At 65.0% G+C, this 113,134-nt stretch carries 104 protein-coding genes, 3 tRNA genes and 1 pseudogene (1 of these 108 cut by a window edge); 57 read left to right on the forward strand and 51 right to left on the reverse strand.

Annotated features, from left to right (window positions below; all coding sequences use genetic code 11):
• The 9 genes from C507_RS0118855 to C507_RS0118895 all read right to left on the reverse strand — a co-directional run.
• A partial coding sequence (locus C507_RS0118855) for a helix-turn-helix domain-containing protein (RefSeq protein WP_018701283.1) occupies positions 1-224 on the reverse strand: 224 nt, incomplete at its 3' end.
• Positions 225-314: 90 nt separating this feature from the next.
• Positions 315-665, reverse strand: coding sequence for an EamA family transporter (locus C507_RS0118860; RefSeq protein ID WP_018701284.1), 351 nt, complete (start codon positions 663-665; stop codon positions 315-317).
• 95 nt (positions 666-760) lie between these two features.
• A complete protein-coding gene (locus C507_RS0118865) occupies positions 761-1,660 on the reverse strand; it encodes a class I SAM-dependent methyltransferase (protein WP_083923701.1) in 900 nt (299 codons plus the stop codon).
• A gap of 41 nt (positions 1,661-1,701) precedes the next feature.
• Positions 1,702-2,925 (reverse strand): polysaccharide biosynthesis protein, encoded by a 1,224-nt coding sequence (locus C507_RS0118870; RefSeq protein WP_018701286.1) that lies wholly within the window; start codon positions 2,923-2,925, stop codon positions 1,702-1,704.
• Positions 2,926-2,978: 53 nt separating this feature from the next.
• Positions 2,979-3,941 (reverse strand): glycosyltransferase family 2 protein, encoded by a 963-nt coding sequence (locus C507_RS0118875; protein WP_018701287.1) that lies wholly within the window; start codon positions 3,939-3,941, stop codon positions 2,979-2,981.
• Positions 3,938-4,825 carry an NAD-dependent epimerase/dehydratase family protein gene (locus tag C507_RS22075; RefSeq protein ID WP_018701288.1) on the reverse strand — a complete coding sequence of 296 codons (888 nt, stop codon included), beginning with the start codon at positions 4,823-4,825 and terminating at the stop codon, positions 3,938-3,940. Before C507_RS22075 ends, C507_RS0118875 begins: the two co-directional genes overlap by 4 nt.
• Positions 4,822-5,529, reverse strand: a complete 708-nt coding sequence (locus C507_RS0118885; protein WP_018701289.1) for a sugar phosphate nucleotidyltransferase — start codon at positions 5,527-5,529, stop codon at positions 4,822-4,824. Before C507_RS0118885 ends, C507_RS22075 begins: the two co-directional genes overlap by 4 nt.
• 62 nt (positions 5,530-5,591) lie before the next feature.
• Positions 5,592-6,503: an NAD-dependent epimerase/dehydratase family protein gene (locus C507_RS0118890; protein WP_018701290.1), complete on the reverse strand. Its 912-nt coding sequence runs from the start codon at positions 6,501-6,503 to the stop codon at positions 5,592-5,594.
• Between the two features lie 122 nt (positions 6,504-6,625).
• A complete protein-coding gene (locus C507_RS0118895) occupies positions 6,626-9,559 on the reverse strand; it encodes a glycosyltransferase family protein (RefSeq protein ID WP_018701291.1) in 2,934 nt (977 codons plus the stop codon).
• Positions 9,560-9,875: 316 nt separating this feature from the next.
• On the opposite strand from C507_RS0118895, the gene C507_RS0118900 reads away from it, so the two are divergent.
• Entirely contained in the window at positions 9,876-10,985 is a 1,110-nt protein-coding gene (locus C507_RS0118900; protein ID WP_169508991.1) for an FkbM family methyltransferase, read from the forward strand.
• Positions 10,986-11,036: 51 nt separating this feature from the next.
• Here the strand turns inward: C507_RS0118900 and C507_RS0118905 are convergent, their stop codons facing one another.
• The gene (locus C507_RS0118905; protein ID WP_018701293.1) at positions 11,037-11,534 is read right to left on the reverse strand and encodes a MarR family winged helix-turn-helix transcriptional regulator; all 498 of its coding nucleotides are present in this window, start codon (positions 11,532-11,534) and stop codon (positions 11,037-11,039) included.
• A 203-nt stretch (positions 11,535-11,737) separates the two neighbouring features.
• On the opposite strand from C507_RS0118905, the gene C507_RS0118910 reads away from it, so the two are divergent.
• Both C507_RS0118910 and C507_RS22605 read left to right on the forward strand, forming a co-directional pair.
• Entirely contained in the window at positions 11,738-12,964 is a 1,227-nt protein-coding gene (locus tag C507_RS0118910) for a 3-hydroxybenzoate 6-monooxygenase (RefSeq protein ID WP_018701294.1), read from the forward strand.
• Between the two features lie 110 nt (positions 12,965-13,074).
• Entirely contained in the window at positions 13,075-15,945 is a 2,871-nt protein-coding gene (locus C507_RS22605; RefSeq protein WP_026319247.1) for a galactose-binding domain-containing protein, read from the forward strand.
• Positions 15,946-15,959: 14 nt separating this feature from the next.
• On the opposite strand, the gene C507_RS0118920 is transcribed toward C507_RS22605, so the two are convergent.
• Entirely contained in the window at positions 15,960-16,865 is a 906-nt protein-coding gene (locus tag C507_RS0118920; RefSeq protein ID WP_018701295.1) for a hypothetical protein, read from the reverse strand.
• Positions 16,866-17,220: 355 nt separating this feature from the next.
• Positions 17,221-17,718 carry a lactoylglutathione lyase family protein gene (locus C507_RS0118925; RefSeq protein ID WP_018701296.1) on the reverse strand — a complete coding sequence of 166 codons (498 nt, stop codon included), beginning with the start codon at positions 17,716-17,718 and terminating at the stop codon, positions 17,221-17,223.
• A 103-nt stretch (positions 17,719-17,821) separates the two neighbouring features.
• Between C507_RS0118925 and C507_RS0118930 the strand changes: the two genes are divergently transcribed.
• Positions 17,822-18,712, forward strand: coding sequence for a LysR family transcriptional regulator (locus C507_RS0118930; RefSeq protein WP_018701297.1), 891 nt, complete (start codon positions 17,822-17,824; stop codon positions 18,710-18,712).
• A 78-nt stretch (positions 18,713-18,790) separates the two neighbouring features.
• On the opposite strand, the gene C507_RS0118935 is transcribed toward C507_RS0118930, so the two are convergent.
• The 6 genes from C507_RS0118935 to C507_RS0118960 form a co-directional block, all read right to left on the reverse strand.
• Positions 18,791-18,864 (reverse strand) — tRNA-Gln (locus C507_RS0118935).
• 84 nt (positions 18,865-18,948) lie between these two features.
• Entirely contained in the window at positions 18,949-20,571 is a 1,623-nt protein-coding gene (locus C507_RS0118940; RefSeq protein WP_026319248.1) for an ABC transporter ATP-binding protein, read from the reverse strand.
• 5 nt (positions 20,572-20,576) lie between these two features.
• Positions 20,577-21,443 carry an ABC transporter permease gene (locus C507_RS0118945; protein WP_018701299.1) on the reverse strand — a complete coding sequence of 289 codons (867 nt, stop codon included), beginning with the start codon at positions 21,441-21,443 and terminating at the stop codon, positions 20,577-20,579.
• On the reverse strand, positions 21,440-22,390 hold the full coding sequence (locus C507_RS0118950) for an ABC transporter permease (protein ID WP_018701300.1): 951 nt from the start codon (positions 22,388-22,390) through the stop codon (positions 21,440-21,442). Before C507_RS0118950 ends, C507_RS0118945 begins: the two co-directional genes overlap by 4 nt.
• 32 nt (positions 22,391-22,422) lie before the next feature.
• The gene (locus tag C507_RS0118955) at positions 22,423-23,907 is read right to left on the reverse strand and encodes an ABC transporter substrate-binding protein (protein WP_018701301.1); all 1,485 of its coding nucleotides are present in this window, start codon (positions 23,905-23,907) and stop codon (positions 22,423-22,425) included.
• A 79-nt stretch (positions 23,908-23,986) separates the two neighbouring features.
• A complete protein-coding gene (locus C507_RS0118960) occupies positions 23,987-25,261 on the reverse strand; it encodes an acetylornithine deacetylase/succinyl-diaminopimelate desuccinylase family protein (protein ID WP_018701302.1) in 1,275 nt (424 codons plus the stop codon).
• A gap of 372 nt (positions 25,262-25,633) precedes the next feature.
• Between C507_RS0118960 and C507_RS22085 the strand changes: the two genes are divergently transcribed.
• The 5 genes from C507_RS22085 (at position 25,634) to C507_RS0118985 (ending at position 33,047) form a co-directional block, all read left to right on the forward strand.
• Complete coding sequence (locus tag C507_RS22085) at positions 25,634-26,932, forward strand: porin (RefSeq protein ID WP_018701303.1); 1,299 nt, start codon at positions 25,634-25,636, stop codon at positions 26,930-26,932.
• A 322-nt stretch (positions 26,933-27,254) separates the two neighbouring features.
• Positions 27,255-28,433, forward strand: coding sequence for a porin (locus C507_RS0118970; protein ID WP_018701304.1), 1,179 nt, complete (start codon positions 27,255-27,257; stop codon positions 28,431-28,433).
• Positions 28,434-28,895: 462 nt separating this feature from the next.
• Positions 28,896-30,134 carry a porin gene (locus C507_RS0118975; protein WP_018701305.1) on the forward strand — a complete coding sequence of 413 codons (1,239 nt, stop codon included), beginning with the start codon at positions 28,896-28,898 and terminating at the stop codon, positions 30,132-30,134.
• Between the two features lie 637 nt (positions 30,135-30,771).
• Positions 30,772-31,968, forward strand: a complete 1,197-nt coding sequence (locus C507_RS0118980; protein ID WP_018701306.1) for a porin — start codon at positions 30,772-30,774, stop codon at positions 31,966-31,968.
• 386 nt (positions 31,969-32,354) lie between these two features.
• Positions 32,355-33,047 carry a BON domain-containing protein gene (locus tag C507_RS0118985; protein ID WP_018701307.1) on the forward strand — a complete coding sequence of 231 codons (693 nt, stop codon included), beginning with the start codon at positions 32,355-32,357 and terminating at the stop codon, positions 33,045-33,047.
• 97 nt (positions 33,048-33,144) lie between these two features.
• On the opposite strand, the gene C507_RS0118990 is transcribed toward C507_RS0118985, so the two are convergent.
• Together C507_RS0118990 and C507_RS22090 are read right to left on the reverse strand one after the other, a co-directional pair.
• Positions 33,145-34,062, reverse strand: coding sequence for an alpha/beta fold hydrolase (locus tag C507_RS0118990; RefSeq protein WP_018701308.1), 918 nt, complete (start codon positions 34,060-34,062; stop codon positions 33,145-33,147).
• A 107-nt stretch (positions 34,063-34,169) separates the two neighbouring features.
• Positions 34,170-36,479: a lytic transglycosylase domain-containing protein gene (locus C507_RS22090; RefSeq protein WP_051089817.1), complete on the reverse strand. Its 2,310-nt coding sequence runs from the start codon at positions 36,477-36,479 to the stop codon at positions 34,170-34,172.
• A gap of 268 nt (positions 36,480-36,747) precedes the next feature.
• On the opposite strand from C507_RS22090, the gene dapA reads away from it, so the two are divergent.
• Both dapA and smpB read left to right on the forward strand, forming a co-directional pair.
• Positions 36,748-37,623: a 4-hydroxy-tetrahydrodipicolinate synthase gene (gene dapA, locus C507_RS0119005; protein WP_018701311.1), complete on the forward strand. Its 876-nt coding sequence runs from the start codon at positions 36,748-36,750 to the stop codon at positions 37,621-37,623.
• A gap of 120 nt (positions 37,624-37,743) precedes the next feature.
• Complete coding sequence (gene smpB / locus C507_RS0119010; RefSeq protein ID WP_018701312.1) at positions 37,744-38,226, forward strand: SsrA-binding protein SmpB; 483 nt, start codon at positions 37,744-37,746, stop codon at positions 38,224-38,226.
• Here smpB and C507_RS0119015 read toward each other — a convergent pair.
• Positions 38,209-39,252: a carbohydrate kinase family protein gene (locus C507_RS0119015; RefSeq protein WP_169508992.1), complete on the reverse strand. Its 1,044-nt coding sequence runs from the start codon at positions 39,250-39,252 to the stop codon at positions 38,209-38,211. The two genes, smpB and C507_RS0119015, sit on opposite strands and share 18 nt — an antisense overlap.
• Here C507_RS0119015 and paaX point away from each other — a divergent pair.
• From paaX to C507_RS0119060, 9 genes are all read left to right on the forward strand, one after another.
• Positions 39,251-40,180, forward strand: a complete 930-nt coding sequence (paaX, locus tag C507_RS0119020; protein ID WP_018701314.1) for a phenylacetic acid degradation operon negative regulatory protein PaaX — start codon at positions 39,251-39,253, stop codon at positions 40,178-40,180. The genes C507_RS0119015 and paaX overlap by 2 nt on opposite strands.
• A 173-nt stretch (positions 40,181-40,353) precedes the next feature.
• Entirely contained in the window at positions 40,354-41,364 is a 1,011-nt protein-coding gene (paaA, locus tag C507_RS0119025; RefSeq protein ID WP_018701315.1) for a 1,2-phenylacetyl-CoA epoxidase subunit PaaA, read from the forward strand.
• A gap of 79 nt (positions 41,365-41,443) precedes the next feature.
• Positions 41,444-41,731, forward strand: coding sequence for a 1,2-phenylacetyl-CoA epoxidase subunit PaaB (gene paaB / locus C507_RS0119030; protein WP_018701316.1), 288 nt, complete (start codon positions 41,444-41,446; stop codon positions 41,729-41,731).
• Positions 41,732-41,799: 68 nt separating this feature from the next.
• Positions 41,800-42,573 (forward strand): 1,2-phenylacetyl-CoA epoxidase subunit PaaC, encoded by a 774-nt coding sequence (paaC, locus tag C507_RS0119035; protein WP_018701317.1) that lies wholly within the window; start codon positions 41,800-41,802, stop codon positions 42,571-42,573.
• A 16-nt stretch (positions 42,574-42,589) separates the two neighbouring features.
• Positions 42,590-43,102, forward strand: coding sequence for a 1,2-phenylacetyl-CoA epoxidase subunit PaaD (paaD, locus tag C507_RS0119040; protein ID WP_018701318.1), 513 nt, complete (start codon positions 42,590-42,592; stop codon positions 43,100-43,102).
• Between the two features lie 101 nt (positions 43,103-43,203).
• Complete coding sequence (gene paaE, locus C507_RS0119045; RefSeq protein WP_018701319.1) at positions 43,204-44,286, forward strand: 1,2-phenylacetyl-CoA epoxidase subunit PaaE; 1,083 nt, start codon at positions 43,204-43,206, stop codon at positions 44,284-44,286.
• Positions 44,287-44,375: 89 nt separating this feature from the next.
• Positions 44,376-45,389, forward strand: coding sequence for a Gfo/Idh/MocA family protein (locus tag C507_RS22095; RefSeq protein WP_018701320.1), 1,014 nt, complete (start codon positions 44,376-44,378; stop codon positions 45,387-45,389).
• 120 nt (positions 45,390-45,509) lie between these two features.
• Positions 45,510-46,676, forward strand: a complete 1,167-nt coding sequence (locus C507_RS0119055; RefSeq protein ID WP_245559718.1) for a DegT/DnrJ/EryC1/StrS family aminotransferase — start codon at positions 45,510-45,512, stop codon at positions 46,674-46,676.
• A 189-nt stretch (positions 46,677-46,865) separates the two neighbouring features.
• Complete coding sequence (locus tag C507_RS0119060) at positions 46,866-47,576, forward strand: glutathione S-transferase N-terminal domain-containing protein (RefSeq protein ID WP_026319252.1); 711 nt, start codon at positions 46,866-46,868, stop codon at positions 47,574-47,576.
• Positions 47,577-47,696: 120 nt separating this feature from the next.
• Here C507_RS0119060 and C507_RS0119065 read toward each other — a convergent pair whose 3' ends face one another.
• Positions 47,697-49,406, reverse strand: a complete 1,710-nt coding sequence (locus C507_RS0119065) for a sensor domain-containing diguanylate cyclase (protein ID WP_018701323.1) — start codon at positions 49,404-49,406, stop codon at positions 47,697-47,699.
• 744 nt (positions 49,407-50,150) lie between these two features.
• Here C507_RS0119065 and catB point away from each other — a divergent pair.
• Together catB and C507_RS0119075 are read left to right on the forward strand one after the other, a co-directional pair.
• Positions 50,151-50,786, forward strand: coding sequence for a type B chloramphenicol O-acetyltransferase (gene catB, locus C507_RS0119070; protein WP_018701324.1), 636 nt, complete (start codon positions 50,151-50,153; stop codon positions 50,784-50,786).
• A 95-nt stretch (positions 50,787-50,881) separates the two neighbouring features.
• Complete coding sequence (locus C507_RS0119075) at positions 50,882-51,178, forward strand: hypothetical protein (protein ID WP_156829394.1); 297 nt, start codon at positions 50,882-50,884, stop codon at positions 51,176-51,178.
• Between the two features lie 4 nt (positions 51,179-51,182).
• Here C507_RS0119075 and C507_RS0119080 read toward each other — a convergent pair whose 3' ends face one another.
• The 3 genes from C507_RS0119080 to C507_RS0119090 all read right to left on the reverse strand — a co-directional run bounded on the left by C507_RS0119080 (position 51,183) and on the right by C507_RS0119090 (position 52,728).
• Positions 51,183-51,854: a glutathione S-transferase family protein gene (locus tag C507_RS0119080; RefSeq protein ID WP_018701326.1), complete on the reverse strand. Its 672-nt coding sequence runs from the start codon at positions 51,852-51,854 to the stop codon at positions 51,183-51,185.
• Positions 51,855-51,857: 3 nt separating this feature from the next.
• Positions 51,858-52,211 (reverse strand): DUF1428 domain-containing protein, encoded by a 354-nt coding sequence (locus C507_RS0119085; protein WP_018701327.1) that lies wholly within the window; start codon positions 52,209-52,211, stop codon positions 51,858-51,860.
• Positions 52,212-52,293: 82 nt separating this feature from the next.
• A complete protein-coding gene (locus tag C507_RS0119090) occupies positions 52,294-52,728 on the reverse strand; it encodes a VOC family protein (RefSeq protein ID WP_026319253.1) in 435 nt (144 codons plus the stop codon).
• A gap of 68 nt (positions 52,729-52,796) precedes the next feature.
• Between C507_RS0119090 and C507_RS0119095 the strand changes: the two genes are divergently transcribed.
• A complete protein-coding gene (locus tag C507_RS0119095; protein WP_026319254.1) occupies positions 52,797-53,483 on the forward strand; it encodes a winged helix-turn-helix transcriptional regulator in 687 nt (228 codons plus the stop codon).
• A 32-nt stretch (positions 53,484-53,515) separates the two neighbouring features.
• On the opposite strand, the gene C507_RS0119100 is transcribed toward C507_RS0119095, so the two are convergent.
• From C507_RS0119100 to C507_RS22105, 3 genes are all read right to left on the reverse strand, one after another.
• A complete protein-coding gene (locus C507_RS0119100) occupies positions 53,516-54,250 on the reverse strand; it encodes an autotransporter outer membrane beta-barrel domain-containing protein (protein WP_018701330.1) in 735 nt (244 codons plus the stop codon).
• Positions 54,251-54,575: 325 nt separating this feature from the next.
• A complete protein-coding gene (locus C507_RS22100) occupies positions 54,576-56,690 on the reverse strand; it encodes a putative bifunctional diguanylate cyclase/phosphodiesterase (RefSeq protein WP_051089818.1) in 2,115 nt (704 codons plus the stop codon).
• Positions 56,691-56,840: 150 nt separating this feature from the next.
• Positions 56,841-59,414 carry a bifunctional diguanylate cyclase/phosphodiesterase gene (locus C507_RS22105; RefSeq protein ID WP_156829395.1) on the reverse strand — a complete coding sequence of 858 codons (2,574 nt, stop codon included), beginning with the start codon at positions 59,412-59,414 and terminating at the stop codon, positions 56,841-56,843.
• A gap of 416 nt (positions 59,415-59,830) precedes the next feature.
• Here C507_RS22105 and C507_RS0119115 point away from each other — a divergent pair.
• Positions 59,831-59,921 (forward strand) — tRNA-Ser (locus C507_RS0119115).
• A 189-nt stretch (positions 59,922-60,110) separates the two neighbouring features.
• Here the strand turns inward: C507_RS0119115 and C507_RS23190 are convergent.
• From C507_RS23190 to C507_RS0119140, 3 genes are all read right to left on the reverse strand, one after another.
• Positions 60,111-60,449 carry a hypothetical protein gene (locus C507_RS23190; RefSeq protein ID WP_210162156.1) on the reverse strand — a complete coding sequence of 113 codons (339 nt, stop codon included), beginning with the start codon at positions 60,447-60,449 and terminating at the stop codon, positions 60,111-60,113.
• Positions 60,450-60,968: 519 nt separating this feature from the next.
• Complete coding sequence (locus C507_RS0119135) at positions 60,969-62,351, reverse strand: aldehyde dehydrogenase family protein (RefSeq protein WP_018701336.1); 1,383 nt, start codon at positions 62,349-62,351, stop codon at positions 60,969-60,971.
• Between the two features lie 54 nt (positions 62,352-62,405).
• The gene (locus C507_RS0119140) at positions 62,406-64,061 is read right to left on the reverse strand and encodes an acetolactate synthase large subunit (RefSeq protein WP_018701337.1); all 1,656 of its coding nucleotides are present in this window, start codon (positions 64,059-64,061) and stop codon (positions 62,406-62,408) included.
• Positions 64,062-64,196: 135 nt separating this feature from the next.
• Between C507_RS0119140 and C507_RS0119145 the strand changes: the two are divergent.
• Together C507_RS0119145 and kce are read left to right on the forward strand one after the other, a co-directional pair.
• Positions 64,197-64,496 (forward strand): annotated as a pseudogene (locus C507_RS0119145) (branched-chain amino acid ABC transporter permease); the annotation flags it as partial.
• A 16-nt stretch (positions 64,497-64,512) separates the two neighbouring features.
• Positions 64,513-65,442 (forward strand): 3,5-dioxohexanoate:acetyl-CoA acetone transferase, encoded by a 930-nt coding sequence (gene kce / locus C507_RS0119150; RefSeq protein ID WP_018701339.1) that lies wholly within the window; start codon positions 64,513-64,515, stop codon positions 65,440-65,442.
• A gap of 123 nt (positions 65,443-65,565) precedes the next feature.
• On the opposite strand, the gene C507_RS0119155 is transcribed toward kce, so the two are convergent.
• From C507_RS0119155 to C507_RS0119185, 7 genes are read right to left on the reverse strand one after another with little or no spacing between them, the layout of a single operon-like run.
• Positions 65,566-66,525, reverse strand: a complete 960-nt coding sequence (locus C507_RS0119155) for a D-2-hydroxyacid dehydrogenase (RefSeq protein WP_018701340.1) — start codon at positions 66,523-66,525, stop codon at positions 65,566-65,568.
• Entirely contained in the window at positions 66,522-67,583 is a 1,062-nt protein-coding gene (locus tag C507_RS0119160; RefSeq protein ID WP_018701341.1) for an Ldh family oxidoreductase, read from the reverse strand. The genes C507_RS0119155 and C507_RS0119160 overlap by 4 nt, the downstream gene beginning before the upstream one ends.
• Positions 67,580-68,470, reverse strand: a complete 891-nt coding sequence (locus tag C507_RS0119165) for an NAD(P)-dependent oxidoreductase (RefSeq protein WP_018701342.1) — start codon at positions 68,468-68,470, stop codon at positions 67,580-67,582. The genes C507_RS0119160 and C507_RS0119165 overlap by 4 nt, the downstream gene beginning before the upstream one ends.
• Complete coding sequence (locus C507_RS0119170) at positions 68,463-69,983, reverse strand: tripartite tricarboxylate transporter permease (protein ID WP_018701343.1); 1,521 nt, start codon at positions 69,981-69,983, stop codon at positions 68,463-68,465. The genes C507_RS0119165 and C507_RS0119170 overlap by 8 nt, the downstream gene beginning before the upstream one ends.
• Positions 69,984-70,005: 22 nt before the next feature.
• Entirely contained in the window at positions 70,006-70,464 is a 459-nt protein-coding gene (locus C507_RS0119175; protein WP_018701344.1) for a tripartite tricarboxylate transporter TctB family protein, read from the reverse strand.
• Positions 70,464-71,459: a Bug family tripartite tricarboxylate transporter substrate binding protein gene (locus C507_RS0119180; RefSeq protein ID WP_018701345.1), complete on the reverse strand. Its 996-nt coding sequence runs from the start codon at positions 71,457-71,459 to the stop codon at positions 70,464-70,466. The genes C507_RS0119175 and C507_RS0119180 overlap by 1 nt, the downstream gene beginning before the upstream one ends.
• Positions 71,460-71,514: 55 nt before the next feature.
• The gene (locus tag C507_RS0119185; RefSeq protein WP_018701346.1) at positions 71,515-72,201 is read right to left on the reverse strand and encodes an RraA family protein; all 687 of its coding nucleotides are present in this window, start codon (positions 72,199-72,201) and stop codon (positions 71,515-71,517) included.
• A gap of 105 nt (positions 72,202-72,306) precedes the next feature.
• On the opposite strand from C507_RS0119185, the gene C507_RS0119190 reads away from it, so the two are divergent.
• The 19 genes from C507_RS0119190 (at position 72,307) to C507_RS0119280 (ending at position 91,275) form a co-directional block, all read left to right on the forward strand.
• Positions 72,307-73,197 carry a LysR family transcriptional regulator gene (locus C507_RS0119190; protein WP_026319256.1) on the forward strand — a complete coding sequence of 297 codons (891 nt, stop codon included), beginning with the start codon at positions 72,307-72,309 and terminating at the stop codon, positions 73,195-73,197.
• A 141-nt stretch (positions 73,198-73,338) separates the two neighbouring features.
• On the forward strand, positions 73,339-74,991 hold the full coding sequence (locus tag C507_RS0119195) for an ABC transporter ATP-binding protein/permease (protein ID WP_018701348.1): 1,653 nt from the start codon (positions 73,339-73,341) through the stop codon (positions 74,989-74,991).
• Positions 74,988-76,601 carry an amino acid ABC transporter ATP-binding/permease protein gene (locus C507_RS0119200; RefSeq protein WP_018701349.1) on the forward strand — a complete coding sequence of 538 codons (1,614 nt, stop codon included), beginning with the start codon at positions 74,988-74,990 and terminating at the stop codon, positions 76,599-76,601. Before C507_RS0119195 ends, C507_RS0119200 begins: the two co-directional genes overlap by 4 nt.
• A 206-nt stretch (positions 76,602-76,807) precedes the next feature.
• Positions 76,808-78,424 carry a cytochrome ubiquinol oxidase subunit I gene (locus C507_RS0119205; RefSeq protein ID WP_018701350.1) on the forward strand — a complete coding sequence of 539 codons (1,617 nt, stop codon included), beginning with the start codon at positions 76,808-76,810 and terminating at the stop codon, positions 78,422-78,424.
• The gene (gene cydB / locus C507_RS0119210; RefSeq protein WP_018701351.1) at positions 78,421-79,584 is read left to right on the forward strand and encodes a cytochrome d ubiquinol oxidase subunit II; all 1,164 of its coding nucleotides are present in this window, start codon (positions 78,421-78,423) and stop codon (positions 79,582-79,584) included. The genes C507_RS0119205 and cydB overlap by 4 nt, the downstream gene beginning before the upstream one ends.
• Before the next feature lie 16 nt (positions 79,585-79,600).
• A complete protein-coding gene (gene cydX, locus C507_RS22115; RefSeq protein ID WP_018701352.1) occupies positions 79,601-79,738 on the forward strand; it encodes a cytochrome bd-I oxidase subunit CydX in 138 nt (45 codons plus the stop codon).
• Positions 79,739-79,942: 204 nt separating this feature from the next.
• Positions 79,943-80,491: a YeeE/YedE thiosulfate transporter family protein gene (locus C507_RS0119220; protein ID WP_018701353.1), complete on the forward strand. Its 549-nt coding sequence runs from the start codon at positions 79,943-79,945 to the stop codon at positions 80,489-80,491.
• Between the two features lie 3 nt (positions 80,492-80,494).
• Positions 80,495-81,082, forward strand: coding sequence for a YeeE/YedE thiosulfate transporter family protein (locus C507_RS0119225; RefSeq protein WP_018701354.1), 588 nt, complete (start codon positions 80,495-80,497; stop codon positions 81,080-81,082).
• A gap of 87 nt (positions 81,083-81,169) precedes the next feature.
• Positions 81,170-82,474: an NAD(P)/FAD-dependent oxidoreductase gene (locus C507_RS0119230; RefSeq protein ID WP_026319257.1), complete on the forward strand. Its 1,305-nt coding sequence runs from the start codon at positions 81,170-81,172 to the stop codon at positions 82,472-82,474.
• A gap of 13 nt (positions 82,475-82,487) precedes the next feature.
• The gene (locus tag C507_RS0119235) at positions 82,488-82,856 is read left to right on the forward strand and encodes a DUF5368 domain-containing protein (RefSeq protein WP_018701356.1); all 369 of its coding nucleotides are present in this window, start codon (positions 82,488-82,490) and stop codon (positions 82,854-82,856) included.
• A 47-nt stretch (positions 82,857-82,903) separates the two neighbouring features.
• Positions 82,904-83,395 carry a bacterioferritin gene (locus tag C507_RS0119240; protein ID WP_018701357.1) on the forward strand — a complete coding sequence of 164 codons (492 nt, stop codon included), beginning with the start codon at positions 82,904-82,906 and terminating at the stop codon, positions 83,393-83,395.
• Between the two features lie 275 nt (positions 83,396-83,670).
• Positions 83,671-84,642 carry an SLAC1 anion channel family protein gene (locus C507_RS0119245; RefSeq protein WP_018701358.1) on the forward strand — a complete coding sequence of 324 codons (972 nt, stop codon included), beginning with the start codon at positions 83,671-83,673 and terminating at the stop codon, positions 84,640-84,642.
• 102 nt (positions 84,643-84,744) lie between these two features.
• Positions 84,745-85,437, forward strand: coding sequence for a Crp/Fnr family transcriptional regulator (locus tag C507_RS0119250; RefSeq protein WP_018701359.1), 693 nt, complete (start codon positions 84,745-84,747; stop codon positions 85,435-85,437).
• A gap of 202 nt (positions 85,438-85,639) precedes the next feature.
• The gene (locus tag C507_RS0119255; RefSeq protein WP_018701360.1) at positions 85,640-85,849 is read left to right on the forward strand and encodes a YgaP family membrane protein; all 210 of its coding nucleotides are present in this window, start codon (positions 85,640-85,642) and stop codon (positions 85,847-85,849) included.
• 2 nt (positions 85,850-85,851) lie between these two features.
• A complete protein-coding gene (locus tag C507_RS0119260) occupies positions 85,852-86,283 on the forward strand; it encodes a YeeE/YedE family protein (protein WP_018701361.1) in 432 nt (143 codons plus the stop codon).
• Positions 86,284-86,286: 3 nt separating this feature from the next.
• Positions 86,287-86,721: a DUF6691 family protein gene (locus C507_RS0119265; RefSeq protein ID WP_018701362.1), complete on the forward strand. Its 435-nt coding sequence runs from the start codon at positions 86,287-86,289 to the stop codon at positions 86,719-86,721.
• Positions 86,722-86,738: 17 nt separating this feature from the next.
• A complete protein-coding gene (locus C507_RS0119270; RefSeq protein WP_018701363.1) occupies positions 86,739-87,626 on the forward strand; it encodes an MBL fold metallo-hydrolase in 888 nt (295 codons plus the stop codon).
• Between the two features lie 84 nt (positions 87,627-87,710).
• Entirely contained in the window at positions 87,711-89,393 is a 1,683-nt protein-coding gene (locus C507_RS0119275; RefSeq protein WP_018701364.1) for a bifunctional protein tyrosine phosphatase family protein/NAD(P)/FAD-dependent oxidoreductase, read from the forward strand.
• 148 nt (positions 89,394-89,541) lie between these two features.
• A complete protein-coding gene (locus C507_RS0119280; RefSeq protein ID WP_018701365.1) occupies positions 89,542-91,275 on the forward strand; it encodes a SulP family inorganic anion transporter in 1,734 nt (577 codons plus the stop codon).
• A 139-nt stretch (positions 91,276-91,414) separates the two neighbouring features.
• Here the strand turns inward: C507_RS0119280 and C507_RS22120 are convergent, their stop codons facing one another.
• Both C507_RS22120 and C507_RS0119290 read right to left on the reverse strand, forming a co-directional pair.
• Positions 91,415-92,350: a hypothetical protein gene (locus C507_RS22120; RefSeq protein ID WP_018701366.1), complete on the reverse strand. Its 936-nt coding sequence runs from the start codon at positions 92,348-92,350 to the stop codon at positions 91,415-91,417.
• Between the two features lie 235 nt (positions 92,351-92,585).
• Entirely contained in the window at positions 92,586-92,963 is a 378-nt protein-coding gene (locus C507_RS0119290; protein ID WP_018701367.1) for a DUF805 domain-containing protein, read from the reverse strand.
• 162 nt (positions 92,964-93,125) lie between these two features.
• On the opposite strand from C507_RS0119290, the gene C507_RS0119295 reads away from it, so the two are divergent.
• Positions 93,126-93,554: an EamA family transporter gene (locus C507_RS0119295; protein WP_018701368.1), complete on the forward strand. Its 429-nt coding sequence runs from the start codon at positions 93,126-93,128 to the stop codon at positions 93,552-93,554.
• Positions 93,555-93,570: 16 nt separating this feature from the next.
• On the opposite strand, the gene C507_RS0119300 is transcribed toward C507_RS0119295, so the two are convergent.
• The gene (locus C507_RS0119300; RefSeq protein ID WP_156829397.1) at positions 93,571-93,774 is read right to left on the reverse strand and encodes a hypothetical protein; all 204 of its coding nucleotides are present in this window, start codon (positions 93,772-93,774) and stop codon (positions 93,571-93,573) included.
• A gap of 213 nt (positions 93,775-93,987) precedes the next feature.
• Here C507_RS0119300 and C507_RS22125 point away from each other — a divergent pair, with 213 nt between their 5' ends.
• Positions 93,988-94,311, forward strand: coding sequence for a DUF2934 domain-containing protein (locus C507_RS22125; protein WP_018701370.1), 324 nt, complete (start codon positions 93,988-93,990; stop codon positions 94,309-94,311).
• 54 nt (positions 94,312-94,365) lie between these two features.
• Here the strand turns inward: C507_RS22125 and cysN are convergent, their stop codons facing one another.
• Positions 94,366-96,264, reverse strand: a complete 1,899-nt coding sequence (cysN, locus tag C507_RS0119310; protein ID WP_018701371.1) for a sulfate adenylyltransferase subunit CysN — start codon at positions 96,262-96,264, stop codon at positions 94,366-94,368.
• Entirely contained in the window at positions 96,264-97,172 is a 909-nt protein-coding gene (gene cysD / locus C507_RS0119315; protein WP_018701372.1) for a sulfate adenylyltransferase subunit CysD, read from the reverse strand. The genes cysN and cysD overlap by 1 nt, the downstream gene beginning before the upstream one ends.
• 215 nt (positions 97,173-97,387) lie before the next feature.
• Here cysD and C507_RS0119320 point away from each other — a divergent pair, with 215 nt between their 5' ends.
• The 3 genes from C507_RS0119320 to C507_RS0119330 all read left to right on the forward strand — a co-directional run bounded on the left by C507_RS0119320 (position 97,388) and on the right by C507_RS0119330 (position 99,981).
• Positions 97,388-98,455, forward strand: a complete 1,068-nt coding sequence (locus C507_RS0119320) for a DNA topoisomerase IB (RefSeq protein WP_018701373.1) — start codon at positions 97,388-97,390, stop codon at positions 98,453-98,455.
• 80 nt (positions 98,456-98,535) lie between these two features.
• Positions 98,536-99,384 (forward strand): SDR family oxidoreductase, encoded by an 849-nt coding sequence (locus tag C507_RS0119325; protein ID WP_018701374.1) that lies wholly within the window; start codon positions 98,536-98,538, stop codon positions 99,382-99,384.
• Positions 99,385-99,552: 168 nt separating this feature from the next.
• On the forward strand, positions 99,553-99,981 hold the full coding sequence (locus tag C507_RS0119330) for a CBS domain-containing protein (RefSeq protein ID WP_018701375.1): 429 nt from the start codon (positions 99,553-99,555) through the stop codon (positions 99,979-99,981).
• Positions 99,982-100,109: 128 nt separating this feature from the next.
• Here C507_RS0119330 and C507_RS0119335 read toward each other — a convergent pair whose 3' ends face one another.
• Complete coding sequence (locus C507_RS0119335; RefSeq protein ID WP_018701376.1) at positions 100,110-101,345, reverse strand: cytochrome P450; 1,236 nt, start codon at positions 101,343-101,345, stop codon at positions 100,110-100,112.
• Positions 101,346-101,399: 54 nt separating this feature from the next.
• Complete coding sequence (locus tag C507_RS0119340; RefSeq protein WP_018701377.1) at positions 101,400-101,930, reverse strand: superoxide dismutase family protein; 531 nt, start codon at positions 101,928-101,930, stop codon at positions 101,400-101,402.
• A 523-nt stretch (positions 101,931-102,453) separates the two neighbouring features.
• Between C507_RS0119340 and C507_RS0119345 the strand changes: the two genes are divergently transcribed.
• The 6 genes from C507_RS0119345 to C507_RS0119370 all read left to right on the forward strand — a co-directional run bounded on the left by C507_RS0119345 (position 102,454) and on the right by C507_RS0119370 (position 107,525).
• Positions 102,454-102,918: a sigma-70 family RNA polymerase sigma factor gene (locus C507_RS0119345; RefSeq protein WP_051089820.1), complete on the forward strand. Its 465-nt coding sequence runs from the start codon at positions 102,454-102,456 to the stop codon at positions 102,916-102,918.
• Between the two features lie 319 nt (positions 102,919-103,237).
• Positions 103,238-103,615 (forward strand): carboxymuconolactone decarboxylase family protein, encoded by a 378-nt coding sequence (locus C507_RS0119350; protein ID WP_018701379.1) that lies wholly within the window; start codon positions 103,238-103,240, stop codon positions 103,613-103,615.
• A gap of 41 nt (positions 103,616-103,656) precedes the next feature.
• Positions 103,657-104,607, forward strand: coding sequence for a tripartite tricarboxylate transporter substrate binding protein (locus tag C507_RS22130; protein ID WP_018701380.1), 951 nt, complete (start codon positions 103,657-103,659; stop codon positions 104,605-104,607).
• A gap of 22 nt (positions 104,608-104,629) precedes the next feature.
• A complete protein-coding gene (locus tag C507_RS22610) occupies positions 104,630-105,097 on the forward strand; it encodes a tripartite tricarboxylate transporter TctB family protein (RefSeq protein ID WP_018701381.1) in 468 nt (155 codons plus the stop codon).
• A 57-nt stretch (positions 105,098-105,154) separates the two neighbouring features.
• Complete coding sequence (locus tag C507_RS0119365) at positions 105,155-106,654, forward strand: tripartite tricarboxylate transporter permease (protein ID WP_018701382.1); 1,500 nt, start codon at positions 105,155-105,157, stop codon at positions 106,652-106,654.
• Positions 106,655-106,658: 4 nt separating this feature from the next.
• Complete coding sequence (locus C507_RS0119370) at positions 106,659-107,525, forward strand: amidohydrolase family protein (RefSeq protein WP_026319260.1); 867 nt, start codon at positions 106,659-106,661, stop codon at positions 107,523-107,525.
• Positions 107,526-107,700: 175 nt separating this feature from the next.
• Here C507_RS0119370 and C507_RS22140 read toward each other — a convergent pair whose 3' ends face one another.
• Positions 107,701-108,417, reverse strand: a complete 717-nt coding sequence (locus tag C507_RS22140) for a GntR family transcriptional regulator (RefSeq protein ID WP_018701384.1) — start codon at positions 108,415-108,417, stop codon at positions 107,701-107,703.
• Between the two features lie 433 nt (positions 108,418-108,850).
• On the opposite strand from C507_RS22140, the gene C507_RS0119380 reads away from it, so the two are divergent.
• Positions 108,851-108,927: transfer RNA gene (locus C507_RS0119380), tRNA-Arg, on the forward strand.
• A gap of 205 nt (positions 108,928-109,132) precedes the next feature.
• On the opposite strand, the gene C507_RS0119385 is transcribed toward C507_RS0119380, so the two are convergent.
• The 5 genes from C507_RS0119385 to C507_RS0119400 all read right to left on the reverse strand — a co-directional run.
• Positions 109,133-110,854, reverse strand: coding sequence for a site-specific DNA-methyltransferase (locus C507_RS0119385; protein ID WP_018701385.1), 1,722 nt, complete (start codon positions 110,852-110,854; stop codon positions 109,133-109,135).
• A 37-nt stretch (positions 110,855-110,891) separates the two neighbouring features.
• A complete protein-coding gene (locus C507_RS0119390) occupies positions 110,892-111,665 on the reverse strand; it encodes a DNA-methyltransferase (protein WP_018701386.1) in 774 nt (257 codons plus the stop codon).
• Between the two features lie 45 nt (positions 111,666-111,710).
• A complete protein-coding gene (locus C507_RS23690) occupies positions 111,711-111,890 on the reverse strand; it encodes a Com family DNA-binding transcriptional regulator (RefSeq protein ID WP_169508993.1) in 180 nt (59 codons plus the stop codon).
• Positions 111,891-112,064: 174 nt separating this feature from the next.
• On the reverse strand, positions 112,065-112,607 hold the full coding sequence (locus C507_RS0119395; RefSeq protein WP_018701387.1) for a DUF4376 domain-containing protein: 543 nt from the start codon (positions 112,605-112,607) through the stop codon (positions 112,065-112,067).
• Between the two features lie 12 nt (positions 112,608-112,619).
• Positions 112,620-113,134: the final stretch of a hypothetical protein gene (locus C507_RS0119400; RefSeq protein ID WP_156829399.1), read on the reverse strand. The gene runs 577 nt beyond the window's last position; the window shows 515 of its 1,092 coding nt (coding positions 578-1,092); the start codon falls outside the window, past its right edge; its stop codon occupies positions 112,620-112,622.

The following is a 113,134-nucleotide window of genomic DNA, read 5'->3' on the forward strand; positions in this document are numbered from 1 at the left end:
CGGATCCGCTCCACGATGAAGTCCCGGTGCGGCTCCAGGACCGGCTTGCGGTACCCGCCCATCTTGGCGGGCGCCACCGACCCCGTCGCCCGGTAGCGCTGCGACCACTTCACCACAGAGGACACCGAAACCCCGAACCGGACCGCCACAGAGCGGCACGGCTCACCAGCCAGAACCGCTTCGACGACGCGCTCGCGAAGATCGTTGGAAAGAGGTGCTGTCATCAGATGCTGGCCTCCACCCCAGCCTGCATCTTGAATCACAAAACACGCCCAGCAGGAATCCCCGCCGATTCACAAAAACAAGGAAACGCTCTAGCTGCGCGCGATGACAACGATGCCAACGAAGATCAGAAGCGTGCCCATGATCCGTACAAGCGAGATAGGCTCGCTGAGAAGGAACCAACTTGCGAGGCTCGAGAAGACGAGCGTCAACCCGATGGCGATTGGATAGGCAATGGAGAGCTCCATCCGCGACAGAATGCCAAGCCAGAGCAGAAATCCGCAAATATAGAGGGCGGCACCTAGGCCGACAAAGAACAGAGGTCCCCAGTGGAGCGTCCCATTGAGCGCGTCACGGGCCAAGCCGAGATGCGTCTTCAGCAGGACGAGACCGCACACGCTGCCGAGGGTGTAGCCCAGAAACAGGGCGAGATTGATCCGCATTATTTGCCTCTCGCAATGCCTGCTTCGTGAACCCCAACCGGCCACGGGCCGACAGACACCTATCCAAGTAGGCCTGCGCCCGACCGTTTGGGATCTCAGCGCTTGCGCGCAACGACGTACATGATGTCGAACAGATTGACGGTAAAATTCAGATTGAAGAGCCGATAGTCCTTCAGCGCTTCGTAGATATTGCGCTTGTTGCCCTTCAGTGCGGTCAAGAAGTAGAGCACCGAGCGCAGGCGGCGTGAGTTGCCCGGATGAGCGACGTATATGACCTCGAAGCCCTTCGCTTCGAGCAGCTTCTTCATCGTTGGGACTGAGAAGTAGTGCAGATGGGTCGGCGGATGGATCATCCGCCACGATTTGCTCTGCAAGCGCGCGTTCAAGGATCCAATGTCACCTGTCGTCACAGCGACCAGTCCGCCTGTCCGCAGATCGTGTGCAGTCTTCTCCAGAAAGAGGTCGGGTCGCTTCAGGTGCTCGACGGTGTCCCACATCGTAATAACATCAACTTGGCGGCCAAGGTCGGTGTCGAGATAGTTGCCTTCCACGGCATCGACACGCTGATCCTCGATGGCCCGGCGGATCGCGTCCCCGGAGATGTCGATCCCTGACGCCTTTCTTACCTTCGGCGCGATTTCCTGAAGAAAATAGCCGTAGGCGCAGCCGATCTCGAACAGTTCGGCAGAGGCCAGATTCGGCATCAGCTTCTCTAGCACCGAGATCCGGCGGCGGAAATTCAGGGCGAGACTGTCTGCTTCGGCGACGTAGTCGAGATACTCGCTACCGTGGAAGTAGTCCTCGCCATAGAGGCGGCTGAGTTCCTCGTCAGGAATGCTCAGATCCGCAGATATAAACTTGCAGTTCTCGCACTGGAACAGACCGGGGAGCTTCGACGGGCGATAGGCGCCACCGCAAACGATACACGCGTCTACGACGTCCGCGTCCACGACTGCGGACGCGGAGGTCGGTTGAACAGGGGGGGCATCTGACATCGGTCGTTTCCGTTTTAATAGCCGGTATGTGCGGTTCCTGTTCAGACCCGCTGGTCCAGAGATCGGCCTGTCTCGATATGCTGAAGGTTGGGGACTGCGGACGCTATGACGTCCACAATGTCGGCCTTCGTGGTCCGGTCGGCTGCATTCGTTAGGAGCGTCTCGAACTGATCGACGACGGCGCCATTGCGTAGCGCGCTTTTCGCATGCCGCAGCGCCTTGAGGGAGGCGAAGCTGCTGTCGCACTCCGCTTCTCCGCGGCCCAGAAACTCCTCGTAGGGTTTTTCGCCACTTGTATCGAGCGGGGTGAGAAGGAGGGGCCACTTACCTTCTGCGGACAAGTTGGCTACCGCGTCGCGTGCGGCGTCTGGATCGTCGAAGACCACCGCTTCAAAGCCTTTATGCTCAAGCACGCGAAGGGCGACATCTTCAAGCAGGCGAAGCTCGGTTTCCGGATTGAGATCGGGGAAGTAGATTTTCTGATCGTCTCCACAAAGAGCTGCCAACATGCAGATCTCGCCAGCCTCTTGCCGGCTGACGAAATAGCGGCGCGTATCGCGGGGTGCAGCCAGGGGGTGACGAGATTCCAAGCGGACCGGAAAGGCCTGAAGCAAGCTGCCGTTCGAGAAAGCAACGTTTGCGAACCGGGCGGAGGTTGTGACAATTCCCTCGTCCTGCGCGGTATCGAAGAGAACGTCTTCCATCAGGCGCTTGCTCGCGCCCATCAAACTGGTTGGATTGGCGGCCTTGTCTGTAGAGACGGCGAAATATCGAGACACCCCGCCGCGTTCGGCGAGCCAACGCTTGAAGCGAAGTTGGCGCACCACATTGGTATCCAGCATCTGAAGGAGAGAGAACACATCCTTCTCCGAGCGCACGTGCTTGAGCGCTGCGAAATTTAGCACCACGTCAAAAGGATCTTCCTCAAAGAGGAAGCGCTTCATGATCGGGCCGCCAAAGTCGATCGGCAGCGTACGCAAGTCCACCCGGTCGACGGTGTTGGACTGATTGCGAATGGTGCGAACGAGCTCCGCGAGGTAGTTTTCGCTTAGGTCGACCACATGGAGAGCGCGCGGTGCCAACTCGACGAGAAGCTCGGTGGTAATGCTTCCGATCGTGCCGCCGCCGCCGATTACGAGGACCCGCTTGCCAGACACGGCTTCACGCAAGGGCCCGTCGAACGACCGGACATCCTCGGAAAAAATGGAGGTGTCCCGGCCAATGACGGCTGCCGTGAGGGATTCGATCGAACTGGGATGCGCCATCTGGTGGTTCAGCCTGATCTCGAGGGGAGTGCGGGGCTTTGGGGATCCGTGTACTAGCCGGCGCTGTCTGAGGGTGATGGACCGTCGTAGCGCCGGGCCACGATATAGCGGGGGCGGTCTTTCACCTCGTCAAAGATCAACGCGATGTATTCGCCGATGATGCCCAGAAAGAGCATGTTGAGGCCGGTGGCAAAGGACATGAAAGAGAACAGCGAGGCCCAGCCTGGTACCACGCGAGCCCCGAATAAATAAAGCATCGTCAGCACGATGCCAGCGAGGAAGCTAACTCCAGCAAGGACAAGACCGCTGACAACGCAAAGCCGGAGCGGGAACTTGGAGAAAGAGCAGAACCCGTTCAACGCAAAGGAGATCAATCTCGAGACCGAGTAGCTCGACTGCCCCGCGTGCCGCTGGGCTGGTGTGAAAGGTAGATAGGCCACGGTAAAGCCGACCCAGCCGACGAGGCCCCGTAAGAATGCGTTCTGTTCACGAAGTTCGTTGCGAAACACTTCGATAACGGGGCGAGACAGAAGCCTGTAGTCGGCGGCGCCCGGCTGCAGCTTGACGTGGCTGATCCTGCCAAGAAGGCTGTAGAACCAGCGCGAAGTGACGCGTTTCGAGGTTCCGGTTTCGGCGCCGTCCTGTCGAAGCGTCTGCACGATGTCCGCGCCAGCCTCCCACCGCGCCAGCATCTCCGGAATCAGAATCGGAGGATGCTGCATGTCGCTGTCCATCATAATCGCCGCATCCGCGTCACCGCATTCGTCGATGCCAGCGATCAGGGCTGGTTGATGACCGAAACGCCGCGACATTACGAGCGAGGTAACGCGAGAGTCCCCGGCAGTGAGAGCCCGGAGCGCATCTTCCGTCCGGTCGGTTGACGGGTCCATCACGTAGATGAACTGGAAGCGGTAATGCTCCTCAAGCGGCGCGATGGCATCTAGAAGCGCTTGGTGAAAGACACCAATTGTCAATTCCTCCCGGAACACGGGACTGATGATGCAAATGGATTTCATTGAAACTCGGTCTTCCACAATTCGCGAATTCCGTCCTCGAAACTGACACGCGGCCGCCAATGGCCAGTTTCAAGCAGCGCGGATATGTCGGCGACGACATCCATGACTTCGTTCGGCCGGCGTTCGCCGACGGCGCGGTAAGGTTTCGTCGAACCCGCGACGGTCCGGATCGCCTCGACGATGCCCCCTACGGAGATTGACGCTCCACTGCCAACGTTAAAGGTGTTCAGTCCCTTCAGGCTCCGGCCGAGGAGGAGGGCGTCAACCACGTCAGAGACGTGCACGTAGTCTCGTTTCGGAGCAAGGTCCTTGAGGACGATTTCCGGCACATCGGGATCGCCAACCTGGCCCATGATTTCCGGAATGAGAAAATGGCGGTCCTGTCCGGGACCGTAGACGTTGAAGAGCCGGAAGATGGAGACCGACACCCCAAACATCTCCGCGTAGAACCGGCAAGCCTCTTCACCCGCGAATTTCGAGTAGCCGTATGGATTGTTGAGCCTGACCGGAGCGGTCTCCGGAATTGGCAGGGCTTCAGGGGAGCCGTAGATATACGCACTGACATAGACCATCGGAATGCCCCGCTGCCGGCATTGCTCTAGCATTCGCAGCGTTCCGTGGGCGTTTACGAGATGGAAGTCGACCGGATTCTCCCAGGCTGCCGGCACGAAGGTACGGGCCGCCAGATGGTAAAGCACGCTGAAATCGCCGGCCGGTAAATCGTCGGCGAGGAGATCGAAGCCGGACGCACGCGACAATTCCACAACTGATTGACCGGCTTGCCGGAGCGAAGCGACCAGGTGACGGCCGACGAACCCCTTCGCGCCGGTGACCGCGGATCTCCCGGTCTCAGGCCTCGAGCCGTGGGTGGTCCGCGCGCTCAAAGCCCAAGGTCTTCTTTCAGTTTCGGCCAGTCGGCGACGGCCTGATGATAATCGTCGGGGCGGCCGATATCGAGCCAGTAGCCAGAGTGCTCGTCAACGAATACTTTTTCCTCATCTGCGATCAGTCGAAGCATGAGCTGATCAAACCCGAAATACTCGTCCTTCGGAATCCAGTCGAGCGCCCGGCGACTCACAGCATAGACGCCCATGCTGACCAGGAAGCTGGACTTCGGCTTTTCGCGAAAGCCGGTAAGGTTGCCGGCCTCTGACTGCTCGAGAACGCCGTAGTCGATCATCTGCTCTCGTCGGGACGCAGAAATCGTGAAGATAGAGTTTCGCGCCACATGGTCGTCAAAAAATCGACCGAACTCCAGATTGCAGAGAATGTCACCGTTCATGACGATGAAGTTGTCCGGCAGGTCATCGATAAGATGCAGGGGGCCCATCGTTCCGAGGGCCTTCTGTTCGAGAGAATATGTAATATCGATCCCAAGCCGTTCACCATCACCAAAGAACGCTCGTATGAGATTGGCTTGGTAGTTCACGGCGAGCACCACGCGGCCGAAGCCGTTATTCTTCAACTGTCGAAGGATCGCCTCCAGTATGGGAATGTCACCAATGGGCATGAGCGGTTTGGGAAGGACTACCGTGTAGGGTCGGAGACGGGACCCCAGGCCACCCGCCAGCACGACAGCGGTTTTCATTATGCTCTTCCTCTCGAGTTTTCCATCTGGCCTGAGCGTCCAAGCCGGGCTCACCTGCTCAATCAGGTCCTGACGTCCGGGTAGTGTTCACAGTACCACCGGTAGGTCGCTTCCAGGCCGTCTTCGAGCGAATGGCGCGGCTCGAAACCTAGACCTTTCAGTCGCGAAACGTCGTAGCTGCGGTCCAGCTGCCCGTCTGGCTTCTCGGCGTCCCATTGAACGTCGGCAACGGACGAAATCCTCTGCAATCCATCGACGACAGACCGAATGGGCACAGTCTCCCCGGATGCCACGTTAAACGCGCCCGAACCCTTCTCCCCAATCGTGAGAAGAGCCTCGGCAGCATCCACCGCGTACAGGAAGTCGCGTTGGGCACGGCCGCTGCCCCAGACCAAGACAGAGCTGTTTTCGGTGGCGGCCTTGTGGAACTTGGCGACCAGCGACGGGATCACATGACCGTGGGCGGTGTCGAACCGGTCGTGCGGACCGTAGAGATTGGTCATCAGCGCATAGGCATAGTCGAATCCAAACTGGCGCTTGTAGGCTTCCAGCTGAGCCAGCATCACGCGCTTGGCATGCGCGTAGAACATCTCCGAACCGTGCGGCGGCCCATCCCAGATCGCGTCTTCGTGCATGGGAAGCGGAATCCCGCCCGGATAGGCGGCCACTGTGCTCACCGCCACGAACTTCTGGCAGCCGGTGACGCGCGCGGCTTCAATGACGTTTGTGTTGATGCGGATGTTGTCGAGATAAATCTCGGCCGGGAACATCTGGTTGCCCATGATGCCGTGAACCCGAGCAGCCGCGTGATAGACGGCCGTCGGCTTGTACTTCTCGAAGATTTCCAGGGTAGCCTTGGCGTCCCGAAGGTCTCCGTCAGTGCTCGTTAGAGAAACGACATCACCATGCGCGTTCTGAAGCGCACTCTTGAGGGCCGCCCCGAGAACGCCGGAGGATCCCGTCAGAACAATCATCGACTACTCCGTCAGTGGTATGTCGCAGTGCACAGAGTCATCGAGTGCCCGCGAAGGTGGCTTTTGCCCCATACTCGCAAACGCTTTTATCCATGCTTGGGCGTCGTGCAAACCCGTCAGCTTCACCGTTTGAGGCCATTCCGGGCAAGAAAGCGCTGGAATCGGGCGCTAAAAGTCCGCGGTTTCACTTTAGCGGCCTCGTTGAGCTCCGCGCGATGAGGATAGCGGGGATCAATCAGGCAAACTGAAATGAGGCAAACGCTCAGGATGCGCTTGTCGGTTACATTGCCATCTCGCCCAAGCACGACCTCCGCACTGTCGGGCTTAAGGGAGACGACGCAATTCCCGCTGGACTCGATGTCGGCCGGCCCGAACGGTACAACGTAATTGTCAGGGTCGCCAGAAACGTCCAGCGTGGTTGTTTTCGTTCCATTGACGAAGACCGCGACCTTGCGGGATGGCAGGCTGTGCGCGTTTAGGTGCGCCCTCATTCGCAGGATCAGGGCACGCGGCTCGTCTGGGTTGTCGATGCAAAGCCTCAGCTTGCCGGCGGCGGAGCCGAGCCAGATGTGGTCGTCTTCTTGGGCAAGGAAACCTTCGACCAGGGTGTCCAGACCGCTCCCACCATCCCGGGCGGGTCGCACCTTGTTGAGTGAGAGAAGCGGAAATGGCTTTTGACTGACCGCCTGAACCTCCAATTCATGCAGGCGCAAGCTTAGTCGCCGTGGATCTAAAGTACGGCCGTCAGACGCCAGAACTGGCTCGGCGTGATCAGCCCGAAGTGTTACGACCATCGGTCCGGGCACACCGAAGTTCCTGGGCAATCTGAATTGGTAGGTTTGCGGGATATCGGAGAGCTCAAAATAGGCAATCTGCGTGTCGTTGACACTCACGGAGCAATGCTGCCGACGACCATCTTCGTGGGCATCGCGCCCGCTGAGGCGCAGGACAAGGTCGATGTCTGCTGACGTGCCCTGTTGCGGATTGAGCAGTCGAAAGGCCAGCGTGCCGGCGTTGCCGTCGATCCAGACCCCGCCCATTTCCAGGCCAGAAAACCCTTCAACCAGCAGGTCTGAAAGGGTTTTGTCCTTGTCAAAGATGAGCCTCTGGCCAACGAGAAGGCCGGGATAGCTTTCTTCAGGAATAATGATGTTTTGTACAGGCATCCGGCTGACGCCACCGGAGCGCTGGGCGAACTCCGGATTTGTGGCCAGTGCATCGACGATATAGCCCCGCTGGCGAGAAGTGGGAACGCTCGGCGCTGGCAGGGCACGCCGTTTTGGCACAACGCGCACATAGGTCGCCATGCCACTTTGGGCGAGCGGCCCAGATACGGCCGCAGATAGGCGTGCGAGCGTTGCCTCCTCGCCGTCAAGGAGTTGTAAGCAGTCGCCAGGCAGACTTCGCAAGTGGCTCGTGCGGTAAAGAAAGCGACCGCGATCCCTGCTCGACTGGCCGTCACGGAGGGAGGCCGGATCGCCAAAGAACCGGACGCTGTCGACGCTCCGAGACGCGCGTTTCTGGGCGCCCTTGTAGCCGGCCTTCTCAACGATCGCTCCGGACACGGCGAGGTGCGCATCGCTCTCGTTGTCGAGCGCCCTTGCAAGTCCGCCGAGGTGGTCGCAGAACCAGCGCTCGTCGAGCCCCATGAAGGCTACGTAGTCTGTTTGCACGCCAGCCAGTACCCTGGAAACGGTCGGGCCAGACAGGTGCCGGCCAGAGCGGTCGGCAACCTCGTGCGGTGCCGATCGAAGCGGCATGCCGGCTTCGACCCGGACCGACTTGAGTGCGCCGCGTGTCAGTTGCTGGATGTCCGTGGAATGACGATCCGCCATCGGGCTGCTGCAGACGACAACGGCAGAAACGTCAACGCCGCGCTGATCGGCAAGGTCTCCAAGGGCGGTCTCGATTTCACGCAGTGCCTCGCCGCGGCAATCGACGATGACGGTAACGCTCGCCGTACTCAGGCACGCCGTGTAGTGGGCGGAGCGGCGCGCATCGTGACCGATGATGATCTTTGAGAGCGATCGTTCGAGTGAGAAGGCATCGTCCAGGCGCTTCTGGCCTTCGATTGCCCGGGCGCGTGCCTTCGCGGGGTTCGCCCGGATCTCGTCGAGTATCGCCCGTGTTTGGGCGTAGAGCTCGTAATCGTCGCAGTTGTCGTCGATCATGTAGACGACATCGGAGAAGAACGTATCGATGAACTCGTTCGGGTTCGCGATGACAGCCGCCCCGGCGGCGAGCCCCTCGAATAGTCGGTTGCTCATCAGTGCGCTGCTCTGATGGGCCGGCGAGGAGAGGGCGAGACAGATCCCGGCCTTGTTTACGGCTTCCACGACGCTGTGACCGTCGAACGGCAATTCGCCGCGATAGGTTTTGAAGCCGCGCCAGGGTTCGGCCCCCTGAAACATCTTCGGCCCGTAGATATCGATCAACTCTTCATCGTCGAGCCGCACGAGCAGTTCATGGTGACGGCCGCGCTCGTTGTTGATCCGCTCCCAGTTGATGCCAACGTAGAACAGCCGGGAGTCGGACGAGATCGTCGATTCTAGATACGGGCGCGGCGGGCTGTGGAAGAGGACCGGGAAATCATCGGGGGCAGTCTGCCGGGCGCCCCGGAAGAGGTTCCGGGCATGCGCGTCCGCGTCTTCTGACCGGCAAGACAGACAATCGGTATGCGTGAGCATCTGCTCGATCGATTTCTCATACCCGAACACGGTGTAAAATTCGATTGGCTGCCAGAGTGCGTAGTAGGAATAGACGTCGAGGAAGCGCGGCGATTCGAAGTGCAGGCAGATCATGAAGTCGACCGATCTGGCGTCGATCGGCTTTGAAGTATCGAGTTCGATCTCCGTGTTCGCCCAGAGCGGATAACCGTCGTTGTCGACGGCAATCATAGTGGCGCCGACATTGGTCGCGGCGGTCGAAAGTCGCTGGAGAACCTCGTATTCGGCGTTCTTGAGGTCTGGCCAAGTGTGCGGAACGATGAACGTGGCCGGGGCCGTAGAGGGGGCGTCAGCGAGGCGCTGCCGCAGCTCGGCGATGGGATCAATCATGTAGGGGTGGGTCCTGTCCAACGGCACGCTCAGGGGCAAGGCCCCGGGCCGGCGAAGTCGCTCGCTTTCCCCTCCGGCACACCGACTTGCTAGCATATTGGGCTTGCGGCGCAAGGCGTCTTGCGGAAGCGCTGCACGTTGCGCGGAAGGCAGGTTCCCAGCGATTCGCTGTGGTTGTGATCTTGACCCGATTGCTCGGTGGGAACGAGTTGCGCTAGTTTCTCCGACATTGAACAGCCTTGGAGACGAGACATCGCAGATGCATCGTTGTCTGCGAGGTCTGCTGTGCTCCGAACGATCGAGTTTGCGAAAGAAGATGATGGCTGAGAACCCTGCTGCCGGGACGGCGAACGGCATCGACGAAGGCACGAACCCTGCTGGCGAAAAGGGCCAAGGGGGGGCTTGTGCCGAAGGAGGTGGCCTGCCCAGCGAAATTGCTCGGAAATTCCAGGAGCATGAGAATGTCGTCCGTTCTTTAGTGAACGAAACTCGCGGCGAATTGCTCTCATCTATGTCGAAAGAAGTGCATCGTCAGTTCCACGTTAATCAGACTGCCCTTGCTCAGGAGATGCAGCGTCAGCTGGAACTCGTCCATCAGCATTTCGTCACGGAGATGCACCGGCAGTTTGTGCTGCTCGATCAACGGCTGGAGGATCGCTTCACCTTCTCCTCCCAGACCCCGCCGACGGCGGATGAGCAGGCACGGATTCTGGAGTTGGCTGCGCACTTCGCGCCGAAGCGTCTTAGGGGACTGGGCAAGGTTCGGATCGGCGCCGATCACGACGGCGGGTACATTCTCGCGGACAGGCTCGCAGATTCTGGTGGAGAGGCGCTCTCGCTCGGCGTTGCGGATGAGGTCTCGTGGGACGTCGAGATGGCCGAGGCCGGCTATTTGATCCATCAGTATGATCACACGGTCGACGGACCGCCCTCCGAGCATGTGAGCATCCGGTTCGCCAAGACCAAGATTGTCGCGGTCCCGGAAAGCGGTGGAGCTACGATCGCAGAGGCGCTGGCGGCTGTCTCGGTCGACGCGACGGACCTCATCCTCAAGATGGACATTGAGGGCGATGAATGGCAGGTCCTTGAAGGCATCGATGACGTCAGTCTGTCTCGCTTCTCCCAGATCGTCTGCGAGTTCCATGAATTCAGGCAAATCGGCGACGACGCGTGGTTTCAAACGGCGCGGGCTGCGCTCGAAAAACTGTCACGGAGTTTCGACGTCGTGCATGTGCATGCGAACAATTACGGCGCGCTCACGGCGCTCGGAAATGTGCCCTTTCCCGACCTGCTCGAAGTCACCTTCGTCAACAGAGACAGGTTCGAGACGGAGGAGGGGACGGAGTATTTTCCAACCTCTCTCGATAGGCCGAACAGAGGCGACCGGCCCGACATCTTCTTGGGCACGTTTCGGTTTCCGTCCTAGCTCTGCAGCCGTCGCGGGCGCATCAGCTTTGCGGTGCGCGCCGAACGGCCTTTAATCAGTTCGCCGCAGCGGGGCGCGGCTGTGGTCGTTGGCGGCGGCCGTCGCCTTTTCCAGAAGGGCGAGGAAGGTCGCGCGCTCGCTCTTGTCGAGGCCGTCCAGCGTGCGCTGCTGGGCACGGAAAACCGCCGGTGTGACGGTGGCGACTGCCTCGTCTCCGGTCGTGGTCAGGACGAGTTCGCGGGCCCTTCGGTCGCGCGGGCTGACGCGGCGGTCGACAAGCCCCTTCTGGACCAGCCGGTCGACCACGCCGCCGATGGTCACCCTGTCGTAGGCGATCAACCCGGCGAGGGTGGCCTGATCCAGCCGCGGCTGCGAGCGGATGGCGCACAGGGCCGCATACTGGACCGGTGTGAGCGCGTGACCGGTGCCTTCCGTCTCCTCCAGGAACAGCGAGACGGAGGCCTGGTGCAGCCGCCGGATCATGTGGCCGGGCATCGTCCACAGATCGGCCTTCGCCTGCGTCCGGTCCTTGCTGGTTGCGTCTGTCATGCGTTCGTCCGTTGCGGCTATCTCGCGGTTTCCTACACCATCCGCGCGGCCGGCGCAGGCGCGCGGGAACGGCTGCCACGCGAACCGGACGAGCCGGCCCGGCCATGACAAGGTGCAATTGACGAGTATACTTATCATTAGTATGCTTATCAATAACCGTCGCGATAACGGCGGACCGAACAAGGGCTTACGGGAGAGACGGCATGGCTTCGGACACCCCCATTTTGATTGTCGGAGGCGGCATCGGCGGGCTTGCCGCCGCGTGCGGCCTGGCCCGCGTCGGTATGCGCTCGCTGGTTCTGGAGAAGGCGTCCGAGCTTTCCGAGATTGGCGCGGGCATCCAGCTCGGCCCCAACGCCTTCCGCGCCTTCGACCGGCTGGGCGTGGGCAAGGAGGCGCGGCAGCTCGCCGTCTACGTCGACAGCATCCGCTTCATGGACGCGGTGTCGGCGGAGGAGGTGATGAACATCGCGGTCGACGAGGCTTTCGTCTCCCGTTTCGAAGATCCCTATGCCGTGGTCCACCGGGGCGACCTGCACCGGGTCTTCGTGCGCGCCTGCGAGGCGAGCGATCTGATCGAGGTGCGCACCGATGCGCCGGTGGTCGACTACGACCAGGACGGCGACAGCGTGAGCGGCATCCTGGCCGACGGCACGCGCATCGCGGGGCGCGCGCTGATCGGGGCGGACGGGCTTTGGTCGAAGATCCGCAAGCGGGTGATCGGCGACGGGCTGCCGCGTGTTTCCGGCCACACGACCTACCGCTCGGTCATCCCGGTGGAGGACATGCCGGAGGATCTGCGCTGGAACGCCTCGGTGCTGTGGGGTGGCCCGAAGTGTCACATCGTCCACTACCCGCTGCAGGGCGGACAGGCCTTCAACCTCGTGGTGACCTACCACAACGACGCGCCGGAACCCGTCATGGGCCTGCCGGTCGACACCGAGATGGTGCGCCGGGGCTTCGACCACGTGCATCCGAAGCCGCGCCAGGTCATCGAGCGCGGCCGCAACTGGAAGCTTTGGGTCCTGTGCGATCGCGAGCCGGCGGCCAACTGGACGGACGGTCGGGTGACGCTCCTCGGCGATGCCGCGCATCCGATGATGCAGTACATGGCCCAGGGTGCCTGCATGGCGATGGAGGATGCCGTCTGCCTGGCGCAGGAGATGGAGGCGGCGTCCGGCGACGTCGGGCGTGCCTTTCCCGCCTACCAGGCGCGCCGCGTTCCGCGCACCGCGCGCGTGCAGCTCCAGTCGCGCTTCATCGGTGACTACGTGTTTCACCCCGACGGAGCGAGCGCCCAACTGCGCAACATGCTGATGGCCTCGAAGACCCAGGACGAGTGGCTCGACGCCATCGACTGGCTCTACGGTGTCAACGGGCTGAGCCACGGACCGGCCGCGATCGGCGGCGGCTCGAAGACGCTTGCGTAGGCCGTGCGCACCCGTGGATCCGGTCCTCAGCTATCGCAACCGCCTGATGGATATGTCATTACAGCAGAATGCGGGGGAGCCGTTGGCGTCGTGCGGGGTAGGTGGGCTGTATGGCCGGCAGGTTGGCGGGTGTGTTCGGACGTTCCTTTGATGCGCTCTCTGCGCTGACTGTTCGGGCATACGACAGTGTCCGCGCTTATCCCAACTTCACAACGTCGCTTTTGCTGACCCTGGTCTTCTTCTATCCGAGCCTCAGGGCGGGTGGGGGCACTGCGGGCCTGCTGTTTACGGGAGACGTTCTGGGCTACTATTGGCCGACGCTTGCAAAGATGCAGGATCTTTTGTCTGGCTTCCATTTTTGGGCGTTGGATATCAATCTCTTTAATGGAAGTTCGGAATTCTATCTCCCTGCGAATTTTTTTGGAGCGCACCCGCTCTTCGTTCTTTTAGGCCTGCTTTCTGCGCCATTCCCGATCGGATATTTTGATGTTGGATGGTTCCTTGTCTTCGCTGTCGCGCTAGAATCCTTCTTCGCCTGCTATTATCTGCTTATGCTTGCGCAACGGGATTTCGGCCTTAGCTTCGGCACTTCTGTCTTCGCAGCCACCTTCTACGTGTTTGGCTTCAGCACCATCGACGCGCTGGAAACGCCGATGTTCATATTCTGCTTCGCGATGGTGGCCCCTTGCGCATACGCGATGATGCGTTTTCAGGATCGGCCATCTCTATGCCTTCTGCCCTGGGCAGCGCTTCCGGCTCTCGTGATGTTTCTTGGTGGTTACATTCCGCTTGGCTTGGCGAGCGCACTGCTCGCGCTTGCGATCGTTGCAGTTAGGATTTTCCTTTTCTCCCCAACGTGTCTTGCGAGCATTGACCGGGTCAAGCGATTTGCACTTGCGTGCATCCCTGTGGCGTTGGCATCGGTCGTGGTGGCGCCGTTTATGCTCGCTTCGTATCTATATCTGGCTGAAACGCCGAGTCCGACGAGGCCGGACCTCTTCTACAGTGCTCACCAGCTTGGCGACCTGCCGCACATGGCGCTGCGGTTGCTCTCTTCCAGCCTGGAGGTCCCTGGCCACGACTACGTCTTCCCGGTCCATTGGGGGCTGGTCGCGGTTTACATCGCAGTTGTATTCCTGCTCTCGCCGCGCGCGTCGCGCAATCTGACCAGTGATGAATGGCGCCTTCTCAAGCTGTTGCTTGCCGGCTACTTCGCCACGCTTCTTGCAACCTTCGGCTCGTACTCGCCGATCAGCGATGCTGTCTACTATTTCGTGCCCCAGATAGGCGGGATGCATCTCTACCAACGCTTTCTGTTCGCAGCGAATGTCCTGCTTGGCCTGTCTCTCGGGGTGATGCTGCAGGGTATCGTGCGAAGCGAGGCTACTCCGGTGCTGCGTTTCGGGGCGATTGTATCGATTGCCGTGTTCCTGGCAGCTGGGTTCGCTCAAGCACACTTCTCCGCTGCCACTGAAAGCGTCGGACTGGGGCAGGCGCTGGTCTTCGAGCTACTCGTCGTGGTGATCCTTGCGTCGGTGCTCCTTGCGCCGGGTCAGCGGTTTCGGTTCGCAGCGGCAACCGTTTTGGTCCTCCTCGTGCCGCTGAACGCCATGTACGAGCGCTCACGAGGTAATCACGATCGTGCGACGGTCGCAGCACAACAGCCGGCAATGCTCGATCCGCAGACCCAGCAGGCGATTGTAGACTACCTAAAGCAATACAGTGATCGGGATCTGGTCAAGTACGTGGACCTGACACCGCTTTGGGCGGGGTCGCCTGAGGAATTCTGGGACCACCACGAGGAAGCGTTCCCGAAATCGTTTCCTTATCTCGTTCTGAAAGATCTGGACCTCGGCTCGTATGGCGGATTCAGCTTCTATCTGGCGCCGCCAGCCGACTATATGAAGGTCATGCCGGTCCGAGGGCAGTATGAATTGCAGCCGGACTGGGATTACGCTAGGCGCACGGGCGCGGAATTCGTGGTTCTCCGCTCGGACGCGCTGGTGAGTCTCATTGATGCGGGGCTTGTCAGCGACGATGTCGAGCCGTTCCGACTTCCCGACGGTGTCATAATCACACCGCTTGTCGCCATGGATGCCACTCGCGTTCTCTATGAGAACGGCTACTTCCAGGTCAGCAAGGCTGGTGGGGGAGCGACGCTTACCAATCTTGCAAATGGCGCCACGGCCCGTCAGAGCGCAACGATCGGTGGCGCGGACGCGGTAAGGGCCTTGGACGGAGACCGCAACGGCGCGTTCGCCTCAGGTTCTGTGACGCACACCGACGAGGATCCGAACGCCTGGATCGAGATTGACCTGGGTGCTTCCGAGCGGATCGATGAGATTCGCATTTTCAATCGGACCGATTGCTGCGGGGCACGCCTAGATGGTGCCTGGGTGCTGGTTTCGAACGCGCCTTTCGAGCCTTCTGCCACGCCAGAAACGGTGCGTTCCAAGGCATGGCGCCGATTGATCCTGGGCGGTGCGGCTGAGATCCGCTTGCCGACCCGCGGCATCGAAGGGCGATATGTGCGGCTTCAGCTTGGCGGTAGTCGACCCGGCGGGTCGCATTTTCTGCATGTTGCTGAGATCGAGGTCCTTCAGGAGAACGATCCGGGTCCTCTGTCTGCTGGCGATCCCGTGTTGGCGGCGTTCGAAAGCAACGGGGCAAACCATTTCACGCTGGAAACAACGTCCAGCGAGCCGGTGGATGTGAGCTGGCTCCTTTGGAGCGGGCGCGGACTGGAATTCTTTCTGGATGGACAGGTTGCCGAGCCGACCGTGGTCAATGGTATTGCCACTTTGGTCGTGCCGGCCGGGCGTCACAAGGTAGAAGTGGTTTATTCCAACCCGGTGCTGCTTCTGTTCTGGCTAATCTACGCCGCCTACGGGCTTTCCCTCGTCGCCTCTGCTGGTGTTTTGGCCCTCCGACGCTCACTTCAGCCAGATCACCGCAGTTCGCAGACGTCCGCGGCGGGCTGAGCGCCAAAGCCTGCTCAGGCCCGCAAAGGATTCATCCTATGGGTCCGATACTCGGCTGGCTGAACCTCCCGAAAACCGGCAGCGAGGTCTTTGCGCACGAAGAACGCGTTGATGAGCGTCACGTCCATCCCGACCAGAATGTAACCTTTCTCCGCGGCGACCTCACAGGCCGCTGCAAGCGAGGAGCCATAGGATGTCTGGAATTCGAGCGTGTTGACGGGGGCTTCCGAACTGGTCGCTCTTCCAAAGACGGGCTGATCACACTCCAGCCGGTTGTTCACCTCGACCATGACGAGCCTGGGATCGACCACGGTGACAGCCCGCCACATCGCGACATCGGCGCCGTCCACGTCGATCGACATGAGGTCGACTTCGCCCACAAATCCCGCGTCCCGATAAACGTCGTTGATGTTCTCGGTGGTGACTTCAGCAGTGACAATGCTCGGCGAGAAATAACGGGACGGACGGCCATTGCGCTCGGGCGTGTGGTAATGCTTGGTGCTGAGCGCGCGTGCGAAGAAGTGACGGATAGCACCAGCTTTGGCGGGATCGATGTCCACTATCAACCCGTCAAACCCGAAATTTGTGATCAGGTTGATCGTATTGCCTTCCGGTATTCCGATGGTTGAGGCGCTCAAATCGCAGCCGACCTCAATGCACCGCTTGGTCTTCATCCCGATGCGGGACAGGAGATACATCAGGATCCCATCCTCGTTGTTCTGAGAGAAGACGCTGAGTCCGATTTCGTCGAAATCAACCTCATCGGACAAGGCTTTGAGCTGAAGGTAATACTGCTTCACAGAAAGGGGATGCGGAGGGTTGTCGCGAGCCAGGTAGCTGTTCGAGGCCTGCCTGTCGTCGATGATCAGCGCGGCGACGTCTTCGCGCGTTGCGGCAGTCGGCTCGGTGGTGTCGGTCATCTCGGCCCTTTCCTCAGCACCCCTGGTGGGCGCGCGTCTCAAACGGTGCGGGCCTTAATCGCTTGAGGCAGGCCGCGCACGGCTTCATAGGGACCACAACGCTGTCGCGCAATCGGGTTGCTTGGCGGTCCGCTACTTGCTGACGCGCGGTTGTGGCGCGTCGTTAAATTTTCGAGCGTGTCTGCGACGCGTAGAACCGGTCAAGTCACAGGAGCCAGGGTGCCGATCCCGCTATCGGCAGCCATTGAGGTCAGGTGGTCCAGCCTGGATTTGGCGCGATCCCCAACCAGCCGCGGTAACGCCAGACCGGTGGCTTGGGTTCGGGCGCCTCATCAAGCAGGGGCGCCGCAGTCTCCTATTCGTAAGCGCCAGCGGAGTAGGTGAGCTCGTAGCTGTGGCTGTAAAGCTCGAAGACGATGCCGAACGGGTCTTCGACATAGACCATCCGGTAGGGCTTGGACCCTGGGAAATACTCGCGTACCGGCATCCGTTGCCGCCCGCCGGCTTCGACGATGCGCTGCGCCAGACCCTCGACGTCCGGGTCCTGGACCGCGAAGTGGAACGTGCCGTGGCGCCTGTGCTCCAGCTTGTCGTCGGGAGCGTAATTCCCCGGAAACTCGAAGATCTCGATGCCGATGCCGTCGGCGGTCGACAGGTGCGCGATCCTGAGGGAGCCCCATCCGGGGCCGAACACGTCCGTGCACATGACGCCGATGGCGCTGTCGTCCTCGATCGCCTCGGACGGCGCCATCACGACGTAGAAGCCGAGCACCTCGGAGTAGAATTTCACGGCCGCGTCGAGGTCCGGAACGGACAGGCCGATGTGGGAAAAGGTGCGGGGTGGCTGTGTCATCTCATATCTCTGTTGGCATCTCGCTGACGCCGATATGGACTGCGCACATCCTTCTGTGAAATTATCATTCCGGATAATAAGCAGAACAAAGTGTAATCATCAGATGCTCAACGCCACCTGGCTCGAGACCTTCACGACGCTTTGCGAGACCGGGCATTTCACCCGGGCCGCGGAGCGTCTGACCATGTCTCAGCCGGGCGTGAGCCAGCATCTGAGGAAGCTGGAGCAGCAGGTCGGGCAGGGGCTGATCAGCCAGCAGGGCAAGAGTTTCACCCTCACCGCGGCCGGTGAAGCGGTCTTTGAGCTGGGTCTGTCGCGGCGAGCCGAGGAGCAACGCCTGCGCACTGCCATCGAAGCGGATGACCCGAATTCCGGGCCGGTTCACATCGCATGCTCGGGCAGCTTCGCCATGTTGCTCTACCCGGTCCTGTTGCCCTGGATGCGCAACGCGCCTGACCTGAAGGTTCATCTCGAGGCGGCGCCGCAGGCCGAGATCCTGGCAGGGCTGCTGGAAGGGCGTTTCGATCTGGGCGTGCTGGGGGCGGACCCCGACCACGCACGGCTGGAAGCCCAGCACCTGGGACGCGAAGAGCTGTGTCTCGTCCTGCCGGCGGACGTAGCCGACACGCCTGTCTCTTTCGCCGACCTCGAGGCTCGCGGCTTCATCGCGCATCCCGACGGCTACGGCTATGCCGATGATCTGCTGAGATTGAATTTCCCCGACGACTACCCTGGCGCCGACCGGCTGAGCGTGCGCGGGTCGGTCAACCAGATCGGTCAGATCCCCGCCGCCGTGGCCAGGGGCATCGGCTACACGCTGCTTCCCCGAAGCGGCGTGGAAGCGTTCGCAGAGCGAGACAGCCTATCCGTCGTCCCGCTTCCGAAGCGCCGCTGGCACGAGCTGTGGCTTGTCGTGCGCCGCGGGCGTCGCTTGTCGGCGCGGGTATGCTACGCGCGGGAGACGATTGAGACAGCGGCTGGCCAACTCCGCTGAGCGCCAGGTCGTCCGATCAGGGTGCTGAAGACGCTTCCCCGAAGAGATATATTTCTCAATGCCTTGATCGGAGAAGCGTGGCTGGGGCGCCAGGATTCGAACCTGGGATCACGAGACCAAAACCCGTTGCCTTACCGCTTGGCCACGCCCCAATCCGCATCGCGCGGCATCGTCGGGCCGCGTCGAGAGGAAGCGTTCTAGCGTCTCGCCGGGCGCCCTGCAACGCCGGACCGGACTCAGTCCACGGTGGCGGCCTCGCGCCGGGTAAGCGCCCGCTCCAGCGATGGCGCGGCATCCAGAAGCGCGCGCGTATAGGCGTGGGCAGGGCGCGAAAAGACCGCGTTCGTCGCACCGCTTTCCACAATGGAACCGGACTGCATCACATAGACCCGGTCGGTCACGGCGCGGACCACGCTCAGATCGTGGGAGATGAAGAGGAGCGCGAGATTCATCTCCAGCCTCAGGCGCGCGAGCAGGTCGAGCACCTGCGCCTGCAGCGAGACGTCGAGGGCGGAGACGGGCTCGTCGGCGACCACCAGCGCCGGCCGGGTGACGATGGCGCGGGCGATCGCGATGCGCTGGCGCTGGCCGCCGGAAAACTGGTGCGGGTAGCGCGCGGCGTCGGCCTCCGCGAGCCCCACGTGGTCGAGGGCGTCGACGATCCGGCGCCGGCGCTCGTCGGGGGCGCAGGCGCTACCCAGGAGATGCAACGGCTCGCCGACGATGCGGCCGACGGTGTGCCGGGGATCGAAGCTGCCGTAAGGGTCCTGGAAAACGGCCTGGATCTCGGGGCGCACGGAGCGCAGCTCTGAAGCGGTCATCGCGAACAGGTCGCTGCCGCGAAAGCGGACCGTTCCGCCGTCGGGCCTGTCGAGGGCAAGGATCGTGCGGGCGAGCGTCGATTTTCCGGAGCCGGATTCGCCGACGAGACCGGCGCTCTCGCCCGCCCGGACGGAAACGCTGACGGCATCCAGCACCCGCGCCTCGCGGCGGGGTCCGAACAGGCGTGCCCGGGGCAGGGGGTAGGCGCGCGCCACCCGTTCGGCCTCGACCAGCAGCGGCGCATCGGCCTTGGGGGCGGGAACCGGACGCGGGGTGGCGGTGGTCGCCGCGATCAGCCGGCGGGTCTCCGCGCTCTTCGGGGCACGGAAGAGGGCGAGGGGCGCGGCCTCCTCCACGATCCGCCCATCCTTCATCACGGCAATCCGGTCGGCCATGTCGGCGACCACCGCGAGATCGTGGGTGATGAGGACCAGCGCGGCGCCTTCGGCCGCAGCCACGTCGCGCAGGAGGGCGAGGATCTGCGCCTGCACGGTGACGTCCAGTGCCGTGGTCGGCTCGTCGGCGATGAGAAGCTTCGGGTCGGCGGCAATGGCGATGGCGATGACCACGCGCTGGCGCTGGCCGCCCGAGAGCTGGTGCGGGTAGCGATCCGGCCCGACGCCCTGGTCGGCGAGGCCGACGCGCTTCAGAAGGGTTGCCACCCGCGCATCGACGGCGGCGCGCCCGAGCGGCAGGTGCAGGCGGACGGCCTCGGCGATCTGGTCGCCGACGGTGCGCACCGGGTTGAGCGCGGTCATCGGTTCCTGGAAGACGAGCCCGATCTTGCGGCCCCTGATGCCACACATGGCGCGCTCCGACCGGGTCATCAGGTCTTCGCCGTCGAGGCGGATGGACCCGCTGGTACGGGCGCCGGCGGGAAGCAGCCGCATGACGGAGAGCGCGGTCATCGACTTGCCGGAGCCGGATTCGCCGACGATGCCGACGGTTTCGCCCGCGCGGACGGTGAGGCTGACGTCGTCGAGGATCGGCTGCGCGCCGATCGACAGGGACAGCCGGTCGATGTCCAGAAGCGCCATGTCGCTCACCGCGTCCGATCCAGGCGGGGGTCGAGCACGTCACGCAGGCCGTCGCCCAGAAGGTTGAGGCCGAGGACGGAGGCAACGATGGCGAGCCCCGGCACGATGGCGAGCCAGGGCGCGATCGCCATCATGGTCTGGGCGTCGGCCAGCATCTTGCCCCAGCTCGGCATGGGCGGCTGGGTGCCGAGGCCCACGTAGGAGAGGCCGGCCTCCGCGAGGATCGCCAGGGCGAACTGAATGGTGCTCTGCACGATGATCAGGCTGGCGACGTTGGGCAGCACGTGTTCCACGGTGATGCGCGCCCGTGTCTTGCCGGCGACCCGGGCGGCCAGAACGAATTCGCGGCCCCACAGCGCGCGTGCCGCGCCCCGGGTGACCCGAGCGAAGACCGGCACGTTGAAGATGCCGATGGCAATCATGGCGTTGATCGCGCCGGGGCCGAAGATGGCGGTGATCATCACTGCCGTGACCAGCGCCGGAAAGGCGAAGACCAGGTCGCTGCCGCGCATCAGGATGCTGTCGAGCAGGCCGCCCTCGGCCGCGGCCGCCAGCCCAAGCGGCACACCGATCCCGATGCCGATGGCCACGGCCACGACCGCGACCCCGAGCGAATTGCGCGCCCCGACCAACAGCATGGAGAAGATGTCCCGGCCGAAGGCGTCGGTGCCGAGCCAGTGAACCGGGTTGGGCGGCTGCAGCCGGTCGCGGATCACCACCTCGGCAACCGGAAAGGGGGTCCAGACGAAGGAGACGAGGGCGGCGGCGAGCAGCGTCAGCGTGATCGCCGCGCCGATCAGGAAAGAGGGATGGCGCAGCGCCCGCGCGACCATACTGCGGCGGTTCACGCCGTCGATAGCGGTCTCGCTCATCGGCCGGTGTCCCTGAGCCGGGGATCGACGGCGGCATAGGCGAGGTCGACCAGGAAGTTGACGATCACCACCGTTGCCACCAGCAGCACGGTCAGGCTTTGCACCACGATCAGGTCGCGCTGGGCCACGGCCTGGAAGATCAGCCGTCCCAGCCCCGGCAGGTAGAAGACGTTCTCGATGATGATGGTGCCGGCGATCAGGAAGGCGAACTGCAGACCGAGAATGGTCAGCACCGGGATCAGCGCGTTGCGCACGGCGTGGCGCCAGACGGTGGCCAGGAACGGCAGGCCCTTGGCGCGCGCGGTGCGGATATAGTCCTCATGCAGCACGTCGAGCAGGGCGGAGCGCATCACCCGGGCAAGGATCGCCGCCTGCGGCAGCGCCAGCGCGATGGCCGGCAGGATCAACGAGGCCAGGGCAGCAGCGGGCCCTGCATCCCAGCCTGCAAACCCGCCCGCGGGCACCCAGCGCAGCGTCACGGCGAACAGATAGACCAGCAGGATCCCGAACCAGAAGTTCGGCACCGCAACGCCCACCTGGGCAAAACCCATCACGGTGGCGTCCGGCCAGCGATTGTGGGCGGTGGCGGCAAGCGTGCCGAGCGGGATGGCGATGGCGGTGGAGAGCAGGAGCGCCATCAGCGCCAGCGGCAGGCTGACCAGCGCACGGTCGGCGATCAGGCCGGCGACCGGCACTCGGTAGGTGTAGCTGATGCCGAAATCGCCGACGAGCATGCCGCCGATCCAGCCGAGATAACGGGCGAGGGCGGGCCGGTCGAGGCCGAGCTCGGTTCTCAGCGCCGCGATGGTGTCCGGCTGGGCGTTGACGCCCAGCATCAGGCTGGCGGGGTCGCCGGGCAGGATCTCCAGAACCGCGAATACGACGACCGTCGCGACGAGCAGCGTCGCGACGAGGCCGCCCAGCCTGCGGATCAGGAAGACGAGCACGGATCTCCCCGCCTATCGGGTGAGGGCTGCGCTCACGGCGCCCAGTGGACGTCGGTGAGGTCGTTGGCCTGGATCGGCGCGTCGGACCACAATCCCTTCAGCTTCGCGTTCCAGACGCCGGCCTTGGGCAGCTGGAACAGGAAGCCGTTGACCGCGTCCGCCGCAATCATGTCCTGGGCCTGCCGGAACAGGGCATTGCGCGCCTTGGGATCCGCCTCGGACTGCAGTGTGTCGATGATGGCGTCGAACTCCGGGTTGTCGTAGCCGAAATAGTAGTCGTCGCGGGCGTAGATATCGACGTCCAGCGGCTCGGTGTGGGAGACGATGGTCATGTCGAAGTCGTGGCCTTTGAAGACCTGCTCCAGCCACTGCGCCCACTCCACCGGGATGATCTCGACGGTGATGCCGATCTTGGAAAGCTCGGAGGCGATGATCTCGCCGGAGCGGCGGGCGTAGGTCGTCGGCGGCAGCTTCATGGTGGCCTCGAAACCGTCCGGGTAGCCGGCCTCGGCCAGCAGCGTCCTGGCCTTCTCCAGGGCGTACGGGTAGGTGCCGGTCAGGTCCTCGTAGGCCGGGTGGTGCGGCGCGAAGTGCGAGCCGATCGGCGTGCCGTAGCCGAACATGGCGCCGTCGATGATTGCCTGGCGGTCGATGGCATGGCTGATCGCCTGGCGCACTTTCAGGTCGGCGAAGGGCTTCTCCCGGTTGTTGAGCGCCAGGATGGTCTCGCCCTCGCTGGTCCCGACCACCACGGCGAAGCGCGGGTCGGCCTCGAACTGGGGCAGGTTCTCGGTGGCCGGAAAGTTGGGATAGGCGTCGAGGTCGCCGGCAAGCATGGCGGCGAGCGATGCGGCCGGATCGCCGACGAACTTGAAGGTCGCGCCGGTGAGCGCAGCCGGTTCGCCCCAATAAGCCTCGTTGCGCTCCAGCAGGACGCTGTCGCCCTTCACCCAGCGTGAGAACTTGAACGGTCCGGTACCGACGGGGGCGGTGGTGTTGGTGTCGGCACTCTCCGCTGCCACGATCACCGCGTCCCCCCAGCCGAGATCGAAGAGAAAGCTGCCGGCGGGCCGGGAGAGCGTGATCTCGACCGTTTCCGGATCGACGACGGTTACCGCCTCGATCGGCTCGAAGATCCGCTTCTGGGCGTTGGTGGATTCGTCGGCCCTGGCGCGGTCGAAGGAAAACTTCACGTCCTCGGCATCGAAACCGGTGCCGTCATGGAAGGTGACGCCGTCACGGAGCTGAAACGTGTAGGTGAGGCCGTCGTCGGAGATGGACCAGCTCTCCGCCAGGCCCGGTTTCACCGACCCGTCGGCGTCGATGCGGGTCAGCCCCTCGAAGACGTTCTGGTAGACCACCTCGTCGATGGCCGCGGCGGCACCTGCCGTCGGGTCAAGGTGCGGCGGCTCGAGCCGCATGCCGATGGTGGCGGTGGTTTTCTGGGCGAATGCCGGTGCGGTGAGACCGGCTGCCAGCACGAGGCCGGCGGCGAGGGCGTGGACCGTACGACGCATCGCGGCTCTTCCTTCCCTTGTGTGACGAACGGTGGGCAACCGGCAGCGTCCGGTGGTGCCCGGCGGTGGATATTCGCGCCTATGCTCTGCCCGCGGTCAACAACCCATGTGCGGCCATGGCCATCACGCGGGCGGAGTCGACCATGTCGTCGATGCCGACGAACTCGTCCGGCTGGTGGGCAAGATCGAGAATGCCCGGCCCATAGGCGATGCAGTCGTGCAGGTGGCCAATGCGGGCGATGTGCTTCTGGTCGTAGGTACCGGGCGAGATCACGTAGTCCGGCTCCTTGCCAAGCACCGAGCGGATCGCCTCCGCCACGCCCAGGACCACCGGCGCGTCGCGCTCGGTCATGGTCGGCAGCGCCTCGAACAGGTCGCGGATCCGGTAGCGGAAGTCTGGCCGGGAGGTGGCGAGCCGGTCGAGAAGGCCGGTCACCTCGGCCTTCACCGTCTCGATGGGCTCCTCGATCAGGAAGCGCCGGTCGATCACCATGCGGCAGGAATCCGGTACGCAGGCGCTCGGCAGCCCGTCGAAATCCTCCTCCATGCCGCCGTGGATGGAGTTGATGTTGAGGGTGGAGCGACGCGCGCCCTCCGGCGCGATGGGCATTTCGGTGCGCCGCTCCGACAGGGCCGGAAAAAGCTCCGTCTCGAAGGCGTTGAGGACGGCCGCCATGTGGCGCACGCCGCAATCGCCAAGGAACGGCATGGAGCCGTGGGCAATGCGCCCTTGCGTCTCGATCTCGGCCCACCAGACGCCGCGGTGGCCCAGGCAGATCCGGTCCTTGTTGAGGGGTTCGGGAATGATGACGTGGTCGACGCGCGGGCGAGAAAAAAGCCCCTGCGCCGCCAGGTGCGCGACGCCGCCGAAGCCGCCCGACTCCTCGTCTACCGTCCCGGAGATCTCCAGCGTGCCGGGCAGATCGGGAAAGGCCTCGATCAGCGCCTCCATTGCGATCACCGAGGCGGCCAGCCCGCCCTTCATGTCGCAGGTGCCACGCCCGTAGATTCGGCCGTCGCGCACCACCGGCGTGAACGGATCGCTGGTCCAGCCGTGACCCGCGGCCACCACGTCGATGTGCGAGTTGAAATGCACGCAGGGGCCGGGGCGGCTGCCCTGCCGCCGGGCGATCACGTTCATGCGGGGATAGCGGTCGCTGTCGCCAGGCGTATCGGTGCCGCGGATGTAGGCGATCTCGAAACCGCGCCGGCGCAGGCGCTCGCCCAGAAATTTCGCGCAGGGGACATAGGCGTCTCCCGGCGGATTGATGGTCGGGATGGCGACGAGATCGCAGGTCAGCGCGACCAGGTCGTCGCGCTTGTCCGCAATTCGCGAGTGCAGGGCATCGAGCATCGAATCGTCCGCTGCTGCCGGTGGGGGCGATGTCAGGCGGCAGTCTAGTGCAGGGATTCGGCCGCACGGAACCGGTCATGTCGCGGCGGCGCGTTGGCAGCTGTGTCGGCCGCTGTGGTTTTCGCGCCACGGCGGCAACAGAGTTAACGAATTCCTTCGAAAAACACCCCGATCGGGGCCCTCAGCGGCCGTTTGGTTAGGAACTGTTAACCATAACGGCGCGACAAACGGGGCATGGCTCATGTGTTCGACCGTGTACCGGCTGAGCCAATTCCAGCCGGTCGATGAGCCCAACAAGAGACTGCAAGGCGTCTGAGCGCAGATCCAGCGGCGGTGTCCACCGTCTGCAACCGATGAGCTTGGAGTTCGACTATGAAGACCAACATCCTGATGATCGGCGCTGCGGCGACAGTCGCCTGTGCCTCTGCCGCCAGTGCTGCGGATCTGCCCGTCGCTCCCGAGCCGATCGACTATGTGCGGGTGTGCGACGCCTATGGCGCCGGCTTCTATTACATCCCCGGCACGGATACCTGCCTGAACGTCTCCGGCCGCGTCCGCGCGGAGTATCGCGGGTTCAACTACAACCGGAATTTCCGCGAGGCGACGTCCAACCCGAGCCAGGCCCGCGACTTCGATTCCAGCGAGTTCCGGGCCCGCGGTTACATCTACATGGACTCGCGCACCAACACCGAGTTCGGCCTGCTGCGTACCTACACCGAAATTTTCCTGACCGTGGACAACAACGACGACGTCCAGACGTCGATGGACCACGCCTACATCCAGTTCGGCGGGTTCACCTTCGGGCGCGGCCAGTCCTTCTATGATTTCGTGAATTACGCGGCCTACGCCTCGGTCTTCACGCCGCAGCTGTCGGACCAGAAGACCAACCTGGCCGCCTACACCTTCGCGTTCGGCAACGGCTTCTCGTCGTCGGTGTCCATCGAAGACACCTCGGCTCGCCGTTCCGGTATCGGCGGTGCCTACACCACGTCGACCACGTCGGTGGTGGGCGTGGACGCGGCCGGAAACGACATCACCCAGACGACCACCGAAAGCGTTGGCTACGGCGGCACCAAGTATCCCGACCTGGTGGCCAACCTGCGGGTCGATCAGGGCTGGGGCTCCGCGCAGCTGATGGCCGCCGGCCACCAGGTCTGGCCGGGCTACCGCGCCGAAGGAACGGCGGAGAGCAAGGTCGGCTTCGCGGTCGGCGGCGGCGTTCTCTTCAACCTGCCGTTCGGCGTCGGCACCCGGATGAACGTCACCGGCACCTATGCCAACGGCGCCACGTCCTACGCGTCGACCGACACGACCGGCTTCTCCTCCCCGCGCGGCTTTATCGTCGAGGCGACCGATGCCTCGTTCAATTCCGCAACGGGCGACATCGAAACCAACGAGGCCTGGTCGGTCTCGGGCGGTGTTGGCACCCAGATCAGCCCGGAACTCGGCTTCGGCATCCAGGGCGGCTACTTCATGATGTCCGACCAGGTGGACAGCGACAACTCGTTCTCCAACGTCGACGTCCAGGGCGACATCACCTATGCGCCGGGCAACATCTCCGGCCTCGAGATGGGCGTCGGTCTGGAGTACCGCTACGTGAACCCGGGTGAGGAAGCGGCTTCCAGCGGCGACGCCTACGCCGGCTTCTTCCGCGCCGAGCGCACCTTCTAACTGGCGTTGCGGGGGGCGTGTCCTCCCGCGGTCTCCGGCCACCGATCAGGTCGGAGCCGATCCGAAGAACTAGAAAGCCCGCCGGCAACGGCGGGCTTTTTTGGTGTGGCGCGATGGCAACGCGATGCCGGTTCTTGCAGCCTGAGACACGTTCAGCGCACCATGTGCAACCGAAGTGTCATAGGTAAGTCTTAACGACGGAGTGAACGCGCGCTCTGGATCTCGAACAGTCCTTTCGCGCGCAATACGATTCGCTGTCGTCTCACCGGCTGCGGGTCAGAGGTCCGCCCAGCGCCCTGTGGGGCACGCGTTGGAGAAAGACATGCGCAAGACCCATCTCCTTGCCGGCCTGGCTGCCGTCGTCCTCGGCACCGGCGTGGCTGAAGCCGCCGACCTGCCGGTGGCTCCCGAGCCGATTGATTATGTTCGTGTCTGCGACGCCTTCGGCACGGGCTTCTATTACATCCCCGGAACCGACACCTGCATTTCGGTGCGCGGCCGTGTCCGGACGGAGTATCGCTACTTCGACAGCGAGTTCGTCGATCACTGGCGCGACTATGACTCCACCGAGTTTCGCGCCCGCGGCTACATCTACATGGACTCGCGCACCAACACCGAGTTCGGCCTGCTGCGCGCCTACAACGAGTTCCGCCTGACCACGGATGCCCCCGGCGGGACGAGTCTGTCGCTGGAGCACTCCTTCATCCAGTTCGGCGGCTTCACCTTCGGTAAGACGCAGTCCTTCTACGATTTCCTCGAGTACACGACCTTCGCCTTCGCCTGGTATCCCAGCATCTCCGATACCAAGACCCCGGTCGGCGCCTACACGTTCGCCTTTGGCAACGGCGTTTCCAGCACGCTTGCCCTGGAAGCAGCCAATGTGCGCCGCACCGACATCGGCGGCTACACGCCCGGCTATGGCGGCGTGAAATATCCTGATCTCGTTGCCAACGTGCGCATCGACCAGGGTTGGGGTACGGCGCAGGTCATGGGCGCGCTGCATCAGGTCTGGCCGGGCTACAACGCCGCCGGTTCGACGCCAGGCAGCGAACTCGGCTGGGTTGCCGGCGCCGGTGTGAACCTGAAGCTGCCGTTCGCCTCGGGCGCGAGCTTCAATTTCCAGGGCAGCTATTCGCAGGGTGCGGTTGACTACGTGTCCTCGCAGCCGACGAGCCCGAACGGCGACGTCTACGATGCCTATCTCGATGCCTCCGGCGGACTTGAGCTCTCCACCGCCTGGTCGCTTTCGGGCGGTTTCGCGTTCGACCTGACCCAGACGGTCGGCGCGAACATCATGGCCGGTTATCTGGATTACCAGAACGACGCCGACGCGATGAACGACTTCAAGAACTACGACCTGCAGGGCAACATCACCTGGTCGCCGGTGTCGGGTCTCCTGTTCGGCGTCGAGGTCGATTATCGGTACGTGGATACGTCCTCACCGGCCTACGACGACGGCAGCGTCTGGGCGGGGGACTTCCGGGTCCAGCGGACGTTCTGAACGATCCAACCCGATTTCACCGGGATTCGGGTCTGAACAAGGGCAGGGGCGCGCTCCGTCTGCCCTTTTTTCGTCAACAACCCGACCTGGCGGCGCCGATGTCCGCCTTTGGACGCGATTTCCTAGATTAAGTGCCGGTGTGGCATTCGAGCATCAAAACTCGATCGCACTTCTAGTTTCCAATTTTCGCGCTCTATGTTCCTCGACAAGAACGCGAAAATAAACTACCGACGTTATGGAAAATAATTTCAGACCATCGTCTGGAAACGACTGAGTAAGAGTGTCGCGGATACTGCGGCCGATCGTCTCTGCCCACCAGAAATCCTCCCGATAAGGTCTGATGGACCGAGCCGCCAGGGCGCCTCAGGGCATCTGGCGGATGCGGGCGACTTTCGGCCCCGCGTACCGGGGGGTCGATCAACTGGTGAGCGTCCTCAAGGGACGAAGCTTGGAGTTTCTTCGATGATGAAGCGCGTTCTTCTGGGTGTCGTCGGCGGCGTGATCGCCGTGCCGGCCGCCTATGCTGCCGACCTGCCGGTGGCCCCCGAGCCCGTCGACTATGTCCGCGTCTGCGACGCGTTCGGCGCGGGCTTCTACTATATCCCCGGAACCGACACCTGCATTTCGGTGCGTGGTCGTGTCCGCGCGGAGTACCGCTACGGCGAGAGCGAACTGGCGCAGAATTACGGCGCCCACTGGCGCGACATGAACTCGTCGCAGTTCCGCACCCGCGGCTACATCTACATGGACTCGCGCACCAACACCGAGTTCGGCCTGCTGCGCGCCTACAACGAGTTCTGGGTCACCTACGATTCCACCGGCCTGTTCGGCTTCAACGGTGACGGCGGCGGCTCGTCCGTGACGCTGTGGAACTCCTTCATCCAGTTCGGTGGCTTCACCTTCGGCCGCACGCAGTCCTTCTACGACTTCGTCGCTTATCCGACCTGGGCCTCGGTGTTCACGCCGCAGATCTCCGACCAGCGCCAGACGCTGGGCGCCTACACCTTCGCCTTCGGCAACGGCGTCTCCACATCGCTTGCCCTGGAGAGCGCGGATGATCGCCGCAGCGGCATCGACAGCTATGCGCCGGGCTATGGCGGTACGAAGTATCCCGACTTCGTGGCCAACGTCCGCATCGACCAGGGGTGGGGCTCCGCGCAGGTGATGGGTGCGCTGCACCAGGTCTGGCCGGGCTACAACTCGGTCGGCACCACGCCGGAGAGCGAACTCGGCTGGGCCGTCGGCGGTGGCGTGAAGGTCAACATGCCGTTTGCGGCGGGCGTCACGGTCAATCTGCAGGGTGCCTATTCGAAGGGTGCCTTCGCCTACGCGACCTCCAGCGCGACCGGCCCGGGCAACGGCTTCGGCTTCGGCGGCGGCAACGGCGGCTATGACGCCGTGCTCGATTCCTCGGGCGATCTGGAGCTGTCCGAAGCCTGGACGGTGTCGGGCGGTCTCGGCTTCGCCATCAACCCGAACCTGAGCGTTGCGGTGGCCGGCGGCTATCTCGACTACACCAACAGCGCCAATCCGGTTGACGACTTCAAGAACTATGACGCGCAGGGCCAGGTGGTCTGGACGCCGGTCGATGGTCTGATCATGGGGCCGGCCGTCGAGTACCGGTACGTGGACGCCGACGACAGCGCCTACGAGGACGGCAGCATCTGGACCGGTCTCTTCCGCGTCCAGCGCACCTTCTAGGCAGGAGGGCCGAACGGCGACGGCGCTTCGGGCATTGCCCTGGCGCTGCCGCCGGCGGGACCGGGGCCGGTCCCTCCAGCCGGCCCCGCTGATCCCGGACGCAGCTCCTTGCCTGACGCCCCGGACATGGCCGATGCCGGGGCATCAGGCGGGGAGGATCAACCGGCAGGCGACGCCTGACCCGCCTGCCGGTCCCCGAATCCGCGGTCCTTGACCCGCCCGGCGGCGATTGCGTGCAGAATCGCCACACTGCCCAGCCAACGGCCGAGCCGGCTTCGCTTTTCGACGCGATGTTTATTGATTCTTAAGAGAATCTGGTGGTCGGACCGGCCGGATCCAGGGTCCAGGACCCCTGCGGCACCCCGGATTGTGGCGTCTCTGCAACAGCGGATTCCAAATGAACCCCGGAACCGGGTCGGAACGCGTGGTTGCGATTGAACCGGCGAAGCTAATCGATATGGTCACCCTGCAACCGGTCGCTGACCGGAAGCGACCCGAGCGCCGACTAAAGATTCGAACGAATTCGACACCGGCATCGGGTCTGATCAGAGAAGGGCCGATTGAAACCAGCGGCCACAGTCTTTGGGTCAATTTGGTCAGTCTCTTATCTGACAAGCTTGGAGGTCAGGACATGAATATGAAGACTCTTCTCCTCGGTACCGCTGCCGGCGTGCTGGCTGCGACCGGTGCTCAGGCTGCCGATCTTCCGGTCGCCCCGGAGCCGATCGACTACGTCCGCGTCTGCGACGCGTTCGGTGCGGGCTTCTACTACATCCCCGGCACTGACACCTGCCTGTCGGTCCGTGGCCGTGTCCGTGCGGAGTATCGCTACTTCGACACCGACGGTTCCACGCTCCGTGCGGCTGGCACCAACTGGCGCGACTTCAACTCCACCGCCTTCCGCGCCCGTGGCTACATCTACATGGACTCGCGCACCAACACCGAGTTCGGCCTGCTGCGTGCCTACAACGAGTTCTGGATCACCTACGACGCTCCGGGCGGCTCGACCGGCCTGACGCTGTGGAACTCCTTCATCCAGTTCGGCGGCTTCACCTTCGGTCGCACGCAGTCGTTCTACGACTTCGTGGTCTACCCGACCTGGGCCTTCGCCTTCACCCCGCAGGTCTCCGACCAGCGTCAGAACCTCGCTGCCTACACGTTCGCGTTCGGCAACGGCTTCTCCGCTTCGGTGGCTCTCGAAGCTGCTTCCGAGCGTCGTATCGGCATCGCCAACTACGCTCCGGACTACGGCGGAACGAAGTACCCGGATCTGGTCGCCAACCTGCGCATCGATCAGGGTTGGGGTTCGGCTCAGTTGAGCGGTGCTGTTCGCCAGGTGTGGCCGGGCTACAACGCCGCTGGCATGACGCCGAGCAGCGAAGTGGGCTGGGCTCTTAACGGTGGTGTGAAGTTCAACCTGCCGTTCGGCTCGGGCGTCACCGCCAACCTGTCGGGTGCCTACACGAAGGGCGCCGTGGCCTACGCTTCTTCCAACTTCAACAGCTGGGAAGACGTCGGCGACGCCTCTTACAACCCGGTCACGGGTGACCTCGACCTCGCCACGGCTTGGTCGGTGTCGGGTGGCTTCGGCTTCTCCTTCACCCCGACCGTCGGCGCTGCGATCCAGGCCGGTTACCTCGACTACGAGGACGGCGTCACGTCGCTCAACGACTTCAAGAACTACGACGTTCAGGGCAACATCACCTGGACCCCGGTTTCGGGTCTCCTGATGGGTGTCGAAGTCGACTACCGCTACGTGGACCAGGACTCCGCTTCCGCTTACCCGGATGCGAACCTCTGGGCTGGCGCCTTCCGCGTGCAGCGCACCTTCTAATCCAGCAAGATCCTCGGATCTTCTGGAGGGACCCGGCGGGCAACCGCCGGGTCTTTTCTGTTTGGGGACGGCATTCAGGGCCGGCGGACGGGCAATCAAACAGCTCCCGATCTTTCTTCGCGGCTCCCCGAGGGAGCCGTTTTGCGTTCTGGCCACCCGTAAAGCCCGCTGTTTTCGGCCTCTCAGGGCGTCCGGGCAGGGCTGTGCGCCGGCAATCGGCGCAGAACAGCGCGTCAGGGGGCCTTTCCGTTTCTGCCATGCGGCCCGGGCGAGCGAAAACTTGACGGGTGTGTGCGCAGTTGCGGCAAAATGGGCTGCACTCGGAATGGGTCTAGGGTAGGGTCCGGCCAGTTCGGGTTCGGCTTTCAGGGCTGGGGAGAGATCTCATGTTTCGTTGGGTTGCCGCGGCGATCTTCACCATCGTGATTCTCGTTATCGTCGGGGCGGTCGGTGACCGGGCGGCGACCGACACGGAGCTTGCCGCCCGCATCGGCGATCGCCTGGCGAATGAGGGCATTGGTTGGGCGGAAGCCGAGGTGACGGGTCGCGAGGTGCGGCTGGTCGGTGGCGCTGAAACGGATGAGGAGCGGGCCAAGGCCGCGACCATCGTTCGATCCACGCCTGGTGTGCGCTCCGTTGATGACCGCACAGAAACGGTGGCCGCCGCGTCGCCCTACGAGTTCGTCATCGAACGCTCCGAAGACAGCACCGTGGCTCGCGGTGTTCTGCCGAACTCGCGCGACGTCGGCCGCATTCAGGACGAACTGGCTACCACCTTCGTCTCCGGTCTCGATACGAGCGGACTGTCCGCTGCGAGCGGAGCGCCGGTGAACTTCCTTCTCGCCGTGGAGGGGGGGATCAGTGCGGCCGAACTGCTGCAGTCCGGCTCGGTTTCCGTTGACGAGACGGCCGTTCGGATCGAGGGAGTGGCCACGGACCAGGCGGCTTACGACGCGCTGACCGGTGGAGGCACGATTTCAGTGCCGCAGGGCTACACCGTCGTGTCGGACCAGGTGACCGTGCCGGCCGAGACGGCCGACGCCTCGGGCGAGGACGAGGCGGCGCCGGCCTCGCAGTGACGGCCGCATTGACGAGTGTGGGAATAGTTCAGCTAATTCAGAGCTTTGTCGGAGTTCTCTGAGGCGCCTTGGTGCGTCCAGACGGATGCGCCGTCCGTCAATCGCACGCGCGGGGTGGCCAACGGCGTTCGTCGGCGGCGCTCAGGAATTCCGCAATTCTCTGGTGGGTCGGCACGTCCCAGAGGAGCGGTGCGTGGCCCTGGTCGGGAATGACGAGGGTGGTCATCTTCGGGTGGGCTTGCCGCATCGCTTCCAGCGTTGCCGTCGACAGGATATCGGACAGGCCACCCCGCACCACCATCACCGGGGTAGCCTTCATTGCGTAGTAGGCCGGCCAGAGATCGGGCAGGGGCGTTTCGGGGTTGAAAGCCTCGAAGGCGTCCTGGAGCGCCGGGTCGTAGTCGTAAACGGGCTTGCCGTTGTCGTCGCGGAAGACCTGGTGTGCGAAGCGCACCCATTCCTCCGCCACGAGATCGGGAAAGATCTCTTCCTGTCCCTGTCGGAGGGCGTCGACGGCGGCTTCCCATGTATCGGGGCTTTCATCGCCGACATAGCCCGCGATCCGGGCAAGGCCGTTGCGCTCGATGCGTGGGCCGATGTCGTTGAGAACGGCTGCCGTCATGCGTTCCGGCGCGACCAGCGCTATCGCCATCATCACGAGGCCGCCGCGCGAGGTGCCGACAAAGGCAGCGGTGCTTATGCCGGCCGCATCGAGGCCGCGCAGCGTGTCATCGAGTTCCGTCTGCGGCGTGTAGGTCTGCCAGTCGGCGTAGCCGGAGCGGCCGCGGCCGCGGAAGTCCATGGCAATGACGGCCCTGGGTTTTTCAGCCTTTCGGGAGAGATAGCGGGCAAGCAGCGTGAAGTCCCGGCTGTTGCGGGTGAGGCCAGGCAGGCAGACGACCGGCGGTAGCGTTGTGGCCTTCGCCGGCGCGTAGTGGCGCGCGAAGAGAGGTGTGCCGTCGGCGCCGGTCCACGTCAGCTCGGTCCATTCGCCGGTCTCCGGTCCGCCCGTCATCGCCGCGTCTTCCTGTCGTTTTGGTTTGGCCGGATCGGATGCCCGGTCGTGCAGGGGAGGTGATGTCAGATCGCAGCCCGTTGTCAAAGAGGCCGCGCCGGACCTGCTCAGCCCGGCCGTCCCCGGTTGAGGTCCTCCTCGATGGAGAGCCGGCCCGTCCCCAGCTGCTCCCGGTAGACCTGCACATTCTCCATCACCCGCTGCACGTAGTTCCGGGTCTCGCCATAGGGAATCGATTCAACCCAGTCGATGGCATCGACCCGGGGATCCCGCGGATCGCCGAACCGCTCGATCCACTCGTAGGCACGGCTGCGGCCGGCATTGTAGGCGGCGAAGGTGAGGACATAAGAACCGTTGAACTGGTCGATCAGCTCCTTGAGGTGCGCGGCGCCGAGGGTGGCGTTGTAGGACGCGTCCCGGGTCATGCGGCTCTGCTGATAGGAAAGTCCGAGGCTCTTGGCTGTCGCGCGCGCGGTGCCGGGCATGAGCTGCAGCAGGCCCATGGCGCCGGCCGGGCTCACCGCGCCGGTGTTGAAGGTGCTTTCCTGGCGCGCGATCGCGTAAACGATGGCGCGATCGAGGCCAGCCGGCATGCGGGTCGATTTCGGGATGCCGTCGGTCGGGAAGGCGAGGCCGTCCACGTCGAGACCGCGGTTCAACCCCTCCTTGGCGACCAGCAGGGAGATGTGCGGCAGACCCGCCCGCTCCGCCTGTTCCGACAGCAGGGCAATCTGGCCGGGCGAGGAAAGCGTCTCCGACAGGTGATCGAAGAGCGGCCAGGAGCGATGGGCATGGCCGGTCGCGATCAGCCGGTTGATGGCAATCACCTGCTCGTTGCGGCTGAATGTGGCGGTGTCGGTGATGCCGGCGCGGGCCGGCCGGCCGACGCCGGCCGAGCGTTGTCCCATCTTCTCGCGGGCGAGCTGGCCATAGTAGGTCATCCCGTAGCGCCCGGCCTTCTGGTAGTAAGAGCGCGCCTTGCCGCCATTGCCGGCCGCCTCCGCGGCCCGCGCCTGCCAGTAATAGGCACGCGACAGGGTGATCGGGGTGGTGCCCAGCTGTTCGATCCGGTCGAAGTGCTTTGCCGCGCGGCGCGGGTCGTTCAGATAGCGCAGCGCGTACCAGCCGGCATGAAACTCCGCTTCCGCCTCGAAGCGCGGCGATTCCGCCGAGTGGGCGGCCACAAGAGTGTAGGCCGTGCGCGGGTCGCCTTCCTCGATCAGGCCGCGCGACACGATTCGACGCTCCACCCACCATTCGTCGGGATCGATCAGCGAGCGGGCGTCGCGCGGCGATTTCTGCAGGAGCGCGGCCGCGGCCCGGTAGTTCTCCTTGCGCCGGTTGTAAGCGATCTGGGCGAACAGATAGCCGGGCCGGTTGCGGGCGCTTGCGGGCACCGCGTTGAGCAAAGTGCTGGCGTTGCCGGCGCTGCTGGCCACGGCGGCGCGGGCATCGACGTAGGCGCGATCGGCGGAGGAGAGGTAGGGTTTCAGCGCGTTCGCGTCGCTCAACCGGTCGCGGTAGAGCAGCATTTCGGCGCGGCGCATGTGGTCAGCCGACGTCAGAACACCCGAGAACTCGCTCAGGATCTGCTTCTGGTAACCGCTGCTCATGGCCTTGTCGTACCAGACGCCCCTCAGGACATCGGCGGCGCGCTGCGGATCGCCGCTGGCGACAAGGGCGCGGGCGTAGAGAATCGCGCCCGGCGTGGAGATGGGGGGCGATGCCCCGAAGGTGCGCAGCACCTCGTTCGCCGGCGGCTTCTCCCGGTAGAGAGCTTCCTCGGCGCGCGAACGCGTGAGATCGGGGTCGGGCCAGCCGGGCGCCTCGGCGGCGAACTCGGCGATCATCGCGGAGGAGACCTTCGGCGATCCGGAGCGCGTCAGCGCCCAGTCGACGATCTTGCGGTCCAGCGGATCCGACAGCCCGTTCCTGAGTGCGAAGGTCGTCTCGTACTGGTCGCGGCGCAGCGCGTCGAGCGCGTCCTTCAGCGTCCCGGAGCGCTTGCCGTAGGCGGAGAAGGCCTGGCTCGTCGAGGCTGTCGGCGCGGCGACGGCCGCGCTTCCCGGTGCGGGCAGCGCGGGTGCGGCGGCCGGGCTCTGCACGGGCGCGACGGGAGCGGGTGCCGCCGGGGCGCTCGCCAGGGAGGCCCCGCCGGCGGCGGAGCGCAGGGGCCTGGCGCGCGGAACCGGGGCGTCGACCCGCACCACCGGCCGGGCGTTCCCGGACGCCTCAGAACCGGGGGAGGCGGTGTCGTGGCGTGCCGGGTTGGGGGCCGGTATGCCCGCCGTCTGCCAGACCGGAAGCGCCGAGCGGATAGGGGCGATTCCCTTCGGTGCGGCCGCCGATGCCTCGATGCCCGCCGCCGTCGCGGCGATGGCCGCCAGCGAAATGCACCAGTTTCTTGAAAGCTGCATGCTCAACCTGTTCGCCTGCGCCCCGAACTCACCTTAGCAGCGATTGTAGCTTGCGGCCCTGACAACCTGGTGATGCCCGCCGCGCTGCCGACTTGCGGTCCTGCATAGGGGATGAGGGTGAAAATTGCGTATCCCGTCGCGTCCCGGACCGGTCGAAAAGAAGCCGCACAGGCCGCTTGTGGGCTCAAGGACGCACGACTATTCTCCCGGCTCTTTCCGGCCCCTATGTGGCCGGCCCGTCCCATAAGACACCTCAGAGGGTGCTCCCATGTTTCAAGGTTCCATCGTTGCGCTGATCACACCGTTTCGGGACGGAGCGGTGGACGAGAAAGCCTTCCAGGAGCTTGTCGAGTGGCAGATCGCCGAGGGCACGCACGGCCTCGTTCCGGTCGGAACCACCGGTGAATCGCCGACGCTCTCGCATGCCGAGCACAAGCGCGTGGTGGATCTGTGCATCGAGGCATCGGCCGGCCGCGTGCCGGTGATCGCCGGTGCGGGCTCCAACAACACCGCCGAGGCGATCGAGCTCGCCCGCCACGCGGAGGAGGCAGGCGCCAATGCGCTCCTCGTGGTGACGCCCTACTACAACAAGCCGAACCAGGAAGGGCTGTTCCAGCACTTCAAGGCGGTCGACGATGCGGTGGGCCTGCCGATCTTCATCTACAACATCCCTGGTCGGTCGGTGATCGACATGGCGCCGGAGACGATGGCGCGCCTGTTCAAGGAGTGCCGCAACATCGCCGGTGTGAAGGATGCGACGGCGAGCATGACGAAGGTCTCCCTGCAGCGGGAGGCGTGCGGCGAGGATTTCGTCCAGCTGTCCGGCGAGGATGCGACGGCCCTCGGCTTCAACGCCCACGGCGGCACGGGCTGCATTTCGGTCACCGCGAACGTCGCCCCGAAGCTGTGCTCGGCCTTCCAGACGGCCTGCCTGTCCGGCGACTATGCGCGCGCCTTGCGGCTGCAGGACACGCTGATGCCGCTTCATCAGGCGCTGTTCCTTGAACCGAACCCGACCGGGTCCAAATATGCCCTGTCGATCCTCGGCCGGTGCGCCAACGAGCTGCGCCTGCCTTTGGTGCCGGTGTCGGTGGAGACCGCCAACGCGATCGAAAAGGCGATGGCGCACGCAGACCTGCTCTGACGGCGGCGGCCCACGCCCGGGAACCCTTTCGGTTTCCGGGGCTTGAAGTTTCCCGAAGAGGGACAGTGCAATTGTTGCCGGGGGCGCCGACCGCGCCCCCGTATCCGGGAGTGTCTGATCATGAATACGGCGAAGAAGGGACACGACCCGAAGACCCGTCCGGTGGCGGAGAATCGCAAGGCGCGCTTCAACTACGAGATCGGCGACACCTTCGAGGCCGGCATCCAGTTGCACGGCACCGAGGTCAAGTCGCTGCGGCAGGGGCGCAGCAACATCTCCGAGGCTTATGCGGCGGAGTATGGCGGCGAGCTGTACCTCTACAACGCCTACATTCCGGAATATCTGCAGGCGAACCGCTTCAATCACGAGACGCGGCGGCCGCGTAAACTGCTCATGCACAAGCGCGAGATCGCGCGGCTGGCGAGCGCGGTTCAGAAGGACGGCATGACCATCGTGCCGCTCCGGGTCTTTTTCAACGCGCGCGGGATCGCCAAGGTCTATCTCGGTCTGGGCAAGGGCAAGAAGACGCACGACAAGCGCGAGACCCAGAAGGAACGGAGCTGGAACCGCGAGAAGGCCCGGCTGCTACGCGATAAGGGCTGAGCCGACGCGACGGCGTTCGGCAGCGAGGTCCGCCTTCCAGGGAAAGACGGCGCCGGGCCGCCGGCACACATAGGCCGCGACCTCCTGCGCGTGGCCGAGGGCGGCCGACAGCTCATCCTCGCCAATCGTCGCCAACGTCTGCCGCGCAAGCCGATCCAGCTCCCAGAGGCGGGCCAGCATGCCGGTCGTGAAGGCATCGCCGGCGCCCACCGGATCTCTCAGGTCGAGCTTCACCGCGGGGTGCCGAACCCGATGGTCCCCGGCGGCCGCGAGCACGCCCCGTTCGGCCATCGTCACGATGGCGAGCGATACGCCGGCTGCTTGCCAGCGGTCGAGGAACGCCTCCGGCGGGGTGTCCGGTTCCAGGAACGCAAGATCGGCGGCGCTCGCCTTGACGATGGTTGCCACGTTAACCAGCCGGTCGAGCCTTGCGCGATAGGCCTCTCGGTCCGAGACGCTCGGCGGGCGAACGTTAAAGTCCAGCGAGATCGCCACGCCTTCCGAGGCGGCGCGCGCGAACGCCTCGATCGCGGCGCCGCCGGGCTCCAGTGCCAGGATCGCCGAGCCGGTGTGCAGCACCCGCGCCCCCTCCGGCAGGCTGCCGGCGACCGCCGGATCGAAGCTGCTCATGATCGCGCCGGCATCGACGATCTGGAAATGCGGCTCTGGCCCGGAGAGGTCGACGAAGGCGAGCGGGGTGGGGCGGGTCCCACGGACCAGCGCGCCGAGATGCACGCCCGCCGCCTCGAGCTCGCGCGCGAACCAGGTGCCGAACGGATCCGTCGACAGCTCCCAGAAATAGGAGGCGGGAACGCCCAGCCGCCCGAGCCCTAGCGCGACATTGTAAAGCGACCCGCCCAGGACGGGGCGGAACAGGGGGTGCCCATCCGGATCGGTCTCGGGAAGGAAGTCCACCACCGCTTCGCCGCAGGTCACGATCATGAATCCAGAGCCGTCTTCCGTCGAGGTGACTGTCCGCAGCGCCGTTGCGCTGGTCGATGCCGGCAGATTATAGACCCCGGTCATGGCCGCAACCGACACGTCTACCGCGATTGCCCCGCTGATCGAGGCGTTCCACGCCCGCTCGCCCATCCGCGCCTGGTCGCTGATCGTCACCATCTACGGCGACGCGGTGGCACCGCGCGGCGGTGAGCTCTGGCTCGGCACGCTGACGGAACTGCTCGGATCCATCGGCATCGACGATCGGCTGGTCAGGACGGCCATGTCGCGGCTGGCGAGCGAGGGCTGGCTGGAGCGCACCAAGGTCGGGCGGAAGAGCTTCTACCGGCTGTCCGACGGTGGGCGCCGTGCCTTTGCCGATGCGACCCACCGGATCTACTTCGCCGCGCCGCAAGCGTGGAAGGGCAACTGGCGGCTCGCGGTGCTGACCGCGTCCGGCGAGATCCGGACCGCCCAGCGCGAGCTCCTGCGGGAGCGGGGCTTCGGGCAGCTTGCGCCGACGGTCTTCCTGGCGCCGGCCACCGCAAGCGGCGATCTCTTCTCCGGCAACACGGCGGACTATTCCGGCATCGTCTGGCTGGATGCCAGCGGGTCGGCGGCCGATGCCGCGGTGCTGGCCGGCGAGGCGTTCCAGCTCAGCGAGGTGGCCGCCGGCTATCGGCGCTTCCTGGACCGGTTTGCACCGCTCGCCGATGCGCTCGACACGGGCGTGGCGCCGTCGCCGCTCGACTGCCTGGTCGGCCGGATTCTGCTGATTCACGAATACCGCCGGCTGGTGCTCCGCGATCCCCTGCTGCCGGCCCCGCTTCTGCCGGACGACTGGCCCGGTCATGCCGCCCGGGCGCTCGCGGCCCGAATCTACCGCCGGCTGGTGGGTGGGTCGGAAGGCTGGCTCGATGGTCATGGTGAATGCTCCGACGGGCCGATGCCGCCTCCCGACGCGTCCTTTCATGAGCGTTTCCAGGATCTTGGGCGGAAAGCACAGCCCGCCTGACATGGGCGAGGGCGGCTGCGCAACTGGCTGTGTCACACTGCAATATGTGACGAAAATCGACTTGACGAGGGATCTTTCTGTCACATATAATCATTCCAGATAAAACGCGGTATGTGGCCGACGCCTTGATCCGTCGAGGCGGTTCGGTCCGAACGACGAGGGAGGTCTTCGGGATGTACACGCAGGCGCTCAACAATCTCGATATCGACACGACCGGTGACGATGCCGCGCTCGAGGCGCGCTTCCAGGCGCGGGTAGACGACGAGCAGCGCATCGAGCCGAACGACTGGATGCCGGAGGCCTACCGCAAGACGCTGGTGCGTCAGATCGCCCAGCACGCCCATTCCGAGATCGTCGGCATGCTGCCCGAGGGCAACTGGATCACCCGGGCGCCGTCGCTGCGCCGCAAGGCGGCTCTGCTGGCCAAGGTCCAGGACGAGGGCGGCCATGGCCTCTATCTCTACGCTGCCGCCGAGACCCTCGGTAAGAGCCGCGAGGAGATGGTCGAGGAGCTTCTCTCCGGCAAGGCCAAATATTCCTCCATCTTCAATTATCCGACGCTGACCTGGGCCGACATCGGCGCCATCGGCTGGCTGGTCGACGGCGCGGCGATCATGAACCAGATCCCGCTCTGCCGGTGCTCCTACGGGCCTTACTCCCGCGCGATGATCCGCGTCTGCAAGGAGGAGAGCTTCCACCAACGGCAGGGCTACGAGCTGATGCTGTCGCTTGCCAAGGGCACGCCGGAGCAGAAGGAAATGGCGCAGGACGCGCTGAACCGCTGGTGGTGGCCGTCGCTGATGATGTTCGGCCCGCCGGACGGGGAGTCCATCCATTCCGGCAAGTCCATGGCCTGGAAGATCAAGCGCTTCTCCAACGACGATCTGCGCCAGAAATTCATCGATGCCACCGTGCCGCAGGCCCATTTCCTCGGCCTGGAGCTCCCGGATCCGGACCTGAAGTTCAACGAGGAGACCGGCCACTGGGAGGTCGGCGAGATCGACTGGGAAGAGTTCCAGCAGGTCGTGGCCGGCAACGGCCCGTGCAACCGCCAGCGCATCAAGCAGCGCCGGACCGCCCACGAGAACGGCGCCTGGGTTCGCGAGGCCGCGACCGCCTATGCCGACAAGCGTCGCGCTCGCAAGGCCGCCGCGGCGGCAGCCGAAGCGAAGGAAGCGGCCTGATCAGCGCGATCGGGCTTGCCGTCACCGGTTTTCATCCTGAAGTCACGGCCCGCCAGGCGGGCTGACGGGAGATATCATCATGGCTGAAAAGAAGATTCCGCTCTGGGAAGTGTTCATTCGCTCCCGCAACGGCATGTCTCACCGCCACGTCGGCTCCGTTCACGCCGCCGATGCCGAGATGGCGCTGCAGGCGGCCCGTGACGTCTACACGCGGCGCGGCGAGGGCCTGTCGGTCTGGGTGGTGCCGTCCACCGAGATCATCGCCTCCGATCCCGACGACAAGGGCATGCTGTTCGAGCCGACCGGCTCCAAGATCTACCGCCACCCGACCTTCTACGAGATCCCGGAGGAAGTCGGGAACATGTGACGCCCCGGGTCCGGCCGCGAAGAAGCCGGATCGATCGGGACGTTCAGGCGACCGGGAGGAAACGCGCCATGACCACGCTTCACATCGACGATGCCTCGCCGCTCGTCCTCTACACGCTGCGCCTTGCCGACAACGCGCTGGTGCTCGGCCACCGGCTTTCGGAGTGGACCGGCCATGCGCCGATGCTGGAGGAGGACATCGCGCTCGCCAACGTGGCGCTGGACCTGATCGGCCAGTCACGCGCGCTTTACACCTATGCCGGCGAGGCGGAAGGCGAGGGGCGTGACGAGGATGCCTTCGCCTATCTGCGCGATGCCGAGGGCTTCCGCAACGTGCTGCTGGTGGAGCAGCCGAACGGTGATTTTGCCGTCACCATCATGCGGCAGTTCCTCTACTCCGCCTTCATGCTGCCCTTCTGGCGCAAGCTCATGGGCTCCGCCGACGAGAGACTGGCCGCCATCGCTGCCAAGGCGGAAAAGGAAGCGGCCTATCATCTCCGCCACTCCGCCGAATGGGTGATCCGCCTCGGAGACGGGACCGAGGAAAGCCACGAGCGCATCACCGATGCGCTGGCTGACCTCTGGATGTTCACCGGCGAGCTGTTCGAGATGGACGATGCCGACCGCGCCCTGGTCGAGCGCGGCATTGCCGTGGACGTCTCTGCGCTGCGCCCCGAATGGGAGCGCACCGTCGACGAGATCTTCGCCGAGGCAGGCCTCACGCGTCCCGCCGACGTCTGGATGCAGACCGGCGGCCGGGGCGGTCGGCATTCCGAGCATCTCGGTTTCCTGCTCGCCGATCTGCAGTTCCTGCAGCGCGCCTATCCGGGCGCGTCCTGGTAGGGCCGGGAGGTGGTCGATGCAAACCCACGGAAGCGTTCCCGCACACAGTGAGCTGGAGCGGCGCGCCTGGAAGGCGGCGGCGACGGTCACCGATCCGGAAATTCCGGTGCTGACCATTGCCGATCTCGGCGTCCTGCGCGGCGTCCGGGTGGACGATGCCGGCGCCGTGGTGGCCGACATAACGCCGACCTATTCCGGCTGTCCGGCGATGAACATGATCGCCGTCTCGGTCGATGTCGCGCTCAGGAATGCCGGCTTTTCCGACGTGAAGGTCAACACCGTGCTGTCGCCCGCCTGGACGACGGACTGGCTGACCGAAGAGGGGCGCACCAAGCTGAAGGCTTACGGCATTGCGCCGCCGCAGGGCCAGACCGGACGTCACGCGCTCTTCGGCCAGGACGACGTGGAGTGCCCGCACTGCGGCTCGCACGAAACGGAGCGCCTCGCCGAGTTCGGCTCCACCAGTTGCAAGGCGCTGTGGCGCTGCACCGCCTGCGGCGAGCCCTTCGACTACTTCAAGTGCCACTGAACAAGCAAAGCCCGAGACAAGTGGGCACCGGTCTTCCGTCCGGCTTTGCGTAGATCGAGACCCGCGTGCCCAAGCATCGCGGCCCGGGGAGAGAAAAGAACATGTCGCCTCGTTTCCACACGCTGACCGTCAAGGATGTCCGCCGCGAGACCCCGGATGCGGTGTCGATTGCGTTCGACGTGCCGTCCGATCTCCAGGACGCCTACCATTTCGAACCCGGCCAGTATCTGACACTCAGGACCGACATTGCGGGGGAGGAGGTTCGCCGCTCCTACTCGATCTGTTCCGGCGTCGATGACGGCGAGATCCGGGTTGCGGTGAAGAAGGTCGATGGCGGCGTCTTCTCCACCTTCGCCAACGAGGGGCTGTCCTCCGGTGTGCCGCTGGACGTCATGACCCCGATGGGCCGCTTCGTCGTGCCGGTCGAGCCGGAGGCGGAGAAGGTCTACGTGGCGCTTGCCGCCGGATCGGGCATCACGCCCATCATGGCGCAGATCAAGACGATCCTCGCGCGCGAGCCGAGGAGCCGCTTCTTCCTGTTCTACGGCAACCGCACGGCCCAGAGCATCCTGTTCAAGGACGCCATCGAGGACCTGAAGGACCGCTTCCTCAACCGGCTTTCCGTGATCCATGTCCTGTCCGGCGAGAGCCAGGACGTGCCGATCCTCTCCGGCCGGCTGGATCCGGACAAGGTGAAGGCCTTCCTGACCCATGTCATGCCGGCGACCGACGTCGACCATTTCCTGGTCTGCGGCCCGGGCCAGATGATCGAAGGCGCGCGCCAGGTCCTCGCCGACATGCAGGTGCCGGAAGACCGGATCCACGTGGAGCTCTTCACCCCGGCCGGCAGCGAGATCGCGGCCCGCGCGCCGGTGCGCCAGGTGCCGGCAGAGGACACCGCCGATTCGGCCGTCGCGGAGGTGATCCTCGACGGAACCACCACCAGCCTGCCCCTGAAAGACGGTGAAACGATAATTGATGCCGCAATTCGGGCCGGTCTGGATCTCCCATATTCGTGCAAGGGCGGCATGTGCTGCACCTGCCGCGCGAAGGTTCTGGAGGGCGCGGTGACGATGGATCTCAATTATTCTCTAGAGCCTTGGGAGCTTGAGGCGGGCTTCGTGCTCACCTGCCAGTCCCACGCCACGACACTGAAGGTGGTGCTCGACTACGACGCCATGTAGGCGATCGTGGCGCAAAAGCGGCAAGAACGGGGCAGGGCGGCCGGTTCGCCCTCTCCCGGTCCGCCGAAGCCTGTGTTAGGCAGCGCGCCATGGTAAGTCCCCTGCGCGCCGGCGTCGTGGGCGTCGGCTATTTCGGCCGCTTCCACGCTCGCCATTATGCCCTGAACCCCGATGTGACACTTGCGGCCGTTGTCGACGCCGATCCTGCGCGTGCGCAGCCGATCGCCGACGAACACGGCTGCGAGATCCTGTCGGATCCTGCGGATCTCGTTGGCAAGGTCGACCTCGTGTCGATCGCCGTTCCGACGCCACTGCATCACCGCACCGCAAAGCTGCTTCTGTCGGCCGGCATTCACTGCCTGATCGAAAAGCCGATCACCTCGACCCTCGAGGAGGCCGACGAGCTGATCGCGCTGGCCGAGGAGCGCTCCCTGGTGCTCCAGGTGGGGCATATCGAGCGCTTTTCTGCCGTCTACCGGGCGTTGGCCGCGCGCGTGCACAAGCCGCTCTTCATCGAGAGCGTGCGGGCCGGGCCGGTGCGCGAGCGCGCCAACGATGTCGACGTGGTGCTCGACCTGATGATCCACGACATCGACATCGTCGCGGGCCTTGCCGGTGCGCCCATCGAGACGATCGAGGCGGTGGGCACGCCGGTGGTCAATCCGACCTCGGACATCGCCAACGCCCGGCTGACCTTTGCCAACGGCGTCGTCGCCACGGTGACGGCCAACCGGATCGGCGAGAAGGTCGAGCGCGTCACCCGCGTCTTCGAGACCGACCGTTACACGGTCTGTGATTTCGGCCAGTCGGTCATCTACGAGTTCGACCGCACCGGCGATCTGGCGCGCGACGGCCTGGCGGCTGTCAGCACCCAGGCACACGAGATCGAGCGCGAGGACAGCCTCGCCAACGAGATCGCCCATTTCATCGGCTGCGTGTCGACGGGCGAGCGTCCGCTGGTGGACGGTCGCGTTGGCCGGGAGGCGCTGGAGATCGCCCAGGGCGTCATGCAGAGCGTCGAGGACCGTCTCAGGCGGTACGGCACGGCAGGCGTCGAAACGAGAACCTACGAGACCGTCCGGGAAGCTCCCGACAGTCTCTGATGCGGAGAGCCGCGCCCGATCGTGGGCGGGCGGCGTTCCGTGTCGCACTGAACCAGTTGTGTTTCATGGCCTTGCGGGCAGGCGATGGGCTTCCCCGCGGCCAGTTTGAAGGAGGATAGGGTGTTGCGTAGCAGTGAAGCTGTCGCCTCCGCGCCTGCCGAAGTCCGGTCGGTTCCGCTGTTCGACCTGAAGCGTCAGCAGACGCGCTTGCGCTCGGACATCGACCGTCGCATTGCCACCGTGTTGGACCACGGCCAGTTCATTCTCGGCCCCGAGGTCGAGGCGCTGGAGCGTGATCTCGCCGCCTTTGCCGGTGCCCGTCACTGCATCGCGGTGTCGTCCGGCCGAGACGCGCTGATCATGGCGCTGATGGCACTTGGTGCCGGCCCTGGCGACGCGGTGTTCGTGCCCGCCTTCACCTTCTCCGCCACCGCCGGTGTGGTTGCCTCCGTGGGCGCCTCGCCGGTCTTCGTGGACGTCGAGGAGGACACCTTCAACATGAACCCGGCGGCGCTCGACACCGTGGTGAGCCAGGTCGTGGCCGACGGCGTGCTGCGGCCGCTGGCTGTCATGCCCGTCGATCTCTACGGCCGTCCCGCCAACTACCCGGCGATCGCCGAGATCGCGGCGCGCCACAGCATCCAGGTCGTGGCCGATGCGGCGCAGAGCTTCGGCGGCAACCTCGGCGACACTTCGGTCGGTGCCCTGGCGCCGATCTCCTGCACCAGCTTCTACCCGACCAAGCCGCTGGGCGCCTTCGGCGACGGCGGGGCCGTCTTCACCGAGGACGACAAGCTGGCCGAGGCGGTGAGCCAGATCCGCACCCATGGCCGCCAGGGCGACGGCGACGAGGCCCTGCGCCTCGGCATGACCGGCCGGCTCGACACCATCCAGGCCGCCGTGCTGCAGGCCAAGCTGTCCGTCTTCGCCGGCGAGCTTCAGCGCCGCCAGGAGGTCGCCGCCCGCTACAACGCGGCCTTGGCCGGTAAGGTGGCCACCCCGCTCGACGAAGAGGGTATCGGCTCGGCCTGGGCGCTCTACACGATCCGGGTGCCGGACCGCGACGCCCTGCGCGCCACGCTGCAGGCCGATGGCGTGTCCACGGCGCTGTTCTACCGGATCCCGCTCAATCGCCACCCGGCCTTCGCCAAGTACCTCACCGGTCGCGAGGAGTTGCCGGTGTCGGAGCGCCTGTCGGCTGAAGTCCTGAGCCTGCCGATGGGGCCGGACATTACCGACGACGAGGTCGACTACGTGATCGACCGGCTCCTCGCCGCTATCTCCTGACGCGGTCTGGAAGGCAGTGGGGCCGGATCCGCGTCCGGCCTGCGCCTGGGGCTGCTCTCCAATCCGTGTATAGGCACGTGATTGTGTCCGCCCGGTCGCGGGCCTATGTCTAGTCGGCACAGCGCCGCGGCCTGCGGCGCAATCATTGTTCCCGACCAGCGCATGACGAACGCACCGGAGACGCACCTGATGGCTGCCACCCAGACTGCCCCGATCGAGCTCCACTACTGGCCGACGCCGAACGGCTGGAAGATCACCATCATGCTGGAGGAGCTCGGCGTTCCCTATACCGTCAACTTCGTCAACATCGGCGCCGGCGACCAGTTCAAGCCGGAATTCCTGGCGATCTCGCCGAACAACCGGATGCCGGCCATCGTCGATCCGGAAGGCCCTGGCGGCGAGCCGATCTCGGTCTTTGAGTCCGGCGCGATCCTGCAATATCTCGGCCGCAAGTTCGGCAAGTTCTATCCCACCGACGAGCGCAAGCGCGTGGTCGTGGAAGAGTGGCTGATGTGGCAGATGGGCGGCTTCGGCCCGATGCTCGGCCAGAACCACCATTTCTCCAATTACGCCCCGGAGAAGATCCCTTACGCGATTACCCGCTACCAGAACGAGACGCACCGGCTCTACGGCGTGCTCGACAAGCGGCTGGAGGGGCGGGACTTCGTGGCCGACGACTATTCCGTCGCCGACATGGCGATCGTCGGCTGGGCGCGCATGTGGAAGAACCAGTCGATGGACATCGAGGAGTTCCCCAACGTGAAGCGCTGGCTGGAGACGATGATGGCCCGTCCGGCCGTTGCGAAGGGACTCGAGGTTGGCAAGGAGGAGCGCGAGAAGATGAAGCTCGCCACCGACAAGGATGCCCAGTCGGTCCTGTTCGGCCAGCGCGCCCGCTGAGGCCGCTATTCGCCTGCGCAAATCTGCGCACGATTGCGCAAAACTGCGAATGCCGGCGCGCGCGCCGGCATTTTGCGTCGATGGGGGCTCGCAGGCAGTTGCGATGGTCAGATTTGGCGCTCAGGCGTCCACGATAATCCGGTTCTTGCCGCCCACCTTGGCTCGGTACATCGCCGCGTCTGCCGCATTGAGAACGGCATCCATCGTCTCGCCACTGCCGGGAAAACGGGCAAGGCCGATGCTGGCGCCGACGCGCTGCTTTCGCCACGACAAGGCGCCGATCGCCGTCAGGATGTCGGTCAGCGTGGCCTTGATGCGGCCGTGCGGGTCGTCGCCGCGGAACAGGATGACGAACTCGTCGCCGCCGATCCGGGAAACCATGGAATCGGGAGCGGACGGGTTTCCGGTGTCGTCGCGGATCTGCGAGTCGTGCAGCTCGACGCGTCGGGTCAGTACCTCGGCGATGTCGATCAGCGCCTGGTCGCCTGCAGCATGGCCCAGGCGATCGTTCAGTGTCTTGAAGCCATCGATGTCGAGAAAGGCCACCGCCAGCCCGCTGCCAGCCTGGCGCGCGTTGGTGATCTCCGAGGCGAGCGCGGCCTCGAGCGTGCGCCGGTTGGAGAGACCGGTCAGGGGATCCAGGCGCGCCATCTGGGCAAGGTCGGAGCGATGCCGGCGCGCCTCTGCAATGGCAAGAGAGGCGGCTGCCGAGCCGAAGACGCACAGGGCCAGAAGAAGCCCTGAATAGGTAAACGAGTCGGACAGGCCGTCGTCGAGTGCGCTTTCCAGGGTTTCGGCGTCGAGGAAGGTGCCGACGAACCAGCGGTGCGCGGACTCCGCATTGCCCGCGACGGCCCGCGGCGGGATGAAACCCTCGAAATCGCGGGCGCCGATCATGATGTCGCTGACCGGGTCGATGGCGGCAAAGCTGAACAGGCCCTCTTCTGTCAGGAGTTGATCGGAACTGCTTCCCTGCATTTCCGCCCAGGTCAGGGGGAAGAGATTTTCCATCCGGTCTTCGATCTTGTCATCGAACATGAACCCCCATGTTGGCGGGGGGACCTTGGATACCAGCCAGTAGCCGTCTGAGTTCAGCATCATCGGATCGCCGAGCGAAAGATCGGCTGCGGCCTCGACCGCGGTCAGCATCGAGGCGGCCATATAGTTGAGAACGATAAGGCCCTCTCGCTCGCCGTCGGGTCCGAGAAGGGGTGTCGCCAGTCGGATCGTCGGCTTGTAGGGCTGGGTGACGACGCCGTTGTCGACGTTGAGATCGAGCGGGGACACGTAGGTTGCGCCATAGTCCAGTTTGTTCGCCGCCAGCACGTAGGGGCGGCTGGATTGGTCCTGGAGGCGTTCTTGTCCGACGATGATCGGCGAGCCGCCATTGTAGTTGACGCGGATGAACTCCTGCCCGTTGCGATCGAGGATCCTGATCTGGTCGTAGATGCCGCGCGACTTAGAGAAGTTCTGGAATTCGGAGCCCGCGACCCGACGGACGGCGTCGGGTTCAAGGTCGATTCCCAGCAGATACTCGAATTCGTTCTTCAGAAAGAAAAGGTCGGACCTGATGAGGGACAGGCGTTCCTTGACGGCGGCGAGCTGGGCGAACACCACGCCCTGCTCTTCCACCATCGTTTCCGCAAGACGCTGATCCCGATCCTGGGCCTGGATAAAAGCCATACCGCCCAGCACCGCGGAGCCGGACAGCGCAAGCAGCACGACGAACCAGACGAGAAATGTCGAGCGGTAGGCCTGGTCGGCCAGGAAGGTTCTGCGGACGAACCGCCTCAGCCTCGGGGCAGACCGCGATCCGGATCCTGCGTCCACGACCTCGTCTCCGTGCGCATGGTCCTGTGTTGCCCCGTCCGGCCACCGTGAAGACTGCGCCATATCCCTACCGTCGTTGCGTGGCGGGCGGTCAATCGCTCAAGGCTGACCGCAGCAGGCTCGCGCGTCAAATGGAAGATGATTGATTGCACCATTCCTGGGTCCGCGAGGCCACCAACTGCGGCCTGCAGCATGAGTATCATGCAGCCTGTCGTCGCGACGCCCCGAGGAGCCGGAACGAAGCGCCGGGCCCGGTTCGTGCGGCGTCCGGGGGCAGGGGGGCGCGGAGGCCGATGCGCCGCAATGGTGGACGAGCGCCGGCCAAAGCGCCGCAGCCCTTGACCGGCCGGGACTTCGCCGCTACCCAGCCCACAACGGAGACGTGGCCGAGTGGTCGAAGGCGCTCCCCTGCTAAGGGAGTAGGCGTTCCGGGAAGTTCTGCTCGTATATCAAGTAGTTGACTTTGGGTGATCAAGCCCCTTGTGCGGGTTTTGTACGCCGCGCTGGGCTTTCTCGAAGATCTGTATGCGTCTCCTTAGCTTCGATGCCGGTTTGGAAGGCCAGCGGCTTACGTCGGGCAGGTGCCGTGAATTCGACTGGACGTGCATAGAATGAAAGCTGCACGACAAACCATCTGATTGACGCCCCGAGCGCTGAGCCGGGGCTGAAGCGTGGCGCCAATGGCCGCCGCGCCGTTTCTGCTTGCCCCGACGGGCGAGCGAGCCGTCAATCAGAGGTTTCCAGATGACGAATTATTTCGAGAGCCCGTTTCGGGGCGTGACGCTCGACAAGCAAGTCACCAACCCCAACATCGTCGTGGGTCGGTTCAGCTACTATTCCGGCTACTATCACGGGCACAGTTTCGACGACTGCGCGCGCTTCCTGTTGCAGGATGAAGGCGTTGATCGCCTGATCATCGGTAGTTTCTGTTCCATCGGGTCTGGGGCCGCCTTCATCATGGCCGGCAACCAGGGCCACCGTTCCGAATGGATCAGCACCTTCCCCTTCTATTGGATGCCTGAGGAGCCTGCCTTCGCGGGTGCAGAGAACGGTTACCTGCCGGCAGGGGACACGGTCATCGGCAACGATGTTTGGATCGGATCGGAGGCCATCATCATGCCAGGTGTGCGCGTTGGCGATGGCGCCGTAATCGGGACGCGTGCCCTCGTCACCCGGGATGTGGAGCCGTTTGCGATCGTGGGCGGAAACCCGGCCAAGGTGATCCGCAAGCGGTTCGACGAGCGCTCAATCGGGCTGCTGCTCGAAATGCAGTGGTGGGATTGGAGCGATGCTCAATTAAAAGAGGCTATGCCTCTCCTTACGAGCGGCAAGGTCGGTGAGCTGCATGCCTTCTGGGCCGACGGACGTCGGATCGCCTGACCGGCCTGCCATGTAGAGTGCGCAACGCTGGATCAGCCCAGTCCGACGGCTGATCCTGCCCGGACATGACCGTGCGCCCCCATCTCGGCGCTGGCATGACGACTTTGCCCGTCCGCATTGCAGGACATGGCGAGACCGTCACCATTTGCGCAGCCGACATCGGCGACGATGCCGACGGCGCGCGCGACGAAGCATGGTCCGTGACGGCACGGGATCGGACGGGCTTCATGCTGCGCCTGGCGCTGGAGCGCGCCACGGACTTCTGCGGCTATGGCAGCGCCTGCGGCGCCTCACGCCGGGGCATGCTTGCCTGGATGGGCGAGGGGGCGAAGCCGAAAGCGCAGGAAAGCTACGCCGTGCGCGGAGGGGAGAGGGCGAAGAAGGCGGGATAAGGGGCTAAGAGCCAGATGGGTCTGGTTCCTGCCGGGTCGCGTCCGCTCTGGCGAAATGATCCAGCTGGTCCGCATGCGCTTTTCGATAAGCGGAGCGAGTGCAGAGGCGTTCGACGTAGGCGTGGGTGGCCGGATAGGTATCGAGGTCCCGCACCCAGGGCAGGCGGAGAACGTCGGCCATGACCAGATCTGCTACCGTGAACCGTTCCGCGACCAGCCAGTCCTGATTGCCCAGAATTCCTTCGATGTGATCGAGGCGCGAGCGCAGCCACCCCTCGAGCGGGTTCTCGGGCGGTTGGGACAGTCCCACAAACCACCAGGGCAAGCTGACCATCTCGACTGAGTTGAGCGCCGCCACGACCCAGGAGAGCGTGAGGGCTCGATGCGAGGCCTCATGCGGCATCAGGATGTCACTCTTGTCCGCCAGATGCAGAAGACAGGCGCCGCTCTCGAACAGCCGGACATCATTTTCCGTCATGAACGGCACTTGCCCGAAGGGCTGGTGTGCGAGGTGAAAGGAGCTGCGCTGATCAAATGGGACAGAGCGCACCTGGTAGCTCAGCCCCGCCTCCTCGCACGCCCATCGCAGGCGAAAGTCGCGTACGAAGCCTCGTGGTGCATCCGGAACCCAGTCGAAGGTCCAGATGATGATCCCGGATGACGTGGCTTCGGTCATGGCTCAGGCGGACTGCTCGAACACGGGCAAGAAGCTGCCCCACACCATCCGCTTGCCATCAAAGGGCATGCTCAGCTGCTGCCAGCGCGGATCAGTCTGCATGCTCGCGCCACACCTGTCGTGGCTCTCCTTGTCTGCCCAGACGATCCAGGAGAAGCAGACGGTTTCACCGTCCTGAAGATCGACGGCGCGCTTGAAATCGGTGTGCTGCCCATCCGGGACATCGTCGCCCCAGGCCTCCATAATGTGCAGCGCCCCATACTCCCTGAAGAGGGGCCACGCCGTCCGCACGTGCTCCACGTAGGCTTCTTTGTTCTCGTCGGGAACGGGCGTCAGAATGCCGGAAATGTATGTCATGTCGGGTCTCCCGGGTTCGCCAGCCGAATTGCGGTTTGCAATGCCGCTGCATGGTGTTTCTCGATTGGGTGGATGGGTGGGATCAGTCAGCCGCCAGGACTGCTTCCGGTCCATTCTCGATGGCTTCGGCGCTCATCCACATCGGCTCCCAGATGTGGCCGTCGGGGTCCGCGAAGCTGCGTCCGTACATGAACCCGTGGTCCTGAACGGGGCAGGGGTCCGCGGTGCCGCCTGCAGACTGCGCTGCCTGTGTGATGGCGTCCACGGCCTTCCGATCCGGGCGTCCGATGCATAGCAGCACCTGGGCGTCGCGCGACGGATCCACCCGGCGCCGGTCCGTGAATGTGGACCAGAACGCGTGCGTCAAAAGCATGATCGCGATCGTGTCCGACAGCACCATGCACGCCGCCATGTGGTTGGTGAATCTGGCATTCGGAACGAACCCGATCGCTTCGTAGAATGCGACCGAGCGGTCGAGATCCGCCACGGGCAGGTTTATAAAAATGGTTTGGGGCAATCTGCGTCCTCCCGCCTATCTGTTCGCGACGTGGACACCCTACAAATCGTGAGTTACTAAAAGCAACCATGGAATTACAAAATGTAACCAAAAAGCCCTCCGCCGTGCATGGGCGCTGGTATGGCGATGCATGCGGGACCGCATTTGGCTTAGAGCTTTTGGGCGAGCGGTGGTCCTTGCTTGTCGTGCGCGAGCTGATGTTCGGTCCCAGGCGGTTTTCCGACATCCGCGCGCATCTTCCGGGAATCAGCGCCAAGGTTCTGACCGAGCGGCTGGCGAGCCTCGAGGCCAACGGGGTGGTGGTGCGCACGATGGTACCCGAGCCGACGCCGGCCCAACTCTACGGCCTGACGACTTGGGGATATGCTGCGGAGCCGATCATTCAGGAGTTGGGCCGATGGGCGGCCATGTCGCCGTTGCATGATCCCACACTGCCTCTCTCCCCGGTTTCCTTCATGCTCTCCCTGCGCACGATGCTGGATAAGAAGGCTTCGGGCGAGATGGAACTGCTGGTCGTTTTCGCCATTGGCTCCGCCTGTTTCAGCGGTCGGCTTTCGAATGGCGAACTAGCGATCGAACGCGGAGAGATTTCCTCTTCCGATCTTCGCTTCGAGGCGGCGACGGCACCGGCACTTGCCGCCCTATTTTATGGAGATGCACCGCCCGAAACGGTGGGCGTCCAAGTGACGGGCGATGCTGACCGGTCCCAGAGTTTCCTCGCCCTGTTCAGCCTGCCACGCTCGCCGAAGCCGTAGGGCAGGGCTGAGAGAGTGGCCCGCCTTGCCGCTCAGAAGCGGAAGGAGGCTTCCGCGGAGAAGGTGTGGCCGGTGAGGTTGTCGCGGATCTCCGCCTGGTAGGAGGCGCCGAAGGCGAAGCGGTCGGTGGCCATGGCCGTCAGATCGATGCGGCTGAGGAAGGCATCCGACCCGATCTCGGCCCCGTCCGCCTCGAACGACGCGCCGTGCAGGCCGAGCCGGGCCGCCTCGTCGAGGTCGGAGAAGTCGTGCCGCCAGCCGACGCTCGCCACCGGCTCCAGCACCAGCCCGTTGTCCAGGACGAAGCGTTTCGACACGGCCAGCGCCAGCGTCGTCTGGGTCTCCTCGAAGGTCTGTCCCGGAAGCGACAGCGCGAAGGCGCTGCCGGCCTCGTCGACGCTACTCCTGTGGAAACCGCGCCAGCCCAGCGTCGCCGACGGCGTCAGCGTGACGGCGGGCGTGTCGAAGGCACGGATGGCGGTCGCCTCGGCGAAGCCGCCGAAGCCGTGACCGTCGGTCGAGGCGGTGGCGGAGTAGGAGCCGAGGCTGGTGGTGTGGGCGGTGGACAGCTCGCCGTAGGCAAGGCCGCCGCGCAGCGCCAACGCGCACCCTTCGGTGAACGCAAGGTCTTCCCGGGCAGGTTCCTTATGGGTGGCCGCTTGCCGAACCGCGTTGGCATCCGCAAGGGTGGCCACGTCTTCGAACGCATCGGGACGGGCCGCTTCCCGATCGAGAAGCAGAAGTGTCGCGGAGATTGCGCTGGTCATGAGCTATTGAGCCCGCTGTGCTCCAGTTCGGAACCAACGTGGCATGTCGGGATACTCACGGCAGTCCACAAGCCAGGGGCAACCGTTTGACCGATAGAAGCGAAGGCCTTCAACCAGACACCCCGCTGTCTTCGTGAAGACGGGGTGCGCCGAGGGCTGATTGCACGATTGGATTTCGACCCTATCGATCAGCGTTGGGCGGCAGAAGGTCCAGCCCGGCTGGCAAACGGGGAGACGGATTGGGCTTCGCGGGATTGAGCGCGTTCAAGCATTGTGTAGGCTGCAAATGCAGCGGCCGGGCAATCGTGGCACAACCGTCAAGGAGTCACGTCTCTCGCGGCATGGGCGAGGATTGGCTGTCTGGCCCTAGCATGCGCTGCAGATCCTGAAAGCCCGTCGTCGCCATGCGCGAAACCACGTGAGCAGCGCCTGTCGCGACCGAGGCAAGCGGAACGGGCCGGCCGAGCAGAAAGCCCTGTGCTTCGTCGCAGCCTTCGACCTTCAGCACGTCGAATTGTTCCTGCGTTTCGATACCCTCGGCGATGACAGGAATGTTGAGGGCCTTGGCCAAGGCCAGCACTGCGCGGATCATGGCGATCGACTGATCCTCGGAACCGATCTCGGCCACAAAGGACCGGTCGATCTTGATGCGGTCGAAGGCGAATGTCCGAAGAGTTTCCAAGGACGAGTAGCCTGTTCCGAAATCGTCTAGCGCAACGCTGACGCCCATCTCCCGCAACTTCCGGAGCGTGTGCATGGTACGCTCCTTGTCCTTGACGATCGTGGTTTCCGTCAGTTCCAGCTCAAGCCGTTCGGGCGCAAGGCCAGTCTCCTGGAGCACCCGTTTGACGAACTGCGAGAGATCGACCTGGGCGAGCTGGACGGCCGATATATTGACAGCGACCTTGAGCGCCGGATCCCATGTCATTGCGGCTACACACGCGCGCCGGAGGACCCATTCACCGATTTCGACGATGAGACCATCTTCTTCGGCGATTGGAATAAACTCGTCGGGGGGAATGAGCCCGTGCCTCGGGTGCTCCCATCGAAGAAGCGCCTCGTAGCCCCTGATTTCGCCGGTCGTGATCGACGACTGCTTCTGGAAGTGCAGAAACAGCTCTCCCTGAACAAGTGCGTTGCGGAGATCGCCGGCCAGGCTGCGTCGGGCTCGTACGGCTTCATCCATCCCGGCTTCGTAATAGCAGACGATCTGGGATGGATCGGATTTGGCTCGGTACATAGCCAGATCCGCATTGTTAATGAGGAGCGTCTGGTCGCTGGCGTCGTCCGGGTAGATGGCAACACCGAAACTCGCGCCGGGGGACACCTCGAAGTTGTCGATCTTGATGGTCTTGAAGAGTGCTTGCTCGAGACGCATCAGAAAATCGGGCAGGGATGCCCGGCCGTTCACCCGGCAGATCGCCGTGAACTCGTCACCGCCGGTGCGTGCAACGAACTCACCAATTTCTTGCTTCAGCAGAGCCTGGATGCGCTGGCCAAGCCGACGCAGGACTTCATCGCCAGTCTGATGGCCGCGCAGATCGTTGACGGCCTTGAAGCGGTTCAGGTCAATGGCGATGACCGCCAGCTTGGTACCGCCATCGCGTGCGGCGGCAATCTCGGCCTTGAGCGTTTCGTTGAAGTTTGCACGGTTCGGCAGGCCCGTGAGGACATCGCTCAAGGCCATCTTGCGCAGGCGCTCAAACGATTCGGCCCGCACACTGCGGTCGAGGATGTAGCTGACAAGACCTGCTGCCACGATGACAGCTGCCATGCACGTGGTGACCAGCGCCAAGGTGAGTAAAGCGTCGGGATTCGAAACGCTCGGTTCCACAAGGAGTGGCTGCACCCGAAATGCGGTCATGCCGGTGAAGTGGAGAGACAGGATTGCCAACGCGAGAGCCGCGGCCGACCAGTTGACGGCATCGCGTCGCTTGGAGGTTAGAGCAACGTGCGTGGCAAGCGTGGCGAACAGCACCGCGAGAATGATGGAGGCAACGAGATAGGACATCTCCCAGCTCACGATCCCCTGCACACGGTAGGCGGCCATCCCTGTGTAGTGCATCGCTGCCACTGCAAGGCCGACAAAGGCGCCACCGAGGGCGGGGGCGAAGCGGGAAAATCGCATGCCGCCGACGGCGAAGCCCACGGTGCTGCCGACAACGGCGATCACGAGGGAAAGGATCGTCAGGACAGGGTCAAAGCTGACCGGAACGCCAGACTCGAACCCCAGCATGGCGACGAAGTGGGTACACCAGATCGCTGCGCCTGCCGCCAGGGCAGTGAGAAAATACCAGCCGGCCCTCTGCAAGCCGATAGTCTGCGTCGCTCTGAAGTAGACATGCGCGGCAACCCAGGATCCGGCTGCGCAGATCAATCCAGCCAGTAGGACCAGCCATAGATTATGTTCGTACGCTATGCAGTCGAAGACAGAGATCATTTGTCTCTCGCGCTAACTGGTGCGGCGGCCCCGCGGCGGCTTGAAGATTTTGGCTCTCCAATGCGCATTGCGCCTGTATAGAGCAGAAAGTCTGGTGTGCCTTGCACATCTCGGTGTGCGGAAATGCTGCGACGATACGCAAGGCGGTACCTAACCGTGCCGTGGCTCCGGCTGTTGCCGCTTGGCGGCCCGTTCCGCCCAACTGCTCGAATACAGGAACTCCGACAGCGTCTCCACCGGCATAGGGCGGGCAAGAAGAAATCCCTGGACTTCATCAAAGCCGCATTCCGCCAGTTCCTCCAACTGCTGTTCGGTTTCCACCCCCTCGGCGGTGACGACCATGCCGAATGCATGACCGATGTGAAGAACGGCCCGGGCCACGGACCTTGCGGTTTCGGAACATTCCGACTGGCTGACAAACAGCTTGTCCAGTTTGACGCGGTCGAACGGGAATCCCCGAAGGTTCCCGAGAGAGGAGTATCCGGTGCCAAAATCATCAAGTGACAACCGGATACCACCTGCCTTCAGGCTGTAGAAAAGCTCCCTGCTTTCGACGATCTCGTCGAAGAGGGCATTCTCCGTCAGTTCCAGTTCGAGCCGACTGGGTGGCAGGCCTGTCGTATCCAATGCGTGGGCGACCGCTTCAGAGAAGGCCTCCTGGTTCCTGACCTGGACCGGCGAGACGTTCACGGAAACAGGCAAATCGCAGAGCGGCAGGATCTCGCGGCAGGCGGTCTCCAGGGCCCAGGCACCGATTGCATCGATGAGGCCGCTTTCCTCGGCGGCCGGGATGAATATGGACGGTTGAATCATGCCGCGCACCGGGTGAACCCAGCGGATCAGCGCTTCCACCCCGCTCGGTTTGAGGGAGCGGGGATCGAACTTCGGCTGATAGTGCAGCACGAACTGGTTTTCGACGATCGCTGTTCGGAGGTCTGCCCGCAACAGGGCGCGTTCCAGTACCGCTTCGTTCAGATCCTCCGAAAAGAATCGGTACCCTCCGCGTTTGCCTCGCTTCGCGTTGACAAGGGCAATGTCGGCTTTGCGAAGCAGATCCCCTGCAGAACCCGCGTCTCTGGGGAAGAGCGCAACGCCGGCCGTCGCTCCCAGCCGCACATCGCTGTCGCCATTTACCGGCTGCTCCAGCGTGGACAGCAGCGAGGCGCACCAGGCGTCCGCGTGGGCTTCGTCTTCCACGGGCAACGCGATGGCGAATTCATCGCTGCCAAGTCGGGCAATCATCGCGTCTTTGGGAGCCGTGGCCAGGAGGCGACCGGCCACCTCGGCGAGAGCACGGTCACCAACCTTGTAGCCCCGCGTTTCGTTCAGCGACCTGAAGTCGTCCAGATCAAGACACACCAGCGCAATGGGATTGGCTCCGTAGCACTCTGTCAGGCCGTCCAGATAGGCTTCCAATCTCGATCTGTTCGAGAGCCCGGTGGTCGGATCATGGCGGGACAGACGTTGGACCTCCTGAAGTGCCTCCGTTTCTTCGGTAATGTCTGTGACCGTGCCCCGGTAGCCCGTGATGTCGCCATCATGGTTGCGAACGGGTTTGCCACAGATCCGGCCGACGCGATTCAATCCGGCATTGTCGAGATAGGCGCACAGAATGTCGGCGACACGGCCATCCGTTTTGCGTCCCCACAGGTCAATGATCTTTTGAATGTCGGCTTCAATGAAGTCGCCCAAGGGCTGCCCGAGGATCTCGCTCTTGTCGCGCCCGGTCACCACGCTGAAGCGGTCGGACACGTAAACGATCCGTAGCCGTGCATCGGTTTCCCACATCCAGTCCGATGCGGCTTCGGCAATGTCGCGAAACCGCGCCTGACTTTCGATGAGCTGATGCCGGCTTTCTTCGATCGCACGGGCAGTCCCGCGGATGTGGCGGAAGCCAAAAGCCGTGCAGATCGCCAGGAGAAGCGAACTCGTCGCGAGCCATGGCAGCGTGTTCTCCAGAAGCGCTCGGCCCGGGCGGGGAGGCGTCCAGGCGAAGGCCGCGTTCTCCGAGAACTGACTGGGAAGTTCCAGCTGGACAGCGGGTTCACCAGATTTCGTGGCTCTAAGGTCAGAAAGACCATGGGCCGAAGCGATCTGCCGGAGCTCGGCTCGGTCAAGCCGGTCAACGAAAATCAAGACCGATGCCGGTCCCGGTGCGGGCGTGACGTGGGAATCTTCCGCCGTCGAGAAAGCGGCCGCAGCAACAAGTAGGTGGGCGTCCGAACCGGCAATATACGTGGAAACGGGAACTGTTGCGTTGAACGGTGCAGACCGAGCCTGCCGAATGAGTGCCTGGCCCGCGCCTTGGAGAACGTCCAGATGGGACGTTTGCGACAACTGTCCCGCTATGACCGAGTAGGTGGTTTTGTCCTGCGGATCCACGACGAGAAGCGCATCGACGTGGTAGTCAGGATGCAGGCTCGCACCCAGATTGCCGCGGGCATAGGCCCAATCGACATCGGTCGTAAGGCTCAGATGTTCGTAGGCCGATCCCCAGGCAGCGTTGTCGACAAGAATGCGTTCCAGCAAGATGCGGCGCGTCGTCAGCGCCGTTTCCATCGCGGACGCCGTCTGCCTGGCGGCTTGCTCGTTCAACGCGGTTGCAATCTGGACGAGGGCGGCGAAAGCGACCGCGATGGTAACGCCTAGAAGGCCCGCAGCCGCCAGGGCCAGACGACCGCCCGCTTTGGCCATCGGCGACCCCGATTGAAGAGGGATGTTCACTGCGCTTCTTCTGTCTGGAGCGGTTCAAATGTAGATTGCCACGCCGTCGGGTGTATGCGCCAGCAATTCTAGAGATGCTGAAGCGCTGGGAGAACCCTTCGGACTGGGGGGCGTGTTCGAGGTCAGACTTACCGATACAGACTTGCATCAGGCTGGTGTCAGATTGGACGATGTCCGCGACGGGTCAACGTGGTTCTCCGGTCAGACGAGCGCGCGCCAGGTGCGTTAGCTGGTCATCAGCGCTGGAACGTTAGGAGAACGCGCTGTCCGAGATTCGTATGAGAATGAAGCCATTCTGATGCCTTGTTCTGCGATTGTTCGCATTTCAGCGCATGTGAGTGAACCGTGGATCAAAGCGCTGGATCTGCCCAGAAACCCTTGACCAGCCGGGACTTCGCCGCTACCCAGCCCACAACGGAGACGTGGCCGAGTGGTCGAAGGCGCTCCCCTGCTAAGGGAGTAGGCGGCGAAACCGTCTCGAGGGTTCGAATCCCTCCGTCTCCGCCATATCCAGTTCCCAGTTGATTGTTATATTGCGCTCTCCGTCGCGTTTTTCAGCGATTCCCTACGTTATTCCCTGCGGTTTTGCGTGTGTAGTGGCCGCTGGTGATTGAGCGGATGCGCCGAAATAGCGCGAATACGTACCGCGCATCTCATTGACTGGGTTGCTCCGTCTGTTTGTGGCGGGGAACTTCTTCACATGGCGCGCACGCTCAGCGGAAATTTAACTCTCTGGCTTCGATCGGCTGCGTCGTCGTGTTCTGGCGCGGCAAGCGCGACGGCTGGCAGGGTGACGTCGGCCTCTACGCCGGCCGCGCGAAGAACGGCGACATCCTCGTGATTGGCGGCTACCAGGGCGATGCTGTCAGCATCCGGCCGTACGCGACGAGTTAGTTGCTTGGCTGTCGGTGGCCGAGCGATGTCGCGCTGCCGCCGGATGTCGAACCGCTGGCGAAGTCGGGTGTCGTGCAGGGGACGAGCATCGCCGTCGCCAGCGGCGGTGCGATCGTTGCGAAAAACCTTCTCACTGGTCACTGAGCTCGAACGCGCGGATCGGCACATCCAAGCGGGGACCATCTCCGGCATGGCCATCGGTGTCCTGATCGTCGCCGTCGGCGGATTTGCGCTTTGGCGGCCGATCAAGGCGGCTCGTCAGCTGAGCGGGGATGCTTCGTGATGGGCTGGCTCCTCGCTCTGCCGTGGGTGCGGCGGCTCGGAATGTATGCCGCTGCCGTCGGTGCCTACCTCGCGCCACACGCTGGTCGGCGCTCGTCGGCTGGCTGGGAGGACCACGGCGTCATGCGGGCGCAGGGAAGCGCGTGTCGGCTGCACCGCTGACCTGCGGCAATGTGCCCGCCTGAAGTCGCTGGGATGCTCGCCGCCGCGATCTGGAGGCGCGCCGCAGAAGGCGCCGGATCGGGCGCAAGCAGATGACCTCCCTTTTTCGAGGGCTGGAGCGTCAATGGCGGAATTGCCAGAGCTGAATAAGGCAGCTGCAATTTTCGGGGCTCACGGCTTGAAGCATGCGATCCAGAGGGCTCGCACGTTTACGCCTCAACCCCTCCGCATCAGGATCATTTTCTCCTGCGCCAGGTCGCGCATCGTGTAGGGGATGCCGCCTGTGCCGTAGCCGGACTCGCGGCGTCCAGCGAACGGCATCCAGTCAGTTCGGAACGCCGTCGGATCGTTGATCATCACGGCCGAGGCGTCGAGGCGATCGGCCGCCCTCATCGCAACCTTGATATCCTGCGCGAATATGCTGGCCTGGAAGGCGGTGGGCAGCGCGTTCGCGCGCGCGATGGCCTCGTCGAGATTCTGGTATCGGTACACCGCGACCACCGGGCCGAAGATCTCGTGCGTGGATATCTTCGCATCCGCCGTGGGGTTGAGCAGCACGGCGGGTTGCAGCGTCGTCTCGGACAGGCGTCTGCCCCCCGTGGCAAGGGTCGCTCCGCCCGTAACCGCCTCCTCGACCCACGCCGCGACCCGGTCCGCCTCGCGCGGCAGGATGAGGGGACCGACCTCGGTTTCGTTCAGCACGGGGTCGGCCGTCCGCAGCGTCTCGACGCGGGCGATGAGTTTCTCGGCAAATTCGTTTGCGATGTCCTCGTGAACGAAGATGCGCTGCGTCGACACGCACACCTGTCCTGCGTGGTAGTAGCCGCCCTTCACGATCGGCTCGATGGCCGTCGCGAGATCTGCGCTGCGGTCGACGATGGCAGGGGCTGCGCCGCCATGCTCGAGCGCCGCCCGAGTACCGGGGGCGAGCTTCGCGCGCAGCGACCAGCCGACCCGGGCCGAGCCGATGAAGCTCAGGAAGGCGACGCGCCCGTCGGTGGCGAGCCTCTCGGCGAGGTCGTTCCCCTCGGGGACAAAGCTCTGACACCAGGGCTCGGGAAGGCCAGCCTCATGGACGAGCGCCACGAACTCGAGGCAGGAAAGTGGCGTCGTGGCCGCCGGCTTCACAACTACGGGACAGCCGACGGCGATCGCCGGCGCCACCTGATGGACGATGAGGTTCAGTGGATGGTTGAAGGCGGAGATCGCCGCGACGATCCCAATTGGCTCGCGCGTGGAGAACGCCCAGCGGTGTTCCGATGCGACCGAGAGGCCCATCGGGATCTCCCGGCCGGCGAAGTTGCGCAGCTCGTCTGCGGCGTTATGGACACCGTCAATGGCGCGGGTCGTCTCGACGATGGCGTCGGGCAGCGGCTTGCCACCTTCGCGCGCAATCTGGAGCGCGAGATGGTCGCGCCGGTCTTCCATCAGCGTGGCCAGTCTGCGCAGGACCGCGATGCGCTGGTGCGGCTTCAGCCAGCCGTCGCGGTCCCGGAACACCCGTTCGGCGGCCACGAGCTTGCGCTCCAGCTCCGCCGCATCGTCGGTATTGATCGCCGTGATCGGAACACGGTCGAAGGCCTGCACCACCTCAAGCATTCTCGGTCGCCTCGCTTCTCGAACACGGTCCGGGACTTGGCTGCTCGGGCTCAGTCACGCGCAATCCACGTCCGGCGTGCGGTTGCGCAGCTCGTCCACCAGCACGCGCGTGTTCTCGGAATAGTCAATCGGCAACTCGACCAGATGGACGCCGCCACCCTGGAACGCGGATTCGAGGGTCGGCACCAGATCTTCGGCGGCGGTCACGCGCGAGCCCATTGCTCCGTAGGCCTCGGCGTAGCGCAGAAAATCCGGGTTGTTGAACTGCATGCCGTAATCCGGGAAGCCCTCAACCGCCTGCTTCCAGCGGATCATGCCGTAGGCGCTGTCGTTGAGAACGAGCACGACGAGGTTCAGCCCAAGCCGCACCGCCGTTTCCATCTCCTGCGAGTTCATCATAAACCCGCCATCGCCGCAGACCGCCATGACGCGGCGGTTCGGGTAGAGGATTGCCGCCATCATCGCCGAAGGCAGGCCGGCCCCCATGGTGGCGAGGGCATTGTCGAGCAGGAGCGTATTCGCGACATGGGTGCGGTAGTTGCGCGCAAACCAGATCTTGTACATGCCGTTGTCGAGGCACACGATCCCGTCATCCGGCATCACCGCGCGGACGCCGTGCACGAGGCGCTGGGGCGTCACCGGGAAGCGATCCTCGTCGGCCCGGTCGTTGATCCGGGTGAGGATCCGCTGGCGCAGCTCGAACATCCCCCGATCCACCGCGAGCCGTCCGGCAAGCCGCGCGCCGAGCGCTTCGACGGAGGCCGCGATGTCGCCGATCACCTCGAAGTCCGGGTGGTAGACCTGTTCGACCGTGGCTGACTGGTAGCCGACGTGAACGACCTTGGGCCCGCCGGCACTTCTCATCAGGAACGGCGGCTTCTCGACCGTGTCGTGGCCGATTGCGATGATGAGATCGGCGCGCTCGACGGCCTCGTGCACATAGTCGCCTTCGGAGAGCGCCGCAGTGCCCATATAGAGGTTGGAACCGCCGTGGACGGCGCCCTTGCCCATCTGCGTGTTGAAGAAGGGCAGCCCGGCTTGCGCCACGAACGCCGAGAGCGGCTCGACCAGCGAGGGCCGGTTTCCCGCGGCGCCGATCATCACGAGCGGCCGCCTGGCCGCAAGAATGTGTTCGACCGCACGGTCGAGCGCGGCGGCGGGCGGGACAGGACGCTCGAGCGGATGAACCGGAATTGTGGCGATGTTCTCCGTCGCTGCGCCGGCTACGTCCTCGGGGAGCTCCAAATGAACCGGCCCCGGCCGCTCCTCCATCGCGACGCGGAAGGCGTCCCTGACAACAGAGGGGATGGCCGACGGGCTGATGATCTGGCGCGTCATCTTGGTCAGTGGCTTCATCGAAGCCACGATGTCGACGATCTGGAAGCGAGCTTGTTTGGCGCTCATCACGGCCTTCTGGCCCGTGATGAGGATCATTGGCATCGCACCGAGATGCGCATAGGCGGCCCCGGTCGAAAAGTTCAGGGCGCCGGGGCCGAGCGTCGCGAGGCAGACGCCGGGCCGCCCCGTGAGCCGCCCATAGGTCGCCGCCATGAAGGCGGCCGCCTGCTCGTGACGCGTCAGGACAAGTTCGATCGTTGAGGACCGCAGCGACTCGAGAAGATCAAGATTCTCCTCGCCGGGGACGCCGAAGATGCGCGTGACGCCCTCGTTCTCCAGCGCAGCAACGAATAGGTCGGACCCGTTGGGCATGATTTCGATCCTTGCGTTGATGAAGTTTGTCGATACCTGCGGTGAACATCAATGGCCTGATGCCAAGGATGGACGACTGACATGGCGATCGCCGTCCATCGCGCAACGCGCTTCAGCCGAGGTGCCGGCGTGACCAAGCTGCGCATCTCGCCGGAGGCCGCCTTCTCGGTGAACGACTGGACGGCATTCGTCATCTTCATCGCGGTGATCGGCGGTGTCGGCCGCATCGAGGGGCCCATCATCGGCACCCTCATCTTCTTCGTGCTGCGCGAGACGCTGGCGGACTATGGTGCCGTCTACCTGATCGCGCTTGGCGTCATCGCCATCCTGATCATGCTGTTCGCGCGACGCGGCGTCTGGGGATATCTCGCCGACCGGTTCGGCCTGGAAATATTCCCGCTCCGACGCCGCGTCGAACGCACCGGACAACCCTGAGACCCGAGGAAACGACATGGCCCGCAAGAAGACCATCATCACCTGCGCCATCACCGGCGCGATCCACACGCCCACCATGTCCGACGCGCTGCCCTATACGCCCGAGGACATCGCCCGGCAGGCCATCGATGCGGCGGAAGCCGGCGCCGCGATCCTGCATCTGCACGCCCGCAAGCCGGACAACGGCGCCGTCTCCACCAGCATCGAGGATTTCGAGCGCTTCCTGCCGGTGATCAAGCAGTCGACCGACGCAGTGATCAACATCTCCACCGGCGGCAGCCTGCAGATGACCATCGAGGACCGGATCGCGCCGGCCAACCGGTTCTCGCCGGAGATGTGCTCGCTGAACATGGGCTCGATCAACTTCTCCTTCCATCCGCTGGCCAAGCGCTACGACGAGTGGAAGTTCGACTGGGAGAAGGACTACGTCGCCAACTCCGACACCTACATCTTCCGCAACACCTTCCGCGACATCGCCCAGGTGGCGAACACGCTGGGCCCGCAGGGCATCAAGTTCGAGCACGAGTGCTACGATGTCGGCCACCTCTACAATCTGAAGTTCGGCATGGACACGGGCCTGTTCCAGGCACCGATCTTCCTGCAGTTCGTGCTCGGCATCCTGGGCGGCATCGGCGCGGAGGTGGACAATCTGGTGTTCATGAAGCGCACCGCGGACCGGCTGTTCGGCGACAATTACCAGTGGTCGGTGCTGGGCGCGGGCGCGGCGCAGATGCCGCTGGCAACGACGGCTGCGCAACTCGGCGGCAACGTGCGCGTCGGGCTGGAGGATTCGCTGTTCGTCGGGCGCGGACAGCTGGCCGCCTCCAACGCCGAGCAGGTCACCAAGATCCGCCGGATCCTGGAGGACCTCGGCCACGAGATCGCCACCCCGGACGAGGCCCGCGAGATGCTGGCGCTCAAGGGGGGCGACCGGGTGAACTTCTAGGCGGGCGCAGGCCCGGCGCAGAACAAGCGGCGACAAACGCACCCCAACAGGGGGAAACGAGACACGGTCGGGTGCACCAACTGCCGGCGGGCGTCCCCGTCGCCCGGCAGCGCACCCTGCGCCTCAGCCCACCACGTTGATGGGATCGCCTGCGGCAAAGGCCTCGATCATTGCCGTTACCTGGTCGGCGACGGCCTGGACCGCCTCGCTGCTGGCCCAGGCCACGTGCGGCGTGAGGATGACATCGTCGCGCACCGCCAACCGCCGCATGACTTGATCGGGCCCCGGCGGTTCGGTTGTGGCGACGTCGAAGCCGGCGCCGGAGATCAGGCCCCCCTCCAGCGCCCGCTCCAGTGCCGCCTCGTCGACCAGGCCGCCGCGGGCCGTGTTGATCAGCAACGGCCGGCGCTTCATCAGCGCGAACTCGCGATCGGAGATCATGTGCCGGGTGGCCGGCATCAGCGGGCAGTGGAGGGTGATGACGTCGGCTGTCCGCATCACCTCGTCGAAGGGGGTGTAGAGCGGTCCCATCCCCTCGACGCCCTTGTAGGCGGAGAACAGGATCTCCATTCCGAAGGCCTCGCCAATGCGGCCGACGGCCCGGCCGAGCGAGCCGTCGCCAATGATGCCGAGGCGCGAGCCGGCGAGGTCGGCGATCGGATAGTCGAAATAGCAGAACTGGTCGGCAGCCTCCCATCGCCCGTCGATTACGGACTGCCGGTAGGGAACCAGGCTGCGGCGCAGGGCCAGCATCAGCGAGAAGGTGTGCTCCGGAACCGTGGTGGTGGCGTATTCGCGCACGTTGCAGACCGTCACACCAGCCACTTTGCAGGCCGCGATGTCGACCTTGTCGGTGCCGGTGGCGGCCACCACGATGAGCTTCAGGCGGTTCGCCGCCGCAAGCTCCTCCGCTCCGATGGCCACCTTGTTGAGGACCACAATGTCGGCGTCGACAATCCGGCTGGCGACGTCTTCCGGCGCCGTCCGGTCGTGCTCGACAAGCGTGTGCGGCACTTCGGGCGGCCGCAGGCGGGTCTCCGGCCGCAGCGTGTCGCGATCGAGGACGACGATGGACAGGGTCATGCCTGCACCGTGGCCTGGAGCGGCGGCGCACCGACCTGCCGGGCGATCGCGTCGAGATCCGCCAGGACGTTCGGGGGCAGGGCGATCCCTTCCGCCTGCATGGCCGCCGTGCGCTGCATCTCGATCTCGCCCGGCATCAGGATGGCGTCGTGACCTTCCGCAAGGGCGCTCTTTTTCAGCATGCCGACGAGCTCGCCCACGCGTTCGCCGTGGCGGTCACCGGCCGCACCCCGGGTCGCATCGATGACGATGAAGACGTGGGCGTTGTCCTGGGTCAGCTCCCAGTCGGAGTAGAGGTTGCCCATGTCGCCGGCGAAGCGGCCGCCGGCGAGTACGCCTGCCATGACCTCGACCATGATCGCCAACGCGGAACCCTTGGCGCCGGCCATCGGCAGCACCACACCCTTTTCCGCGGCGCCCGCGTCGGTGGTGGGGCGGCCATCCTTGTCGAGCGCCCAACCCTCCGGAATGGCGTCGCCGCGCTTGGCGGCCTCGACGATCTTGCCGCGCGCCACAAGGGCTGTCGCCATGTCGAGGAGCACGGGAGCGTCGCCCGCCGCCGGCGTGCCGAACGCGATCGGGTTCGTGCCGATCACCGGCTCGCGGCCGCCGAAGACCGCCATGGAGGGCGGTGCGTTGGTCATGGCAAAGGCGATGCAGCCCGCCTCGATGGCGCGCTCCACGTAGTAGGACCCGGCGCCGTTGTGATTGGAGTGACCGACGGATGCGATGGAGATCCCCGTTTCCTTCGCCGCGTCGATGGCCGCGTCGATGGCCTGCAGCGATACGACGGGACCCGGCCCGTTGTCGCCGTCCACCACGAGGAAGCCCGGTGCCGTTCGGGTGATCTTCACGCTCGGGTGGGCGTTCACCACCCCGGCCTTGATCCGCTGCGAGTAGATCGGGATGCGGGTCACGCCGTGCGAGGCATGGCCGCGCAGATCGGCATGAATAAGCACGTCGGTGACGATCTCCGCATCCTCGTCCGCCAGGCCGGCGGCCATGAAGACGCGGTTGGAGAAGCTGCGAACCGTGTCGATCGGGAAAAGCTCGGTCATTCCTGCGGCTCCGCACCGTTCATGAGGTCGTAGAAGAGGCCGAGGGCGGCGCTGTCCTTCTTGGCGAAGCCGGCGTTGCAGGCCGCGGTCATCAGCTGATGGGCGAGCGTGGTCGCCGGCTGGGCGCGGTGCTCCGTGGCGCCAATCGTCGCTGCGATGCCCAGATCCTTGCGCATCAGTTCGGCGCGGAAGCCGCCATCCAGAGCCTTGTCGATGTAGCGCTTGGCGTGCATCTCCAGCACTCCGGAGCGGGCGGCGCCCGTGGACAGCACCTCGCGCATCACGTCCGGGTCGACGCCGCCGCTGCGCGCCATCGCAACGGCTTCGCAGGCACCCATCAGGTTCACCGCAACCATCAGCTGGTTGCAGGCCTTGATGGTCTGGCCGGCGCCGAACGGGCCGACGTGGTGGATGTTCTTGCCCATCGCCTCCAGGACGGGGCGGGCGCGTTCGATGTCGGCTTCCTCGCCGCCGACCATGATCGTCAGCGTGCCGTCGGTCGCGCCCTTGGCGCCGCCGGACACGGGCGCATCGATCATCCGGGCACCGGCTGCGCCAATGCGAGCCGCGGCCTCGCGCGCCTCCGAAGGCGCGATGGTCGAGCAATCGATGAGAAGTCCGTCGGCCCAGTCGGCGGCCGCCAGGCCGGAATCGCCTTCCACGACACCCTGCAGGGCAGGGGAATCCGGCACGCACGTCACAACGATCCGGGCGGCGGCGGCAACCTCCCGCGGCGTGGCGACCACGGTCGCACCCTCGGCGCGGAACGCCTCCGCCTTCTCCGGCGACGTCGTCGTGACGACCAGCGGCAGGCCGGCCTTCAGGATATTGCGCGCCATCCCGGCGCCCATCACGCCGAGGCCGATGAAGCCGATCGGGTCAGCCATTCTCTTGCTCCTTGTCCGGTCGGGCCGCGGCACGGCCCTTCAGGTCGCGCCAGAAGGCCAGCGCGAACGCGGCGGCGACGATCGCCGCCAGGGTGAGGGTCACGGGGTTGGTGAAGAACGGCTCGAACGAGCCCTCCGAGCGCGTCAGCGCCTGGCGCAGGGCCTCCTCGAATGGCCGCGTGATGATGAAGGTGATCAGAAGGGGCGCCACCGGCACGCCGGTCCGGTTGAAGACGAAGCCCATGATGCCGGCGCCGAACATCACCCAGACGTCGATGATGTTGTTTCGGGCCACGTAGGCGCCAGCGATGCAGATCAGCGCCACCGACGGCATCAGGTAGATCTTCGGGATCCGCAGCGTCATCGCCAGCGGCCGGATCGCCATGAAGCCGAGCACGGCCATCAGCATGGTGGCGAACAGCAGCGCCAGGTAGATCGTGTAGACCACCTGCGGGTTGGTGATGAAGATCAGCGGGCCGGGCGTGACGCCCTGCAGAACCAGGGCGCCAAGCAGGATCGCGGTGACCGCGTCGCCGGGAATGCCGAGCGCCAGTGTCGGGATGAAGGTCGCTCCGACCACGGCATTGTTCGCGCTTTCCGAAGCGGCCACGCCGCGCACGTCGCCTTTGCCGAACTGGCTCTTGTCGCGGGCGGCGCGCTTGGCGTCGCCGTAGGCCAGGAAGGAGGCGATGGTGGCACCGATGCCCGGCAGGATGCCGATGGACGAGCCGATGGCGGAGGCCCGCACGACCGGAAATGCGATCAGCTTCAGGTCCTTGCCGGTGATGCGGTTGCGTGCCCGGTCCTCGCCGTCAAGGTTGAACTTGCCCACCGCCTGGCGGAAGCCCCGGGTCGCTTCCTCGAGGATCTCGGCAAGTGCGAAAAGCCCCACCAGCAGCGGCACGTACGTCAGCCCGTCCATGAGCGAGGTTTGGCCGAAGGTGAAGCGCGGCGTGCCCAGCATCGGGTCGGAACCGATGGTGGCGAGCACCATGCCGACCGCTGCCGACAGGAGGCCCTTGGCGAGGGAAGCACCGGAGAGGATGCCGATGACGAAGAAGGTGAAGAGCAGCAGCGAGGCGATTTCCACCGGTCCGAAGCTCAGTGCGAAGCTGGCCAGTTCCGGCGCCACCATCACCAGCAGGATCACCGAGAACGTCGCCCCGAACAGCGAGCCGATGAGCGAGATCCGGAGTGCCTTGGTGGCCAGCCCCTGCTGGGCCATGGGAAAGCCGTCGAAGATGGTGGCGGCGGAGGCGGGCGTCCCGGGCGCGTTGAGCAGGATGGCGGAGACCGAACCGCCGAAGATGCCGGAGCCGTAGAGGCCGATCAGCAGCACAAGCGCCTGGTCGGTCGGCATGAAAATGGTCAGCGGGACGGCAAGCGCCACCGCGATGTTGACGGACAGGCCCGGAATTGCGCCGATGACCAGGCCGACGGCCACGGACAGGAGCAGCGTGAGGAAGACCGCGGGCTCGGTGAACCCGCCGAGGGCAAGGGTGAAGGGATCCATGTCGGCTCGCGGACGTCCCGGCTCAGAAGAAGGGAGCCTGGGGAAGCGGTATGAGGAACACCTTGCGCAGCACCTGATCGATGAGGATCGGAAGCGCGAGGACGAGGATCAGCGCGATCCACCAGCGCGTGGCGCGGTAGACGAGGAACACGGCGACGAGGAAGCCGGTGGCCGCCGGCAGGAAGCCGATACGCGGCATCAGGATGGCAGTGACGGCGACCAGGAGCGCGAACACGGCCCCACCGAACAGGCCCTCGCCGAACGAGGCTGCGGGGACCGTGCGGCGGCCCTGGGCGAGGACGGCGATCGAGAAGATCGCCACCATCGCCCCGGCGAAGGTTGGCAGGGCCGTTGGCCCCACCGTGTAGAAGTCGCCTGTGCCGAGCGCCGTCTGCGCGCGCCCGACCTCCGGAACGAGAATGCCGAGATAGACGGCGGCTCCGGCCAGGAGAACGAGCGCGAGGACGCGATCGGCTGCCATCACTGGTTGGCGGCCTTGTCCGCGTCGGCGGCGCCGTCGGCGTTCAGGGCGCCGGCAATGGAGTCGGACATGTCACCCATGGCCTTCTCGAAGTCCGGGCCTGACAGATAGCCGGGGGTGATCTTGGCGCGGCTCGCGAGACGGTCGAACGTCTCGGAATCCATGGCCTTCTTGAAGCGCTCGCGGAGATATTCGGTGGCCGCGTCCGGCGTTCCGGCCGGAGCGACAAGCCCCTTCATGTTCTCCAGATTCACGTCGTAGCCGAGCTCGGTGAGCGTGGGCACGTCCGGGATTTGCTCGGCGCGGTCGGAGGTGGTCGCCACGGCGTTGACCGTTCCGGCCGCCACCTGCGCGGCGGCATCGCCCGGCGTGATGATGGTCATGTCGACATGGCCGCCGAGAAGCGCGGCGAGCGCCGGGGCGCCACCCTGGTAGGGGATGTGCTTCAGGTCGATGTCGGCCTCGTCGGCGAACACCAGGAAGGCGGAGTGCAGGATGCCGCCCGGACCCGACGAGCCGTAGGCGAGCTCGCCCGGGTTCTCCTTGGCGCGCTCGACGATCGCCTCGACGGAATCGAGACCGCTGCCGGCCTTTGTGACGATGACCATGTGCTCGCGGTTGACGCGGAGTACGCCCTTGAACTGGTCGAGCGAGTAGTTGGTCTCGCGGTGGTTCGGAACCGAAGTCGATTCGGAGCCACCGGCGACGAGCAGCGTGTGGCCGTCGGGCTCGGCGTTCGCCACCAGCTCGGCGGCCAGCGTTCCCGACGCACCCGGCCGGTTCACCACCACCAGCGGCACGTCGAAGTGCTCCTGGGCCGCCGACGCGATGAGACGCGCGGTCTGGTCGGTGCCGCCACCCGGCGCGAAGCCGACGACGATCTGGATGGGGCGTTCCGGCTTCCACTCCCCGTCCTGGGCGTTTGCCGGGGCCAGCGCGATGGCCGTCATGGCCGCGCCGGCAAGGCCGGCCTTGATGAGATTGCGAATGGTCATGTCGTCTCCCTAGGTGAGTGATGGTCTGCTTATTGTTGTCGGGACGCGATGGCTATCAGATGCCGTCGCATCCCCTTTCGCGAAGAAGCTTGTCCACCCAGGCACGGTCCCAGCCGTCTCCGGCAATGGCCGCCTGGATCTTCGCTTCGTTCTCCACCTGCTTCTGGGCAAGCGGCAGAATGTCGGGGGCCGCCTCGCGCGGAATGGCGAGGACGCCGTCCTGGTCGCCGATGATGATGTCGCCGGATGCGACGACCATGCCGTCGAGCGAAATCGGCAGGCCGACCTCGCCGGGACCGTCCTTGTAGGGGCCGCGGTGGCTGACGCCGGCGGCGAAGACCGGGAAGGTGTCGGCGCCGAGGACATCCATGTCGCGCGTGGCCCCGTTGATGACGAAGCCGACGACGCCGCGGCTGCGGGCATGGGTGATGATCAGTTCGCCGATCAGGGCGTTGGTGAGATCGCCGCCGGCGTCCACCACGATCACGTCGCCCGGGCGGGCCTCGTCGGCCGCCTTGTGGATCATCAGGTTGTCGCCCGGCCGCGTCTTCACGGTGAGGGCGGTGCCGGCCAGGCGACCCTTGCCGTCGCGGAACTGGTGCATCGGACGGACGGCGGGACCTGCCGCCGTCATGCGACCCATGTTGTCGCTGATGATGGCCGTCGGAATGTCGGCGAATGCCTTGACGAGTGACCCGTCGGCGCGCTCGTGACCACGTACGACGCGGAAGCCAATACCCACGCTCAGTCCTCCCTATGGGTTTCCTTTTGCGCAGAGCTTGTCCGGCCGTTACGATGCGGTCAAATAGCGTTTTGGCACTGTATTGATAACGGTTCGGCATCAATCATGATCGAGACACGATTGCTGCGCTCCTTCACCGTGGTTGCGGAGGAATTGCATTTCGGCCGAGCCGCGCGTCGGCTGTCCATTGCCCAGCCTGCGCTTACCCGCCAGGTCCAGCAGTTGGAGGAGCGGCTCAGCGTGGCGCTGTTCGTGCGCTCCGCGCGCCGTGTGGCGCTGACGGCAGCCGGCCGTATCTTCCTGCAGCGTGCCCGTGCCATTCTCAATCAGATCGAGGAGGCGGGAGCGGAGGCGCGGCGTGTCGAGGCGGGGCAGGAGGGCATCGTCCGTGTCGGCTTCATTCATTCGTCGACCTACGGCATCGCCCCGACGATCATCCGCCGCTTTCGCAGCCGCTTTCCCTCGGTGCTTCTCGACCTGCACGAGATGCCCATCGACGCCCAGGTGGCGGCGCTCATCGACGGAACCATCGATGTCGGCATTCTGCGGACGCCGCTGGCCGATCCGCGCCTGACCAGCCGGGTACTGGCCAGCGAATGCTTCGTCATCGCATTGCCGGACACCCATCCGCTGGCCGACCGGGCCAGCGTACCGCTCGCGGCTGTGGCATCGGAGACCTTCATCTTCTTCACCCAGGAGCGCAGCCCGCTCCTCTACGAGACCATCAATGCCATGTGCCGGGAGGCGGGGTTCGCCCCGCGGGTGGAGCAGCACGCGACGCAGATCCACACCATGCTCGGCCTCGTGGCCGCCGGCCTCGGCATCGCCATCGTGCCGGACGTGGCGCGCAAGCTGATGCTGCCCAATGTGACCTTCTGCGAGATCGCGGACGACGCCCGGACGGTGGATGTCGCGCTCGGCTGGCGGATCACCGACGACAATCCGGCGGTTTCCGCCTTCGTCGCGATCACGACCGGGACCGGTGGAGAGGCGTGACACGGGGGCATTGGGTCGCGGGGCGGGGCGATGGCAAAACGGCGCGCGCGCACTAGACTTAGCGACCGAACGAGACCACGGACGATCACCGGGTTGCCGGTGCGGTCGATCTCATTGCGAACCAGTGGATAGAAACGGCGCGTGTCAGCGACCAGCCAGCGACAAAGGGCGAAGGAGCGGATCATCGCGCCGGTTGCCCGTGACCTCAGGATCGCGGGGGCGCTTTCGGTATTCGCCGGCGCGCTCTGGCCTGTCCAGGCGGCGGCCATCGCCTGGGCGGTCGCGGGCTGGACGCAAGGGTTGCCGCCCATGGAGCGTGCCTGGCCTGCGGCAGTGGTGTTCGTTGCCTGCGGCGTCGTCCGCGCCGCGATCGAGCACCACTCCGGCGGCATCCTTTTCCGCGCCGCCGACCGCACCATTGCCCGCGAGCGGGCGGCCCTGATCCAGCGCGAGGCCCGGGCGTCGGCCGCGGAGGGCTCCGCCTCGGTCGCCTCGCTCGTGGTGCAGAAGCTGCCGCTGCTCGGGCCTTGGATCACGCGGTATCACGTCGCGATGATGCGGGTCTCGATCCTGCCGCTGCTGCTCGTTGCGCTGGCCTTCTGGATCTCCTGGGTGGCGGGCCTCGTGCTGCTGGTAGCCGGGCCCCTGATCCCCGTCTTCATGGCGCTGGTCGGCATGGCCGCCGAGGATGCCTCGCGCCGGCAGATGGACGAGATCGGGTCCATGAACGACATGCTCATGGACCGGCTGTCGGCCATGCTCGACATCCGCCTACTCGGCGCCGCGGACCGGGCCGCCGAGGACTTCTCGGAGCGGGCCGAAACGCTCCGCGAGCGGACCATGGAGGTCCTGCGCATCGCCTTCCTGTCCTCCACGGTGCTGGAGCTCTTCTCCGCGATCGGCGTGGCGATGGTTGCCGTTTTCGTCGGGTTCATGCTGCTCGGCGCGGTGGGCTACGGCTTCTGGGGCACGCCGCTGACGCTGGGCGAGGGTTTGTTCCTGCTCCTGATCGCGCCGGATTTCTTCCAGCCCATGCGCGATCTCGCCGCCGCCTGGCACGATCGGGCGGCGGGCTATGCGGTGGTCGCTGACCTCGACGCCCTCGATGCCGAGGAGCGGATCCCGTTCGTCGGGGAGGGGCGCGCCATTGCGCCCCTGCCGGGGCCGCTGTCGCTGGAGTTAAAGGGCGCGGTTGCCGTTCTGCGCGGGGTGGACGTGGCACTGCCCGACCTTGCCCTGAAGGCCGGCGAAACCCTGGCTCTGACCGGCCCGAGCGGGGTCGGCAAGAGCACTGCGCTTGCCGCGATCGCCGGTCTGGCGCCGCTGCGCTCCGGCCGCATCAGTGTTTGCGGCGCCACCCTCGATGCAGCAACCGCCGATGCCTGGCGTGCCCGCCTCGCGTTGGTGCCGCAGCGACCGCACTTTCCCGACCTGAGCCTCGGCGAGTGGCTCGACGTGCGCGGCACCGGTGCGGATCCGTGGCACGCGCTGCGTCTTGCCGACGCCGAGGGGATCGTCGAGCGTTTGCCGGAAGGCCTGGCCACGCGTCTCGGCGAGACCGGAGGTGGCGTGTCCGGCGGCGAAGCGCGCCGGCTGATGATCGCCCGCGCCGTCATGGCCGGTGGCGACCTCGTCCTGGCCGACGAGCCCACCGCCGATCTCGATTCCGAAACGGCGGAGCGCATCATCGCGGCGCTGAAGCGTCTCAACGCGGAGGGACGGGCCGTCATCGTGGCCACGCACGACCCGGTGCTTGCTGCCGTCATGGACCGTCAGCTGGAGATCGCGCCGTGAAGCCCGTTCTGCGCATCGTTCGGCTGCTTCTCTCTGCCGCGCCCTGGGCGATGGCGCGTGGCGCCGCACTCTCGGTGGTCGTGCTTCTCATGGGCGCGGCGCTCCTCGCCCTGTCAGGCTGGTTCATCACCGCGACCGGGCTGGCGGGCCTCGCCGGCATCGGCATCGCCTTCGACGTCTTTCGTCCCTCCGCCGGTGTCCGCTTTCTGGCGCTCGGCCGGACCGCCGCCCGCTATGGCGAGCGCCTGCTGACCCACGATGCGACCCTGCGCGCGCTGGCGGCCCTGCGGGTCACGCTGCTCAGGCGTCACACCGGCGCCGATGCCCGGGCGCTGATGGGGCTGCGTAGCGAGAGTGCGCTCACCCGGATCGTCTCCGACGTCGATGCGCTGGACGGGCTGATCCTGCGTCTGGTGCTGCCGGTCGGTGCGGCCATCGCCACGCATCTCATCGTCTTCGCAGCGCTCGGCTGGATCGTCGGCTGGCCGGTGGCGCTGGTGGTGCTTGCGGGCACCGTCCCGGTCTCCGTGCTTATCCTTTGGCGGCTGGCGCTGCGCGGCATCGTGCCGTCGGCCCGGATCGAAGAGGAGGGGCAGAGCCTGCGCCGGGGCGTTATCGACACCATCCGCGACCGGGACGCCCTGATCCTCTCCGGTGCCCTGCCGCGCCGCGAGGAGGGGCTGCTTGATATCGATGCCTCGGTGCGGGCCGCCACCGCAGCACTCGACCGGGCCGAACGGTCCTCCGGCTTCCTCCTGTCCAGCCTCATCGCCGTCGTCGCTGCGGCGGCCTTCCTGGCCGGCGGGTCGCTGCTTGCTGCAGGGCAGGTGGATGCGGCGGTCGCCGTCATCGGCCTGTTCGTATCACTTGCGCTGGCCGAGGCCGTGCTGCCGTTGCGGCGCGGATTCGCCGAGCTGGGCCGAATGGTCGGCGCGGCCCGGCGCATCGAGCCCGACAATGTTGCGCCGACCCGGCAGCCGGGCACTGGGCGCGGAGAAGGGCAGGCTGTGCTGACAGTGGTGCGGCCCGACTTCCGTCTTTCGCTTTCCGCGGGTGAAGCCGTGGCGCTGACCGGACCGTCCGGGGCCGGCAAGACGACGCTGCTGATGCAGATCGCGGGGCTCGCCGACGCCACGGATATCCGGGTGAAGGGACTGCCCCCTCGCGACTGGGACGATCCGGCACTCCGCGACGTCGTCACGGCGCTGCCGCAGCGCAGCGCCCTTCTTGCGGGCACCATCTGGGACAATCTCGCGCTGGCCGGCGAGACCGATCCCTCGGCCATGTGGGCGGCACTGGAGGCCGTGGCGCTGGCCGATGCCATCGAGGCGCGCGGCGGCCTGGAAATGCGACTTGGCGAGGGCGGTGCGGGACTTTCCGGCGGGCAGTTCCGGCGTCTGGCGCTCGCCCGCGCCGTGTTGCGCCGGCCAGAGCTCCTGCTTCTCGACGAGCCGGGCGAGGGGCTCGATGCGGACACCGCCAAGCGTGTCCTCGACAACGTGCGGGCCGCGCTTCCACAAGCCGCGATCCTGGCGGTCATGCATCGCGGCTTCGATCATGCGGTCTTCGACCGCACCGTGCGCCTCGGGCGCCCGGAGCAGATCTCCTGAGCCCTCAAATTTCGGCGCAATGTGCCGTCCCGGCTGCGACCTTCCGTCCCTACTGTTGATCCTCTTCAAGGCGCGCTCTGCCGCACCCGGTTTCGGTGACGATGTCACCAAGGCGCAGTCGGTGGCCGGCGTATGGCAGCCACGGCGTTCGGTGCGACCTCGCCAGACACCCGTGGTCGCTGCGCCGGGTTTGAGGAGATGTTGGAATGGAGCTCGATATCGTCGAGCTGTCTCGCCTCCAGTTCGCGATGACAGCGATGTATCACTTCCTCTTCGTGCCGCTGACGCTGGGCCTGTCAGTCCTCGTCGCGATCATGGAGACCGTTTACGTCATGACCGGCCGTCCGATCTGGCGGCAGATGACCAAGTTCTGGGGTGCGCTCTTCGGCATCAACTTCGTGCTGGGCGTTGCTACCGGGATCACCATGGAATTCCAGTTCGGCATGAACTGGAGCTACTACAGCCACTACGTCGGCGACATCTTCGGCGCGCCGCTGGCGATCGAGGGCCTGATGGCCTTCTTCCTCGAGGCGACATTCGTCGGGCTGTTCTTCTTTGGCTGGGACAAGCTCTCCCGCCGCGCCCACCTGACCGTCACCTGGCTGGTCGCCATCGGCTCGAACTTCTCCGCGCTGTGGATCCTGATCGCCAACGGCTGGATGCAGAACCCGGTTGGCGCAGCCTTCAATCCCGACACCATGCGCATGGAGATGACGTCCTTTTTCGACGTGCTGTTCAACGAGGTGGCCCAGGCCAAGTTCGTGCACACCGTGTCCGCCGGCTACGTGACGGCCGCAGTCTTCGTGCTCGGCGTGTCGGCCTGGTACCTGCTGAATGACCGCCACACGCGCCTGGCCCGCCGCTCCATCACGGTGGCCGCCTCGTTCGGCCTGGCCGCGACGCTCTCCGTTGTCGTGCTGGGCGACGAGTCGGGCTACTCGGCGAGCCATACCCAGAAGATGAAGCTCGCCGCCATCGAGGGCATGTGGGAGACCCATTCGGCCCCGGCGCCGTTCACGGCGATCGGTTTTCCCGACAAGGAAGCTCGCGAGACCCACTATGCCATCGAGATCCCGCTGGTCATGGGGCTGATCGGCACGCGATCGCTCACCGAGGAAATTCCGGGCATCAACGACCTCGTGGATGAGGCAAGACGGCGGATCGAGAGCGGCATCGTCGCCTACGACGCGCTGATGACCATCCGCGAGAACCGCGACGCCACACCGGCGGCCGTCCGCGAGACCTTCGAGGCCAACTCGAACAATCTCGGCTTCGCCTTCCTGCTGCTGCGCTACATGGACGACCCGCGCGAGGCCACGGCCGAGGATATCGCCCGAGCCGCCGATGATACGATTCCTGGCGTGGCACCACTCTTCTGGGCCTTCCGGATCATGGTCGGTCTCGGCTTCGCCTTCATCGCGGTGATGGCCTACTTCTTCTGGCGCTCATCCTTCTGCCAGCAGAGCTATCCGCGCTGGGCGCTGCGGCTCGCCGTCCTAATCATTCCCGCTCCGTGGATCGCGGCCGAGCTCGGCTGGTTCGTGGCGGAGTTCGGCCGCCAGCCGTGGACGGTGGACGGTGTCTTGCCGACCGCGCTGTCGGTCAGCCACCTGAGCGTCCAGGACCTGATGCTGACGCTTGCCGGGTTCGTCACCTTCTACACGGTCCTCTTCATCATCGAGATGGGGCTGATGCTGAAATATATCCGCAAGGGTCCGTTCCAGGACGTGGAAGAAACCGAAGCCTGGGAGGCCCGGCACGAACACCGCCTGCGCACCCATGACGGCCAGGGGCCGTTCGCCGATCCGGAGTACGCGTCATGATCCTCTTCGAGTATGTCGACTACGGCCTTCTGCGCGTCATCTGGTGGGTGCTGCTCGGCGTCCTGCTCATCGGCTTCGCTCTCACCGACGGCTTCGACATGGGGGTGGGGGCGCTCTTGCCCTTCGTCGGCAGGACCGACGTGGAGCGGCGCGTGGTCATCAACACGGTCGGCCCGGTCTGGGAGGGCAACCAGGTCTGGTTCATCCTCGGAGGTGGCGCGATCTTCGCCGCCTGGCCGCCGCTCTACGCGGTGAGCTTCTCCGGCTTCTATCTGGCGATGTTCGCGGTGCTCGCCGCGCTCATCCTGCGGCCGGTCGCCTTCAAATACCGTTCCAAGCGCGAGGACGGGGCATGGCGCAGCGGCTGGGACTGGGCCCTTTTCGTCGGCGGTGCCGTCCCGGCGCTGATCTTCGGCGTCGCTGTCGGAAACGTGCTGCAGGGCGTGCCGTTCGAACTCACGCCGGATCTCTTCTCGCGCTACGAGGGCAGCTACTACGGAAAATTCTTCGGGCTTCTGAACCCGTTCGCGCTGCTGACCGGTGTCGTCTCGCTGGCCATGCTGCTCACCCACGGTGCCGCGTGGCTGTCGCTGAAGGCCGAAGGCCCAGTGGCCGAGCGGGCCAGAAGAATTGGCAGCGTGACCGGGTTCGTCACCATCGCGGGCTACGCTCTCGCCGGTGTCTGGCTGGCCTTTGGTATCCAGGGCTACGCCATCGTTGGCGAGGTCGTGACCGACGGGCCGTCCAACCCGCTCTACACGGAGGTGGAACGCACCGCGTCGTGGCTAGCCGCCTACTCGGAGCGTCCGTGGATTGCGATCGCGCCGATCCTCGGCTTCCTCGGCATGGCGCTCGCGGTACGCGGGCTCAGGGCGGGGCGCGAGGTGTCGACGCTGCTCTGGTCGAAGCTCGGCATCTTCGGCGCGATCTCCTCGGTCGGGCTGACGATGTTCCCGTTCATTCTGCCGTCCTCGATCAATGCGCGTTCGTCTCTCACGGTCTGGGACAGCTCGTCGTCCCATCTGACGCTGTTCATCATGCTGGTGGTCACGGTGATCTTCATGCCGCTGATCCTCGCCTACACGGCGTGGGTCTACAAAGTCCTGTGGGGCAAGGTCACCGAGGCCAGCGTCACCGGCGACACCCATAACGTCTACTGAGAACGGAGCACGCGGGATGTGGTACTTCGCCTGGCTTCTCGGCCTGCCGCTTGCGGCGATCTTCGCCGTCATGAACGCCATGTGGCTCGAACTCCAGCGCGACCGGGTGCTGGCGGACGAGCACGAGGAACGTGCACCGGCGGTCAGCCGGTAAGCGACGCAAAACAAGGGCCAGCACCGTGTGCCGGCCTTTTTTCGTTGAGGCCAGGGGCGCCAGGAAAGTTTCCGCTTCCTACGGTGACCAAGTCACCAAGCAACGTCTGCGTGTCGCGGTAGAAAATCCCGAACCGGCGGACCGGCGCGACGTCCGCTCCCAGGACGCCGGCTTCATCCCTGCAAGGAAACAGGAGATGTCGTCATGACGTGGGATTGGAAAATTGGAGGCGTTCTCCTCGGCGCGGTCTTCTTCGCGGCCGTCCTCCTGGTGAAACCCATCGGGGTCAGTACCCAGTTCGTCATCCTGGACGGGATCGTTGCCGATCTGGTCGCTCCGGACTTCATCAGCCAGGGCAACGACGGCTACACCTCGACCAACGCCTACATGGCCAAGTCCGGCGGAGCATATGCCCGGAACGCCGCGAACCCGCTGAACTACAGCTTCGTCTTCGTTCTGGCGATGGCCGGCGGCGCCTTTCTGTCGGCTCTGCTGAAGGGTGGGATCGGGCGTGACGAGCGGCGGTTGCCAGCCGTCTGGACGAGCAATTTCGGCGACACGCCCTGGAAGCGCTACGCGGTGGCCTTTCTCGGCGGCTTCGTCGTGCTCTACGGGGCGCGGCTCGCCGGCGGCTGCACCTCCGGGCACATGATGAGCGGCATGATGCAGACGTCGCTCTCTGGCTACATCTTCGCTGCCGGTGCCTTTCTGACCGCCATCCCCACCGCGCTTCTCATGTACCGGGAGGGCTGAGCCATGAGCCTCGGTCTCGCAATCGTCATCGGTGCCGCCTTCGGCTTCGTCCTCGACCGTGTCGGCGCCACCAACCCCAATGTCATCGTCGGCATGCTGTCGCTCCGGCGGCTTGCCCTGATGAAGACCATCCTGCTGGCCATCGGCACGGGTTCGATCCTGATGTTCGGCGGCCAGATGCTCGGCCTCGTCGAGGTCGGCCACATGTCGGTGAAGGCGGCCTATGCCGGTGTGTTCATCGGTGGCCTCATGCTGGGCCTTGGCTGGGCCGCGGCCGGCTACTGCCCCGGCACCGGCGTCGCCGCGGCCGCCACGGGCCGCCGGGATGCGCTGTTCTTCATCGCCGGCGGTCTGCTCGGCGCGGCAGCCTACATGGCCACCTATCCGACCTGGAAGGCCTCCGGCCTGCTCGACAGCGTCGCCGGCGGCAAGGTCACGCTCGGCCAGGTTCCGGGTGCAGCCTATGAAGGCATCCTGCCCGTGGCTGGCGATCTGCTCGGTATCGCCCTCGGCCTGGTGTTCGTCGTGATCGCCTTCGTGCTGCCGTCGCAGGTCGTGAGCGGCGGCACCCACGCCTTGCCTGCCGAATAACCAGGGAGCGGCAAGTCCGGTCAGGCCATGGGCCGCCAGGCGGCCTGGCCGACCGGACGCCCGCATCCCAAAACGAGGGAGGAAACCATGAACCGCAGGGAGTTCCTGTCGCTGAGTGCGCTTGGTGGCGCCGCCTCGCTGGCGCTGGTCGCGGAGCCGGGTCCGGCCGCGGCCACGGCGGTGCCGACCAGCGCGTCCATCGTCATCGTCGGGGCGGGGGCCGCCGGAACGGCACTCGCCAACCGTCTCGCGCGCCGTCTCGACGGGGCGAAGATCACCATTATCGATCCGCGCCGCGAGCACCTCTACCAGCCGGGGCTGACCCTCGTGGCCACCGGGCTCAAACCTGCCTCCTACGTGGTGTCGGATACCGCGCGCTGGCTGCCGGACGGCGTCACCTGGCTGCCCGAACGGGTGGCGGCCGTGGACGCTGAGGCGAAGACAGTCTCCACCCAGGGTGGCCAGACACTATCCTACGACTGGCTTGTGCTGGCTCCGGGCCTTGTTCTCGACAACGAGGCCATCGAGGGCTTCAGCCTCGATCTGGTCGGGCAGAACGGCATCGGCGCGCTCTACGCCGGCCCGGAGTATGCCGCGAGGACCTGGTCGGCTGCCTCGGCGTTCACCCGGGAGGGCGGTGTCGGCATCTTCACACGGCCGGCGACCGAGATGAAATGCGCCGGCGCCCCGCTCAAGCATACCTTCCTTGTCGATGACATCGCGCGCCGTGCGGGCAACGCCGGCAAGGTGGAGATGATCTACGCCGCCCCTCAGGAGGCCCTGTTCAGCGTCCCGATCGTCTCCGAGAAGGTGCGAATGCTTCTGGAGGATCGGCGCATCGGCACGCAGATGCAGCGAACGCTGACGGCCATCGATCCGGGCGCCCGCCGGGCGACCTTCGCCACCGGGAACGGGACCGAAGAGATCGATTACGACTACATTCACGTCATCCAGCCGCAGCGCGCACCGGACTTCGTGCGTCAGTCGGGCCTGTCCTGGGCAGACAAGTGGGTCGACCAGGGCTGGGTCGAGGTGGACCGGCAGACGCTGCGCCACCTGCGCTACCCGGACGTCTTCGCCCTGGGCGACGTCGCCGGGGTGCCGAAGGGCAAGACCGCGGCGAGCGTCAAGTGGCAGGTGCCGGTGGTCGAGGATCATCTCGTCGCTGCAATTGCAGGCGGTGAGGGAACCGCAACCTATGACGGCTACACGTCCTGCCCGATGATCACGCGGATCGGCCGGGCGATGCTGGTGGAGTTCGACTACAACAACGATTTGGTTCCGTCCTTCCCCGGTGTCATCGCACCGCTGGAGGAACTCTGGATCAGCTGGCTGATGAAGGAGGTGGCCCTGAAGGCCACCTACAACGCCATGCTGCGCGGCCGGGCTTAGGGGAGGGCACGCCATGAAGGATCTGACAGTCTCCACCCTGATTGCCGTGTTCGAAGAGATCTTCGGTCGTGGCGTCTTCTGGACGATGGTCACCGTCGCCGCGCTGGTGACGCTTGCCTACGTCTATGTGCTCGTCCGCGATCGCTCCGTCAGCTGGCGCAAGTTTCTGCTGGCGCAGCTCTCCATGCCGGTGGGCGCGGTGGCCGCCGTCTGGTTCGTGATGGTCATGACCCATTCGCAACTCTCCGATATCGGCGGGCCGATCGACGTGATCGTCTTGCTCGCCGTAGCCGTACTCGGAGCGGTGGGGATGGCCATTCTGGTCTACACGCTGGAGTCACTTCTTGGCTCGACGCGGACGGAGAGACGTCTCGATCCCTAGCTCCGGCCTGGAGGCCGGTCGACACTTACCCTGAAAGGAGGCTTTCCATGTCCAACGAGAAGATCGTCGAGTTCCTGCAGCAGGCCGTGAAGATGGAGCTCACGGCCGCGCACCAGTACCAGCTGCACGCCCATACTCTCGACGACTGGGGCCTGACCATCATGGCCGACAAGATGCGGGAAGAGATGGTGGAAGAGACGGGTCATTCAGACCTCTTCATCGACCGTCTGCTGTTCCTGAAGGCCGAGCCCGAGCTGGGCTTCTACAAGACGCCGAAGAAGGCGGAAAACCTGCAGGCTATGTTCCGCGCCGATCTCGCAGACGAGGAGGAGGCGATCGAGGTCTACACGCAGGCGGCACGCCACGCCGCCGATATCGGCGACATCGGTACGCGAACGCTGTTCGAGAAGATCGTCCTCGACGAGGAGGGCCACAAGGAGTGGCTGGAACTGCAGCTCGACCTGATCGAGCGCCTCGGCGAGAAGACTTACAGCGCCAAGCTCGTCTCGTTTGATCGCAAAGAGGACGAGGAAGACTGAGTTCGGTCTGCCGGGCGGCCATAAGCGGCTGCCCGGCCGTTCCGGTGCCGCCATTGGCGCACGACGTTGATGTCGAGCGCGAACATGGCTAACCAAGTCTTTGAGTTGAATGCGATTTGGCCGCGCGCTTGAGGTTTGGCATGAGCGGTTATTGAGCGCGCGGCGGAGGGCGCAGGGTAGCTGCCATTCCTGTCTCACCTCGCTTGTTCCTTTGCCGGCGCATGGTATTTGGTTAGCTGGCTATTCAGCCGGTGCTTTTGGCTGCGGAGAGCTTCATGACCCACACCGATGCTCTCGATGATCCGGTTTCGTCGACGCGACTGGAGCATTTCCCAATCAGCTTCTTCGGGATGAGCATGGGGCTCTTCGGTCTCGCGCTGGCCCTGCATGCCGCCGGCCTTGTTGCCGCATCGCACGTCGCCGGCTGGATCGCCTTCGCCGTCTTCGTCACGCTGTCGGGCCTCTATGTGGCCAAGCTGGTTCGGTATCCGTCGCGGGTGCGGGAGGAATGGGCCCATCCGGTCCGGCTCGCCTTCTTCCCGGCCATTTCCATCTCGCTGCTTCTGTTCGCGACCTTCCTGCACCATTCGGCGCCCGGGCTGGCGAACGTGGTCTGGATCGTCGCCGCCGTCTCTCAGGCGGCGCTCACCCTCATCGTCGTGACGGCGTGGATCTCGCATCGTGCCTTCGGGCCTGGCCATCTCTCGCCCGCCTGGTTCATTCCGGCGGTCGGCAACGTCATCGCACCCCTCGCCGGGGTGGAGCTGGGGCACCCGGAGGTCAGCTGGTATTTCTTCTCCGTCGGGCTCGTCTTTTGGCTCGTCCTGCTGACCCTGGTCTTCAATCGCCTGATCTTTCACGATCCTCTGCCGGAGCGGCTGCGCCCGACGCTGGTGATCCTCATCGCGCCGCCGGCCGTCGCGTTCCTTGCCTGGCTGCAGCTTTCCGGTGGAGAGGTGGGCGTGGTCGGGCGGCTCCTGATCAATATCGGCTACTTCTTCACCGCCCTGGTTGCCATCCAGGTGCCGGCGCTCCTGCGGCTTCCGTTCGCGTTGTCCTTCTGGGCCTTGTCGTTCCCGCTGGCGGCCATCACCTCGGCGAGCTTCCGCTTCGCCGCGCTGGAGAACGCACCCGTCCACTGGTTCGTGGGGATGGGCCTCCTGGTGCTGATTCTGCTCACCATCGCGGCGCTGGTCGTCAGAACGGTCCGGGCGGCGCTCGCAGGCGAGATCTGTCAGCCGGAGTAGGGGCGCCAGCGCGGAGCCCGATGGCTTCGGAAACCGGCTAGACTTGTCGCTTGTAACGAGAAGGGACGCGGCATTCACGCCGATGTACCGCGGAGGAATGGAATGCAGCCCAAATCGAACCTAGCCGATGGCTCCTGGATCGACCATTTCACCGGGTTGAGCCGACTTCCGGAGGACATCCGCGCTGAGCTCGTCAGAGGCAGCCAGGTCGTCTACGTGCCGGCCGGCACGCAGATCTTCGAGCCGGGCCAGTCGGCCGACCGGCTGCTGCTGCTCCTCGACGGCACGGTGCGCGTGCAGCAGCGCTCTGAAACCGGTCGCGAGGTATTTCTCTACCGGGTCCACGCCGGTGAGAGTTGCGTGCTGACCACCGCGTCGATGCTTGCCTTCGAGGATTATTCGGCCGACGGCATCGCGGAGACCGACGTGACCGCCGTTGCCATTCCGCGCGCCACCTTCGACGAGCTGGTCGGCCGCTCAAAGGTCTTCCGGGAGTTTGTTTTCGCGGCCTATTCGCGCCGCATCACCGACCTGTTCACCCTGATCGACGACATCGTCTTCCAGCGCATGGACGTGCGGCTGGCAGCGCGGCTCATGGAGCTTGCCGACGAGAACGGTGTCGTCCACGCCACCCATGCCTTCCTGGGCACGGAGCTTGGCACGGCGCGGGAGGTCATCTCGCGGACTCTGTCCGAATTCCAGCGCCGTGGCTGGGTGCAGCAGTCGCGCGGCGAAGTCCGCATCCTGCGCCAGGCGGGCCTGGAAGAGCACGCGCGGGCTGCCGGCGAACGCTGAGGCGCTGCCGCGACGACGGCCGGCCTGTTCAACGCGTGACGGGACCTGCACGGCCAGCGCCGTAAGGACGAGCCGACTGGGAGCCGCGGCCGGGCTGCGCCGCCCGATCCGGTTCTCACTTGCGCTTTGTGACGAAGTCACCGAGGGATTGGCCTCGGGTGTGCGATGGAGGGGCAACCAAAGGTCCCTGATGGAGCACCCGATGACCAAGAACATGGGTTGGCTTGACCGCGCGGTGCGCCTGGTCGTCGCCGCCGTCCTCGTCCTCGCCGCCTTTTCCGGTGGGTTCGCCGCCACTGGCGCCGTTCATTGGCTGGCGCTCGCCGTCGCCGCGATCATGGTCCTGACGGCGCTCGTCGGGTCCTGTCCGCTTTACGGGCTGGTCGGCATCCGCACCTGTCGGAGCCGCTGACCATGGAAACCGCGTTCACTCCGCTCGCATCGCTGCTTGGCGGCATCCTCATCGGCTTCGCCTCCGTCGCCCTGATGGCCCTCGACGGCCGCATCATGGGTGCCACCGGCATCCTGTCCGGCGCGGTCTTCGATCGGCGCCCGGGCGACACCGGGTGGCGCGTTGCGCTGCTCCTCGGGATGGTCAGCGGCCCGCTCGTCGTACTTGCCGCCACTGGCAGCCTGCCGGCCGTCGAGGTGCCTGTCACCACCGCTGCGCTGGTGGTCGGCGGCCTCATCGTCGGCGTTGGCGTCACTCTTGGTTCCGGCTGCACGTCCGGCCACGGCGTCTGCGGGATGGCGCGGCTGTCGCTGCGCTCCATCGTCGCCACGCTCACCTTCATGGTGGCGACCTTCATCACCGTCTTCGTTGTGCGCCACGTGGTGGGAGGCTGAGAGATGCGGCTTGTCCTGATCTATCTCGTTGGCCTCGTCTTCGGCGTCGGCATCTCGATCTCGGGCATGGCGAACCCGGCCAAGGTCCTGAATTTCTTCGACATTGCCGGCACCTGGGATCCGTCCCTGATCTTTGTCATGGGCGGCGCCGTCGTCGTGGCGTTCATTGGCTACCGGGTCGTGTTTCGGCGTGCCGCGCCCGTCTTCGCCGCCGACTTCTCGCTGCCGAGCGCCCGGTCCGTCGATCTGCGCCTGGTCGGCGGCTCCGCCGTGTTCGGCATCGGCTGGGGCATCGCGGGTTTCTGCCCGGGCGGCGCGCTGCCCGCGCTCGGCACCGGCAACCCGGCGGCCTTCATCTTCGTCGCGGCGCTGCTGGCGGGGATGGGCCTCGCCCGCATCCTGGCGCGTGCAACCGCCGTGCGCCAACGCACGGCCTGAAACCCAAGGAGGAAATCATGAGCGGTTTTCAGATCGACACGTCGGTTCGGCCCGAGGTGAAGGGCTTCTTCGATCCGGCCACCAACACCATCAGCTACGTGGTCAAGGATCCGGGCTCCAACGCCTGCGCCATCGTCGATTCCGTCATGGACATCGACTACGCCGCTGGCCGCATCACCTACGACCACGCCGACGAGATCATCGACTGGGTGACCTCCCATGATCTCAATGTCGAGTGGCTGATCGAAACCCATGTCCACGCGGACCACCTGTCGGCGGCCCCCTACATCCAGGACCGGCTCGGCGGCAAGATCGGGATCGGTCGCAACATCACGGTGGTTCAGGACACCTTCGGCAAGGTGTTCAACGAGGGCACCGAGTTCCAGCGCGATGGCTCGCAGTTCGACCGGCTGTTCGACGACGGCGACACCTACAGCGTCGGCGGCATGACATGCCTTGCCATCCACACGCCCGGCCACACCCCGGCCTGCATGACGCACGTGATGGGAGACGCCGCCTTCGTGGGCGACACGCTGTTCATGCCGGACGGCGGATCCGCCCGGGCCGACTTTCCCGGCGGCGATGCCGGCGTGCTCTACGATTCCATCCAGAAGGTGCTCAGCCTGCCGGACGAGACGCGGCTGTTCATGTGCCACGACTACGGGCCGAACGGGCGCGACATCCAGTGGGAGACCACCGTCGGCGAGGAGAAGGCCCACAACATCCACGTCGGTGGCGGCAAGACGAAGGAAGAATTCGTCAGGTTCCGCACCGAGCGCGACGCCCAGCTCGCCATGCCGAAACTGATCATCCCGTCGCTGCAGGTGAACATGCGAGGCGGCGAGCTGCCGCCGGCCGACGAAGATGGCAAGCGCTTCCTCAAGGTGCCTCTGAACGGGCTCTGAGCCCATGTCGGGGCGGGCGGTCGACCAGCGTCGGGCCGCCCGCGCCGCAACAAACCGAGAAGACCAGCCTTCCAGGAGGATTCCATGGATATCCGGACCATCGATGACACGCTCTCCGTCGGCCCGCAGATCGGAGTAGCCGACCTCGCCGAGATCCGGCGGCAGGGCTACCGGTCCGTCATCTGCAACCGTCCCGATGCGGAAAGCGCCGACCAGCCCGGCCACGCCGAGATCCAGACCATGGCGGAGGACGTGGGGCTGGAGTTCCGCTACCTGCCGGTTACGGCCGGCAAGGTGACAGACGCGGACGCCGATGCCTTCGCCGCGGCGCTGCGCGACCTGCCAGGACCTGTCTTTGCCTATTGCCGCACCGGCACGCGGTCGGCGACGCTCTGGTCCCTAGCCCAGGCGGAAAGTCGCCCGCTGCCGGAGATCCTCGGCAAGACCAAGGCCGCCGGCTACGACATGAACGGCGTCGCTCGCCGCATCACGAATGCTGGTCGCACTCCGACCAACATGGGGGATGTCCATCATCAGGTGGTCGTCATCGGTGGCGGCGCCGGGGGTATCTCGGTGGCTGCCAGTCTCAAAGCGCGCATGCCGGGCCTCGACGTGGCCATCATCGATCCGGCCGACATCCACTATTATCAGCCGGGCTGGACCATGGTCGGCGGCGGCATCTTCGAGGCCAGCGACACCGCCAAGACCATGGGCAGCCTGATCCCGCGCGGCGTGCACTGGATCAAGGCGGCCGTCGCGGCTTTCGAACCGGAGAACGACGCGGTCGTGCTCGATGGCTGCCGGGTGGTGAAATATGACCGGCTGGTCGTATGCCCCGGGCTCAAGCTCGACTGGGGCGCCGTCGAGGGGCTGGAAGAGACGCTCGGCCGCAACGGCGTCACCTCCAACTACCGCTACGACCTGGCGCCCTACACCTGGAAGCTGGTCTCCGAGATGAGCCGGGGCAGGGCGCTGTTCACCCAGCCGCCGATGCCGATCAAATGTGCCGGAGCGCCTCAGAAGGCGCTCTATCTGTCGGGCGACGCCTGGCGCCGCCGTGGCGTGCTGAAGGACATCGACATTCAGTTCATGAACGCCGGCGGCGTGCTCTTCGGCGTCAAGGACTATGTCCCGGCGCTGATGGAATATGTGAAGAAATACGATGCCACGCTGAACTTCTTCCATAATCTCGTGGCCATCGACGGGTCGGCGAAGACGGCCACCTTCAAGGTGGCCGAACCTGAGAAGGAGCCGCGCGAGGTCGCCGTCGAGTTCGACATAATCCACGTCTGCCCGCCGCAGACCGCGCCGGACTTCATCCGCGTGTCGCCGCTGGCCGATACGGCCGGCTGGGTCGACGTCGACCAGGCAACGCTGCGTCACAAGCGCTTCGACAATATCTGGTCGCTCGGCGACGTCATGAACGCGCCCAACGCCAAGACCGCAGCGGCAGCGCGCAAGCAGGCGCCGACGGTTGCGGAAAACATCGTCGCCGACATCGGCGGCCATTCGCCGGTGGCCCAGTATGACGGCTACGGCTCGTGCCCGCTGACCGTGGAGCGCGGCAAGATCGTGCTCGCCGAGTTCGGCTACGGCGGTGCTCTCAAGCCATCCTTTCCGTCTTGGCTGATCGACGGCACGAAGCCGACCCGGGCCGCATGGCTCCTGAAGGAGCGCATCCTCCCGCCGGTTTACTGGAAGGCGATGCTCCGGGGCCGCGAATGGATGGCGAAGCCCGAGAAGGTCACGGCGCGGTCCACCGACTGATCGCGGGCGGGGCCGGCTCCGACGCGCTGGCCCCGGACCGCGTGCTTGCGAACGGGCTGTCCCGGCTGCGCCATCGTTCTGATGCCGGAGCCGGCCAGCCGGCGGAGCCGCATTGCGCGCGGCGCCCGTCTCATTTGAAGGCAGATCCATGCAGCGCCTTGCCCGCTTCGTCCCGGTTCTCGACTGGGGCCGCCGCTACGACCGCAACGCCCTGTCCAATGACCTGATTGCGGCGCTGATCGTGACGATCATGCTGATCCCGCAATCGCTTGCCTATGCGCTTTTGGCCGGCCTGCCGCCGGAAGCGGGCATCTACGCCTCCATCGTGCCGATCCTGCTCTACTCGATCTTCGGGACCAGTCGCGCGCTCGCCGTCGGTCCGGTGGCCGTCGTCTCGCTGATGACCGCAATGGCGATCGGCCAGGTGGCGGAGCAGGGGACGGCGGGCTACGCGGTGGCGGCGCTGACGCTGGCTCTCCTGTCGGGCGGCTTTCTGCTGCTCCTCGGCATCTTCCGGCTGGGCATCCTCGCCAATTTCCTCAGCCATCCGGTAATCGCCGGGTTCATCACCGCGTCCGGCATCCTCATCGCCACCAGCCAGCTTGGCCACATCCTCGGGATCAGGGCCGGCGGCTTTACCCTGGTCGAGATGGTTGAGGCGCTCGTGGTCCAGCTGGGCTCGATCAACCCGGTCACGCTGGTCATCGGCGTGCTGGCCACCGGCTTTCTCTTCTGGGTGCGCAAAGGGCTGAAGCCGCTGCTGCGGCGGATCGGCGTCGGTCCCCGCCTTGCCGACATCGCCACCAAGGCCGGTCCCGTCGCGGCGGTGGTGGTCACCACACTCGCCGCCTGGGGGCTCGGCCTGGCGGACCGTGGCGTCGCCATCGTCGGCGAGGTGCCCCAGAGCCTGCCACCCTTCACCATGCCCGGCCTGACGATGGATCTGATTTCCGAGCTGGTGCTGCCCGCGGTGCTCATCTCCATCATCGGATTCATGGAAAGCGTCTCCGTCGCCCAGACACTGGCCGCCAAGAAACGCCAGCGCATCAATCCCGACCAGGAGCTCATCGGCCTCGGCGCCGCCAATCTCGGCGCGGCCTTCACAGGCGGCTACCCGGTGACGGGCGGCTTCGCCCGCTCCGTGGTCAACTTCGATGCCGGCGCCGAGACGCCGGCCGCCGGCGCCTACACCGCCGTGGGGCTGGCGGTTGCCTCCTTGGCGCTTACGCCACTGGTCTACTTTCTGCCCAAGGCGACGCTCGCCGCCACCATCATCGTGGCCGTTCTGAGCCTCGTCGATTTCTCCATCCTGAAGAAGACGTGGCGCTACTCGCGAGCCGATTTCGCTGCCGTTGCCGCCACCATCGTGCTGACGCTCGGGGCCGGCGTCGAGGTGGGCGTCGCCGCCGGCGTGCTGCTCTCCGTCGCGCTGCATCTCTCCAAGACGGCGCGCCCCCACGTCGCCGAAGTGGGGCTTGTGCCGGGCACCCAGCACTTCCGCAACATCAAGCGCTACACCGTCGAGACCGATCCGAAGGTGCTGACATTGCGCGTCGATGAAAGCCTCTATTTCGTCAACGTTCGCTTCCTGGAGGACCTCGTCCAGGACCGGGTGACCGAGGGGAGCGGCATTCGCGACGTCATCTTGATGTTCTCTGCGGTCAACGAGGTGGATTTCTCCGCCGTTGAGACGCTCGAGGCGGTCAACCACAGGCTCAAGGACCTCGGGGTGGGGTTGCATCTCAGCGAGGTAAAGGGACCGGTCATGGATCGGTTGAAGACCGCGCATTTCCTGCAGGACCTGAATGGCCGGGTGTTTCTGTCCCAGTACGATGCTTGGACGGCCCTGACCGGTCCGTCGCCCTTCAAGGCCGCGGGATAGTCGCATCCGAAAAGGTGTGGCCCCCAGAACGCAAGACGGCCGAGCAGCATCGCCGCCCGGCCGTCGCCTTATCGTTTGATCCGCGGGGACCGCTTCCCCTCAGAGCGGGCTCCGCGACAATCACCTCGTGCTTGACGGACTAGCGCAGCTCGTTGGCGAGCATGCAGAGATCCTGCAGCGACCGCGGATTGCGGTTCGGGTTCTCCAGCACGGAGGCGCACTGGGCCATCAGAGCTTCTTTCCGATCCGGCGCCATGGCCGCGAGCCGATTGCCGAGCGTCGCGGTGGTGAGGGTGCCCGTGCTCGCCGCGCGCGACACCGTTGCCGACGTGTCCGGCACATCCGTTGGGGCGGTGTTGGTGGAAAAGCTCGTGTTGCCGCCACCGAAGAGGCCGGACAGGAAGCCGCCACCTTGGCCGCCACCCTGGCCGCCACCAGCGCCCGCGACGCCTTCGCCGCCGGAGCCGCCACCTGGCGTGCCGCCGCCGGTTCCTGGGCTCCCTCCGCCGGCGCCGCCAACAGAAGCGGACGCCGAAGCGCCCGAACCGCCGACCGAGGCCCCCACACCGGCACCGGTTCCGCCCGAACCACCCACCGAGGCAGTGCCCGTCGCTCCGATACCCGACGACCCGCCGACCGACGCTCCGGCGCCCGCATTCACGCCCGAGCCCACCGAGGCGCCGACCCCGGCGTTCACGCCCTGGCTGCCACCAACACTGGCTCCAAGGCCGGCTGTCGCAGCGTTGGAGCCACCGACTGTCGCGTCTGTTCCGGCGTTGACTCCGTTGGTGCCACCGACCGACGCGGCAGCACCAACTCCGAGACCGGACGATGACGTGCTGCCGAGCCCGGCACCGGCATTGACGCCGTTGGATCCGCCCACGCTGGCTCCCAGGCCGACGCCGCGGTTGCTGACGCCCAGTCCGACACCGACGCCGGCCGCCCCGACACCGACAGCCTCATTGTTTGCGCCGATGCCCTGAGCCGCCGCGGGAAGACTTGTGAAGGCGAAGCAAGAAAGCGCCGAAACCGCGGCGAGTGAGGCGAGTGTGGTCCCATTCTTGATCTTCCACATGATCTCCTCCTTAGGTTCATGCGAGTCGAGAAGCCCACCACTTCCGACTATCCGAGATCATCTGGCGCAATGACTTTATCAGTCAAATGGAATTAGAATAATTATTTGGTATTATGCTTGTATTGCGCATCAAACAACTTTGTTTGATGCAAAACGGCTTCGCCTGATGAGATCAGGCGAAGCCGGAACCGGAGCGTCGTGGCAGGCTGATGGATGTCTGGAGCGGGCTGGCCGCTCAGGCCATCGCGTTGCGCGGATCGGGACCGTAGTCATTCGGCCCCTCGTCTCCGCGCTGAACATGGAAGATCAGGATCACGATCATTCCGATGAGCGGCACGAGCAGGATGAGGTACCACCAGGCGGTTCGACCGACATCGTGCAGGCGTCGGAAACCGGCAGCGAGGGAGGGCAGCAGATGGACAAGGCTAACGAGGCTCGAGACCGGATCGTAATAGGAGCCATCGGTCCACCCGAATCCGAGCATCCCATCGATGAGGCCGGCGATGATCAGAAGGATGATGTAGGCGAGGATGTACAGCCAGTAGTCCTTGCGCGCGATACGACCGCTGAAGGTCACGTAGTTGCGCATTACCCCGAGATAGCTGTCGATCATCTGCCTCTTCCCCCGCTCGCCACGCCCCCCGCAGATCCGCAGACAGTCTAGCATGACCGGCGGCGGTGGAAAGATCGACGATTGCAGGGTGTTGGACAAGGCGGGTGTGTCAGGCGCAACTCGGACATGCTTCGCGGCGAGACCGCAACACGGGAGAAGCACATGACAGCGCTGTTTTCATTCTGGCCGGTCTGGGCCGTCTTCGCGGCGCTCACCGCGATCTTCGCCAAGATCGGCGTCCAATCCGTCGGCTCGGACTTTGCCACCTTCCTTCGGACCCTGGTCATCGTCCCCGCGCTGGCGCTGCTTCTGACCGTCACCGGCGGCTGGCAGAGCCTGCAGTCGGTCGCGCCGCGCTCGGCCGTCTTCCTCGTCCTGTCCGGGCTCGCGACGGGCGCGTCGTGGCTGTGTTATTTCCGCGCGTTGAAGCTCGGGGACGCGGCGCGCGTCGCTCCCGTCGACAAGCTGTCGGTGGTCATGGTGGCTGTGTTTGGCGTTGCCTTCCTCGGCGAGCGACTGTCGACCATCAACTGGATCGGTGTCTGTCTCATCGCCGCCGGGGCCATTCTCGTCGCTTACAGGCCTCTCTGAACGGTTCTAAGCGTGGTCACATCGCTTTCAGGGCTGCGCCTCCGAATTCGGTAATGGTCGCGCATCGCTTTTCATCGAACTGAACGAACTGCTTGCGCTCCAGTCCGCTAAGCACGTTGGCGACGATGTTCCGGTCCATGTCCTGAAGGTCGCTGGCGATCGTTTCTGCGGCGAGATACTCGCCGTGGTCGGTGTGCAGGCGCGCCATCGCGTCGAGCACTGCGAATTCCTGTTGGGAAAGCCTCATCGGACGAACTCCTGTCCACTCGGCATCGGGCCCCGGCCGGTTTTTGGGCTTGGCTCATGCTGTGCGGGAAACGGTCGCGCGGGGCCCCGCGTTCCGTCCGGTCGCGGGAACATTGAGTCGTGGAATGCCGTTTCCTGCTTTGATTCCGCCGGCGAGCGGAAGCGGATCCGAACAGGGAGCGATCAGATGGCCGATGTCAGCCGTTTGCCGGAACAGCGCGTACGCGAGAAGGCTTACCAGATCTGGGTAGAGGAAGGGCGGCCGGAAGGCCGAGAGCTCGATCACTGGGAGCGTGCGAGCGAGCTCGTCGCAATCGAGCAGGACAATGATGCGACCCTCGTGCCACGCGAAACGGGCGTGGGTGACGATGTGGAGCCGCCCGAGGCTCTGGAAAATCTCGGCGAATTCCCGGAACTGGTCGACCAGGGAACGGGCGAGACCGCGCCCTCGCGTGATCGGGCCGAGGCCACAGCAACGGACAAGCCAGCAAAGCCCGCCCGCAAGCGCTGACGGAAGCCCGGGCCCGCTCTTCGGGCCCGGCTGACCGTCTCTCCTGGTAACCGGTCAGGCGTAACGGCGGGTGGCGAGAAGTCGAATGACCTCGTCGGCGAGTTCGTCCGGCGAGCGATTGCCCGCGTCCAGCCGCAGTTCCGGATTGTCCGGCGCTTCGTACGGACTGTCGATGCCGGTGAAGTTGGCGATCTGACCGGCGCGGGCCTTCCGGTACAGCCCCTTTGGATCGCGAGCCTCCGCTACAGCCAGCGGGGTGTCCACGTGTACTTCAAGGAATTCGCCATCCTCAACGAGGTCACGGGCCAGCTGCCGTTCCTCCCTGAACGGCGAGATGAACGACACCAGCACGATCAATCCGGCATCGACGAAGAGCTTGGCCGTCTCCGCCACGCGCCGGATGTTCTCCACCCGGTCGGCCTCGGTGAAACCCAGGTCGCGATTGAGCCCGTGCCGGACATTGTCGCCGTCCAGCAGGTAGGTGTGCCGGCCGGCCGCCGCGAGCTTCTTTTCCACCAGGTTGGCGATCGTCGATTTGCCGGCCCCCGACAGGCCCGTGAACCAGATGACGGCGGGCTTCTGACCTTTCAACGCGGCCCGCGCAGCCTTGTCGATATCCAGGGCCTGAAGATGGATATTGGCCGCCCGGCGCAGCGCAAACCGGATCATCCCCGCGCCCACCGTCTGGTTTGTCAGCCGGTCGACCAGGATGAACGCACCCGTTTCCGGATTGTCCGCGTAGGCGTCGAACGCGATGGGTTCCGACAGCGAGAGATTGACGGTGCCGACCTCGTTGAGCGTCAGCGTCTTCGCCGCCAGGTGCTCGAACGTGTCGACGTCGATGCGGTGTTTCAGCTCGGTGATCGAAGCCGTCACCGTCTTCGTGCCGCACTTGAAGAGATACGGGCGGCCGGGCATCAGGTCGTGCCCGTCCTGCATCCAGATCAGATCGGCGGCGAATTGGTCCGCGACTTCCGGGCGCTCGCCGGCCCTGGCAAGGATATCGCCCCGCGACACGTCGATCTCGTCTTCGAGTGTCAGCGTCACCGCCTGTCCGGCATGGGCCGCGGGGAGGGTGCCATCATGCGTGACGATTGCCTTGACCCTCGAGGTCTGTCCGGAGCCTGCAACGACGACCTCGTCGCCCGGCCGGATGGTCCCGGAGGCCACCGTGCCGGAGAAGCCGCGAAAGTCCAGGTTCGGCCGGTTTACCCACTGCACCGCCATCCGGAAGGGCTTCGCCTCCCGCTCGTCGGCGATTTCGACGCTTTCGAGATGCTCCTTGAGCGTCGGGCCGGAATACCAGCGCATGGCCGCGGACCGGGACATGACGTTGTCGCCATGGCGCGCCGAAATCGGGATCGGCTGCAGCGTTTCGAAGCCGAGGCCTTCGGCAAAGGCGCGGTAGTCGGCAACGATCCGGAAGAAAGCCGCGTCAGAATGGCCGACGAGGTCCATCTTGTTCACCGCCAGCACTACGTGGCGGATACCCAGAAGTGACGCGATGAAGGAGTGACGGCGGGTCTGCGGCAGGATGCCGTGGCGCGCGTCGACCAGGATTACCGCCAGGTCGGCGGTGGAGGCGCCGGTTGCCATGTTGCGGGTGTACTGAACATGGCCCGGCGTGTCGGCGACAATGAAGCTGCGCGCCTCGGTGGCGAAGAACCGGTAGGCGACATCAATGGTGATGCCCTGTTCGCGCTCTGCCTCCAATCCATCCACCAGCAGTGCGAAGTCGATGTCGTCGCCGGCCGTGCCGTGCTTGCGGCTGTCGCGGGCGAGTGCCGCAAGCTGATCCTCCAGGATCAGCTTCGAATCGTAAAGCAGCCGACCGATCAGGGTGGATTTGCCGTCGTCCACCGAGCCGCACGTCAGGAAGCGCAGCAGGCTCTTGGAGGCATGGTTCTCAAGCGTGTCGGCGGCGATGGCCGCGTCGAGAGCAGTGCTGGTCATCAGAAATAGCCCTCGCGCTTCTTCTTTTCCATCGAGGCCGTCTCGTCGCTGTCGATCAGCCGACCGGACCGCTCGGAGGTGCGGGCGATCAGCATTTCACCGACGATTGCTTCGAGCGTCGTGGCCTCGCTTTCGATGGCGCCGGTAAGCGGATAGCAGCCAAGGGTGCGGAAACGGACCAGCCGCTGCTCGGGCGTCTCGCCGGGCGCCAGCGGCAGCCGCTCGTCGTCGACCATCACCAGCGTGCCGTCGCGCTCCACGACGGGGCGGCGAGCGGCAAAGTAGAGCGGGACGATCGGGATGTTTTCCGCCCGGATGTACTGCCAGATATCCAGTTCGGTCCAGTTGGAGAGCGGAAACACCCGGATCGATTCTCCCTTGCGGATCCGCGTGTTGTAGAGATTCCAGAGTTCCGGCCGCTGGTTCTTGGGGTCCCAGCCGTGGCTTTCGTTGCGAAACGAGAAGACGCGCTCCTTGGCCCGGCTCTTCTCCTCGTCGCGACGCGCGCCGCCGAAGGCGGCATCGAAACCGTGCGCCGACAGCGCCTGCTTAAGCGCCTCGGTCTTCATCACATGGGTGTAGTGCGAAGCGCCGTGGTCGAACGGATTGATGCCCTCCGCCAGCCCGTCCGGGTTGGTGTGCACGATGAGATCCAGCCCGAGCCGTTTGGCCGTTGCGTCCCGGAAGGCGACCATCTCGCGGAACTTCCAGGTCGTATCGACGTGCAGCAGTGGGAAGGGCGGCTTCGACGGATAGAACGCCTTCATCGCCAGGTGCAGCATCACCGAGGAGTCCTTGCCGATCGAATAGAGCATGACCGGGTTGGCGAACTCCGCAGCCACCTCGCGCATGATGCGAATGGCATCGGCTTCGAGCTTCTGGAGGTGGGAAAGGCGCTGAAACGACATCGGTGTGGCTCGTGGCTCGACGGAACGACGCGACGGGTGCGTCGGTCGGGGCACAGTAGGAGCGGGCGTCAGTCCTCTCAAGAAACGCGCTGCTCACGGTTGGCCGCGCAGCGGGAATGAAATCCCGTTCCGCTTTGGCTCTGCAGAAAGCCGCCGCGGGAACGTTTCTCCCGCGATCGGTGTTGGAGATGCTGTCCAGCCGATCGGAACCTTCGATGAAATCGCAGATCGAAACCACCGACCTTGTGCCGCCTCCACCCGAGGAGTTCGCCCGGGCCGCAGAGCTCGTCTACATGAGCGACGATGTCCCCGGGATCACCCGGCGCCGTTCCGGTCGTGGCTTTTCCTATCGTGATGCCGAGGGTGTGCTTGTGCGCGACCGCGTTACCCTCGCGCGCATCCGTGGCCTCGCCGTTCCGCCGGCCTACGTGGATGTCTGGATCTGTCCCCTCGACACCGGCCACATCCAGGCCACCGGGCGCGATGCCCGCGGGCGCAAGCAGTATCGCTACCATCCGCGCTGGGTCGAGGTGCGCGACAAGGCCAAATATGACGGCCTCGTGGCCTTTGGCTCAGCCCTACCGGCCATGCGGGAGCGGGTGGATGCCGACATGCGCCGACGCACTCTCGACCGCAACAAGGTGCTCGCCTCCATCGTCTGGCTCCTGGAGCACACGTTCGTGCGCATCGGCAACACGGCCTACGCCCGCGAAAACCGCAGCTATGGGCTGACCACGCTGCGCAGGCGCCACCTGAAGGAAAAGTCCTCCGCGCTGCGGCTGAAATTTACCGGCAAGTCCGGCAAGGCCTGGAGCCTGAGGCTCACCGACCGGCGGATCCGCCGTGTGGTCAAGGCTTGCCACGAATTGTCCGGCCAGCACCTGTTCCAGTATCTGGACGACGGCGAGCCGAGGCCCGTCGCCTCCCAGGACGTCAACGCCTACATCCGTGAGATTTCCGGCGCCGAGTTCACCTCCAAGCACTTTCGGACCTGGGCCGGCACAGTATTGGCCGCCACGCGGCTCGCTGGTGAGGAGCCGCCGACCAGCAAGACCGATGCGGCGCGCAAGATCAATGCCGCTCTCGACGAGGTCTCGCGCACCCTCGGCAACACCCGCGCCGTTTGCCGGCGATGCTACGTCCATCCGCTGGTTTTCGAGCGGTTCGTCGACGCGAGCCTCGCAGCCAGGCTTGCAGCGACAGGTACCGTTGATGCCGACAGCGGCCTGGAAGAGGACGAGCAGCGCGTTCTCGCCTGGCTGCGGGACGAGCGCGCAGGCTAGCGGCGAGACCCGAGATGCTGGAACAATCCGTGCCGCATGCGGTTCTGCCGCTCAGAGCGCTAATCTCCAGGGAGCCCGCCATGAGCGATCGAAAGCCCGCCCAGACACAGGACCGCCAGCCGGGTCTCGAGGACAAGATGCGCCCCGAACCCGATACCGCCCCGCGCCATCCGGGCGCCGGCAGACTGGACGGTAAGGTTGCGCTGATCACCGGCGGAGACAGCGGCATCGGCAAGGCCGTAGCGATCGCCTTCGCCCGTGAAGGAGCCGATGTCGCCATTGCCTATCTCGATGAGCACCAGGATGCCGAGGCGACCGTGCAGGCGGTTCTGGACGAGGGGCGCCGCTGCATTGCCTATGCCGGCGATGTCGGTCAGGTGGAGCATTGTCACGAGGTGGTGGGACGGGTGATGGAGGCCTTCGGCCGTCTCGACATTCTGGTGAACAATGCCGGCGAGCAGCACGAGGTCGAAGACCTGGCGGAGCTGTCTCCGGAGCAGCTGGAACGGACCTTTCGCACCAACGTCTATTCGTTCTTCTTCATGACGAAGGCGGCGCTGCCGCATCTCGGGCGGGGAAGTGCCATCATCAATTCCACGTCGGTGACCGCCTACAAGGGCCACGAGACGCTGATCGACTACTCGGCCACCAAGGGCGCGATCGTGGCCTTCACCCGAACCATGTCGAACGTGCTTGTCGAACGCGGCATCCGCGTAAACGCCGTCGCGCCGGGACCCATATGGACGCCGCTGATCCCCGCCTCCTTCGATGCGGACCATGTCGCGCATCATGGCGAAAGTTCCCCGATGGGGCGCGTCGGTCAGCCGAACGAGGTTGCGCCCAGCTATGTTTTCCTGGCCTCCGACGACGCGTCCTACATGTCGGGACAGGTTCTCCATCCCAACGGCGGCATGGTCGTGGGATCCTGATCCACCCGACGATATGGCCGATCCGGGCGCGTTCTGCGTGGCGAATTGGGGCGAGAAAAAGAGGATTTCGCGATTTGTATGAAATCGGGACCGACGGCCCGGCCGGTGTGGAACGCGCGGCCGTGTGTGACGTTGGCCGGGCATCCCGACAGCATAAGGAGGGACGTCATGAAGATTTCTGAGATCATGAACCAGAGTTGCTCGGTGGCGAGCACCAATGAGACCATTGAAACCGTCGCCCGCCGTATGGTGGACGAAGACCTCGGCTTCTTGCCGGTGAGCCAGCAGGACAAGTTGGTCGGATCTATCACCGATCGCGACATCGTCTCGCGGGTCGTGGCTGAAGGCCGGGGGCTCAGCTGCACTGTGGCCGACATCATGACCCAGGACGTGAAATACTGCTTCGAAGAGGACGACGTTGAACAGGTGATGGCCAATATGGCGAACAACGGCGTGCGGCGCATGCCCGTGGTCAACAGCGAAAAGCGTCTTGTCGGTGTGGTTAGCGTTATGGACGCGGCCAGCGCAGGTCGCGATCAGGCGGCAAGCCATGCTCTCGGCGCGCTCGGCGCGGAAAAGCCGAGCCAGGCTGCCTGACCCTCACACCGGACAGTGGCTCAAGTCACAATTCGCCTCCAGAGAGCCGACCGCCGACGGCGGCCGGCTTTTCTCGTATTCGGTTCAGTCCACATATCCGGAATTCAGCCGGGTGAGCTGGGTGGGGCTCAGGCGGGTCTGAAGACCACGCCGCTCGACGGGCGCGTGGGTATCGTCGTGAGGTCAATGTCGAGCGCTTGTGACGGAGCGTGCCATCCGGCGGCGGCAATTGCCTCCGACGCATCCTTAATCAGTTCGAGCGTCACACGTTCACCGGGACAGCGGTGTCCGGTTTCGACATAGCCGCCGCCTTGTGGCACGAAGCAGTACGGGTCGTCGCTCCAGACCCGGAACCGGTCGGGATCGAAGCGCTCCGGCTCTGTCCACAATTCCGGGTCGTGGTTGGTGCCGTAGAGATCGAACAACACCCAACTTCCCTTTGGGATGACATGGCCCTGCCAGGCCAGATCGTGCCGGGCCCTTCCACCTATCGCGGGGAAGAACGGATAGAGGCGCCTGACCTCCTGGGCGAACGCTTCGCATCCCGCCGTGTCTCCGGCAGTGAGCCGCTCGCGCATGCCCTTGTTCGTGACCAGCGCGTGTGCGGCGAACACGATGAAACGTTCCACGGCAACGATGGGCCGCACCACGTTCAATAGCTCCACGGCCGCTTCGTCCAGGGTGAGGGGAGCGCCATCGACATCGTGGTGTCGCGCGATTAGGGCGAGGGGACTGCCGGGGGGAGCGTTCGTTGCACCTGCGCGCTCTGCGGTGACAGTGTCCGCAGCCCACGCTTCCGCGCGGCGCCGTTTCCTGCGTGCCTGCCAGTGGCGCGGGCCGACACTTCCGGCATTCTCGATCATCGCGGACAACTGTTCGGTGAGCGACGCGGTATCGTAGCGCTCCTTCGGAATGCCGGCGAAGTCGCAGGCGGTTTCCGTGAGGAGCGGCTGGATCGCCTCGGCGAGCACGATCTGCTCACGGTTAGACCAGTCGGCCATATGCAGTCGCCATCGCGCAGCGAAGGCGGACCGGAGCCTCTCGATCTGCTCAGGCTGCATCATCTTCAGAAACATCGCCTTGCGCAGCCGGTGGGCCCCGCCGTCCAGTGTCTGGACACTGCCCTTGTCCTGCAGAAGGCGCACGGCCGTGCTCGGCATGGCGCCGTTGCGAGTGAAGGCATCGCGCTCGTAAAAAACGCGGGCCGCTTCCGCACCGCCCATGAAAAGCGCGTCGCGGAGCATGATGCGGCTGCGAAAGAGGTCGCTGCCGAGGGCCTGTCGTCGCCGCAGAATCATCGGATAGCCCTCCTTGAGGAGGGCCCCCGACAGGTCAAACTCTTGGGCGTGCGGGATCGGTGTCATGATCGCAGACGCGGCCGGGCGGACCGGCCGCGCTCTCTATCGAGACCGGAGAGCCTACGTACTTGCGCCGATCACGGCACAGGCGATGCGGCTGCCGGCATCGCCGGAAGGCTGGCTCTGGTAGTCATCCTGACCATCGTGGATCACGATCGCACGGCCCTCGATGGCGGTTTCGCCCGCGCCGAGGGTCACGGCCGTGTTCAGCACCTGGGTGCGCAGCGTGCCGTCGGCCTCGACGTGCTGGTTCGGCATGTCGCCCGCGTGCGGGCCGTCCCCGGCCAGGAAGCCGTGCGCGGCGCCGGTGGGATTGAAATGGCCGCCGGCGGACTTGAAGCCGCTGGCCGGATCGCATTCGCCGGTCTCGTGGATGTGGAAGGCGACCCAGCTGTCGGCGGGAAGGCCGGAGATCTCTGCGTCGATCAGGACGCCGCCGCCTGACACGGGGCTCAGGTGTGCCGTTCCGATATCGGTGCCGTCGACGCCCACGAACGATGCTGTGATCGTCTCCTTGGGGGCGTCATTCTGCGCCAAGGCGGGGGCAGCGAGAGCGAGCCCGGCGAGGGTTGCGAGCACTTTCGCTTTCATCATCACACTCCTTTATGCCCCCCGCCACGCAACCGCTTTTTGAGGCCTTTGTTCCGCATCTGTCGTGAAAGAAGAGCTCGACCCCATTGCTGCAAGGCGCAGCAACGTCGGGCGTCGTCAGGCGAATGGTGTCAGCCTGACGGAAGCGCTGTCGACGTCGGCCTTCCGGAATCTTGGGAACTTGTTCCGGGAAATCGTCGGGCGCATGCGGAAGAAGCGGGTGCGGCGCAATTCTGCAGTTATTTGGCGAATTTATATTTCGTATAGGGGTATGAAAACAGATTTATGGGCAACTTAACAAATGATATTTCAGTAATTACTAATTGTTTTCTGAATTTCCGGCAAAGAAGGCGGAACTTTTGCTTCCGGGCGGCATTAACGGTTGTGTGATCATGCCAGGGAGGAGCGTATGACCGGTTTCCAATCGAGTTCCCCAGCTCCGGAAGCGGTTGTCGCGTTCTCCGTAGATCCAGCGACAGTGCATCTGGATCGTGACATCGTCGAGCTAATCCCGGCGCTCCGCATGTTCGCGCGGACCTTCTGCAAGAATGATTTCGATGCTGACGATCTGGTGCAGGAGACGCTGTCGAAAGCGATTGCCAACATCGCCAAATTTCAGCCCGGTACGAACCTCAAGGCGTGGATGTTCACCATCATGCGCAACGCCTTTTATACCTCGGCCAAGCTTCGCAAACGCGAGCAGCCGGGCTCGGAGGAGTGTGTGTCCGACAACCGCTGGGTGGGCCAGACCCAGGACTGGGCCGTGCAGGGCGGTGAGGTGCGCGCGTCGCTCGATGCGCTTCCACGGGACCAGCGCGAGATCTTGGTCCTGATCGGGATCTTGGGGGTTTCCTACGAGGAGGCAGCGGACATGACCGGGTGCGCGATCGGAACGGTCAAGAGTCGGCTGAACCGCGCCCGGCGCCGGATGCTCGCGCTGTTGGAGACAGAGACGGTGTCGGAACTCTTCGAAACGTCGGTGCACTGAACCGCCTTTCCGTCCACCCGCCCGGCAGGCGGACCGGAGAAGGCACCCGTCCGGGATATCGAGAGCGCGGCCTTGGTCGCGCTTTTTTGATTCTGGGGGCATGGGCGTCACAGCGAACTTGTGGACGCGGAGGAGTTATCATCGATAATTCCAGCTCAAATCAATTCGTGAGAAGGCTGGAGTCCGCTGGTAAGCGCCATTTGTTGCAGTGCATCACTTGTCGAGTTTCCAGATTATCGATTATTCATTGACTCGCCTGTGGGAGCTCTGCGAAGGTTTGACGAAACCAGAACAGCTTCTCAGGAAACGGACCCGAGACGTGCAGCTAGACGAGCACAAAGCCTACTATCGCGAGATGATCGGCCTGGTGCCGCCCAAGGTGGCCAAGCGGCTGGAGTTTCACGCCGCGGTCGATCCGGAGGGGCTCGAGGAGATCGAGGCCATTCGCAAGAGCTTCCTGGAATCGAAGCATCTCGATGCGAAGACCGTTCAGCTCCTTGCCTACGTCATCCTGCTGACCCAGACCTCTGCCGCCGCCGAGTTCCACGCCCGGGCCGCCATCAAGGCCGGTGCGACGCGGGAAGAGCTGTTCGACGCGTCGAAGGTTGCATTCCTGTTCCGCGGCCTTTCGGCCATCAATCACGCGGGCGAGGTGCTGGAAAAGATCTACGGCCCGCAAGAAGCCGACAAGGCCTGAGACCCGCACCGCGGGCTCGTTCAACGACAACGGAGGACACCATGCTCAAGCGTTCGTTCATTCTCGCGGCTGCGGTCGCGCTTACTGCCGGCGCGGCCCAGGCCGCCGATTATCCCGAGAAGGGTCTCACTTTCGTCGTGCCGTTCCCGCCCGGCGGTGCCAGCAACTTCATCGGCCGCGCGGTCGCTACCGAGATGGAAGCCGATCTCGGCCAGGACATCACGGTGATCAACAAGGCCGGTGCGGCTGGAACCGTCGGTGGCGCCGAGATCGCGCGCGCCGAGCCGGACGGCTACACGATCGGCATCCTCACCTCCACGCCGCTCCTGATGAAGCCGCACACGGCGGAGCTGCCTTACGACCTCTCCAGCTTCGACATCGTCTGCCGCGCCTTCGACAATCCGCTGATCCTGACGGTCAACGCCAAGTCCGAGATCGAGACGTTCGAGGACCTCGTCGCCAAGGCCAAGGAGCGGCAGGGCGCGGTGAAGTACTACACCGAGGGTCCGGGCTCGCTGCAGGACATCGCCATGAGCGATCTGGAGCAGAAGGTCGGCTACAAGGCCATCGGCGTGCCGATGAAGGGTCACCAGGCTGCCGTGCAGAACCTTCTCTCCGGCGTCATCGACGTCGCTCCGCTCACTGCCGAGGCGGTGCTGGGCAACCCGGATCTCCTGCGTCCCATCGCCATCATGTCCCAGGAGCGTGTCGAGCAGCCTGATGTGCCGACCATCAAGGAACTCGGCTACGACGACGTGACCTACTCGCTCACCGGGGCCATCGTCGCGCCGAAGGGCCTCGACAGCGCGGTCTACGACCGGCTCGTCGCCTCCTGCGCCGCGGCTCAGAAGTCGGCCGGCTTCACCGAGACGATGACCAAGTTCTCCATGCCGAAGGTGTCGGAGACGGGCGAGGCGTCGGCCAAGTCGATTGCCAAGCAGTACGAGGCGATCGGCTCCTACATCGACCAGAACGGTCTCGGCGCGAAGTAGGGCGGGCATTCGGACCGGATTTATGTCCAAGGGCCTCAAGACCCTGCTGGCTGGCGCAGCGCTCCTCCTCGTCTGGGGAGCGCTCGCTGCCTATACCGCGCAGATGTCGCTGCCGTCTCTCGGCGGCGGCATCGCCTATGACCCGCTGTTCGTTCCTCAGCTCCTGATCGGTGCCGGCATTGTCCTGGCCATCATCCTGATGGTGCAGGGCATCCGGCCGCTGCTCGCCGGCATCCGCATTGCCGACGAGGAGCCGCAGAAAACCGGCCGTATCCTGTTCGTCATCGTGGCTGTCGGTCTCTACTTTGCCGCCATGCCCGTGCTCGGTTTTCCGCTCTCCAGCGCCGTCTTCCTGCTCGTCTTCGCCTTCGCCCTCGGCTACCGAAAGCCGGTGGGACTGGTGGCGACGGCGATCCTCGGTCCGCTGGTGATCTGGTACGTGTTCACCGCCGGACTGGAAGCCCCGCTTCCGGCCTGGCCGTCCTTCTAGCGGCCCCCGGTCCGGCCTCGCGGCCGGCCTCCTGGCCCGCTCCTTTCGGATCGTCCGATGGAATTCCTCGTCTCCGCCGCGGACATGATCTTCACCCTTCCGGCGGTGCTCGCCATCGTCGGCGGCACGCTGCTGGGCGTTGCGATCGGTGTGCTTCCCGGGCTCGGACCCGCCGTTGGCGTGTCTCTGGCGCTGCCGCTCACGCTTGGGCTCGACCAGGTGCCGGCAATCGCCATGCTGCTCGGCATCTATGCCGGATCGATCTATGGCGGCTCCGTCACGGCCATCCTGATCAACACGCCGGGGACGCCGGCGTCGGCGGCGAGCTGCCTCGACGGCTATCCGATGACCCTGAGGGGCGAGGCGGGAAGGGCGCTCGGCATCGCCGCTGTCGCCTCCGTCTTCGGCGGCCTCTTCTCCGTCGCGATCCTGGCAATGTTCGCGCCGCGGCTCGCCGCCTGGGCGCTGAATTTCGGTCCGGCCGAAATGCTGGCCCTGGCCGTCTTCGCGCTCACCTGCATCGCCGCCGTCTCACAGGGCTCGATGATCAAGGGGCTGATGGGTGGCGTCATCGGCCTGTTCATTTCCGTCATCGGCCAGGACACCTTCACCGGCCAGGTGCGCTACGATTTCGGTATCTTCGAACTCTCCGCCGGCCTGTCGCTGGTCCCTGTCCTGGTCGGCCTGTTCGCGCTGTCGGAAGTCTTCACCCGGCTCGGTGGCGGCTACGGCGCCATCACGACGGCCACCGCCGCCGGCTTCAAGATGCCATCCTTCGGCGAGTTCCGGAGGCTCACGCCCACCTTCCTCAAGGGCGGGGTGATCGGCACGATTCTCGGCATCCTGCCTGGTATCGGCCCGACGGCGGCGTCCTTCGTCAGCTACGCCGAGGCGCGGCGCGCCTCCAAGCAGCCGGAGACCTTCGGCAAGGGCAGCCCGCAGGGCCTGTCGGCCAGCGAAAGCGCCAACAACGCCGTCACCGGCGCCGCCCTGGTGCCGACGCTGGCGCTGGGCGTGCCGGGCGACCCGATCACCGCCATCCTGCTGGGCGCGCTGGTCATCAAGGACATCGTGCCGGGGCCGCGCCTGTTCCTGCAGCACGCGGACACCGTCGCGGCCCTCTACATCGTCTTGATCGTCATCAATCTGCTGATCCTGCCGATCGCCGCCGGCTTTTCCGGTGTCTGGCGGCGCATCCTGGCGCTGCCCGAGGCGCTGCTGATGGCCATGGTGGTGGTGCTGGTCACCGTCGGCATCTACACCCTCAACAACTCCGTCCTCGACCTGGTCACCACCTTCGTCGCCGGCGTCGTCGGCTATCTGCTGCGGCGCGCCGGCTTCCCGCTCGCCCCGATCATCATCGGTTTCGTTCTGGGCGGCATGGTGGAGGAAAATCTCCGCATGGGAATGATCGTCTTCGAGGGCGACTGGACGGAGTTCTTCACCCACCCGATCTCCGCCGTTCTCTTTGCCCTGTCGGTGATCCTGCTTGCCCGTCCGCTCTATTCCGGGCTCGGGCAGCGCCTTCTATCCGCCCGCAAGGCCAGCCGAGGCTGAACTCATGCGTCCGTGCCTTCCCCCCGATCCCGCTCCCCATCCACCCGCCATCCCGGCCCCCGCCGGCACCTGCGACACCCATTGCCACGTGATCGGGCCGGCGAGCCGCTACCCGTTTTCCGAGCCGCGCAGCTACACCCCGCCGGACGGGCCCGTAGAGGCCTATCTCGCCGTGCGCGAGACGCTCGGTATCGCCCGCTCGGTGATCGTTCAGCCCGGGGCCCACGGCTTCGACAACACCGTCACCACCGATGCCATTGCCACCATCGGCAACAGTGCCCGCGGCATCGCCGTCGTGCCGCCGGACATTTCCGACGAGGCCCTGCGCGATCTCGACGCGAAGGGCATCCGCGGCCTGCGCCTCTCCACGTTGCTCTCCGGCGGTGTCGGGACCGAGAACATCGCCCGCATGGCGGAGAAGGTCGCACCGCTCGGGTGGCATATCCTGCTGCATCTCAAGTCGGCCGACGAACTGCCCGACCTGGTGCCGATGATCCGCGATCTGCCCGTCGACGTGGTGCTGGACCACATGGCGCGGGTGACAGGTCCCGAGGGCGTCGACAGCGCCCCCTTCCGCGCGCTTCTCGACCTCCTGACGCAGACCGAAACCTGCTGGACCAAGGTCTGCAGCTGGTACCGGTTGAGCGGTAAGTGCGCCCCGTTCGACGACATGCGTCCCATGGCCGAAGCCGTCCTCGCGGCCCGGCCGGACCGGGTGCTGTGGGGGACGAACTGGCCGCATCCGCTTCTCTTCGGCGGCCCGGTGCCGAACGACGGCGACTTGATGGACCAGATCATGGCGTGGGCCGGCAGCGATGCCGTCCGCCAGGCAGTCCTTGTCGACAATCCGGCGCGTCTTTACGGGTTCTGACGCGCGCAGCGTCAGCCCCGTTCTCTGGTCCGCTCACACCAATTCGCTACGCTCATGGCTGCGCGGGCGCGGCCTCCGGCCGGCGGACGGTCGTCCGCTGGTGGGTGCCATCCGGCAAGGCCGCTCCCCGCCGCTCCACGACATCCCTGGCCGGGTGGGGGTTGCAAGACCGGTTCTAGTCCTCTGGCAGCCGGCCGGAGCGCTTGGCGGTGGCGTAGACCCGCTCGATATGACGCTCGAGCAACAGGGCGGCCATCGGCGCGTCGCGGTCGAGTGTCGCCTCGAGGATCCGCGCGTGGTCCTTCTGGATTTCCGGGTTGATGCGCCTTCCGTCGGAATAAAGCCGGCGATAGCGGTCGGCCTGGTCGAACAGGATGCCCTGGAAGCGGATCAGCCACTCCGAGCCGGAGCCGGAGATCAGCGCGGCGTGGAAGCGCCGGTGCTGGGTCTCCCAGGCGACGAAGGCGCCGTCGTCGCCGCGCGCGCGGCCTTCGTCGAGCGTCTCCAGCCGGTCATAGGTGTCGCGCAGCGAGGCCCGGAAATCGTCGTCGCCGCGCTCGATGGAGAGCGTCAGGCCCTGGGCCTCGATCAGCTTACGCTGGTCGGTGATGTCGCGCAGCCGGGCGAGCGACAGTGGCGGCACGCGAAAGCCGCGATTGTCTTCACCGATGACGAAGCCGTCGGCGGAGAGCCGCGCCAGCGCCTCGCGCAGCGGCGTCGGTCCGATCCCGTAGCGTTTCTGCAGGAACTGGATGGTGATGCGCTGGCCGGGCGTGAGCGCGTTGGCCAGCACGTCCTGGCGCAGCCGCCGATAGGCCTCCGCGGTCCGCGTCGCCGGCGCGCGGGACGTGAGGTCGTCTTCTGGGTCGCGGTCGGGCGCCGGGTCGGCCAAGGCAACAAGGTCCTGCAGGGGGTGCGCCGTCCGGGAATTCCGGGCAGCCTGCCGCAATGGCCACTGGCGGGCCGAAGGCGGCGGATCGATGCAAATCTAGACCATTTGTCGAGCGTGGGAAATTGTGGCGGACCGGATCCCGCTCCTGCCGGCGCGGGGGGGGGTGAGGGCAGGCCTCCCCTCGGGCACGGCTACAGGCTCCGCTGATCCGGCCGCCTTGTCCGCGGGGGGGCGTGGATCGGCGCGGACGCCGACAAACCGGGTTCGCGTCTGGCCGGGCTCACCTGACTGGCGTGGATGGGCGAGTAACCGCACAGTCACCAGTGACGAGCCGGGCCGCCACCGGCCACGAGCCGGGCCGACACCGGCAGGATGACTTTTTCGCGTTTCCCCTCTGGCCCGCGCCCGCACCATGCCGCTATATCGGACACGGGTCCTCGTAGCTCAGCAGGATAGAGCATCAGATTCCTAATCTGAGGGTCGCAGGTTCGAATCCTGCCGGGGACACCACTCTTCCAGCGTTTCCGAAGAACATCGCCGATCGACCGCGGATCCCGGCCGGACGGCCCCGTCTATCGCCGACCGGTTGCCTTTGCGGCGAGATCGCAGGTGTAGCGCGCAACTTCGGTTGGCAGCGGCGCGCAAGTTTGGTTGGCAGCAACTATCCAGGTTACGAGGGCCGTCTCGAAGCGCGTTCAAACGCCGCGCCGAAGGGTCAGGCCGACCGAGCTACGCGGCCAGGATTGAGATGACGCACAACACCGGGTTCTGATTTTTGACCTGCGATCGAGAAGGTAAGTTCGAGCTGCTCCGTGTCCTTCGATTTAGGTGCCGACTTATTGCGACGATCCTTATGGAAGGTTGAACCCTGGAGCTGGGGCGAATGCGGAAGGTCTGGTCGCTCGTTCTCAAACCACCCCTGAATGGATACGATCTGGAGCCGTTGCTTCCGGCCTTGCCCAGTTTCGGCATACCCCATGGATAACGCTTCAATCTCCATCTGTTTTGTCGGCCGATCGACGCAAATGAAGAGACCCATGTCCGCTCCTTCTCGTTCGAGCACCCGCGCAAACTCACGAACGGCGGCAACGCCGACTGTCTTCCCGCTCTTCACAGACATGAGCAGGCGACCGTGGCGGGAATGCCCCGGACCCAGAGGAAAGTAGAGTTCTCCATCGATGCCTTGGTCCGCGCCGCGCTTGATTTCCCGCACCGCATGGGGATTGAACAGGTAGTTGGCCCACCATTGAAACTGATATCGATCGCTTTTGGCCAGCGCCACGGCTTCCCGGTAGCTCGATGGAATGCCGTTCAGATCGTACTTCGCAGTACCCTTAAACGCGCGTTCGACGCGCTCCTCGATCACGCGAACAGCGTGATAAGCGACGTCGATACCAATCCAGCGGCGGCCGAGCTTCTGGGCAGCCTCGATCGTGGTCCCGCACCCACAAAACGGATCCAGAACCACCGCACCCTTGGGTGTCGAAGCTGACAGAATGCGCTCCAGAAGAACAATGGGCTTCTGCGTCGGATACCCCACCCGTTCTTTCGCGCTTTGATTGATGCGGTCGATATCAGTCCAGACGTCGCCGATCGTAACCATGCGGCGTTCGGGTTCAAACGGAGCCGCATCCAACCGACGCGGCCAACCTCCGTTCTTGGGCCAGTGGATCAGTCCTGCCGCATCGAGCTCCTCCATGCGTGCTACAGATTGGCCCCAATGTCGGCCGATGGCAGTTGGGTTGAATCCCCGCCACTCTCGACCGCTTTCGCCATCTTTTGTGACGCCCGGGCCGGTGAGCTCGTAGGTCTGGTACTTATGCCCGTCAGCCTTCTTAATCAGAGTGTGGGGGATTTTCTGGAGATCTCCGGGAACAAGTTGCGGTTCGAAGAACCGGCCTTTGCCAGCCTTATAGACGAGCAAGGTGTCGTGAAGCCGGGGCCACTTGCCCTTGGTGCTTCTGGAATTGGTCCGTTTCCAGATGATCTCAGCGTCGAAATTCGTTGGCCCGAAAATGCCGTCGAGAACGATCTTTAAGTAATGGGACGCTGTCGGGTCGCAGTGTAGATAAAGCGTTCCATCGTCCTTCAGAACTCGACGCAGTTCGTGCAGGCGCACGGCCATCATTACCAGGTAGGCCATCATGTCAGATCGCCCAAGCGCCTGCATCAGAGCGTTTATAATCGCGGCCGTGCCGCCACCGATCCGCATGATCAGGTCATCAAGTGCTTCTTCCGCTTCCGTGCCCCACCACCAGGTGTCTCGGAAGGCCTCCGCCTGCGCCGATGGTTTGTGCTCATCGGGTGTTGAGAAGAGAACGTTGTAGTTCACCTCTGAGTTAAACGGCGGATCGAGATAGATAAGATCCACCGACGCCGTCGGGATATGCCGTCGCAGAACCTCCAGGTTGTTTCCAAACCAAAGCTGATTTTGCATCGATCTCTCCAGCCACCTAAGCGGGATGTTCACCACCTCAGGTGAAGGTCCCCTTAACGGCGGCGGGCCGGTTGCTGGTTACCGCCTGGTCCTCGCAGCAGGTCGTGCCCGCCTTATCCAGCCTCTCGCACCCCAGCCGATGGTACGCCTCGACGAGCTCGCACCCAACGAACTCACGGCCGGACCGGAGAGCCGCCACTCCCGTCGTCGCCGAGCCCGCGAACGGGTCCAGGACGGGCCCGGCGGGGCAGACCTTGAGCAGCTCCTCCATCAGCGGCAGCGGCTTGCCGGTGGTGTGCAGCTTCTTGCCGCCCGCAGAGACGCCGAACGTGAAGACGCCCGGCCTGGGCGGCCCCTTGCGGTCGTGCCACTTCCCCTTCGAGCCCCAGATCACATACTCCGCCTGATGGCGGAACTTCCCCATCTGGGGTCGGCCGGCGAGCGTCTTGTCCCAGACGACGACGCCGCGCCAGGTGAAGCCGGCCGCCTGCAGAGCGCTGGTGAGAACCGGCAGCTGTCGCCAGTCGCTGAAGAGCAGTGCCGGCGCCGACGGCTGCAGAGTCCGATAGGCCTCGGAAAGCCAGAGCGCCGTCCACCGCAGGTAGGAATACTGGTCGCGGGTCTCGCCGGCGAACTCCGGATAGAGCCAGGGCTCGTTGAGGTACTTGTTGTTGGCGCTGTCGGCCGTCCTGGCGCCGGCATGGACGCCGCCGGAGCAATACGGCGGGTCCGTCACGAGCGAACCAAAGCGCTCGTTCGGCTGCTCGGCGAGCCAGGTCAGGGCGTCGGCTTGGTGAAGTTCCCAGCGCATCGTGCGTCTCCCTCGGGATGGACGCTCATGGCGCTCGGATGGGGCTCATTGGCCTCGATCGGTGCCGGAAGGTAGCTCCGGCCGCGTGAGATCGCCAGTCCTATTGGCAGGCTCGATCCTCGTGACGGTGCGGCAGCGGCGGCACTTGATCTCGACGGTGGCGCCTGGCTCTCCGTCGACGCGGTAGAGCAGCGCGGTGCAACGGCCGCAGCGGACGTCCTTCAATGGTTCCTCAAGAGATATCCCCCACGCTCCCGGCCGGGAGGGTGGCGTTATCTCACCTATGCGTCATGCGGGGTCGCTTCCGGCAAGTTGAGGCCCCGCAGCCGGATTTCCGGCCCCTCCCACCCCTACACTGCCAACACCTCTTGCTTTGAAGTGCTCACTTGAGCCTGACCGCTACGCCGGCCAGCCCGCGTCGAGGTCGATCAGGTCCAGGGCCACCTCGTCGGCCGCAGAGGCGACCGCATCCTTGAGGGACCAGGAGACGGCGAGAACGGAGGCCCGCCAGGCCGCCATAGCGAGAAGCGCATCCGCGACTGTCGCGGCAGAAGCCGTAAAGTTGGTGTTGGAGGCGTCGCGGAGCGTCACCAGGTCACCGCCGTCGCCGACCGCAATCTTGGCGTCGACCAGGCCCTTGAGCCCCAGCCAGTTGATCGCGTCCTTCTCGTTGCGATTGTCCAGTGTGCGGACCCCGGCCGAACCGCCGAAGTCGTGCACGAAGCCTGCCGTGAGGATTGCATCCCGGCGAACGTCGATCTCGGCCGATGCGACGGTCCGGCGGGTCGCCAGGTCGAGCGCAGGCAGCGGCTGCCCGATCTCGACAAGGGTGCCGTTCGGCAGTGTCACGATCGAAACGCCCTCCCCATAGGCGCTTGAAGCGACGGTCTGTTCGTCGGTGTGAGTGGCGAGGACGAGGCCCCCGCGGCAATAGGCTTTCATGGCGGGAGCCCTCTATTGGCGAATGTAGGAGTTTTCGTTGCCGACGGTGTTGACCGCAGGCGAGGAGGCCCCGACGTTGCCGCCGCCTGCATCGATGCTCGAGCCGCGGTTGGCGAGATAGAAGGTCGTGCCGCTCGCCGTGCAGTTGTTGATCTCCAGGTGGGAATTTCCGTTGGAGTAGTAGCCAACCGATGGGGCTCCGATCGAAGTGGAGCCGATGGCGGTCAGCCGACTCTGGCCGGTCGCGACAAAGCTGCCCTGGGTGTTGTTGCGCGATGAGGAGGCGGCCCCCGCGGTGATACCCGCATTGGCGTCCGCGTGAACACCGTACTGGGCGCAACCACCGGCGTAGACGCTGCCGCCCGTACAGTAGACCGCGCACATCTGCGCCGCGGTGACGCCGTCGAGCGAGGCGTTGAAGCCGGCGATGTAGCCCGAAGCGCAAGTGAGATGCGCGCCACTGATGCAGATCAGGCCATGCTCGCCTCCCGCGCCGACCACGTTTTTCACGCTCGATTGAGCGGACT

The organism is Amorphus coralli DSM 19760 (assembly GCF_000374525.1).
Lineage (GTDB): Bacteria > Pseudomonadota > Alphaproteobacteria > Rhizobiales > Amorphaceae > Amorphus > Amorphus coralli.

What these genes read in the sequence shown, in the direction of transcription:
- C507_RS0118860 (WP_018701284.1), bottom strand. Translation starts at nt 665, where the DNA reads ATGCGGATCAATCTCGCCCTGTTTCTGGGCTACACCCTCGGCAGCGTG.
- C507_RS0118865 (WP_083923701.1), bottom strand. Translation starts at nt 1,660, where the DNA reads ATGTCAGATGCCCCCCCTGTTCAACCGACCTCCGCGTCCGCAGTCGTG.
- C507_RS0118870 (WP_018701286.1), bottom strand. Translation starts at nt 2,925, where the DNA reads ATGGCGCATCCCAGTTCGATCGAATCCCTCACGGCAGCCGTCATTGGC.
- C507_RS0118875 (WP_018701287.1), bottom strand. Translation starts at nt 3,941, where the DNA reads ATGAAATCCATTTGCATCATCAGTCCCGTGTTCCGGGAGGAATTGACA.
- C507_RS0118885 (WP_018701289.1), bottom strand. Translation starts at nt 5,529, where the DNA reads ATGAAAACCGCTGTCGTGCTGGCGGGTGGCCTGGGGTCCCGTCTCCGA.
- C507_RS0118890 (WP_018701290.1), bottom strand. Translation starts at nt 6,503, where the DNA reads ATGATTGTTCTGACGGGATCCTCCGGCGTTCTCGGGGCGGCCCTCAAG.
- C507_RS0118895 (WP_018701291.1), bottom strand. Translation starts at nt 9,559, where the DNA reads ATGATTGATCCCATCGCCGAGCTGCGGCAGCGCCTCGCTGACGCCCCC.
- C507_RS0118900 (WP_169508991.1), top strand. Translation starts at nt 9,876, where the DNA reads ATGATGGCTGAGAACCCTGCTGCCGGGACGGCGAACGGCATCGACGAA.
- C507_RS0118905 (WP_018701293.1), bottom strand. Translation starts at nt 11,534, where the DNA reads ATGACAGACGCAACCAGCAAGGACCGGACGCAGGCGAAGGCCGATCTG.
- C507_RS0118910 (WP_018701294.1), top strand. Translation starts at nt 11,738, where the DNA reads ATGGCTTCGGACACCCCCATTTTGATTGTCGGAGGCGGCATCGGCGGG.
- C507_RS22605 (WP_026319247.1), top strand. Translation starts at nt 13,075, where the DNA reads ATGGCCGGCAGGTTGGCGGGTGTGTTCGGACGTTCCTTTGATGCGCTC.
- C507_RS0118920 (WP_018701295.1), bottom strand. Translation starts at nt 16,865, where the DNA reads ATGACCGACACCACCGAGCCGACTGCCGCAACGCGCGAAGACGTCGCC.
- C507_RS0118925 (WP_018701296.1), bottom strand. Translation starts at nt 17,718, where the DNA reads ATGACACAGCCACCCCGCACCTTTTCCCACATCGGCCTGTCCGTTCCG.
- C507_RS0118930 (WP_018701297.1), top strand. Translation starts at nt 17,822, where the DNA reads ATGCTCAACGCCACCTGGCTCGAGACCTTCACGACGCTTTGCGAGACC.
- C507_RS0118940 (WP_026319248.1), bottom strand. Translation starts at nt 20,571, where the DNA reads ATGGCGCTTCTGGACATCGACCGGCTGTCCCTGTCGATCGGCGCGCAG.
- C507_RS0118945 (WP_018701299.1), bottom strand. Translation starts at nt 21,443, where the DNA reads ATGAGCGAGACCGCTATCGACGGCGTGAACCGCCGCAGTATGGTCGCG.
- C507_RS0118955 (WP_018701301.1), bottom strand. Translation starts at nt 23,907, where the DNA reads ATGCGTCGTACGGTCCACGCCCTCGCCGCCGGCCTCGTGCTGGCAGCC.
- C507_RS0118960 (WP_018701302.1), bottom strand. Translation starts at nt 25,261, where the DNA reads ATGCTCGATGCCCTGCACTCGCGAATTGCGGACAAGCGCGACGACCTG.
- C507_RS22085 (WP_018701303.1), top strand. Translation starts at nt 25,634, where the DNA reads ATGAAGACCAACATCCTGATGATCGGCGCTGCGGCGACAGTCGCCTGT.
- C507_RS0118970 (WP_018701304.1), top strand. Translation starts at nt 27,255, where the DNA reads ATGCGCAAGACCCATCTCCTTGCCGGCCTGGCTGCCGTCGTCCTCGGC.
- C507_RS0118975 (WP_018701305.1), top strand. Translation starts at nt 28,896, where the DNA reads ATGATGAAGCGCGTTCTTCTGGGTGTCGTCGGCGGCGTGATCGCCGTG.
- C507_RS0118980 (WP_018701306.1), top strand. Translation starts at nt 30,772, where the DNA reads ATGAAGACTCTTCTCCTCGGTACCGCTGCCGGCGTGCTGGCTGCGACC.
- C507_RS0118985 (WP_018701307.1), top strand. Translation starts at nt 32,355, where the DNA reads ATGTTTCGTTGGGTTGCCGCGGCGATCTTCACCATCGTGATTCTCGTT.
- C507_RS0118990 (WP_018701308.1), bottom strand. Translation starts at nt 34,062, where the DNA reads ATGACGGGCGGACCGGAGACCGGCGAATGGACCGAGCTGACGTGGACC.
- C507_RS22090 (WP_051089817.1), bottom strand. Translation starts at nt 36,479, where the DNA reads ATGCAGCTTTCAAGAAACTGGTGCATTTCGCTGGCGGCCATCGCCGCG.
- dapA (WP_018701311.1), top strand. Translation starts at nt 36,748, where the DNA reads ATGTTTCAAGGTTCCATCGTTGCGCTGATCACACCGTTTCGGGACGGA.
- smpB (WP_018701312.1), top strand. Translation starts at nt 37,744, where the DNA reads ATGAATACGGCGAAGAAGGGACACGACCCGAAGACCCGTCCGGTGGCG.
- paaX (WP_018701314.1), top strand. Translation starts at nt 39,251, where the DNA reads ATGGCCGCAACCGACACGTCTACCGCGATTGCCCCGCTGATCGAGGCG.
- C507_RS0119015 (WP_169508992.1), bottom strand. Translation starts at nt 39,252, where the DNA reads ATGACCGGGGTCTATAATCTGCCGGCATCGACCAGCGCAACGGCGCTG.
- paaA (WP_018701315.1), top strand. Translation starts at nt 40,354, where the DNA reads ATGTACACGCAGGCGCTCAACAATCTCGATATCGACACGACCGGTGAC.
- paaB (WP_018701316.1), top strand. Translation starts at nt 41,444, where the DNA reads ATGGCTGAAAAGAAGATTCCGCTCTGGGAAGTGTTCATTCGCTCCCGC.
- paaC (WP_018701317.1), top strand. Translation starts at nt 41,800, where the DNA reads ATGACCACGCTTCACATCGACGATGCCTCGCCGCTCGTCCTCTACACG.
- paaD (WP_018701318.1), top strand. Translation starts at nt 42,590, where the DNA reads ATGCAAACCCACGGAAGCGTTCCCGCACACAGTGAGCTGGAGCGGCGC.
- paaE (WP_018701319.1), top strand. Translation starts at nt 43,204, where the DNA reads ATGTCGCCTCGTTTCCACACGCTGACCGTCAAGGATGTCCGCCGCGAG.
- C507_RS22095 (WP_018701320.1), top strand. Translation starts at nt 44,376, where the DNA reads ATGGTAAGTCCCCTGCGCGCCGGCGTCGTGGGCGTCGGCTATTTCGGC.
- C507_RS0119060 (WP_026319252.1), top strand. Translation starts at nt 46,866, where the DNA reads ATGGCTGCCACCCAGACTGCCCCGATCGAGCTCCACTACTGGCCGACG.
- catB (WP_018701324.1), top strand. Translation starts at nt 50,151, where the DNA reads ATGACGAATTATTTCGAGAGCCCGTTTCGGGGCGTGACGCTCGACAAG.
- C507_RS0119075 (WP_156829394.1), top strand. Translation starts at nt 50,882, where the DNA reads ATGACGACTTTGCCCGTCCGCATTGCAGGACATGGCGAGACCGTCACC.
- C507_RS0119080 (WP_018701326.1), bottom strand. Translation starts at nt 51,854, where the DNA reads ATGACCGAAGCCACGTCATCCGGGATCATCATCTGGACCTTCGACTGG.
- C507_RS0119085 (WP_018701327.1), bottom strand. Translation starts at nt 52,211, where the DNA reads ATGACATACATTTCCGGCATTCTGACGCCCGTTCCCGACGAGAACAAA.
- C507_RS0119095 (WP_026319254.1), top strand. Translation starts at nt 52,797, where the DNA reads ATGGAATTACAAAATGTAACCAAAAAGCCCTCCGCCGTGCATGGGCGC.
- C507_RS0119100 (WP_018701330.1), bottom strand. Translation starts at nt 54,250, where the DNA reads ATGACCAGCGCAATCTCCGCGACACTTCTGCTTCTCGATCGGGAAGCG.
- C507_RS22100 (WP_051089818.1), bottom strand. Translation starts at nt 56,690, where the DNA reads ATGATCTCTGTCTTCGACTGCATAGCGTACGAACATAATCTATGGCTG.
- C507_RS0119135 (WP_018701336.1), bottom strand. Translation starts at nt 62,351, where the DNA reads ATGCTTGAGGTGGTGCAGGCCTTCGACCGTGTTCCGATCACGGCGATC.
- C507_RS0119140 (WP_018701337.1), bottom strand. Translation starts at nt 64,061, where the DNA reads ATGCCCAACGGGTCCGACCTATTCGTTGCTGCGCTGGAGAACGAGGGC.
- kce (WP_018701339.1), top strand. Translation starts at nt 64,513, where the DNA reads ATGGCCCGCAAGAAGACCATCATCACCTGCGCCATCACCGGCGCGATC.
- C507_RS0119155 (WP_018701340.1), bottom strand. Translation starts at nt 66,525, where the DNA reads ATGACCCTGTCCATCGTCGTCCTCGATCGCGACACGCTGCGGCCGGAG.
- C507_RS0119160 (WP_018701341.1), bottom strand. Translation starts at nt 67,583, where the DNA reads ATGACCGAGCTTTTCCCGATCGACACGGTTCGCAGCTTCTCCAACCGC.
- C507_RS0119165 (WP_018701342.1), bottom strand. Translation starts at nt 68,470, where the DNA reads ATGGCTGACCCGATCGGCTTCATCGGCCTCGGCGTGATGGGCGCCGGG.
- C507_RS0119170 (WP_018701343.1), bottom strand. Translation starts at nt 69,983, where the DNA reads ATGGATCCCTTCACCCTTGCCCTCGGCGGGTTCACCGAGCCCGCGGTC.
- C507_RS0119175 (WP_018701344.1), bottom strand. Translation starts at nt 70,464, where the DNA reads ATGGCAGCCGATCGCGTCCTCGCGCTCGTTCTCCTGGCCGGAGCCGCC.
- C507_RS0119180 (WP_018701345.1), bottom strand. Translation starts at nt 71,459, where the DNA reads ATGACCATTCGCAATCTCATCAAGGCCGGCCTTGCCGGCGCGGCCATG.
- C507_RS0119190 (WP_026319256.1), top strand. Translation starts at nt 72,307, where the DNA reads ATGATCGAGACACGATTGCTGCGCTCCTTCACCGTGGTTGCGGAGGAA.
- C507_RS0119205 (WP_018701350.1), top strand. Translation starts at nt 76,808, where the DNA reads ATGGAGCTCGATATCGTCGAGCTGTCTCGCCTCCAGTTCGCGATGACA.
- cydB (WP_018701351.1), top strand. Translation starts at nt 78,421, where the DNA reads ATGATCCTCTTCGAGTATGTCGACTACGGCCTTCTGCGCGTCATCTGG.
- cydX (WP_018701352.1), top strand. Translation starts at nt 79,601, where the DNA reads ATGTGGTACTTCGCCTGGCTTCTCGGCCTGCCGCTTGCGGCGATCTTC.
- C507_RS0119220 (WP_018701353.1), top strand. Translation starts at nt 79,943, where the DNA reads ATGACGTGGGATTGGAAAATTGGAGGCGTTCTCCTCGGCGCGGTCTTC.
- C507_RS0119225 (WP_018701354.1), top strand. Translation starts at nt 80,495, where the DNA reads ATGAGCCTCGGTCTCGCAATCGTCATCGGTGCCGCCTTCGGCTTCGTC.
- C507_RS0119230 (WP_026319257.1), top strand. Translation starts at nt 81,170, where the DNA reads ATGAACCGCAGGGAGTTCCTGTCGCTGAGTGCGCTTGGTGGCGCCGCC.
- C507_RS0119235 (WP_018701356.1), top strand. Translation starts at nt 82,488, where the DNA reads ATGAAGGATCTGACAGTCTCCACCCTGATTGCCGTGTTCGAAGAGATC.
- C507_RS0119240 (WP_018701357.1), top strand. Translation starts at nt 82,904, where the DNA reads ATGTCCAACGAGAAGATCGTCGAGTTCCTGCAGCAGGCCGTGAAGATG.
- C507_RS0119245 (WP_018701358.1), top strand. Translation starts at nt 83,671, where the DNA reads ATGACCCACACCGATGCTCTCGATGATCCGGTTTCGTCGACGCGACTG.
- C507_RS0119250 (WP_018701359.1), top strand. Translation starts at nt 84,745, where the DNA reads ATGCAGCCCAAATCGAACCTAGCCGATGGCTCCTGGATCGACCATTTC.
- C507_RS0119255 (WP_018701360.1), top strand. Translation starts at nt 85,640, where the DNA reads ATGACCAAGAACATGGGTTGGCTTGACCGCGCGGTGCGCCTGGTCGTC.
- C507_RS0119260 (WP_018701361.1), top strand. Translation starts at nt 85,852, where the DNA reads ATGGAAACCGCGTTCACTCCGCTCGCATCGCTGCTTGGCGGCATCCTC.
- C507_RS0119265 (WP_018701362.1), top strand. Translation starts at nt 86,287, where the DNA reads ATGCGGCTTGTCCTGATCTATCTCGTTGGCCTCGTCTTCGGCGTCGGC.
- C507_RS0119270 (WP_018701363.1), top strand. Translation starts at nt 86,739, where the DNA reads ATGAGCGGTTTTCAGATCGACACGTCGGTTCGGCCCGAGGTGAAGGGC.
- C507_RS0119275 (WP_018701364.1), top strand. Translation starts at nt 87,711, where the DNA reads ATGGATATCCGGACCATCGATGACACGCTCTCCGTCGGCCCGCAGATC.
- C507_RS0119280 (WP_018701365.1), top strand. Translation starts at nt 89,542, where the DNA reads ATGCAGCGCCTTGCCCGCTTCGTCCCGGTTCTCGACTGGGGCCGCCGC.
- C507_RS22120 (WP_018701366.1), bottom strand. Translation starts at nt 92,350, where the DNA reads ATGTGGAAGATCAAGAATGGGACCACACTCGCCTCACTCGCCGCGGTT.
- C507_RS0119290 (WP_018701367.1), bottom strand. Translation starts at nt 92,963, where the DNA reads ATGATCGACAGCTATCTCGGGGTAATGCGCAACTACGTGACCTTCAGC.
- C507_RS0119295 (WP_018701368.1), top strand. Translation starts at nt 93,126, where the DNA reads ATGACAGCGCTGTTTTCATTCTGGCCGGTCTGGGCCGTCTTCGCGGCG.
- C507_RS22125 (WP_018701370.1), top strand. Translation starts at nt 93,988, where the DNA reads ATGGCCGATGTCAGCCGTTTGCCGGAACAGCGCGTACGCGAGAAGGCT.
- cysN (WP_018701371.1), bottom strand. Translation starts at nt 96,264, where the DNA reads ATGACCAGCACTGCTCTCGACGCGGCCATCGCCGCCGACACGCTTGAG.
- cysD (WP_018701372.1), bottom strand. Translation starts at nt 97,172, where the DNA reads ATGTCGTTTCAGCGCCTTTCCCACCTCCAGAAGCTCGAAGCCGATGCC.
- C507_RS0119320 (WP_018701373.1), top strand. Translation starts at nt 97,388, where the DNA reads ATGAAATCGCAGATCGAAACCACCGACCTTGTGCCGCCTCCACCCGAG.
- C507_RS0119325 (WP_018701374.1), top strand. Translation starts at nt 98,536, where the DNA reads ATGAGCGATCGAAAGCCCGCCCAGACACAGGACCGCCAGCCGGGTCTC.
- C507_RS0119330 (WP_018701375.1), top strand. Translation starts at nt 99,553, where the DNA reads ATGAAGATTTCTGAGATCATGAACCAGAGTTGCTCGGTGGCGAGCACC.
- C507_RS0119335 (WP_018701376.1), bottom strand. Translation starts at nt 101,345, where the DNA reads ATGACACCGATCCCGCACGCCCAAGAGTTTGACCTGTCGGGGGCCCTC.
- C507_RS0119340 (WP_018701377.1), bottom strand. Translation starts at nt 101,930, where the DNA reads ATGAAAGCGAAAGTGCTCGCAACCCTCGCCGGGCTCGCTCTCGCTGCC.
- C507_RS0119345 (WP_051089820.1), top strand. Translation starts at nt 102,454, where the DNA reads ATGTTCGCGCGGACCTTCTGCAAGAATGATTTCGATGCTGACGATCTG.
- C507_RS22130 (WP_018701380.1), top strand. Translation starts at nt 103,657, where the DNA reads ATGCTCAAGCGTTCGTTCATTCTCGCGGCTGCGGTCGCGCTTACTGCC.
- C507_RS22610 (WP_018701381.1), top strand. Translation starts at nt 104,630, where the DNA reads ATGTCCAAGGGCCTCAAGACCCTGCTGGCTGGCGCAGCGCTCCTCCTC.
- C507_RS0119365 (WP_018701382.1), top strand. Translation starts at nt 105,155, where the DNA reads ATGGAATTCCTCGTCTCCGCCGCGGACATGATCTTCACCCTTCCGGCG.
- C507_RS0119370 (WP_026319260.1), top strand. Translation starts at nt 106,659, where the DNA reads ATGCGTCCGTGCCTTCCCCCCGATCCCGCTCCCCATCCACCCGCCATC.
- C507_RS0119385 (WP_018701385.1), bottom strand. Translation starts at nt 110,854, where the DNA reads ATGCAAAATCAGCTTTGGTTTGGAAACAACCTGGAGGTTCTGCGACGG.
- C507_RS0119390 (WP_018701386.1), bottom strand. Translation starts at nt 111,665, where the DNA reads ATGCGCTGGGAACTTCACCAAGCCGACGCCCTGACCTGGCTCGCCGAG.
- C507_RS0119395 (WP_018701387.1), bottom strand. Translation starts at nt 112,607, where the DNA reads ATGAAAGCCTATTGCCGCGGGGGCCTCGTCCTCGCCACTCACACCGAC.